The sequence below is a fragment of the Palleronia abyssalis genome (genome assembly GCF_900302445.1).
In the GTDB taxonomy this organism is placed as follows: Bacteria; Pseudomonadota; Alphaproteobacteria; order Rhodobacterales; family Rhodobacteraceae; genus Palleronia; species Palleronia abyssalis.
Window position 1 is genome coordinate 560,052 of sequence record NZ_ONZF01000001.1, and the last position, 110,442, is coordinate 670,493.

The following is a 110,442-nucleotide window of genomic DNA, read 5'->3' on the forward strand; positions in this document are numbered from 1 at the left end:
GGTCGCCCATACCGGCGGCGAAGGCCGCCCGGTGCTGTTCTACGGCCACTACGACGTCCAGCCCGTCGATCCGATCGAGTTGTGGCACCGCGGCCCCTTCGACCCTGCGATCGAGGATCAGGACGGCGCGCGCGTGATCCGCGGGCGCGGCGCCGCCGACGACAAGGGCCAGCTGATGACCTTCGTCGAGGCCTGCCGCGCGTGGAAGGCCGTCCACGGGAGCCTGCCCGGCAACGTCACGTTCCTGTTCGAGGGAGAGGAGGAATCAGGCTCCCCCTCCCTCGTCCCGTTCCTGGAGGCCAACAGGGAAGAGCTGTCGAAGGATGTCGCGCTGATCTGCGACACGGGGCTCTTCGCCCGGGACAAGCCCGGCATCGTGACCCAACTACGCGGACTTCTGGGCGAGGAAGTCGTCGTCAAGGCGGCGTCGAAGGACTTGCACTCGGGCTCCTTCGGGGGCGTGGCGACCAACCCGATCAAGGCGCTTACGAAGATCCTGGCACAGTTGCATGACGACACCGGCCGCGTCACGATCCCCGGCTTTTATGACGGCGTGCCCGACCTCCCCGAGGATCTGCGCACCCAATGGGAGGGGCTGGGTTTCGATGCCAGCGCCTTCCTGTCGGGCGTGGGCCTGACCACCCCCGCAGGCGAGACCGACCGCACCGCGCTGGAGCAGATCTGGTCGCGCCCCACGGCCGAGATCAACGGCATCCGCGGCGGCTATGCCGGACAGGGCTTCAAGACGGTCCTGCCGGCCGAAGCCGCGGCCAAGATCTCGTTCCGCCTGGTCGGCCAGCAGGACCCCCACGCGATCCGCGAGAGCTTCCGCAAGATGGTGCACGCCATGCTGCCCGCCGATTGCAAGGTCGAGTTCCACGACCATGGCGCCTCGCCCGCGTCGGTCATGAACACCTCCGACCCCGCGTTCGAGGCGGCGCGCACGGCCCTGTCGCAGGAATGGCCGAACGAGGCCGCCTATATCGGCGCGGGCGGCTCGATCCCCATCGCGGGATATTTCCAGGAGATCCTCGGCATGGATTCGATGCTGATCGGCTTTGGCCGCGACGACGACCAGATCCATTCGCCCAACGAGAAATACGACGTCGCCAGCTTCCACCGCGGCGCGCGCTCGTGGGCGCGGATCCTGGATGCGATCTCGAACGGTCAAAGCTCCAGCCACACCCAGACGTAATAGATCGCGCAGAACAGCATGGGCGCGGCGGTCAGACTGACCGCCGTGGTCCAGCCGATCCTACGATCCTCGGAGGCGCGCAGCTCCCGCACTTCGGCTCGGCCCATGCGGCGGATCCGGTCTTCCCCGTCCCGACCCACTTCGATGACGTCCTCGACGCGATACGCCGACCTCTTGCGCCCGATCCATCGCAGCACCGGCACATGGATCAACGGAGCCGTCCACAGGGCGATCGCCGGCGACCTATCAAGGCCCGTCTCGGCCCCGACAAGCACCACCATCCCGGCCATGCCCGTGACAACGCACGCGCGCCAGATCGACCAGCCGTCCAGCCTGTCCATGACATGGGCCGTCTGCGTCGCTACCGTCAGCAGCGTGCCGAAAACCAGCCCCGCCAGGGGAACCACCGCCGCCATACCCAGCCAATCCCACATCCGGCCATTCGACGGGCCCCAAGCGCGCCGGTCAAGCCCCCGTTGCCCGTTGACGAAGCGCGCGCGACGGGCCACACCCGCGGCATGAAGATCATCATCGACACCGATCCCGGCCAGGACGACGCCGTCGCGATCCTGCTGGCCCTCGCCTCGCCCGAGATCGAGGTTCTGGGGATCACTGCCGTGGCCGGCAACGTTCCGCTGGACCTGACGACGAAGAACGCCCGCATTATCTGCGAGCTTGCGCGACGGACCGACATCCCCGTCTTCGCCGGCGCGCGGCAGCCCCTGAAGCGCCCCCTGGTCACGGCCGAACACGTCCACGGGCGCACCGGCCTCGACGGGCCCACCCTGCCCGATCCGACCATGCCGTTGCAGGACCAGGACGCGGTGGAGTTCATCATCGAGACGCTGCGCCGCGAAGAGGCGGGCACGGTCACGCTGGTCCCCATCGGGCCGCTGACCAACATCGCGCTGGCGCTGCTGAAGGCGCCCGACATCGCCGAGCGGATCGAACGGATCGTGCTGATGGGCGGCGCCTATTTCGAGGTCGGCAACATCACCCCCGCGGCCGAGTTCAACATCTATGTCGATCCCGAGGCGGCCGAGACGGTGTTCCGGTCGGGCGTTCCGCTGGTCGTGATGCCGCTGGACGTCACGCACAAGGCGCTGGTGACGAAGGCGCGCAACGATGCGTTCCGCCAGATGGACACCCCCGTCGGCACCGCGGTCGCACAGATGACCGACTTTTTCGAGCGGTTCGACAAGCAGAAATACGGCTCGGACGGGGCGCCGCTGCACGATCCCTGCACGGTTGCATGGCTTTTGAAGCCCGACCTGTTCACGGGCCGCGAGATCAATGTCGAGATCGAATGCCTCAGCGATTTGACCCGCGGCATGACCGTGGCCGATTGGTGGGGGATCACGGATCGCCCGAAGAACTCGCTGTTCATCGGCGATCTGGACGCCGACGGGTTCTTCGATCTGCTGACCGACCGTCTGGCGCGGCTTTAGGGCATGTCGGCAACCCTTCGCATCGCCCGCTCGGGGGAAGAGTCCCAAGCCATCCGCCTGGTCGCTGCCTGCCATGTCGAGACGGGGCGCGCCCCCGATCCCGACGACCGGGACATCGCCATCTCTGCGCTGCTGGCGGGCGAGGCGCCGGGCGCCTTCTACCTGATCGGCCCCCCGTCCAGCCCGGTGGGGTATCTGTCGATCAGCTTCGGGCATTCCATATCCGAAGGGGGGACGGTCGCCTATCTCGACGAGCTCTATATCCGCCCATCCGTCCGTCGTCGCGGCATGGCGACCGAGGCGCTACTGGCCCTTTTGAAAATGCTGTCCCAGCACGGCGTGCGCGCAGTCCACGCGACCCCGCCCCCGGGGGAGACCTCGCTGCTGTCCCGGCTGCGTTTCACCGACCAGGAGATCCGGCTTCTGACCCGGATCCTGTAACGGCAGGCGGAACGCTGCGGCGTCCCGCGGGTTGGCGGGATGATGATCACCGGACCCCATATCCCCCGCCCCGCCATGGCCCTCGCGCTTTTCTTTGCCGCAACCGCCGCGTCGGCGCAGACCGATCTGGGCGACCGTGCTCTGGAACTTGTCAACGACTCCCGCGCGCAGGCCGGTCTGGACGCGTTGACCGAAAGCGACGTTCTGAACGAAGCCGCGCAGGCCCACGCGACTGCCATGTTGCAACAGGACTTCTACAGCCACGTAGCCCCTGACGGGCAAACGCCACGCGACCGGTTTCTTGCAGCGGGCGGCGGTCAATGGGCGCAAAGCGGCGAAAACCTTGCCACCTGCTCCGGCTGCGAAACGCCCGCGGACATCGCCCGGGTCGAGGCGTTCCACGACGGCTGGATGCATAGCCCCGGCCATCGCGAGAATATCCTGTCGCAAGGGTTCGAACGTTTCGGCTATGCCACCGTGGGAGAGGACGGACGGATCTACGCCGTCCAGACCTTCGCGGGACCCGGTGCCACGGACGGCGATCGCCTGTCCCCGGCCGCAGCCCGAGAGGCTGCACTGTCGGAGGTCAACGCGCGACGGGCGGAGTCAGGTCTGGACCCGCTCGAGCCCAGCAGTTCCCTCGACACGCTGGCGGAACGGGTGCTGGACGCGCGTCTCTCCGAAGAAGAGATGCCCGAAAACATCTTCGGGCTGTTGCCCGAGGGGTCCGACGGCTGGACCAGCCTGAGCCTGCAAAGCGCAACCCGGGGCGGCGCGGGAACCGAAATGACCGGGGCGGACGTGGCAGGCTTCGTCGACACCTGGTCGGGATCCGGGGGCGCGGCTCTGGGCGGGGGGACCGCGACCGCCCTGGGCTTTGCCGCAACCGCGACAGATGAAGGCCGCAAGACCGCCGTGGCGGTCTTCGGCGGGCGCGACTGACGGTGCCCTACAACACGACCGCCATCACCAGGATCATCAGAAGCGTGTAGATCGCCACGCCCCCGCCGATCAGCACGGTGGGGAAGTTTCGAGACATCATCGCGCGGCCCATCTGGCTGGCTTGCCGCATGAGGTCCGGCCAAGTGTAGCTGACAAAGTCGCCTTGCGTGAAGACGGCCTTGATCCGCCCTTCCGCATCGACCACCGGCAGGCGCCGGAACCGCTCGTTCGACATGATCCGAAGCCAATCGACCACGTCGTCGTCCTCACGTGCCAGGCGCGGGTCCTTCGTCATGATATCGTCGAGCTTGGTGTCCTTGGCCGTGCGGTCCATGTTGACGATCTTGCGCATCACGTCGCGCTCGGTCACGACGCCGATGACCTTGTCGTCCGCATCCACGATCATGACAGAGCCATAGTTCTTCTCGCACATCGCGGCGACCGCCTCGGCGACGGTTTGGTCGGCCGTCATCGTCAGGGGCCGGGGCTTCGACTTGAACTCGGCGCGGTCCTTGATCCTCATTCCGGGACGGTCTTCGGCTTGCATGGTCGTCCTCCTGATTGTTTTCAGAGTGATTTGACGTAGCGCATGCGGGGGAACGACAAGGGTTCCGATCTGCGACACACTGCCTACATGTGAAGGGACAAGAGAGGTGCCGATGACCCTGACCCTGCCCTTCGACAACAGCTATGCCCGGCTGCCAGACCGCTTCTACGCGGCCCAGATACCCGTTCCCGTCGCCGGACCGCGCCTGTTGGCGGTGAACGAGGGGCTGGCGGAGGAGCTTGGCCTCGACCCGGCGACACTGGCCTCGGACGAGGGCGTGGCCGCGCTGTCGGGCAACGCGGTGCCCGAAGGCGCAACCCCTATCGCGCAGGCCTATGCGGGCCACCAGTTCGGCGGCTGGGTGCCGCAACTGGGCGATGGGCGCGCCGTACTGCTAGGGGAGGTCGTGGCGAACGGACGCCGGCGCGATATCCAGCTGAAGGGCGCGGGCCGCACGCCGTTCAGCCGCGGCGGCGACGGGCGGGCCTGGCTGGGCCCGGTGCTGCGTGAATACCTGGTCAGTGAGGCGATGCATGCGATGGGCGTTCCCACCACCCGCGCGCTGGCTGCCGTCGCGACGGGAGAGAACGTCATGCGCGAAACGCCCCTGCCCGGCGCCGTCCTGACACGTGTCGCCTCATCCCATATCCGGGTGGGCACGTTCCAGTATTTCTATGCCCGCGACGATGTCGAGGCGTTGCGCACCCTGACCGAGCACGTCATCGCCCGCCACTACCCCGACGCGGATGGCCCGGAGGGCCTGCTGGAGGCGGTGATTGACGCTCAGGCGGCGCTGATCGCGCGCTGGATGGGGCTGGGATTCATCCACGGCGTCATGAACACCGACAACATGAGCATCGCGGGGGAGACCATCGATTATGGCCCCTGCGCGTTCCTGGACGGGTATCATCCGGAGACGGTGTTTTCGTCCATCGATCGATGGGGACGCTATGCCTATGCCCAACAGCCCCAGGTGGCAGTCTGGAACCTGGCGCAATTCGCGACCTGCCTTCTGCCGATGATGGCGGATCGCGAGACCGCGATCGACCGGTTCACCACGGCGGTGAACGATTTCGGCGCGCGGTATCAGCGGGAATGGCTGTCGGTGTTCCGCGCCAAGCTGGGTCTGGCGACGGAGGAAGAGGATGATTCCGGCCTGATCGAGCGCCTTCTGGACATCATGGCGGCAAACCGGGATGATTTCACGCGGGTCTTTCGGGGTCTGGGCGACGACACCGCCTCCGATCACGTCACCGACCGCCCGGCCTTCGACCAGTGGCATCAGATGTGGACCGCGCGGCTGACGCGCGACGGCACGTCCGAAGCGGACCGGCACGATCGGATGACCAGGGCCAACCCCGCCGTCATTCCCCGCAACCACCATGTCGAGGCCGTGATCGCCGCAGCCGTGGCCGGCGACATGGACCTGTTCCACGCGATGCACCGCGCCACGACCGACCCGTTCACCCCGCATGATCTGTTCGGCCAGTCCCCGGCCCCAGGGGAAGAGGTTCAGGCGACCTTCTGCGGGACCTGACCCGGACTCGGGATCAGATTATCGGTTCGATAATCTGGCCTCCGGCGGGGGTATTTGGACAAGGATGAAGCGAGAGCCGCGGATGACTTGGGGCGGGGGATGTCCCCCGCCCCGCACGCACCGTCCGCTTGGGGGACACGTTGGCGCGTGATGGCTCAGCCTGCCTGGCCGGCAGGCAGCATCACCCGGTCGATCACGTGGACGACGCCGTTGGACTGGTCGACATCGGCGGTGGTCACCGTGGCCTCGCGGCCGTTCTCGTCACGCAGCATGATCATGCCGTTCTGCTCGTAGGCGGTCAGGGTGCAGCCGCCCACGGTCGGCACGGGGTGCATGCCGCCATCGTCGGCGATCATGCCCATGATGTCGGTCGAGAACGCCTCGGCCGCGACGACGTGGCAGGTCAGGATCTGGGCCAGCTGATCGCGGTTCTCGTCCATCATCAGCGCGTTCAACGCCTCGTCCGTGATCATCCCGAAGGCGTCGTTCGTGGGGGCGAAGACGGTGTAAGGACCATCACCCGCCAGCGTGTCGACAAGGCCGGCCTGCTGGACGGCGGCGACCAGCGTGGTCAGGTTCGGGGCGTTCGAGGCGTTCTGAGCGATGCTCATGTCGGCCATCATCTCGGCGCCGCCGACCATGGGGTTGTCCTGCGCGAAAGCAGGCGCGGTCAGGCCGAGGATCGCGACGGCGGTGAGGGTCTTGGTAAACATTTCAGTCTCCCTGTCTGGCTTCATTGCCTGATCGCAGTCACGAACGGCAGGCCGACAGGGTTTCCCAAGGCGCGGTCACGCCCTCGTGAGGGTCAGAATTTGCCGAAGCGCCGGGCGACGCGGATGGCCTTTTTCGACCGCTGGGCGTTCTTTTTCGCGGCCTGCTGTTGCAGCCGCTCTTCCGGGGTCGCGGGCTTTCCCGAGGATTTGGATCCGAAGGCCTTGTCGATACCGGCATTCACCCCGCGCGAGATCAGGCGGCGCATGACCATGCGGCCGACCATGCTGATAAGTCTGGATGCGTTCATTCCGGGTCCTCGGGATCGCTTGTGGTGTCGAACATATCGGGATGGTCCGCGGCCTTTTCATCCCCTTCGGACGCCGCGCCCGGCTCGGGGCGGGACTCAAGCAGGCCGGCCGCACGCAGATCCTTCAGCCCCGGCAGGTCGCGCGCGCTTTCCAGGCCGAACTGGTCCAGGAATTCCTGCGTCACCACGAAGGTGACGGGACGGCCGGGTGTCTCCCGGCGGCGGCCGAAGCGGATCCATTCGAGCTCGAGCAGCTGGTCGAGCGTGCCTCGGCTGACAGCGACGCCGCGGATCTCCTCGATCTCGGCGCGGGTGCAGGGCTGGTGATAGGCGACGATGGCCAGCGTCTCGATCGCGGCGCGGGACAGCTTGCGAGTCTCGGTGGTCTCGCGGCTCATCAGAAAGCCCAGGTCAGGCGCGGTGCGCATGGCCCACGCCTCGCCCACGCGAACGACATGGACGCCCCGCCCCTCGTAACGGCGGCGCAGCGCATCCAGCGCGGCCTTCGCATCGCAGCCGTGGGGCAGGCGCGCGTTCAGATCGGCCACGGTCACCGGCTGGACGCTGGCGAACAGGATCGCCTCGACCATCCGCTCCTGCTCGGCCGGCGGGGGGGCGTCGAACAGCGGCGGAGTCTCAGCCATCGCGGCGGCGGATCTGGATGGGGGCGAAGGTCTCGCCCTGGCGGATTTCGATCCGGCCGGCCTTGGCCAGTTCCAGCGAGGCGGCGAAATGGCTGGCCGTGGCGGACCGGCGGCGGACGGGGTCGCCCCCCCACCCGTCGGGCATGTAGCTGGCCAGATCGGTCCATTCCCCGGCGAACCCAATCAGCCCGCGCATGCGGTCCAGTGCTTCCTCCATGGTCATCACGCTGTCGCGGTCCATGACGAAGGGGCGGAACTCGTCCTTGGTGCGCAGCCGCGCATAGGCCTGCATCAGGTCCATCAGAGAGGCGGTATAGCGCACGTGGCGCACCCGCTCGACCGTTTCGGGCAGGCCGCGGACGAAGAAGTCGCGGCCCTTCTGATCGCGCGCCATCAGTTGCGCGGCCGCCTCGCGCATCGCTTCCAGTCGTTGCAGCTGGAAGGCCAGGTGGGCGGCCAGTTCCTCGCCCGATGGTCCCTCTTCCTCGGGGTCCGGGGGCAGCAGCAGGCGCGACTTCAGGAAGGCCAGCCAAGCCGCCATCACGAGGTAATCGGCCGCAAGCTCGATCCTCAGCGACTTGGCCTGTTCGACGAAGGCGAGGTATTGCCGCGCCAAGTCCAGCACGCTGATCTGCATCAGATCGACCTTCTGAGTGCGCGACAGGGTCAGCAGCAGGTCCAGCGGCCCCTCGAACCCGTCCACGTCGACGATCAGCGCCTCGGCTGCGACGCGGTCGGCCACGTGATCCGACAGGGTGCTGACCTCAGCCATGCAACCCGCCGTCGAGTTCCGACAGCTCGAACGCCAACGCTTCGACATCGGCCAGTTCGGGCAGGCGCCGCCGGGCCAGCGCGGCTTCGGCGCGGCGGTCGGCGGCCGGGGTCAGATCGCCCACGGCGGCCACGCATTGCTCCATCTCGGGCCGATCGCCATTGCAATGCAGGACCACGTCACAGCCCGCCGCAATGGCCTTTTCCGATCGCTGGGCGATGCTGCCGCCCAGGGCCTCCATCGAGATGTCGTCGGACATCAGCAGGCCGTCGAACCCGATCTCTTCCCGGATCAGCCAGATCAGGCCGGGATCCTGGGTCGCGGGTGCCTCGCCCAGTTCGGTGAATACGATATGCGCCGTCATCCCCATCGGCAGGTCGGCCAGCGCGCGGAACGGGGCGAAATCGGTTTCAAGCTCGGGCTTGCCGGCGGTCACGACGGGAAGGTCGCGGTGGCTGTCGACCTGCGCGCGCCCGTGGCCCGGCATGTGCTTCATCACCGGAAGAACGCCCCCGGCCATCAGCCCGTCGGCCGTGGCCCGAGCGGCGGCGATCACCTGCTCAGGCGTGGTGCCATAGCAGCGATTGCGCAGGAAGCGATGCGTATCCGGGCGGGCGACATCCGCGGTCGGCGCGCAATTGACGTCGATGCCCACGGCGTGAAGCTCGGCCGCTTGCAGCCGCGCGCGCAGCCACATGGCGCGAACCGGGTCGGCCGCGCGCTGCATGTGATCCAAGGGCGGGGCCCATTGCCGCCACGCGGGCGGGCCCAGACGCTGCACCCGGCCGCCTTCCTGGTCGACCAGGATCGGCGCGTGCCAGCCCACCGCGTCGCGCAGCGCCGTGGTCAGGGTCAGAAGCTGCTCAGGCGTCTCGACATTGCGGCCGAACAGGATGAAGCCCAGCGGGTCGGCCTCGGCGAAGAAGGTCGCCTCGTCGCGCGTCAGGCGGGGCCCCGCGCAGCCGAGGATCGCGGCCCGTCTCACCGCAGCTCGACGGGGATGCAATCGGCCTGTGCGGCCGTCAACGCCGAACAGAAGCGCCGCGCATCGGCCAGATCGTCGAACCCTTCCGCGCGAAGACGGAAGAAGGTCTTGCCACCCGACACCGCCTCCTGCACGACCATCCGCTTGTCCGAAAAGAAGCTCGTGAAGCGACCGCTGATCTTCTGCCACTCGTCACGGGCCACATCGGGGCTGGCGTAGGCGCCAAGCTGCACCAGCCGCGTGCCTTTCGGAAGCGCCGCGATATCGACCGCCTGGTTCGATGGTCCCGGCGCGGCCGTCCGGGCCGAAAGCTGCGTGACCGATCCCAGACGCGGGCGCGGCAGGGGCCGGGTGGCGTCCACACCGGTGTCGAGGGCGCGCTCCACCGGGTCCGACGATAAGGCTTCGGCAATCGCAAGCTCGACCGGGTCGGCGTCCTCGGGGCGATCCTCGATCACCTCGACCTCTTCCAGCCCGCCCTCGGCATCGTCGAGGCCCAATGGGCCGCTGCCGGTGGGGCCCGCAAGCTCGGTCAGGGGCGCGACATCGTCGAATTGCGACAGCATGTCGGACATCGCACGATCCTCGGGCGAAAGTTCGGGGCCTTCAGCCACCGCCCCGGCAGTATCGGCTGAGGCCAGCTCGCCCCAGGGCGCGTCTTCCTCGGCCAGCCCTTCTTCGGCGGGGGCAAGGCGCACCTCGTCCACCGGGCCGGCGGTGCTGCCCACGGCCGCGATCTCGTTGACTTGCAGGCCTTGGTGGCGCGTGGTCATCCCGCCCGGATCCTCGGGCTGGGTGCGGAACGCACCCTCCATCGCCTCGATCACGGGGACGCCGCTGACATCGCGCACCATCAGCTTGTACCCCCAGACGCCCATTCCGACGACCAGGGCCAGGGACACCAGCGCCCCCGTGGCATTGACCAATCTTTGCGCACCGCGTCCGCGTCCCACGACAAGCTCGGGCTCGTCGGTTTCGAAATAGCCGTAATCCGTCATGCCTGCCTCGTGCCGCGGTCTCGTTGGGCGGACCGCGTCTTCTGCTCTGCCTCGATCGCCCGGCGCGTATGTCTTCAACGCATCTCTTCCACCGGGGTCACGCCCAAGATACCCAAGCCCGCCGAAATCACAACGGATACAGCCAGCGGCAGAGAAATCTTGCCAGCTGTCGCCTGTGGGTCACTGTCGTGCAGGAAGCGGATCGAATGATCGTCGTCCCCCTTGTTCCACAGCGAATTAAAAACCTGCGCCAGCTCGCCCAGATAGAAGGCGATTCTATGCGGCTCGTGGCCCTTGGCGGCAATCTCGACAAGGCGCGGCCACTCGGCCAGCTTTTTGGCGACCTCGACCTCGGCCGGGTCGGTCAGGCGCGGCGCACCCGGGGCGACGCCCATCCCGTCGGCCTTGCGCAGGACCGAGCGGATCCGCGCGTGGGTATACTGGACGTACCATACGGGGTTGTCGCGCGATTCCTCCACCGCCTTGGCGAAATCGAAATCCAGCGGCGCGTCGTTCTTGCGCGTCAGCATCAGGAACCGCACGACATCGGGCCCCACCCGGTCGACCACGTCGCGCAGAGTGACGAACGTGCCGGCGCGCTTGGACATCTTGAAGGGCTGGCCGTTCTCGTAAAGCTTCACCAGTTGGCACAGCTTGACGTCCAGCGGCACCCGCCCGTCCGAAAGGGCGCCCACGGCCGCCTTCATCCGCTTGACATAGCCGCCATGATCGGCGCCGAACACATCGATCAGCTGGTCATAGCCGCGGTCGATCTTGTCCCAGTGATAGGCGATGTCGGGCGCGAAATAGGTCCATGCGCCGTCCGACTTCATCACCGGCCGATCCACGTCGTCGCCATAGTCGGTCGACTTGAAAAGGGTCTGCTCGCGCGGCTCCCAATCCTCGGGCAGTTTGCCCTTCGGCGGCTCAAGCGTGCCCTTGTAGAGCAGCCCCTTCCCGTCCAGCACCTCCAGCGCGGATTCGATCCGCCCCGTGCCATAGAGCGACTTTTCCGAAAAGAACTGGTCCATCTCGACGCCCAGCGCCGCCAGGTCGTCGCGGATCAGGGTCATCATCGCCTCGGTCGCGAAGGCGCGCACATCGTCCAGCCACACCTCCTCGGGCCGGTCCACGAAGGCGTCGCCATGCACCGCCTTCAGCCCCTCGCCCACGTCGCGCAGATAGTCGCCGGGATAGGTGCCTTCGGGGAATTCGACCTCGCGCCCATGCGCTTCCAGATACCGCAGATAGACCGACCGGGCCAACACATCGACCTGCGCGCCACCGTCGTTGATGTAGTACTCGCGGGTCACGTCATAGCCCGCGAAGGACAGCAGGTTCGCCAGCGCGTCGCCGAACACCGCGCCCCGCGTGTGCCCCACATGCAAGGGTCCTGTGGGGTTGGCCGAGACATACTCGACATTCACCCGCTCGCCCTCTCCCATCTTCGACAGGCCGAAGGCGGGATCCTGCGCGGTGGTGACGATCCCCGACCAAAGGTCCCGCGACAGCGTCAGGTTCAGGAAGCCCGGCCCCGCGACGGTCGCGCTTTCGACGCTATCCAGTCTACCCAGATGCCCCGCCAGGGTTTCGGCGATGTCGCGCGGCTTCAGGCCCGCGGGCTTGGCCAGCACCATCGCCGCGTTGGTCGCCATATCCCCGTGGGCGGCATCGCGCGGCGGCTCGACCGCGACGTTATCGAAGCTCAGGCCCTGCGGCAGATCGCCCGCCGCGACCATCCGGTCAAGGGCCTCTGTCACATGGGCACGCATGTCGGCGAACAGGTTCATCGCGAATTCCTCGGGGCGTGGAGAACGACCGGCGGTCTAGCCGCGCCGCCCGTCCCCGTCAACGCGAGCACGCCCGCCCCTTCATCCTTGTCGAAATACCCCCGCCGGAGGCCGGTTTTCGCAAGAAAACCGATCGGCGCATCAGATATCGAACACGACCACGTCCTTGCCCTTGGCGCACAGGCCCACCTCGCCCGCGATCAGACGCAACGCATCGTCGCCGAAGACGCTGCGGCGCCAACCGGTCAGGGCGGGCACGTCCCGCTCGCCCGCGGCGATCTGGTCCAGCTCGGCCGATGTCGCGACAAGCTTCTGCGCGACGCCGGCCGTTTCCGACTTCGCCTTCAGAAGCACCCGCAGAAGATCGGCCAGCGCCGGGTTGACCTGCGCCTGGTCGCGGCCCTTGCCGACATCGGGCCACGTCGCCGGGTCTGCCTCGATCCCGCGCTTGACCGCCGCCAGAATCCCGTCGGCGATATCCCCCTTGCGCGCCTCGCGCAGCAACAGGCGCGACCGGGCCAGATCCTTTTCCGATTGCGGCTTGGTCGAGGCCAGCTCGACCAGCGCATCATCCTTGAACACCCGCGTGCGCGGCACGTCACGCTCTTGCGCATAAGCCTCGCGGAAGGCCGCCAGTTCGCGCACGATGGCCAGGAACTTGGGCGAATTGGTCCGCGTCTTCACCCGCTTCCACGCATCTGCGGGGCGGACGATATAGGTCTCGGGGTCGGTCAGGACGCCCAGCTCTTCCTCGACCCACGGGGTGCGGCCGGTCTTCTTCAGCTCGGCGGCAAGGTATTCGTACACCTCGCGCAGGTGGGTCACATCGGCCAGCGCATAGGTCTTCTGCGCATCCGTCAGCGGCCGGCGCGACCAGTCGGTAAAGCGCGACGACTTGTCGATCTGCGCCTTGGCGATCTTGCGCACCAATGTCTCATACCCGACCTGCTCGCCGAACCCGCAGACCATCGCGGCGACCTGCGTGTCGAACATCGGCACCGGCATGACGCCGCCATCATGGACGAAGATCTCCAGATCCTGCCGGGCGGCATGGAAGACCTTGGTCACGCTCTCGTCCCGGAACAGATCGTAAAGCGGCTCCAGCGACAGGCCCTCGGCCAGCGGGTCGACCAGCACGGCGTCTTCCTCGGCCTCGCCCGGAACCGCCAGCTGGATCAGGCAGAGCTTCGAGTAATAGGTCCGCTCGCGCAGGAACTCGGTATCGACGGTCACGTAGGGATGCGCCCGGGCCCGGGTGCAGAAATCCGTCAGAAGCTCGGTCGTGGTGATGGTGATCATGCGGTCGGGGGGTCCCTGAAAAATGATGCGCCCTGATATGGCGTCAAACGTACGATGGGAAGCCCCGGCGCCCTATTGCAGCTTCGACGAGATCACGCCGGTGGCGAACCCGCCCATGCGCAGTTCGCCGAACAGGCGCTGGTACTCGATCTTGGGGCAGCGATTCATCACCACCTCGACGCCCCGGGCGCGCGCCTTCTCGGCGGCCTCGGGGCTTTCTACGCCGATCTGCATCCACACGACTTTCAGGGCGGGCATGACCTCCAACGCCTCTTCCACGATCGGGGGAACGTGTTCGGACCGGCGGAACAGGTCCAGCAGCTCGACATCTTCGGGCAGGTCGGTCAGCGATCCCACGACCTGCCGGCCGAACAGGCTTTGCCCCGCGATGCCGGGATTGACGCAATGCACCCGGAACCCCTTCAACGAAAGATACCGCGCGACGTAGTGGCTGGGCCGTACCGGATTGGCCGAGACTCCGACGCAGGCGACGGTCTTCACGGTGGACAGGATGCGGCGAAAATCGGCGTCGGTCATGGGCGCACCTTGATCCGCGCGGGGCGGGGCGTCCAGATGAAAAAAGCGCCCGGTGGGGGCACCGGACGCCAGTGTGGAACGAGGGACAGTGATGACACGCCGGGTGTTCCGCTCCCGGCGCCTGCTGAATAGATGAGGCCCCGTTGCCCAAGGGGAAAGAGGTCTCTCAGGAACGTGAAATCGGCGTCAAGCAGGTTTTTCCCGCGTCGCCGCATACAGGCCGACGGCCGCCGCGTTCGACACGTTCAACGACCCGAACGCGCCCGCAGCCCCGATGCGGACCAATCGGTCGCAGGTGTCACGCGTGCGTTCGCGCAGGCCCGGGCCTTCGGCCCCCAGCACAAGGCAGACCGGCCGCCCCTGCCCTTCGGCGACGGCCGTCTCGATATCGGCCTCGGCCTCGCCGTCGAGGCCAAGCCGCAGATACCCCATGTCCCCCAGCCGGATCAGCGCATCGGCAAGGTTGCCCACCCGCAGGTAGGGCTGCCGCTCCATCGCGCCCGAGGCCGTCTTGGCCAGCGCCCCGGTCTCGGGCGCGGAATGGCGCGACGGCGCGATCACCGCCCGCGCCCCGAATACCTCGGCCGAACGCAGGATGGCCCCCACGTTATGTGGATCGGTCACCCGGTCCAGCGCCACGATCGGCCCCGTGCCAGACACCGCGATCTCCTCCAGCGGGCCCCAGTCCAGCGGCTTTACTTCCAGCGCGGCCCCCTGATGGACCGATCCCGGGTCCAGCGGTGCCGGGAACTTGCGCGGATCGGCCTCTTCCAGCGGGACGCCTTCTGGGACCTCGCCCAGTCGGTCCAGCGCGTTCTTCGTCACCACCAGACGCAGTTTCTCGCGCCGGGGATTGGCCAGCGCATCCCGCACGGCATGCAGCCCGAACAGCCAAACGGTCGCACGCGCCTCGTCGCGGCGCGCCTGTTCCTTCTCGACCACCCATTTCGGTTTTTTTGTCATGTGCCGGACGTGACCCTGCCCGCGTGAAACTTCAAGCGATTTTCCTGTTGACCCCCTTACCGGCCGAAGATAGGTCAGCCGCCACAAACAGTGGGCGACAGGCCGCAAGGTGTGGCAGGGGACTGTAACTCCCTCGCGGAGACGCACGCCTGGTTCGATTCCAGGGTCGCCCACCATCCCGCACTCAAGGGATGAAAAATCCGCTAACACCTTGAAAGGAAAGGTGGTTTCAGCGGTTCGATAACCTTCATTCCGGCTATACCTTAAAGGCTCCGCAAAGGCCAATTTGAGCACTGTTCTCTTGAGAGAGAAGCTACCGTTTTTGTAAATATTCCAAGGACTTGCCAGAAATGTCAGGGCCGGTTCGATAAAATCAGACAGGCGTCCCTGATCCGGCACTGCCGAGTCGGCTTGTTCAGCCAGTTTGATCTTCTTGCGCTCTAGCTCACCGATGCGCTTTTCGTACGCCGTGATGACGGACGGGCTGGACGCATCCATGATCCGGTCCAGCAGGGCCTCGATCTGCTTTTCAGTGTCCTTAAGCTGCGACTCCAGCGTGCTGCGAGCGGAAATGGCGTCAGCGCGGCGCATCTCCCAGATATCGGTGAAGATGGCCTTGGCGAGCTTCAAGAGCTGGCCAGCCAGTTGCAGCTCGCGAAGTAGGCGCTCTGCCCCATCTTCGATATCGGCACGCCGGATGGACTTGCGCTTTGAGGCGCAATCAGGGGTATCACACAGGTAATAGGGGTAGAGCTTGTTGCGCCCCTTGGACCAGCAGGACGTCATGGGCTCACCGCAATCGTCACACAGGACGAAGCCGCGCAGCGGGAAGTCCTCGTTGATGTCTTTGCGCGCAGGGGCATTGAGAGTGCCCTTCAAGCGCGCTTGTACGCGCTCATGCGTGGCAAAGCTGATAAGTGGCTGGTGATGGCCTTTGCGAAGGCCGACGCCCCAGTTAGGCGCTTCGACGCATCCAGCGTAAACAGCCCGCTCTAGCATGTCCTTCACACGGCTTGGATGGACGTATCCGCTTGACCCGCTCTTCGGGAAGTCGGGCTTTCCTTCCAGAAAGCGCTTCACTTCGACCTGTGAGCGGAAACGCCCATCAGCGAAGCCTTCAAGGGCTTCCGTTATGATCGATGCAACGGGCTCATCAGGCACGAGAAGCTTGCCATGGCCGGAGACGCGCTCGTAACGGTATCCGACAGGTGGATGGAAAACGTAATATCCGTTCTCCACACGGGCGGTCATCTTCTGGATGACCTGACGGCGGTTCTGTTCGCGCTCAAGCTGGCCTTGGGCCGCGAAGACCGTCTCAACAAACTTTCCTTCGGGTGTATCTTCAAATTTAAAATTCAGGCACTCAATGGACGCGCCGCGCGCTGCCAATTCATCGCGAAGCTTCCAATAAAATTGTGTATCGCGCGCAAACCGCTTCAGATCGTCAAAAATTACGACATAGGGCTTGCCTTCTTGCGCTTCGAGATAGGCAAGCATAGCGCGCATGCCGGGTCGCTTCATGTAGTCGCCGCCGCCGCTGTAATCATCCGGGAAGACCATCTCGACAGCAAGCCCACGCTCTTCGGCATACTGACGGCAGCGATGCTCCTGGCTCTCAAGCCCGTGGCCGTGCGTCTTCTGCTTCTTATCAGAGACACGGCAATAGATGAGCGCGTTGCTCACCACATCGCTTTGTTTTACTTCATCTTTCATGACTCCTCCTTGCCTTCGCGGGTGGCTACTCAGCCGCGCACGCATTAAAAACTGTTGTCAGGGTAACTCCGTTTGAGCCTACCACACCGCCGCGCTCACCGGGAGCGATTTCCTCTTCATCACCAGGTTTTCCACAGGCAGAGCCTGACCATTCATAGGCAAAAGTGGCGTCGTAGAAGGCGTTACCGAAGATAAACAGTAATTTGATGATCTCGTCTTTTCGCTGATCACTGATATCTGGATCATCAAATAGTCCGCGATATTTCTCATATGCGATCTTGCCGTTTGGCTCACCGGCTTCACCGAGGACCAAATAAAGCGCCTTGCTCAAATTTGGCGCATTCTGAAAACCGTTCTTACTCATCACACACACCTGCCCATCTGCGCTGGCTTCCTGCGCATTGGAGCGCACAAGGGCGCTAGTTAAACTTTGCCCCTGTGCTAGGTTTTCATCCAAATCGGTGAGGTGCTGGCCCTGAGCGTTATCCTGCTCTGATGCCGGATCCAAAGAGCTGCGCTCTTGGAATTTCTTATCTCCTTTTATGCTAGCATAATTTATGCGCTTCTCGCAAACTTGCGAGGCGACTTGCGCTTTAGCACTCCTTCTCTGTCTTGGCATTTTTGTCTCCATCATCTTAGGCTGATGATGGGAACTTGGCTATTTCCGGCTCTTATTTTTGATGATGAGCCCGAAGGCTATTGGCTCTCAATCGGAAGCGAGTGGGAAGTGAGGGCCTCACATCATATCGTGATTGGGGAGGTAATACTCTGGCCCTTGACCAACAACATACCAGTGAGGCCTCAAGCCACGATGTTCCACGTAGCGATCAGCAATTTGACTTTTGCTTCCTGACGAGCCAAGTGGCCTCGCTCTCAAAGTTGTAATAAATCTGTTCGCCTGTCGGCGTCGGCGCTCGGTTGGTCCATAAATCAAGCATTCTTGGGCAAAAAAATAGGCGGCCCGGTTAATGAAGCTAAATGATGTCAATGGCGCAAGGGATCGGCGCGCAAAATACATTGTCTGAACGGATTCGTCGTGATCCGGAAAGGCGAGAAACCTACTAGCAAACGGACAGCCGTCGCAAATTTCGCGGTCGCTGGGGCTATCGTAGTGCAAGTCACCAGGGCACTGCCACAGACAACGCTTCAAGGCTTCAACACGGTGCCCCCCCGTTTCAAAACAATCACTCAAGAGATCGCGATAGAATTCGAAGACTGGGAAGTCATCGATCAAACGATAGGTGAGCCGCCTGTAGAGGTTTTTCACCGAGCCTTGCGAGATCTTTAGAAACCGAGCGGCATCCTCGGTCCTCTTGCCCACGAAGTACGCCCGCACAAGAGCCCGGAACGTGGGTTCGGGCAGCTTCGAGCCTATGCAGTAGCGGTTCTTCACTCCGATATGGCCTCATAAATTTCAGCATAAATACTTGATATTTTGCGATATACTACGGGTTTGCCGACCCTGTTTCGCTATCCCGAATCTGAAAATTCCGGGAAGCCTCCCACATTCTAAGCAGCGCGGACAAGCACATCCATCCCCCGCGCCTTCAGAAAAGAGGACCCATGTAGCGACCATGACCAATAACAGCACCCAAGGACCACAAACCATGCCCATGTAGATCAGAAAGCCCAACCATGCTCACAGCCATCAGCACAAAGGATGAAAAGATCACCGTTCTGGCCGATCACCATATCGCCAACCGCAAACTCTATCGCGAACGCATCTGGAAACCCGCCCGCGCCATGCACGAGGAAATCGGCTCCTTCGCCGCCTGGCGGCGGGTCCTGGTCGAGATCGAGGACTATGACGGTCGGCTCTTCTTCCCCGACCAGCGCCCCTTTCGACACGAGGAAATCTGCGAGATGTTCCCCGATGTCGGGAACCGCTGGATGGGGCTCTTCCTTGAAGCCGCGCCCTGCGGCACCGCCCCCAAGCGCTATGCCAGCCCGATTACATACAATCGTGTGCGAGTGATTGAGCTCTATAGCCGCCTTCACGGTGCCGCCGAGAACTTCGCCGCCTGAACCAAACCTGCCAAGAGACCATAGCCCCGAAACGGATTGCCCGTTTCGGGGCCTTTTTTGGGAAAACCTTACAGCGACCATCTCAGCACGGCCCAGAGACCATAGAACACGGCTGGCCAGAGCAAGGGCAATGGCCAACCGAGCCAAACCGGCAACGCAAAGAGCGCCGTCCAAACGAGGCCGCGCGCCACTAACTCGGGCCAAGTCGGGCCAACGGCAGACTGTCGAGCCGGTTCATGGTCCCCGCGCGCCAGAGCTTCAGAGACATCAGTGTGATCGATGGCCCGGAAGTTCGAGACTTGCCGCGCCTGCCAGAGCGCGGCTGCGCTCCACAGGCCGGTTACCAGCAAGGGGAGCGGCCCGGCGAAACCAATCATCAAGGCAAGCCATTGGTGGAACACCGGCAGGAATATCCCCGCCGCTTGGGCCAGGATGACAAGCGCTGCGTAGCCGAAGATGATATTGGCAAGCGTAAGGAGGATGAATTTTGCCATGTATCACCCCACGCTCAGGTAATCGCCAAGGAGCGCGCCGAGCGCCAGACCAGGCTTTGTGAAGTCCATAGCCGCTGTCACAGGCAGCCCTGCGCGAGACGGATGAATGTCATAGAGAGGGCGACCAGCGCGGTCCCGGAAGCGCTTCTCCAGAAAATAGACTGGCCGATAGCCGATCATGGGCCGGGCCGCCGCGAGAGCTACGACCTGCACGGACGGGTGCAAGCTCATCAGCTCATCAGAGGTGATCAGACGGCGGGACTGACTGGAATCACCGCTTGAGCGAAACTGCGGATCGCCCAGCAGCCGCCCGCGCTCTTGCGCGCTATCCAGGCTCAGCTGATGCGCGCTCGTTTGGCCGCAAAGCGCCGAGATGTAATCGGCTGTGAAGCGGTCATTGGTGCCGAAGCACTGGATTGAGGCGCTATTGGCCAGAAAGGACTCCCAGCGGTTGCGGTAGAGTTCTTTGAGCTGCGTAAAATCCTGAACCACCATGACAAGCTGCATGCCAAAACCCGCCATGAGGCCGACCGCTTGCTCGATAATCGCCATCCGCTCCAGCGTGGCCATCTCTTCGAGCAAGAACATTACCGGCGCAGAAGGCCGCTCAGGCAGCGCCGTGACGGTGGCAAGAAGCGCGCCGATCAGCACGCGCAGGAAGCGGCGCGCGGTCGCAATCCGGCGCGCGGGCAGGATGATGTAGATCGTGGTGTTTTCGCCAATGCTTTGCGGGTCGAAATCTGAAGCCCCCAGAGCACCCGCCAGCTTGGCGCTTTCCAGGAAATGGGTGTTGCGCTGCGCGGTCGAGATGACCCCGGAGAGCTCCCGCTCTTCCTTGTTGTCGATCCGCCCGCCAGCGGCTCGGACCAGATCGAATGGCGAGTCCAGCATCTGATCGACAATGGCGCGGAAGTCATCGCGGCTGGCGTTCAACGCGCGCCGCACATCCTTCAAGCTGGCCGTGCCTTGCTCACCAGCATGCAGGAGCAGTCCTGCGATCATGCTGGCCGCTTCACCGGACCAGTGGCTCTCTGCCCCGCCATCTGGGATAACCACGCTATCAGCGGCCAGCATCGCCTCATCAAAGGCATCATCACCGAAGGGTTCGATGCGGGCACAAGGGTTGAACGACGAGCGGAGTATGCCAAGCTCACTTGCTGCCACGTCAAACGGATCAATCAGAATGACGTTCTGACCCAGCACGTCGCGGCGGTAGCGCGCGGTGATGAAGGCCAGCTCGCCATCTTTGATATCCAGAACAATGGCGCTGCCCGGGTGCTCAAGTAGACGCGGGATTGCGCCCGAGACCCCCTTGCCGCCGCGCGTCGGGGCGACGATCAACTCATGCCTGTCCCCGCCATAGGTAACCGGAAGCGCGGATTGCCGGGCATCCTGGGCAGGGAGATAACCAAGCGTATGGCGACCGGCGGGGCCGTAGCCCCGCGCTGCCAAGTGGGCAGCGTCCGCCCACTTGGCCGAGCCGTGGCTGTCTGGATCAAAGCTCCAGAGCCGCCGCCGCGCCTGCTCCTGCTTGGTCTCGCGCGGCATCATGGAAGAGCGCCTTCGTCCGCCTCTTCATCGCCACAGGCCGTCTGACGCAGCACAGTCTGGCTTGTGTAGGCGTCTCGCACCACGTTGAAGAAGCGGGGAAGTTCCTGACGAAGCGCGCCGTCATGGCCGAGATAGCTATCTGCAAGGTCTTGCAGGAAGCGCTCTTCATTGCCGCCCAGAAAATACACGAAGGTCACAACATCGCCCTTGGCGGCGATGACCGAGGCCTGCCGTTCAAGGTTCCGGTTGGCTTGGCCATCCGTGATGATGATGACAGCGCGCTGATGGTTGCTTAAGGCATCCTGATTCATCCAGTCATAGAGATGTTCAAGCGAGCCATAGAGATCGGTTGCCCCGCCCGCACGCAGGCCGTGCATCGGGAAGTTTGACGCGCGGCAATGCTCAAAGCCAAAACCTTCACGTGGCTCGAAACTGGCTTCACCTTCGGAAAAGGCCCCGATCAGACAACCGGCGCGGTCCGGCAGCGCATCGATGAAACCGCCCGCAGCCACGCGCATCTCGTCCATGTGGTTCATCATCGAGCCCGAGCGGTCCATCAGAACGGCGAAGGTCATCGGGATGCCCTCTGCCTGACCGGGAGTGAGGATATCGACAGGAACCTGCGTTTCCTGATTGATCACCTCTTCGGCAAAGCAGAGCCGTTCACCGCCGGTCCGATAAAACGCCAGCGTGCCTTGGGGGGGATCGATTACCTCACCGGCCTCGTTTCGGATCAGCGCAGAGATGATCAGCCCGTTTTCGTCTTCGGCGATGTGGGTGATTTCTACCGATCCGCCGGAAAAGGCCATCACAATGTCATGTACGGCATTGATGTCGTAGCCGCTGACAATCTCCGCCCCGTACTCATCGCGCATATCGATAGAGGCCACCATTTCTAGCAAGCGGGGGCTTGGCACGCGCGCCGGGTCCGTGCGAATGCCGAGCAGCACTTCTCCTTCAAAGTCACGCCAACGCTGAACGTTCAGGTCTGCGGTTTCGCCTGCCCCCACGCGAGGCACGATCTGTATCCGCGCCGTGCCGTCGCTGCCTTGTTCCTGGACCCTGATATTCGCCGATGGATCGCCCGCATTTGGATTAGCGACCCGAAGGGGGCTTTCAGCCAGAGCCGAACTAGCGAGCGTTGCCGCCAGAGCGCTTGTGGAGAGAAAAGTTCGCCAAGGCATAGCTTACTCCCTCCCCAGAATATTGCCGAGATTGCTGCGCGTGCGCGCCCGGTCCATCAGGTCAAGATCAAGCTCACCAGCGTTGGCGCGCGCCAGCGCACCGGCGGCTTCCAGATGATCGAGAACCATCTCTTCCTGATCGGCATGGAGGTTCAAAAGCCGCGTGAAGCTTGCTTCCAAAGCCAAGTTTCCGAGTTGCACCTCCGCCGGAACGTCTTGGGGAAGCGTGATCAGCCCATCGCCCTCATCGCAGGGGTAGCCCGCATGAATGAAGGGGCCGATACCGATCAGGCGTAGATCATCCGGTCTTGTGATCCGTACGGTCGTGCGCACCTGATCCCACGCAAGGTCCAAGTCAGAGCAGGTCGGAATAATGGCCAGCGCTTCCAGCACAGACGCGCCTTGCTGGTAGAGCTGTTCAGGCGTGCCGGACCAGGTGATCTCGGTCGGATTGGCCGAGGTAATAATGTGGATATTGCTATCCCGCGTGGCTCGCCTACGACGCAGCTCGGTCAGTTCGCCCAAAGTTAGCCGGATTGCTTCGGCCTGCGCTTCCGGGTCCGTGACGACGCCGCCGTTCTCAACGACGATGAAGAAAGTAGGGGACTCGTCGTCGCTGCCTGCGTGGACGGCGGGCGTGGATTGCAGAGCGAGCGCTCCGGCGAGGATGGTTGATTTCATGAATTGCGAGAGCATGGGTTAGCCTTTCTGAGCAAGGGCACGGGTGGCGCGCACGGTCAGCAGCGCCAGCACGGTGTTGACGAGAGCGATCAGCAGGGCGACGAAGACGCCCAGCCCCTGGTTCTGGGCGAGGAAATCCATCATCGGCGCTTGATCGTGCGAGACGCCGAACGGATTGGGCGCGGATTGCTGGGCGATCAGCGTGTAGAGATTGACCACTTCCAGCGCGATGACAGCGGCGTAGACGACACCCGCCATCCCCGCCTTGACGCGGTTCATGGGGCTTGCGAGCCAGGCTCTCGGGTCCTCGTGGATGTTTTCATCCAGGACCGCCGACCAGATCATGATCGGCACGGCAACCGAGAAAACCGCGAGCAAAAAGGCCAGCAGGTGCGAGACGGTCATGTCCTCATCAATGGCGCAGAACAGACCGCCAGCGCCGGGCAGATCGCAGAGGTACTGGTTCGAGGCCAGTCCCATGGTTTCTGTGTAAGTCGAGGCCAGCAGGACCAGCATGGCCAGTTCAAGAAGAAACGCGAGGACGAACCCGGCAAACGCCTTGGGGCCAGGGCCGCCGCCCCCGGGCATATAGGCATCCGGGGGTAGATTTGGTCGTGGAGCTTTCATAGGTGACTTCCTCATCAGATTACGTTGCATCCGGCAGTCATCGCCGCCGTGTTTCGCATCTAAGCTGAGGAAATCTTTGCTACCGGAAGCTTAGGGTCATCTCAGCCGGAAGCCGGTCGGAAATCACAACTGTCCATGTGACTACGAATATGTCTAAGCCGATGAATCGGCTCTATCAGCCCAAGCCACTTAAAGAATATGCGGCTATCTGAAGTGGTCCCACTTTTTCGGACAGGTTTGCAGCGTTTCTAAGGTGTATCGGGTTTAGGTTTCATGCTGCCTTTTGCTCTTCCAAGCCGGTCCAGTATGCGTCGTCAGGCGTTTGCCGATCAAGCGCGGAATGGGGCCGCTCTGCGTTGTAGAATGCCATCCAGTTCTTGATGACATGCCGGGCTTGGAAGCCGTCATTGATCTCTTCGAGATAGATCGCTTCCTGCTTCAGGGATCGCCACAATCGCTCGATGAAGATGTTGTCCAGATAGCGTCCGCGTCCATCCATTGAGATGCGCACGCCAGCCTCGGTCAGCGTTTTGATCCAGGCCGATCCCGTGAACTGTGATCCTTGGTCCGTATTCATGATCTCCGGTGTACCGTGTTTGGCAATGGCTTCATTCAAAGCGTCTATGCAAAAGTCTGCGTGCATCGTGTTGCTCAGTCTCCAACTCAGCATCTTGCGCGTAGCCCAATCCATGATCGCGACCAGATACAGGAAGCCGTTCTTGACCGGCACGAACGTGATATCAGCGCACCAGACCTGATTGGGGCGGTCGATCTGCATGCCTCGAAGCAGATACGGATAGACCGGGTGCTGCGGGTGCGGTTGGCTGGTTCGGGGGCGTTTGTAGATTGCCTCCAAGCCCATCTTCGCCATCAATCGCCTGACGCGATGACGCCCGACTACTGTGCCCTCTCTTCGTAGATAGGCAGCGATCTGACGACTGCCGAAGAACGGATATTTGGTGAAGACCCGGTCAATCTCTTTCATCATGGCCAGCGTATCCGCGTCGATCCCGACGGGCGTATAATAAAACGCCGACCGCGATAGCCGCACCAGTTTGCACTGCTGGCTGATGCTCAGCTCAGGGTGATCCCGCTTGATCATGGAGCGTTTCTCTGCCGGGCTCACCGCTTCAGCCCTTCGGACAAAAAATCATTCTCGACGGCCAGCCTCCCAATCTTGGCATGCAGTTCTTTGACCTCCGCTTCCGTCGGGCCGCTCTGCTTGCCACCAGAAAACACATCAGCCATCCCGTCGATAGCTTGCCGTTTCCATGTGCTGACCTGGTTCGGGTGCAACTGATGCTTTGCTGCGATCTCCTGCACGGTCTTATCGCCACGCAGCGCTTCCAACGCCACCTTGGCTTTAAACTTGTCTGTAAAGTTCCGGCGCTTCGCCATTCTCGTATCCCTTCAAAGGTTTGGGATACACCTTAGCCGACTGTCCGGTTTTCTGGGACCACTTCAATCTTTTGGGTTTTTCTTATTCAGATAAGAGTCTATTAAGCGATTAAAATACCTACTCCAACTTGGCCATAACACCCTAGAAGGCAAAGCATAATAAAACACGTTGAGCTATCGAATTAGCGGCGCACACAACGGACCGAGCGACCTACATGTTTATACCGATGCCCCCCAGCCGTCCAAGTTCCATCTGGAAATAATAGTGTATCCGCATCACCAGTGCTATGTTCAGATGACGATTTGTACATCCTTTGTGGCCAAGTGGTGGTATTGAATCCCCCAATATCTTCCCAACTATCGTATAGGACAAGCAGCTCATTTCGCGCAGGCAAGTACCAATCAGATTTGTCGTGCACAATTAGCTCATCACAGTATCTGGCAGCATCAAATCCATTTAAATCACCACTACTCGTGTTTCCTTCAACCCATGCGCGCATCGCAGCAACATTAATCCGGCCATCTTCATCGCTGTTGATGCCAGTATTGGCGGGACCGGTGCCGCAATCATAGCACCCTGCGTTATCCCAACGCGATGTGGGGCCGTCTTCGGCAGTGGTGAACATCGGCGCCCCGTCGTCAGGGGCGGGACCAGCGAAAATAGAGCCATCCGCACAGACTGTCCCGGGGCTGGGCGTGCTACACACCCCTTCAAATGAGCAGGGGTCTGAGTTTCCATCGCCTTCCGGGCAGACCATTGAATTGAGGCCTATCCAACCCTGCGGTGTGCATCCTTGCCAAATTCCGAAATCTTGATTGAACACAATCACGCCATGGTCACCATTGGGCGCGGTACAATCCTGCGCAAATGCAGGCTTCATCGACAAAAGAATAAGTGCAGTAAAAAATAGAAATTTCATTTTTCCTCATTTTGTTAATTTCTTACTAAAATTCATCCACAGCCCCGGACACTCGCGCGACCGCACAGGCACTAACGACGGACACATCTCACCAGAGTAGGATTGAGCTTGGTGTAGAAGTTCTGGTTACCATCACTAAACCGCTGGAGCCTTGCATCGTTGTTGCTGCGCTCGGACGAGGTCCAGTACCAGTTACTATTGGAGCCTAAACCGTCTATTATACCTTCAGCCTGAACCATCAACCAGATGAGATTTATTTCCGATGAACTGCCATTTGGACCACCAGCTGGCAGGTACCAATCGTCGTGACCGTGAACGCCGGTTAAATTGTCGCAATACTTGGCCGCAGCGAAACCATCGAGATTTCCCGCAGTGGCATTGTCACCACCATAAGCTCGCAGCGCCTCGACATTCGCACGTCCATCCAAGATGCTAGTCGCGCCGGTATCACCGGAGCCACAACGATAGCATGGTGGATTTTCGTCCCATCTTATACTGGTTTCATGGGCAGCGGCGGTCATGAAAACTGGTGCGCTATCTTCGGGACTATCGCCAATATAGAAACTCCCATCGGCACATTCTGTGCCGGGGCTCGGAGTGCTACACGAACCTTCGAATGAACATGGGTCTGAATTTCCATCGCCTTCCGGGCAGACCATTGCATTGAGGCCTATCCAGCCTCGCTGTGTACATCCATTCCAAACTGCATAATCTGCATTGTAGATAATTACGCCGTGGTCAGCATTGGGTGAAGTGCAATCCTGCGCCAATGCAGGCTGTGACGATAGGCACATCAAAAATACATAAATCGTTATTAAAATTCGCATAGGCACTCAAATCACTATTTAATAAACACTGCTATCTTACCGCACACTTCCTTAATTTTCACTAAATAATTAATGTCGTGTAACTTTCTCCACAACCAATTTTCTGCCTCACCTTCTGACAGATTTGGAAGGTTCGATTATGCTCCAATATGGTAATATTGCCGCTTTGCAGCCCATGTACTACAAGGTCAGCGCCCGATGATGAGCGTCTGAGTTAAGAGCGAACGCAAGCTGTGTTTTGTAGTACAAAACAGCTTGGCAAGGGGTCCCGCTGCGCGCCCCCGTTGCATCCCCCCGGCCTTGGCTCTTCCAGGGCATTAAGCCCGTTCCAGCGCCATCAGATCGTATCGCCGATCAACCACTCGCAGGGCTAGGAGAAGTCCCTCTCCACCTGCACCGAACCATGGATCAAAGGGCGTATCGCCGCCCCTTGAAACCCACTCGCGGGAAACTTCGCTCTCCCTGCACCCATCGATCCCTTCAGGAAGACCCTGGGGCTATCGCGCCCCTTGGAACCACTCGCAGGGCTTGGAGACGTGCCTCTCCACCTGCACCGAACCATGCACAAACGGCTGCCCGTTTGATCACCAATCAGGGGAGCGTTCCTGCTGCCCCCGATACCCCCAAGACCACTTCATGGAGACCAACCTTCCGCAGTATGGATGCCGCCAGCGTATCGGCGCTGAACCCGATCATTGAGCCCGCCGCATGTCGCTATTGCGCTGCCCGCGCAACGATCCGGCGCGGCAGGCTCGGACATTCTAGGGAACGCCGGTTGCCCAGCAACTCGACCATGGTTTCGACATAATGGGGTGGCACGTGCATCCGCGCTTTGATGAGAGCTGCATGTAGCGCCGTCACATGCTGGTCGCCTAGGGCTGCCTTCACGCTTGCGTGCAGCATCATGTCCGTTGTCGTCACCACCGGCGTACCGCTATATTGCTCTTCGCAGATGCGCTGCGCCTTCTTCTCGTCGATCAGCGCGACCGCACGGTTCTCGACTGCATAGGCAATGGTTGCCGCTTCACCGTCATCGAGCGTCCGCGCGGCCGAACCTTCTACAAGCGCCCTATAGACCGGCTCTTCCCTGTCGCCGATATCCACGACGCGCAGCAGGCCGCGCTCTGTCAGCATTCGCATGCCGCCCGCATTGCCATATCCACGCCGTTCGCCTTCCATCACTTCATCGACGGCGTTTCTGGTGGCATGTAGGACCCCGCACGACGCCGTGATGATGGTTTCGGCGAAACCGGATGCGTCCAAATTGATCAGAACGCTGGCGTCAGCGACGAGCGGGCGCCCGGCCGAATCAGGAAAGCTTGAACAACTCATCGGCCTCGCTTTCCTCGCTATCAACGTCTTCAACCAAAGCGCGCACATCGAAACGGTCGAGCTTGAGCAGTCTGGCAAGCTGACCTTCGCTGTAAAGGTTTTGCTTCCATGCCTCTCGTGCCAGTAGCGCGATACGTGGCGGTATCGGCCCGCGTTGCGGGGACAGGCGGGCCATCCGGTTCGGTTCCTCACCGATCACCTGACGGGCCTGATCATCGGAAATTCCGCCATTGGCCACAAACCAATCCCACGTTCCTCTCTTCGCCAGACCCAGCTCTTCCAGCCTTCGCGTCATCGCTTCCCGCGACACGCCGAACGCGTGCGCCAGCAGGATGATATGTCGCCGCGTCAGGCGCGATTGTCCCGCCGTCAGCTCAGCAAATCGCTGCCGCACGGCGCGCGCAGGCGTCAGGAAACAGCGTGCGAACGTATTCGCGTAGATTTCTTCGCGCGAAGAATGGCCCGCCTCAAGCATGACCGTTTCCGGCTGACGCCGTGCGGAAACGAAATGCGCCAACTCGTGAAGGGCCGTCTGAATGATCCGTTCTGGAGGGTGGTTCGAATTCAGCAGAATGCAGGCTCCGGCTTGCTCATCATAGGCAAACAGGCCGGAAACCTTCGGCGGAAGTGGCCGCAGAAACACTCGAATGCCGATCTGAAGCTCCAGTATGGAAATGATATCGAAGCACGGGCCAGAGCCCAGCCCGAGCCAGTCACGCAGCTCCTGCGCATCTTGTTCGGCCTGCGCCTTTACATTCCCTGGCAGGATCGGGCGTTCCGGTGGATAGTTTTGCTGGCGTGTCACGCCGAGGGCGTTTTCCAGCTCGACTTCCGCTCGCACAAGATCGTTAAGCAGGGCGACCGCCTCCATCACGTCATCTTCGGCGCTCTGCGTCAGCTTTCGGAAGCGCGGCACCAGATCGAGATGCACGGCTTCGCTGCGCAAAAAAGCGTTGGCCGATGATCCGTAGAGCGCCGCCAGCTTTTGAAGTTCGCCCGTGCGGATGTGGCGCTGGCCTTTCTCGATTGCCACAAGCGTCGTTCGTGCCACGCCGATGGACGCGGCGGCATCGGCCTGCGTAATTCGCGCGCCTTCGCGCGCCAGCCGAAGCCGCTCGCCCACGGCATGATCATCAAGTCTGTCTTTCGTATCATTGTTCATCGACTGCCTCGCACCCAGTTGTGAAGGAACGATCCGTCGCCGAGCGAAGCGACGAACGCGCGCCATTCGCCCGCGTGTTCCGCGATCATTGCCTTGAGATTATGTTCTGTCTGGATCGCCGACATACCAAGTGCCTCGGCGAGGACCAGTGCCTGCCGCCGAAGGACCGGACGACCGTCTTCCTTCGTGAGATCGGCAAGGTGGTCCAGATGCAGAGCGCCTGCGATGGCGTACTCCCTAAACGACCTGTTTGCCTTCCGGAAAGTCGCCGGAACGCTGGCTTCAAGCTCGGGAGCCGACAGGTCCGCTGCGATGTAGGTATCGTCGGCTTCCATCTGACCGGCGGAATGAACGCTCAGGCGGCGCAACATGCAGGCGGCACACGCGCCGCATTGCCGGTACTCTCCATCGACCGAACTCCACTGCGGGCCTTTCCAGCAGGAGCGCGTGCGCTTCCATTCGCCGTGGTCGATCCCGAGACCGAGATAGGCGGCAAGCGTCTGCCCCTTCGTGTGCCAGATGCGAGGGAAGGTGTATTCGACGCTGCGGCCAAGCAATGCACCGAGAAAGCGCTCCATGCGGCGCAGGAATGCCGGATGATTGCGGTAATCCGGATAGGCGTGTGCTACAGGAACCAGAACGGGGCCAAGTGCGCCCTGACCACTCTCAGGAATAATGATCTGTTCCGCCCGACAGATGTATGAAGCGAGCCCGCTGACGAGCGCGAAGCGGAAGCCGCGATTGCGCGCGCTCGGCTCCGGATTCGGGACCGATTTCCCGAGCTTGTATGGAATGCCCGTGAAAGGCTGGCCGCGACGCGGTCGGTCGCAGCGCTTCGTGCCGAGCCGGACCCTGACCAGTGCCTGACGGGCATTGGCACCGACCAGTCCGGCAACGGCGCGGGAATCCATCCCGTCGCTGAAAGCCAGGGTTGCTTTTGCATCCGGCGGCAGATCAAAGGATTGCTGGCGCGGTGACGGCTCCGCGTGAACGCGCGCCACGAACGTAAAATGCCAGCGATCCCCCGTCAGGAAGCCGAGCACGTCATGCAGCGCATCCAGGACCTCGGGCGTGTTCCAGCGATCAGGTTCATGGACCGGCAGCCGGAGACGATAGTCACGCGCCCATTCCCGCACCGAGCGACGCAGGCTCCGGTCGCAATACTCCACCGCCGCCGCAACGACCATCGCGTCGAACACGACGGGTTCCCAGTTCGCGTTGGCGTAGGATTCAAGGTTCCGCGTCGAAAATCGGATGTCGCATCCGAGGACGAGCGTATGGTCAGCGCTCGCGCGTTTTGCGTCCGACTCGACAATCTCGACGGACAGCTTGCGGGAAATGGAGGGGTGTGGCGCGTCGATTATCATAGCTCTGGCCCCGCATCGATGCCCTCATGCCTGACCAGCTTTTCGGAAGGTCCACGTTTACCGGAGCCTTTCAGCAGGCTCTCTGCCAGCGCCGAGAAGTCAGAGCCATGCCGCGCTTCTTCCATCCGCCCCCGCACGTGGCGGGCATTTTGGGCCGGTGCATTACGGTAGTAATGTTCTTCGATGCTGCGGAAATTGGCGCGCGCGCATTCTTCGAGAGCGCCCTCCGCAGCACGCTGACAGGCGGCTTCACCCGTCAGCCCGTCAGCCAGCGCCTCTTTGGCGCAGTCGATCAGGGCGTTTCCGGCAGCCGAGCCCGCAGAAGAATAGCGAAGCGCATCAAGCTGTTGAGGCCGTTCTGCCACGAACAACCCCGCCTGATCGCCTACACCCAACGCCTCTTTTAGCTGTTCGAACGGTGCATCACGAAACTCTCGACGGAGCGCAACCGGAAGCGCTTCGGACACGTCGCTGGCCGAGTACGCGGCCTTGTCGGCGCGCTCGGCGAGGTTCTTCCAGTGCCTGCCCAACGGCAAACTTTTATGCGGTCCATCACTCATCGCTCTACTCCATGTCAGATAATATGTAGTATTCTGCTGACAATGTCAAACTGAGGTCGATGAGCACTTGTAGCGTGGCTAAAACACGGTGGTTTCAGCGGCTTGTTGTCGCGGTGCAAGATCTATGGACCGACGGTGCGCCTTGAGCGGCAGGCGCTGCACCGATTCGCCGGAATCGAAGGATTCCTTGCGATGCACGGTTGCCAGAAGTCCGGCTAGTGCCTCTTGCTGGCAGAGGCCTTGCGTGTGGCGTCGATCAGAATGATGTCCGAAGCCTGCTCACCGCAAGCAATCCGTGCGTTCCTGATTTCGGTGATCTGTGCAAGCTTGTCGCCGAGATCGCCAAAATCCATCACGACGAATATCCCGAAATTCGTCTGCGAGGCATCGCGATAAATTTCGAGCTGGCGCGCGTAGCCGTGGCGCACCGTGCCGCTCGACCGCTTCATCTCGACCAGAACGCGGGCGGCGTAACCTTGCGAGAATTTGAAATCGACAGGACCGCCGCCCATGTTCGCTTCCGGCGATATGTCCACGTTGTTCGCCCTGCAATAGCAATCCGCTATGGCATAATAGATCAGCTGTGCGGCCCGTTCTTTCTTGGGCTTGTCGCCGATCCATAGCTCTTCCCACAGATTGCCGTTCTCAACATGATGACGGAAAACTTCTAGCGTATCATGGACGAGCCGTCTGATTTCTTCCGGCCCTGCTGCAAAATTATAGGCGGCTCCGGTCGAAAGACCGTCCATGCCCTTGGCGAACAGGGCGCGCAGTCTGTAGTAGCCGAGCGCATCGACGCTCTTGTCGTAGTACGCTGTGTGTTCCTTGACCGCATCAAGAAATGTCTGAAAATCCTCGGATGAGCCGAGCGCGGCCCGCCGCAGTGCATATTTCCGGTCCGAGATTGTCGGTCTTGCGATACCTGCCAGCATCGCATTGACCCGTGTGCGGATGCGCTCGTTCTCGCACGCAGCCGCCTCGATATCAGACCAGTCATTGGCGACGGGCAACTCCCGCACGATATCGGACGGCACGAGCAGTAGCGGCTTCGTCCGTCCGGCCCCATCCACGAAGGTCGGAAGGCGATGATCGCCGCTGACATCGGTCTCGGTGACAGGTATGCCCTGCGCCACGCAAAATTCTTCCGTCAGCGCTGCGAGTACGGGAAGGATAACCCGCGTAGTGAAATCACTGATCGTATCCGGCCCGATATCTTCCTCGAAGAATCCCATCAGCGAAATCATCTCGGGATCATCCGCGCCCAGCTCTATGATCTCGCTGGCCGTCCGCATCATCTTCTCGCGAATTTCATCCGGCCTTGAACTTCCGGAGCGACCGCTTCCGCCGTAGCCGAGCCCATTCTCCGGCGGCTCTTGCAGATCAAGCAGACGTCTTGCACCTTTCCATGCGGCGTCGCCCTCGGCACGGGATATCGCGAGCAGCCGTACGAAATCCGAGAAATGGGAGCGGAACATCCGGTGCGCGTTTTCGCGGATTGCTTGTGTTCCCGATTTCTCCAGAAGAACCGGATCGATAAACAGCTGCGTGTCAACATCAACGAACGGATCAATCAGCCCCGCAGCATCGAGGGAGTCAGGATCGATGCCGTGATATTGCGAGAACAGTAGGGGGTCCTTGATCTTCGCCATGGCTAAGTCCCCGTCAAATCGTATTCTTCCATACGGTCATAAAGGTCGATCATGTTGCCCGACTTGATCCGGAACTGACTCCGTTTCTTGGTTGTGGGGTTCGCGCTCGCTTCGTCTTCCAGCTTGATCCCTGGATCGTAATAGACATCACCCTTCGCAAGCGCGCCGACGAGGTGATTAAAGCTCGTTCCTTCGCCGAGCCGCACGATGGAGCCGTACCTGTATTCACGCTGCGGCACCTTTTTGACCTCGCCTGGCACATAAACAGCCTGCGCGTGCTTCTTGCTCCATATCCCCAGCAGAGCCGAAAAGCTCCACGACGCGGCTACGGTGGCCTTGTCATCCACCAGCAGCAGCGCGCCGTCAGCATCGGTGACTTTTCCTGTGTTGTGATCGTATCCGTCCAGAACGAGCGTCATACCCGTACCCTTATGCCGCTCATTGACACGGTGAACACCGCCGAAGTTCAGGCGATCAGCGCGTCCGCGCTTGTCCGCATAACCAAAGCGCCGAATAAACGACTCCACGCCTTCATCCCTGTAAACGCCGCCGGTCGGCTCCGGCGTCATCAGGGTGATGACCTTGGACGGCGGTACGCGGGCAAAGTTGCCGACCTGGTTTGCCTTGACTTCCCATCCCTCGAAATCCGGCTCCGCTCGTCCGTTGCGCGCAACGCCAAGCTCCGCTTCAAGCGTATAGCCGATGCAGTTCGAGGCTTTGCACGGAACAAGACTACCATCCGCGCGCAAGGCCTTTGATTCAATCCAGTCTTCGCGGTGAATACGCAGGAGCTGTTCCAGCAAGATATCGCGTGTACTCTTTGTTCGGACGGCTAGGGGGATACGCCGGAACACACCGACAACTTCCAGATCACCAAGGGCACGCAGGGCGCGAGCGAGCTTGCTGTCAGGCCCCGCGCACCAAGCTATGATCCGGCGGTCAAAAGTGATGCCGAAGAACAGAAGCCGCCCTGGCTGGCGGGTTGTCAGCAGCTCCGAGGGCGCGTTCCGCGCACCTTTAAGGAAACCGGAGAACCGCACTTCCGGATATTGCGGGTATAAGATCAATTTTGCATGCGGAGCGGGCGCGCTTGTACCGTCCGGTTGAAGCCATTCGAGCGGTAGCGCCGCCTTCATGATCCGGTTGCCGTCCTTGGTCTCGTCCACGTAAGGATCGGCCGAGGGCAGGATGTTCGTAACCTCCATGCTGCCCGACAGATAGGGCTGGTTTTTCGAATTATCGTTCGGAGCCAGCTCCTTGACCAAAAGGCGGTTCACCCCGAGTTCGGACATCATGCCGCGAAGTTGCTCCAGTGTCAGATCGGGTAACGCTTCCTTCAGTCTCGCCATGCTCTAGCCCGCCCCCCTGATTTCAAGGCTCCGGCAATCTCCCGCAAGCCATGCCGCAACTTCATCCAGTACGGCATCGAGAGATTTGCGGAACTTGCCCTTGAGCGCGCATTCCCAGATCACCAGACGCCGCCAGCCTTGTTCGCGCAGGGCAGCTTCTACTTCGGCATCGCGGGCGCGGTTGCGGTCGATCTTCTGCTGCCAGAATTCCGTGCGCGTCGAGGGCAACTTGAACAGGTGGCAGTCATGGCCGTGCCAGAAGCAGCCATGCACGAAGATCGCCGCACCGTAACGCCGCAGGAACAGGTCGGGCTTTCCTGGAACCGCAGGGGAATGCAGCCGGTAGCGATAGCCGCGCGCGTGGAGCGCTTTACGGATCATTAGCTCCGGCTTTGTGTCCTTGCCCCTGATACCGGACATCATCCGGCTACGCGTCTTGCTGTCTACGATATCAGGCAACGACCTTCTCTTCCTCCGCCGCAGCCTTTGCTTTCGGCGGCTCTGCGGTCCTGTCCGCTCCGGCTGCTCCGGTGATGAAGGGCTGCATGTGGCGAGCAACGGCCTCGACCACAGGCACGACAACGGCGTTGCCGAATTGTTTGTACGCCTGCGTGTCCGACACCGGAATCTTTACCGGCTTTCCGTCGCGGCCATCAAAGCCCATCAGGCGCGCGCATTCGCGCGGGGTCAGGCGGCGCGGGTTCTTGCGCGGCCCCTGACTGACCAGAATTTCAGAACCATCCTTGTAGTAGCGCGCCGAGAGCGTGCGGGCGGTATCATCCGGCCCGACAAGCCCGAAACCGAAGCCGTTACCGGCGGCGCGATGCTTTTCAGCGTAGCCCTGCAAATAGCCCCAAAGATGGTCGGAGAGGGTGTATTTATCGAGAACCTTCGCCTTCGGTCCTGCGGTGTAGCGAAGCTCGGCATCCTCGCTGCCGTCCTCTGGATGCAGGATGCTGCTCATCTTCGGGCCTTGGGCCGTATCGGGCAGCACAATATCATCCATCGAGAAGCCGTTGTTCTCTTGGAAACCGACGATGAATATCCGTTCACGGTGCTGCGGTACGAAAGACTTAGCGTCGATGATGCGGGTCTGGATGTGGTAGCCCAGCTCTTTCGACAGGGCGCGGCGGATCACCTCGAACGTGCGACCCTTGTCGTGGCTGACCAGATTTTTCACGTTTTCCAGCAAGAATGCCTTGGGGCGGTGATACTCGATTATACGGGCGACATCGAAGAAGAGCGTGCCCTGCGCATCGCACCGGAAGCCATGCAGGCGACCGAGCGAGTTTTTCTTCGACACCCCTGCAATTGAAAAGGGCTGGCAGGGGAAACCCGCCAGCAGAACGTCATGTTCGGGGATATCGCCGACCGGAACCGTAGTGATGTCACCGGCCACCTCATGGTCGCATTCGTGGTTCGCGAGGTAGGTCTCGACGCAGAAGCGGTCCCGCTCTGACGTGAACACGCACTTGCCGCCGATGGACTCGAAGCCCTTGCGCATCCCGCCGATCCCCGCGAACAGATCGATGAAGCGGAAGCTGCCCTGCGCGGGCGGTTTGCTCTTGGCAATTGCGCGCAGTGTCTCAAGCGCGGCCTTTCGCGGCGCGCTCTCGCCGGTCTCCCACCGGTAGATGGTACGCTCGCAGTAGCCCAGCTTCTCGACCGCCTGTGCGATGGAGTAGCCCGCTTCCTGCCTCAGTCTGGAAAATTCGTTCATGCTGCCCTCGTTTCTCTGGGAATCATTCTGACATGTTGTCAAAAGAACATCAAGAGAACATTAGCGATATCCTGGGGTTATCCCACACTTTGCCCCCCGATGCTGTGTTCGTTCTGAAGTAGCTGGACATGGTGCACCGCTTCGCGGTCGGGCTGTCGTGAACAGAGCCCGCCGATAGCGGTCTCTGCCCTGCGGCTTCCATCCCTTGCGCGTGCGGGCGCGCGTCAAAGCGCACCCTTCAGCAGTGCGCGGCTCTTATGGAGCCGCCCGGCTTTCTGCTTCGTTTCCGGGGACCTTCCGGCCCCATCCTCCGTCAAGACCAAGTCCTTCGCTATGGCTTCGGACACGGACCGGCGGTCTCCCCATCCTTCCTCGCTGACGCTCGTGCAGGACGGGCGATCCCCCTCCGCCGCCCGTGATCTTGACGGCCTCCCCCCGCTCATTGGCGCGGGCCTAGTCCGGTTGCATGCGCAACCGACTATCCAAAGAAGGAATAAGGACATGAAAACAGATGTTTATCAGAAAGTAACAAACAAGATCATTGCCGATCTGGAGCAAGGCGAGCTGTCATGGCTCAAGCCTTGGAGCAGCGGCAACCTTGAAAGCAAGATCACCAAGCCTCTGCGGCACAACGGGCTGCCCTACAACGGGATCAACGTGCTGATGCTCTGGGGCGCGAGTGTCGAGGCGGGATATCTCTCCCCGTACTGGATGACGTTCCGCCAAGCCAAAGAGATGGGCGCACATGTGCGCAAGGGCGAGCGGGGCAATCTGGTGGTCTACGCTAACACCATCACCAAGAGGGAAGAGCAGGACGACGGCAGCGAGGAAGAGCGCAAAATCCCGTTCATGAAGGGCTATAGCGTTTTCAACGTCGATCAGATCGAAGGCCTGCCCGAACATTACTACGCCAAGCCCGAGCCGATCATTGATCCTGCCTTGCGGATCGATCATGCGGAGGCGTTCTTCGCCGCCACGCTTGCTGACATCCGCCATGGCGGGAACAGCGCTCACTATGCGAACGGCAGCGATCATGTGCAGATGCCAGCATTCGAGACGTTCCGCAGCCCCGAGGCCTACTATGCCACGCTTGCCCACGAGCTGACCCACTGGACGAAGCACAAGAGCCGCCTTGACCGCGACTTTGGGCGCAAGCGCTGGGGCGATGAAGGCTACGCCCGCGAGGAACTGGTGGCCGAGCTGGGCGCGGCGTTCCTTTGCGCCGATCTGGAGCTGACCCCCGAGCCTGGCACTGACCACGCCGCCTATATCCAAAGCTGGCTGAAGGTCTTGAAGGACGACAAGCGCGCTATCTTTGCCGCCGCCGCCCATGCGCAGCGCGCTGCAGATTACTTGCACGGTTTGCAACCGGTGATCGAGGGGGAACAGACAGAAGGAGCCGCCGCCTAGGGCGGCTCCAACCCCGAAAATTTTCGGCTGACCTCACGGCCAGCCGAGCTGGTTCGAAAGTCTTCAGGCTTGCCGTCGACCTCTCCAAACCAGTACCCTCTACGAGGGATTGAGAGCAGACCATGGCAATAACAACAGAAGAATGTGAAGAACTAGAAGAAAAGAAGATATGCGCCGGGTGTATCGGCGAAGCTTATCTTTCCAATTGCGTCGAGCACGAAGGTGAAGAAGACGAGTGTTCGTATTGCAGCGAAGAGCTTGAATGTATCACGCTAGAGGAATTGGCAGATCGGGTCGAAGCCGCTTTTGAGACACATTATTCACGCACATCAGACGAACCTAACTCATATCAATACGCGATGCTCCGCGATAAGGAAATTGATTACGAATGGGATCGCGAAGGCCAGCAGACCGTTTATGCCATCGCGGATGCCGCCAATGTATCAGAAGAGATCGCCGAAGACATTCAGGCCATCCTGGAATTCCGTCATTATGATTTTGAGAATGCAAAGATGGGGATCGAGGATGAGTTTTCGTCCGATGCCCATTATGAAGAAATCATGCCCGGCGACCATGAATGGCAAGAGCAGTGGACGGAGTTTGTTCGCCTCATAAAGACCGAAGCTCGCTTTTTCAGCCGCACCGCCGCATCGCATTTGGGCGACCTCTTTGACCGGATCGATGAAATGCGCACCCTTGACGGGCGCTCGCTCGTCATGGACGTCGGACCCGATACCGAGCTGACCCATCTGTTCCGTGGGCGCGTGTTCCAGTCAGAACCGCCACTGCAAAAGGCGATGGAACGCCCCGATAAAGAGCTCGCAGCGCCACCGGCATGGGCGGCTGGCGCAGGCCGGATGAATGCACGCGGTATCTCGGCATTCTACGGGGCAACCGCCCCTGAAATCGTTCTGGCAGAAGTCCGTCCGCCTGTCGGAAGCTGGGTTGCCATGGCTCGCTTCGAAATCACGCGACCGCTGAGACTACTCGATCTAACGGCTCTGGCCGATGTTCATGAACGCGGTAGCATTTTCGATCCTGATTATGCCCATCGCTTGGGAAGAATGACGTTCTTAAGAACTCTTTCCAGACGCATGGCGCGTCCCGTGATGCCCGATGATCAGGAGATGGAGTATTTGCCGACGCAGGCCATTGCCGACTACCTGTCAACAGAAGGGCAAGTACCTCTTGATGGAATCCTGTTCCCCTCCGTTCAGGTCGGGGGCAACGGGGTGAACGCGGTTCTGTTCCATAAGTCATCGCGATGCGAAGAGTTAGACATACCCGAAGGCACCGAGATCAGTGCCCGTACATACACCAATTATGAGGATGGCCCGGAGCCTGACTTCCATGTTAGCGAAGAGGTCCCGCCCGCCGAAGGCGAGCCCGAAACGGAGGAGCGGGGGCCGGGGATTTTTGGACCTGTGTTGGGGGATTGGGACGAATGGTTCGATGCCGATCTTCGGGATGCGGCTTTGAGGATCGATGTTGAATCCTTGCGTGTGCATGAAGTGAACGCGGTCCAGATCGATACGAATAGTCATTCAGTGCGACGGCATCGCTTCGAAAAGCGCGATTACGGCTTTTGAGAATCGCGGCCAGCCTGACGGCTGACCGCTGGGCGGTTAGAGACCTGGCGCGCGCGCTGCCAGCTCATCTTCGATGTTGCGCATCGAAGCCAGCGCGTTGCGGCGCTCTTGGCTGCTGCGCGGGGCACTCGCAAAGGCGTTGAAAGCCTCGGCCAGAAGGCCATGCAATTCTGCAGTGCTGCGGGATGCCGCTTCAAAGCGTGAGACGAGTTTCATCGTTTCCTCCTTTTGCTTCAAGGAGGCCCCGAACCACTCAGGGCCTTTCGGCCCCGGCTCACACCATCATCGGCCCATGGAAGGCCTGATGGTTCGGGAGGTGAACTTGATCCTGCATACAGGTGGATGCGTAGATGAAGCTTCGATATCGATTTTAGGCGGTGAATACCGGCAGCGCTGGCGGGATAGGCGGCCTACAGGGTGAGGTCTGATATCAGCATTTGCGAAGGGCGCTTCCGTGCATCACCACGAGCGGCGCGGCTCCTGTTCCAGATGCTCTATCTCGAATGTAGGTGGCGAGCGGCGACAAGTGTTTCTCGCGGCTGGCCGTCAGGCTGGCGGGTTTTCTTCCCCCGTGCCGTTCGATCCCCTTCGTCTTTCCGTGCCCACTTGCAACTGATTGCCCGATTCCCTGGCCGAAGCGGCTCAGCCTTCAATGCTCTGCCCGCGCCAAAAATCCGTGTTGAACATGAAGCCTGATCCTTCGCTCCGGCCTGTCGGGAGGGCGTTAGCAAGTAGGCCCGAAAGACAAGGAGAAGACGATCATGGCACGCGAAAACACCAACCAGAACCACCCCCAAAACGCGCCGGACTATCTGGCCTGGCACGTCACCCAGAGAGGCGAGAAGGCCTATTGGAACAAGGTCGGAGCCGCATGGAAACACAAGGACGGGCGGGGCTACACGCTTCAGCTTGAGACCTGCCCGATCAATGGCCGCATTGTCCTGCGCCTGCCGCTGGAAGATGCTCCCGAAACCTCAAACGATGCGGGGCGCTCATGAGCGCCCCAGTCAAATCGCAGGAGTTCTTTGTTGATCCTGCCCGTCTTGCGTCTGGCAGATGGTGCCACACGCGAGACCGCCAGATCGGAGAAGGCGATATCAGCGCCTCGTACAGCGCCGACAAGATCGCCGAGGGCCGCGTCCGCTCACCCTTCAAATGGCAAAATGCCCTTTGGGTATCGGTCGGCGGCGCGTCCATCGGCAACCAGCGCGCGGTGCAAGCCTACCGCATCATAGAGCGCAAGTTCTTCAACGGCAGGGCGATCACCTACCACGAAAACGCCCGTATGAGCGCTGCTGCCCTTGGACGGCCAGAAGGCTTCTATCACGGCATGACCGTGAAATGGGGTAAGCTCGATTGCGTACTTGTAGGTCCCGCAGCCATCTTTCTTCCGTCAGAAGAAAAGGCAGCGCCCGAGCAGGCCGATATGTTTGACCTACTGTAGAATTCAGGAGCCTTCGTCCGAAGGCTCCACTTTCGCGAGTTTATCGGAGAGCGCCTGCAACTCGGCAATGAAACGGTCGAGCTGGTCTTTTGAGAGCGTTGTGCCGTAATAGCCATCGCAGAGCTCGCATATCCGCACGCCCTTGTGGGTCAACGCGATATCGATGACCGACGCGCCTTTTTCACCGAGACATTCAATAATCGTCCCGAATTCTTCTTCCAATATCTTGTGATGCCACTCGTAGTGCCCCGACATATTGTTCGTCATGCATCTTCCTTCCTGCTCTTAGCGACCATCCTAGCATCGAGGCAGCGGTCCGGCGTAGCCCTGTCGCCGCCCCATCCACATCATTCTTGGGAACATCGCCCCCGCTACCATCGCCTCTGGCACATGGCAGCCCCCAGCATCCCAGGCTTTTGACCTTTCGTTCCGGCTTCGTCCTTCCAGCAGATTTGCCGCTAACCCTGGCATGGCCGACTTGCCGATCAATGGGCTGCCCGCACCAGGCTTTGCCCCGTGTTGCCCATGAGCGCCTGCGTTTTTGTCCCTGCCGTTTCGGGAGCGTCCATCAGGACGAAACCCAAGAAACGAAAGGAAAAAGCAATGGGACTAGATATGTATGCGATGATTTCAGATGAGAGCTTCGAGCGCGAGGTCGATTTCAAGCCCGGTCAGGATGTGGGAGAGCTGCACTACTGGCGCAAGCATCCCAACCTCCACGGTTGGATGAAAACGCTCTACTTCGAGAAGGGCGGCGAGCAGCAGGACTTCAACTGCACGCCAGTCACCTTGACCGAAACTGATCTGGCAAGGCTGGAAGCCGACATCGAGGCGGGGAATTTACCGCCTACCGAAGGCTTCTTCTTCGGCGCGTCAGATGGATCGGAGGTCGAAGACGATCTGGCCTTCATCGCCAAAGCGCGTAAAGCTATCGTCGATGGTGATACCGTCTTCTACTACGCTTGGTGGTAAGCCAGCGTTAGCGCCGCCCAAGCTGGGCGGCGCTATTCAGGCATGTGATCCTCATCATCGTACCAATCATCGCGTTTCGCGCGCGGTTTGAACTCCAGCGCGAGCACGTCCGGCTTTTGTTTGTGCCGGGCGTGCGTCAGGCGGATGGCGAGGCGCACGGTGTCGTCCGCCGCCAGATGAAAATGTTGGCGCAGCTCATCGAGCTGACGCGCGTGCGCTTCGTCCAGATGAAGCATGAGTATGTGTCGCATGAATTTTCCTTTCAGATGCTAGAGGTTAAAATCAGGGCCAGACCCACGTGAGCGGTCTTGCCCACGGCTCCTGTCTTTCTTCGGGGTCTCAGGCTGTCTCGCGATATCGGCTTTCACCTTGGCCGTTGTCGTATGCCCGCGCTGCATCGAGAGATAAGCGCTCAGCTCAAGGTGCAGATCGGCGATATCCTTGCTTCGCTGATCGCGCATTTGCTTGACGGCGCGCTGGAGTTGCTGGCGCTCATCAAGCTGGCGGGACACCAGTCCATCGCGCTCAGCCTGATCCCGGCAATAGCATTGCCATGCATCCAGCTCGTTCTGCGTTCTGATCCGAGAGTATTTGCCCGTGATCCGGCTCCACAGGCCGCCCATGCCTTTCGGAAGGCGCGCTGCCCGCGCCGCCGTTTCCTGTTCCCAGCGGGCACGCTGCACCTCGTCCAGCGCTTTGCGCTCATCGCGGTGGCGCTCAACGATCTGGGTCCGCTTGAACTCAATGGAGGGATGTTTCCGGTGGTACGCCTTATTGATTTCAAGGGCGTATTTCTGAAGCTGCGCACTCATCCGCTTGGCTATCTCTTCGCGGCGCTCCTGCACACTTGGCAATTTGTCCACGCCCGGCAGCCGGTCTTTAACGTCCTTCGCCTTGACGCCCGACCAGCGGGCCAGCGCGTAGACTTCGCCCTGATAATCGAGCGCGACCACGCCGCGCCGATCACCGCGAGCGAGGAAGAAGCCCTTGTCTTCCAGAGCGGCTTTCAGGGTGTCGGCGTTGTCGGAAGACTGCCAGGCCTGTTTGAACATCGCCTTGACGAGCTGAGGGTCGGCCATCGCCCGCTTGGCTTGCTGCCATTCGGCGCGGCTGAAATTCAGCGGGTTGCGCAAGGCCTGATCGACAATGCCCTTGGGCATGTCCCAGCCATGCTGGAAATAGAGCTCTTTCGAGACCTCCATAAGGCGGCGCTTAAAGAATGGCAGGTTCTTTGCCGTCATGGTTTCGGAATCGATCCGCGACCAGACCGCATGCGCGTGCCGCCTGCCTTCCTTCTCATGGAAGACGATGGCGCGGGGATGCCCGTCCAGGCCAAGCTGCTGCTCGACCATTTCAATGGCCGTTTCGAAGTGCTCGACATCGACACGCTCGTCCTCCGGCGGATTCAGACTGAGCGAGAAAAGATGTTGCTGGCAGCGCGTGCCTTTGGCCACGGCCTGCGCTTCGAGCAAGGCGTCCAAGAGCTGCACATCGGAAACAAATCCGCGCAGCTCGTGCAGCTCGGCATGCTCATTATCCCGCTCGTTCATAAGATGGCGGGCGAGCTTGGCCGCGTTCCCGCGCTGTGAACCTTTCAGGATCATGGCTCACCCCCGTCGCTTATGCTGCCGAGCGCCCGCAGCAGTTCCTGCCGCATGGCCTTCACATCTTCACAGGCCTGACGAAGGTCAGCTTCTGTCTCGGGCGAGACGGGCAGCGAGCCACTGTTGGAAGCGCGCGCGAGCTGGTTCAGGTTGGAAGACAAGCGCGATGAGCCGAGCGCGCCCAGGACACGCCCGAGGGCTTCATGATCCTTGACCGGATAACGCCCACGCTTCTTGCGCGGCGCAGCATCATCCCCGAGCACTTGCTCGCGGATATACCGCCCCAGCGGCATGCTGCCTCGCAACATGTCCAGCTTGGCGCGCTCATCGAAGGTGAGGCGCAGCGAGAACGGCGGCGGATACTTGGGCCGCTGATCCTTGGCTAACTTATTGAAACGTCTATCTAAGGTGCTCATCGCCGCACCTCAGATCGCTTAGATCATAAGGTGCGAGATGGTGTTCCCATTCTTGGAGGACTTCGAACAGGCGGTTCGATTCCGCTCCTGTTGGGTCCACCATTGTTTGTCCCTCCCCGAAGGATCCTGACCGCGACGGTCCCGCAGACGCATACGCGTATGTTGGCCCCGGACTGGTGAACGTGCAGGCACAGACCTGTAAAATGACGCATATCGGTTCCGTATGCGCGCGGGCCGTTGTTAAATCCCGGCTTTTGCGGTCAAGCTGCTTCGCCGCGCCTTAGGGGTGTGCTAGGCGATCGCCAGACGTCACCGCAGGGACATGACATGGCCAAACCGTTCGACATCGTAGTGGTGGGGCAAGGCGGCCGCGTGGGGGTCGAGGCCGCGTTGTTCGCCGCCAGCCTGCGCAACGCCGTGCCGAACTTTCCCGGCCGCCTCATCGTGCTCGAGCCGCAGCCCGGTGGCGCATGGCACGGCGATCCGACGATGGCGCCCGAGCTGCGCGGCCTTCTGACCGACGAGCTGAACGCCGAGATCCGCCCGTTCGAGGCCCGTCATTTCGGCAGCCGCTATCCCTACGGCAACAAGATCGAGGGACTTCTGGTGCTGGACGCGGATGCGCCCTTCGTCTTCTTCGACAGCGACACGCTGGCGCATGGCCCGCTCGATCAGGTGAACTTCGATTTCGACCGTCCCGCCGCGTCGATGCGGCGCGAGGGGACTTGGCCCGAGCTAGAGCTGTATGGCCCGGGATATGCCGAGATCTGGACATCGCTCTACGACAAGTTCGGGCTGGACTTCGACAGCTCGCTGGATCCGTCCCAGCCCGACGAGTACTGGGAGCGGTACCTTTATTTTAACGCGGGCTGGTTCTTTCACCGCTCGGGCCCCGAATTCGGGCAACGGTTCCTCGACTACGCGCTGGCGATCCGCGACGATCCGCCCGAGGCCGCGGCGCTGCAATCCTTCGACCCCTGGCTCGACCAGGTGGCCCTGCCGCTGGTCATTCATTCATTCGGCGGGGGTCGGCCCGGGCCGGAGCTTTCGGGCCTCGATGGCGACATCACCACGCATTACCGCATGATGCCACTTCTCTATGCGCGCGAATGCGATCAGGCCGTCGCCGCGGCCGAAACCGCGATGGCCTCGAACAAGGTCAAGAAGGTCCTGAAGGAGCATGAGCCCTTCCAACGCTTCATCCTGCAAAACAAGGGCGCCAAGGCGCGCGGCATGTTCGACCGCGCAGACCTGCCCCGCCGCGAACAGGCGATCCGCAACCGGCTGAAGAACGCCAACCTGTGGATGCGTTGAGCAGGCTTTGACCCCGGCCGCCCCCGCGCGTAAGACGGCGCGCATGACTGACGACACCCTTCTGGAGGCCGCGCACCGCGTGCTGGAGACCGAGGCCCGGGGACTGGCCGCGCTGGCCGCCGCGATCCCCGCGGGCTTTGCCGCCGCCGTCCGGGCGATCCACGCCGCGCAAGGCCGGGTGATCGTGGCGGGCGTGGGCAAGTCGGGCCATGTGGGGCGCAAGATCGCGGCCACGCTGGCCTCGACCGGGACGCCCGCGCATTTCGTCCACCCGACCGAGGCCAGCCACGGCGACCTTGGCATGATCGGCGCGGGCGACCTGTGCCTTCTGCTGTCGAACTCGGGCGAGACGGCCGAGCTTGGCGACCTCATCGCCTATTGCCGCCGTTTCGGGCTGCCGATCGTCGCCGTCTCGGGGCGCGAGGGGTCGACCCTGATGCAAGCCGCAACGCACGGGCTGTGCCTGCCGCAGGTGCCCGAGGCCTGTCCGATGGGGCTGGCGCCGACCACATCCACCACGCTGATGCTGGCCCTGGGCGACGCGATGGCCGTGGCCCTGATGGAACTTCGGGGCTTCACCGCGGAAGGCTTCGGCGTCTTCCACCCGGGCGGCAAGCTGGGCGCGCAACTGGCCCGCGTGGCACAGTTGATGCATACCGGGGCCGAACTGCCGCGGGTTGCGAAGGACACACCCATGTCAGAGACCCTGATCGAGATGACGTCGAAGGGCCTCGGAATCGCCGCCGTTATCGACCCCGAGGGTCGTCTGGCCGGTGTCGTCACCGATGGCGACCTGCGCCGCAACATGGCCGACCTTCTGACCCGCACCGCGGGCGATGTCGCCAACCCCGCGCCCGTGACGCTAGGCCCCGACCGGCTTGCGGCAGAGGCGATGGCGCTGTTGCAAGCCAAGAAAATCTCGGTCCTCGTGGTCACCGACGACGACGCCCGCCCGGTGGGCATCCTGCATATCCACGACCTTCTGCGCGCCGGAGTCGCCTGATGAAAACCGCCATCCTGATCCCCGCCCGCTATGCCTCGACCCGCTATCCGGGCAAGCCACTGGCCGAGCTGACGCTGCCCGACGGGACGCGGAAATCCCTCATTCGCTTGACGTGGGAGGCCGCGCGCAAGGTCGCGGGCGCCCCGGAGGTCCACGTCTGCACCGACGACGACCGGATCGCCGACGCGGCGCGGGCGTTCGGCGCATCGGTCATCATGACGCCCGAAACCTGCCGCAACGGGACCGAACGCTGCGCGGCGGCGGTCGAGGTTGCGGGGCTGGACGCGGACGTCATCGTCAACCTGCAAGGCGACGCGCCCCTGACGCCGCCGTGGTTCGTCGAGGCGCTGATCGACGCGATGGCGGACGGCCCCGCGGTCGCCACCCCGGTGTTGCAATGCGATGCCACGACCTATGGCCACTTCGTCGAGGACCGGAAGGCCGGGCGCGTCGGCGGCACCACCGCCGTGTTCCGCCCCGACCGCACCGCGCTCTATTTCTCGAAAGAGGTGATCCCGTGGCTGGACCCGGCCAAGGTCGATCCCGCCAACATCCCCGTCTTCCACCATGTCGGAGTCTACGCCTACACCCGCGCCGCCTTGCAGGCCTATGGCACCCTGCCCGAAGGTACGCTGGAGCGTCTGGAAGGATTGGAACAGCTGCGCTTCATCGAGAACGGCTGGCCCGTCACCTGTGTCGAGGTCGAGGGCCGCGGCCGGGTGTTCTGGGAACTGAACAACCCCGGGGACGTGTCGCGCATCGAATCCGTCCTGCATGAGATCGAGGTCTGAGCATGTCCGTCACCATCCGCGATATCGAGATCGGGGACACCAACCCCATCGCCCTGATCACCGGCCCCTGTCAGCTGGAGTCGCTGGATCATGCGCGCATGATGGCGACCCGCATCGCCGAGGCCTGCGCGCCCACCGGTACACGCTTCATCTTCAAGGCCAGCTACGACAAGGCCAACCGATCCAGCCTGAAGACCGCGCGCGGGCTGGGGATGGAAGAAGGCCTGTCCATCCTGTCGAAGATCCGCGACGAGTTCGGCTGCCCCACCCTGACGGACGTGCACCTGCCCGACCACTGCGCCCCGGCGTCCGAGGCGTGCGACGTCATCCAGATCCCTGCGTTCCTGTGCCGTCAGACCGACCTTCTTCTGGCCGCCGGAGAGACGGGTGTCGCGATCAACGTCAAGAAGGGCCAGTTCCTGGCGCCCTGGGACATGGAGAACGTGGCGGCCAAGATCGCAAGCACCGGCAACGAGCGCATCATGCTCTGCGACCGGGGCACGTCCTTCGGGTACAACACGCTGGTGTCGGACTTTCGCGGACTGCCGATCATGGCGCGCACCGGGTATCCGGTCGTCTTCGACGCGACCCATTCGGTCCAGCAGCCCGGCGGGCAAGGCACGACAAGCGGCGGCCAGCGCGAGTTCGCGCCGGTGCTGGCCCGCGCGGCCTGCGCGGTGGGGGTGTCGGCCCTGTTTATCGAGACGCACGAAGATCCCGACAACGCACCGTCGGACGGGCCGAACATGATCCCCGTGGACCAGATGGCGGACCTGATCGGGACTCTGCGCAAGATCGACGACTTGATGAAGGGCCGCTGATCCGGCCCACCGCGCGGCGCGTTCATCTCGCCTTCACGGTGCACTGTCAGAACCCGCCCCGCGCGCAGATGGAAAGACAGCGATCCCGGGAGGGGTCGGTCGGTTTGGCACCCGACCGATTCTGACCGACAGGGATCACCGGTGAGACCGAACGGCCGGGGGTGACGCCCCGTCCCGACATCGCGACCAACCCGGCGGCGCCGCCACCTTCCCATCACACCCGAACGGACCAGAGCCCGGCACCGATGACGGTGTGCCCGGGCCCTTCGTGCGGCAGGATTCTCGGAACGAAAATCTTCCCCATTACCCACAGAAAAAGCAGGAGGCGCACCAAACTTGCGGTGCACCAGCTTCACGGACGGAGCTGCCCTCTGCGCGTTCTTTACATGCAATGTGAAACGTACGTTTTGCCTTGTCGGTCATGGATACCGAAAGAATCTTGCCATGGACATGACGACCAAACTCACCGCCGCGGCCGAGCGGCTCTTCGATCGGCACGGCTACATGGCCACCGGCATGGACCGGCTGACCGCTGCCGCGGGGATGTCGAGCCGGACGCTCTACAAGCATGCCGGGAGCAAAGCGCAGCTCATGGCGCGCGTGCTGACGGAGCGGGACCGGCGCTTCATGGCCCGGCTCGAGGTGCAGAGCGTCGACGCGCTGTTCGAAGCGCTTGAAGACTGGGTGTTGGTCGAGGGCACGCGGGGCTGCCTGTTCCTGCGATCCCTCGCGGAAACCGGGGGCGACACGCCCGAGATCGCCGAGGCCGTCGCGATGCACAAGGCGGCGTTTCGTCAACGGATCGAGGAGGTCGTCGCAGCAGACCTCGGACACCAAGACCCGGTCCTGGCCGAGCGGGTCCTGGTTCTCCTCGAGGGGCGACCCACGCGGCGGTCTACAGGGGCGCAGACGCCGTGTCCGCAGCACGGGGGGCGGCGGCCATCTTGATCGAGAGGGCACGAACTTGAGCCCCGCCCTTCGCATCGGCGCGACAGGCTTCGACCTGATCGCAGTCTGCTACACGGATTCGCCCGCTTCGCCTTCGGACTGTTCCTGCCGCAGATCGACGGCGATCTGGGGCTCGGCCCATCGCTCAGCGGGATCATCTCCGGCAGCTCGTTCGCTGCCTACTGCGTCGCGATCGTCGCTTCGGCGGTCCTGACCGAGCGGATCGGCGCGCGGGCGTTGCCGTGGGGGCGGCCAGCGTCGCCGGCGCCGGCATGCCCGGGATCGCCCTCGCACCATCGCCGCTGATCCTCGCCATCGCCGTGGTGGTGGCGGGTTCGAGCACAGGCCTCGCCTCCCCGCCCATGGCCGCCGCCGTGGCAGCCGCGGTCCGCAAAAGTCGGCAGGATCTCACGAATACGGTGATCAATGCCGGGAGGCAGCCCAGAAGATTGGCTGATTTGCCCTAGCTGGAAGCGACTACGTTATGGCGTAGCCGGGGCCTTCGCGAGGCAAGCAGGCCAAGCATTTCCGAAAGCCCTGCTTTTTCTCGTGGATAATAGGGAAAAGCTATTCCCCGGACAGCTTGCGCAGTCGCGCGATCAGCGACGACGTATCCCAGCGCCCGCCACCCATGGACTGCACGTCCTTGTAGAACTGATCGACCAGCGCGGTGACGGGCAGCGGCGCGCCGATCTCGTCCCCGGTGGCCAGGCAGATGCCCAGATCCTTGCGCATCCAATCGGTGGCGAAGCCGTGGTCGAACTGGCCGTCCAGCATCGTCTCGTACCGGTTCTCCATCTGCCACGACCCTGCGGCGCCCTGGCTGATGACCTCGACCACCGCGCGGCCGTCCAGCCCCGCCTTCTCGGCGAAATGCAGCGCTTCGGACAGGCCCTGAACCAGCCCCGCGATGGCGATCTGGTTGCACATCTTGGTGGTCTGGCCCGCGCCGGTCTCACCGATGCGACGGCAGATCTTGGCGTAGCACTCCATCACCGGCAGGGCGCGGTCGAACGCCTCCTGCGGCCCGCCGCACATGATCGACAGCGCCCCCTTCTCGGCCCCTGCCTGACCGCCCGAGATCGGCGCGTCCACGAAAGCCGCACCCTTCTCGCCTGCCGCTTCGGCAAGCTCGCGCGTGACCATGGCAGACACGGTCGTGTGATCGACGAAGATGGCGCCCTCGGACAGGCCTTGAAACGCGCCGTCCGGGCCGGTGCAGATCCCGCGCAGGTCGTCGTCGTTGCCGACGCAGGTGAATACGAATTCGGCCCCTTCGGCGGCGGCGGCGGCAGGCGTGTCGGCGCGCTTTCCCTGGTGCTTGGCGACCCAGTCGTCGGCCTTGGCGGAGGTGCGGTTGTAGACGGTCACGTCGTGGCCCGCGGCCTTCAGATGCCCGGCCATGGGAAAGCCCATCACGCCCAATCCCAAAAATGCTACCGCCGCCATGCCTTCACCTCGCCTGTCCGTTTGTCTAAGCACGGGTTTAACCTTGTCCCGTGGCCGGTCAACCGGCGTCCCGTTCCCTGAGGTGCCGATGCTGTTCTTGTTCCGCTGGCTGGTGCGTGTGTTTACCGGTCTTGCCGTGCTGGCGGCGGTCGTTCTTCTGGTGGGCTACTGGTTCCTGTCGCGCAGCGCGCCCGACTACGACGATACATTGACAGTTGACGGCGTCACGGGCCCGGTCGAGATCGTGCGCAATACCGCCAACGTCCCCCACATCTTCGGCGAGACGGACGAGGACGTGTTCTTCGGCCTGGGCTTTGCCCACGCGCAGGACCGGCTGTGGCAGATGACGCTGCTGCGCCGCACCGCACAGGGCCGACTGTCCGAGATCTTCGGCAGCCGCACCGCCCGCACGGACGAGCTTCTGCGGCGCCTTGACCTTTACAACCTCGCCGCCGACTCGGTCGAGGTGCAGGATGCCGATACGACAGCCGCCTTGCGCGCCTATGCCGACGGTGTGAACGCATGGGTGTCCGAGGTGAACGCAGGCGCGCTTGGTCGCGGCGCGCCGGAATTCTGGCTGTTCTCGCCCGAGATCGCGCCATGGACCCCCGCCGACAGCCTGGCGATCATCAAGCTGCTGGGCCTGCAACTCTCGGCCCACGTGACCGAGGAGGTGCTGCGCGCGCGGGTCTCGCTTGCGCTGGACGACGACGCGCGTCTTGAGGACATCATGCCCGAGGCGCCCGGAAACGGGATCGCGGCGCTGCCTTCCTATGCGTCGCTGGTCCCTGGGGCGGAGGCGGTGCGCCACGCGTCGCTGGACACCGGGCCGGAGCCGGCCCTGTCACCGCTGGCCCCGCGCGGCTTCGGCGGCGCATCGAACGCATGGGCCGCGGCGCCGGACCGGGCGGCCACCGGTGGCACGCTTCTGGCCAACGATCCGCATCTGGGCTTCACCGCCCCCGCCATCTGGTACCTCGCCCGGGTCGAGCTGGAATCGGGCGGCGTCATCGGCGGCACCGTGCCCGGGATGCCCATCGTGCTGGTGGGCCGGTCGGACCGGATCGGCTGGGGGCTGACATCGTCTTATGCCGACGACCAGGACGTCCATATCGAGCGTCTGAACCCCGAGAATTCCTCGGAAGTGCTGACCCCGGACGGGTTCAAGCCGATGCGCACGCGCACCTCGATCGTCCGGATCAAGGATGCCGCCGACCTGACCTTGACCCTGCGCTGGACCGAAAACGGCCCCGTCCTGCCCGGGCGGCACTGGGATCTGGGTACGATCACCCCGCCGGGGCACGTGGCGTCGATCGCGTGGACGGCACTGAGCCCGGTCGACACCTCGATGAGCGCGGCGCTGGCGCTGATGAAGTCAGGCTCGGTCGACGAGGCGATCGAGGTCTCCGAAGGGTTCATGGCGCCGTCGCAGAACCTGACGGTCGTGGATGGCGAAACCATCGCGATGAAGGTGATCGGCGCCCTGCCCCGCCGCCGCGACGATCACCAGTCGAAGGGCCGTCTGCCGACCCCCGGCTGGATCGAGGCGAACCGCTGGGACGGGATGCTGCCCTATGCCACGAACCCCGAATTCGTGGCACCCGAGGGGGGGATCCTTGGCAATACCAACAACAAGGTCATCGACCGCCCCTTCCCGATGCACATGTCCTATCACTGGGGCGACACCCAGCGCGTCCAGCGCTGGCGCCGCCTGATGCAGGGCCGGGAGGTGCATACCCGCGAAAGCTTCATGGAGGCGCAGCTCGACACCGTCAGCTATACCGCGCGTTCCCTTCTGCCGCTGGTCGGGGCCGAGCTGTGGTTCTCGGGCGAGGCCGCGCCCGAGGGCACGCCCGAACGCCTGCGCCAGCGCGCGCTGGAGCTTCTGGCCAGCTGGAACGGCGAGATGAACGAACATCTGCCCGAACCGCTGATCTATGCCGCGTGGATGCGCGCGTTGCAGGACCGGCTGATCAACGACGACCTCGGCCCGCTGGCCGACGAGTTCACCCATGTCGAGCCCCTGTTCATCGAACGCGTGTTCCGCGATGTGGGCGGGGCTGCGGCGTGGTGCGACGTGCAGCAATCCGCGCGTGAGGAAACCTGCCCCGAGATGGCGCGCCTGGCGCTGGACGACGCGCTGGTCTGGATCACCGAACGTTACGGCCAGGGCCTGGAATCGCTGCGCTGGGGCAATGCGCACGAAGCGGTGCACGAGCATCCGGTGCTGGGCACCACGCCCGGGCTGGGCTGGCTGGTCAACATTCGGCAATCCACCAGCGGCGGCGACAACACGCTTCTGCGCGGCCGGACCAAGGGCACGATGCCCGACCCGTTCCTGAACGTGCATGGCGCGGGCTATCGCGGGATATACGATTTCGCGGATCCTGAATCCTCGGTTTTCATCATCTCGACCGGGCAATCGGGCCATCCGCTCTCGCGCCATTACGACGACCTCAGCGAGCTGTGGCGGCGCGGCGAATACATTCCGATGACGCTGGACCCCGACCTCGCCCGTGCGGGGGCGACGGGTGTGACGGTCCTTCTTCCCGAGGAAACGGAAGAAGACCGGGCGGCCGAGATCGAGTGACCGTCAGATCGCGCCGGGCATCAGGTGGAGCGCGGCGTGCTGGAGCAACATGATCGTCTTGGCATCGCGGATCCGGCCATCGTCGATCATCTCCAGCGCCTCGGTCAGGGGCAGCTCCAGCACCTCGATATCCTCGCCTTCGTCCTCGACACCGCCGCCTTGGTCGATGCGGTCGTCGGGGCTGTACCGGCCCACGAAGAAATGCAGACGCTCGGTCACCGAACCGGGGCTCATGAAGGCGTCCCACAGGGGCGTCAGCGTCGCAATGCGGTATCCCGTTTCTTCCTCCAGCTCGGCGCGCATGCGCTCGGCCGGGTCGGCCTCGTCAAGCAGACCCGCCGGCGCCTCGATCAGCAAATCGTCATGGCCGTTCTCGAACGCGGGCCAGCGGAACTGGCGGATCAGGATGACCGTGCGCCGGGCGGGATCGTATAGCAGACAGACGCAGCCATTGCCGCGGTCATAGCTCTCGCGCGTCTGCTCCTGCCATGTTCCGTCCGACATCCGGTAGTCGAACCGCGCCTTGCGCAGCGTGTACCAGTTGTCCGACAGGACGGTCAGTTCGTGCAGGCGCACGCGGTCCGAAATGCTCATGTCTGCCCGTTCCCCTTCCCGCTACATCGCGAGCCTTGCGTTATAAAAACGTCCGGATGGCCCGATTTTTTTGACGCCTGATCGGAACCGTCCACAGTTTATTAATATTGTCCAACTAGCCTGAACGGGTTCGGCGGCCATCCTGGTCGCGCCGTCGGGCATCCTCCCTGACGACTGGCCGCGCCTTCCCGGCGCGGCATTTTTTACCCGTCACCCCCACGGATATTCCCTGTTGACGGACCCGGGATAACTTCATAGCGTCCGTCTCAATCAATAAGGCCGGCCAGTCCGCCAGGGAGAAATATACGTCGGAAAGGTCCCGTTCGCGGGGCCTTTTCGCGTTCAGGGCGGACCGGAAATCGGACCTGACAGCGGCAAGGCGACCTGTTAAACGCCACGCCGAGACCACGTTCATCACTGGAAGCGACATGACCGACTACTTCAAAACGCTCTCGCTCGCCGCCCTCCTCGCCTTTGCCGGCCCCGCCCTTGCGCAGGAGGCCGATACGCCAACCGAGGACGCCCCCGCCCAGGCCACCGACGGGCTGAACATGGGCGAACCCGCCGGATCGCGGCAGGACGCCGAAGGCCCCGGATCGACCTATATCGAAGCCGAGTTCGGCGATTGGCAGCAACGCTGCGTGCGTGCGCCCGACGGCAACGACCCCTGCCAGCTGTACCAGCTTCTTCGCGACGGCGATGGCAATGCCGTGGCCGAGATGAGCATCTTCCCCCTGCCCCCCGGACGCGAGGCGGCAGCGGGTTCGACCATCATCACCCCCCTGGAGACGCTGCTGACGCGGTCGATCACGCTGTCGGTGGATGGCAGCCAGCCCAAGCGCTATCCGTTCGAATTCTGCACCCAACAAGGTTGCATCAGCCGCGTGGGCTTCACCGCGGCCGAGGTGGAGCAGTTCAAGCGCGGTGCCGCGGGGCGCATGGTGATCGTACCGGCCGCAGCCCCCGATCAGACGATCTCGCTGACGATCAGCCTGTCGGGCTTCACCGCCGGGTTCGAGGCTGTGACCGAGGCGAATGCGAACGCCGGCCAAGCTGCCCCCGAGTGATCGCAGTACGGTCGTAACTGAAACCGCCGCCCCACCCCGGGGCGGCGGTTTTCGTTTGCGACCCTCACTTACGCGTTGGTCAACGCCAGAACCGCGTTCAGCCCCCCGAAGGCGAAGGCGTTCGACATGGCAACCTCGATCTGTGCCTCGCGCGCTTCGTTCGGCACGACGTCGAGGGCACATTCGGGGTCCGGCTCTTCGTAGCCGATGGTGGGGGCGATGATCCCATCGCGCAGCGCCATGATGCAGGCCAGAAGCTCGACCGCGCCGGTGCCGCCGATCAGGTGACCGTGCATCGACTTGGTGGAGGACATCATCAGATCGTTCGCGTGGTGGCCGAAGACGTCCGCCACCGCCGCGCATTCGGTCTTGTCGTTGGCCGCCGTGCCGGTGCCGTGGGCGTTGATGTACCCCACCCGCTCGGTCGCGATGCCGCCGTCCTTCAAAGCACCTGCTATGGCGCGCGCCGCCCCCTTCTTCGAGGGCATGACGATGTCGGCCGCGTCCGAAGACATGGCGAATCCGGCAACCTCGGCCAGGATCTCGGCGCCGCGGGCTTTCGCGCGCTCGTATTCCTCGAACACGAACATGCCTGCGCCTTCGCCCTGGACCATGCCGTTCCGCGTGGCCGAGAACGGGCGGCAGGCGTCGCGGGACATGACGCGCAAGCCCTCCCACGCCTTCACGCCGCCGAAGCACAGCATCGACTCGGACCCGCCGGTGACCATCACATCGGCCAGGCCCGACCGGATCATTGAAAATGCCTGCCCCATCGCATGGTTCGAGGACGCGCAGGCCGTCGCGACCGTGAAGCTGGGGCCCTGAAGGTTGTACTGCATCGACACGTGGCTTGCCGCAGCGTTGTTCATCAGCTTGGGCACGACGAAAGGATGGACGCGGTTCTTCCCCTCTTCATAGACGGCGCGGTAATTTTCGTCCTGCGTGGACAGACCGCCGCCGGACGTGCCCATCACGACCCCGGCCCGCTGCGCCAGTTCCCCCTGGAACGAGATGCCGGACTGTGCGATCGCCTCTTCCGCTGCGATCAGGGCGAATTGCGTGAACCGGTCATACAGGGCGATCTGCTGGCGGTTGAAGCGGTCGGTCTCGGCGTAGTCCTTGATCTGCGCGCCGATCTGCACCGTCAGGCGATCCACGTCGCGGATGTCCAGCGGACCGATGCCGCAACGCCCCTCGCGCATCGCCTTCAGCGTCTCGGGCACGGACTGCCCCAGCGCGTTGATCGTGCCCGCGCCGGTGATGACGACGCGCCTCACGTTTTCTGGGCGGCCACGAGGCCCTCGACCGCGCCGACGATCGCCGCAACCGACGAGATGTCGAACTCGCTCGCCTGCGGCTCGTTCGCGTTGAATGGCACCTGGATGTCGAACTCTTCCTCGATGGCGAAAATGGATTCCACCAGGCCCAGTGAATCGATGCCCAGATCGTCCAGCGTCTGCGTCATCTCGATATCCGAGGGTTCCAGCATCGCCTGTTCGGCCATGATCCGGATCACCTTGTCCCTGACGTCGTCAGCCATTTGCCGCCCCCTTGTCGTTCGTCGCGGGATTTAGTCATCCGCACCGGATTTTGGAACCGGTTTCTGTCGGGACGCAAGATCGCGCAGGACTCGCGGCAAGCGACGCAAGGCCTTGTACATGTCTACATGTTGATCCATGCGCACGGCCGGATAACCCATCATCACACGCCCCGCAGGAACGTTGGACAGAACCTTCGTTCCGCCGCCGAAAATCACGTCCGAGCCAATGCTCAGATTGTCGGCGATCCCGGTCGCCCCGCCGCAAACCACGCGGTCGCCCAGAACGGTCGATCCGGCGATCCCGGTCAGTGCCGCGGCCAGACAATCGTCGCCCATCACCACGTTGTGGGCGATATGGCATAAGTTGTCGATCTTGCAGCCGTTGCCGATGCGCGTGGCACGGATGGTGCCGCGGTCCACGGCCGAGTTGGCACCGATCTCGACATCGTTGCCGATGATGACCGTGCCCAACGAGTGGATGCGGGTCCACGATTGACGCACGATCTCGCCTTGGTCGCCCAGGCTGGATCGGGCCTTCTCGACCCCCGAGGTTTCGGGGGTGACGAAGGACAGGCCGTCAGCGCCGATCACGGCCGAGGGTTGCAGGATCACGCGGTCGCCGATGACCACGCGGGCCCCCACGCGCACCCCGTTGTAGAGAAGTGCGTCATCGCCGATCCGCGCCTCTTCCGCGACCGAAGCATGGCTGGCGATCCGGGCGTTGTCGCCGATCCGGGCGTCCCGGCCGATGACCACGAAGGGGCCGATGGCGGGGTTTGCGCCAATCGTCGCGGTGGGATCGACGACGGCCGTCGGATGGATGCCCGACGCGATTTCCGGCCCCGGATCAAGACGTTGCGTCAGGTGCGCCATGGCCAGGCGCGGGCGCTGGACGAACAACGCGGCCTGAAGCCCCAGGGCGCGCCAATCGGCCCCCTCCCACAGGATGGCGGCCCGAGCGCGGCCCTCGGGCAGACGTTCTGCATAAGCGGGCTGCATCGCGAGGGCCAGGTCTTCTGGGCCGGCGTCGGCAGGCTCGGCCGCGCTGGTGATCGTCAGGCTACCGTCGCCCTCCAACCGGGCCGAGAGGGCCGTCGCGATGTCATCGAGCCTTTGGGACATGTCGCCTCCGCCATTCTTGCGGAGGCGACCCTATCGTCAGCCGTCGGAAAGGGCCAGCCGCGTGTTCTCGGTCTCGAGCGGAACGCCTTCCGCCTGCAACGCGGACAGGATACGCGCGTCGCGGCCGTAGATGTCGTCGCGGTATTCCATCCCCCCGCCCGGCTTGGAGATCGCGGTGCGATAAACCAGGTGCACAGGAAGCGGCTGGTCGAGGTTCACGCGGGTGTTGTTGCCCGAGTTGAGGTGGCGATTGAACAGCCCCTCGGGATCGTCGGTTTGCATCGACAGAAGCGCATAGCCGAACTCGTAAGGATCATCGAGGCGGATACAGCCGTGGCTGAATGCGCGGACGTTCTGCTGAAACAGGCTCTGGGCCGGGGTGTCGTGCAGGTAGATATTGTACTTGTTCGGGAACATGAACTTGACCCGGCCGAGTGCATTCTGCGGTCCCGGCTTCTGGCGCATGGAATAGGGGAAACTGCGCGCGGAGAATTGCGAGAACCCCCTGCCCCGATTCACGATCTGGCCACGCGAATTGATGATGTCTAGTTGTCCATGCGCGTACGGATTGCGCCGCAGGTTGGGCAGGTACTCCCCCACGATGATCGATCGCGGGACGTACCAGTACGGGTTGATGACCATATGGTCCATCTCGTCCGAGAATTCGGGCGTCTCGCGGTCCGACACGTTCTTGCCGATCACCGACTTGGTCTCGAAGAAGACTTCTCCGTCGACGATGATCTGGGCGTGGAAATCGGTCAGGTTGACCCAGATGTGCCGATCACCGCGGTCGACATTCATCCACCGCTCGCGCTCCATCGCGACCAGGACCGATCCCAACCGTTCGGACGGGCTGGTGTTCAGTTCTTCCCGCGTCTTGCCGCCGACGATACCGTCGACTTGCAAGCCGTGATCGAGCTGGAATGCCTCAACCGCCCTGCGCATGGTGGCATCGAAGACCTGGGTGGCCGAGCGCCCGAGATAGCCCATGGCGATCAGCCGGTCACGCAGACGGATCACGTCCGCGCCACTGTCGCCCTGCTCGACCCGGCTGGCCTGTACGGGTTCGCCCCAGGTGCCGTTCTGTATGGCATCCACGAGGCGCAAACGCTCCCGCACGAGGCGCGTGTATTCGTGACTGTGCGGGGTCAAGCTATCCATGAATCCGTGCGGACGGGCGCGGGACAGTTCGCGCAGAAGCTCCAGACGCTTGTCCTCGGGGGACGCGCGCTTGATCGCGGGGACGACGCGATTGGGCTCCAGAACACCTGTCGAGATGTCGGAGGCGAAGCGCAGGAACAGCCTCGACAACTCGACATCGAGCTTGCCGCGATCCCGCACGGTCTTGGCGTCGGCCATCATCCGCCGAATACGGTCCGTGTCGTAGCGTCCTTCGGGCAGCGCGTGTAAAGACGCCTTACCGATCACGGCCAGCAAAGCTTCGCGGCGGGCCGTGTCGCCTGCATCGTTTCCAACCCACAGGGGTTCGAAATTTGACTCGCGATAGAATGCGGACAGCGCCTCATCCTCGGCGGCGGCGACTGCGATAGCCTGATTGAACGGCGTGACCTGAGCCGTCGCCTGTGTCGTGACAGCCAGTGCGCCAAGTGTGGCCGGCACTGCCAGTCGCCTGAGAATCGCGGCGATCATGATAATTCCCTCTTTATGTCCCCAAGACCAAGCCTATTGGACCAATTTGGTTTCACGCGACCCCGATTCTGTGAGCGTTTTCGCAATCATGACTCTGCTTGTTGCCAAAACACAACGAAATCAGGTATTTATAGATCACAGAGCCGTGATGCCATTGTTAAGCAAAAATTCGCCAATTTCGGGGAACTTTTCGGAAGGGACTGCCAAGGGGCCTTCCTAGGAGATGGATGGCATGGCATACGGAAAGAGCCTTGGGGAGCAGGGCAAACATCGCGGCGAACGCGAGACAGTAGCAGGTAAACCAAGAAAAACGGGACGTTATCTCATGTTGAACGGAATGACCCGAAGGGCGCTTCTCGGCGCCTTCGCAGCCACAACCGTGGTCGCCGCACCCACCTATTCCAATGCTTTTGGGCTTCTTCGTGGCGCAGGCGATATTCGCCGAATCAAAATGTATAACGGCCGGACCGGCGAATCGATGGATACGATCTACTGGATCGAAGGGCAGTATCTGAAAGACGCGCTGAACGAAGTGAATCACTTCATGCGCGACTGGCGGAACAATCAGGTCACCAACATCGATACGCGCACCGTCGACATCATGGCAGCCTCGCACAACCTTCTGGATACGACCGAGCCTTTCATGCTGATCTCGGGCTATCGCAGCCCCGAGACGAACGCGATGCTGCGGGCGCGCTCGTCCGGCGTCGCGAAGAACTCTCGTCACCTGAAGGGCGAAGCTGCCGATCTGCGCCTCAAGTCGCGTTCGGTGAACCAGATGTTTCGCGCGGCCTCGGCCTGTGCGGCTGGCGGTGTCGGACGTTACACGTCCTCGAACTTCGTTCATATGGATTGCGGACCCGTCCGGGCCTGGGGAAGCTGATCCCAGCAATTCCTTGAAGATGTGCATCGAAAAGGCCCGCTGTCCCGGCGGGCCTTTTCGTGTTCAGGGTGACGATCGTGCCAATATCCGTCGATAATCAAAGGTCGTGGAAGGCGCGGGCCTGTCGCTGGGTCCAGTTCACGGTGACGTGCAGCCCGTCATCGGCCTGCTCTTCCTCTTCGACCACGCCCTGCTCGTAAAGCCAGGCGCGCCGCTTGCCTGCGGCGAAGGGCAGGACCAGCGCCTTGCGGCTGCGTTTGTCGTCCAAAGCCTCCTCGACCGCGACCAGAAGGGCATCGACTCCCTCGCCCGTCAGGGCGGACATGGTCTGAACCTCGTCGCGACGGGCGGCCAGATTCGTCAACGCGAGGCGATCCTCCTCGGGCAGGCGGTCGGTCTTGTTCCAAACCTCGATCAGGGGAATTTCCTCGCGCACGCCCAGATCGTCCAGGATGCGCGTGACATCCTGGGCCTGTTCCTCGGCGCCGGGATGGCTGACGTCGCGGACGTGCAGGATCAGGTCGGCGGCCAGAACTTCTTCCAACGTCGCGCGGAAAGCGGCAACGAGCTGCGTCGGCAGATCCGAGATGAAGCCCACCGTGTCCGACAGGATCACCCGCTTGCCATGCGGCAGATCGATGGACCGCATCGTTGGATCGAGCGTGGCGAACAGCATATCCTCGGCCATGACTTCGGCCCCCGTCAGACGGTTGAACAGCGTGGACTTGCCCGCGTTCGTATAGCCGACCAGCGCGACGATCGGGAACGGCACCTTGGCCCGGGCGGCGCGGTGCAGTTCGCGGGTCTTGACCACCTTGTCGAGTTGTCGCTTCAGGCGGGTAAGTTGTTCGTCGATGGCGCGGCGGTCAGCCTCGATCTGCGTCTCGCCGGGACCGCCGACGAATCCAAGTCCACCCCGCTGGCGTTCCAGGTGGGTCCAGGCGCGCACAAGGCGCGTGCGCTGATAGCTGAGCGCGGCCATCTCGACCTGGAGCACACCTTCACGGGTGCGGGCGCGATCCGAGAAAATCTCGAGGATCAGGCCAGTCCGATCCAGGATCTTCACCCCCCAAGCCTTTTCCAGATTGCGCTGCTGAACCGGGCTGACGGGGCCGTCGATCAGCACGAGGCCGATCTCCTCGGCCTCGAAGACGGCCTTGAGCTCATCCATCTTGCCGGTGCCGAACAGATGACCGGGGTGGGCGCGCGGAAGGCGCACGATCTGCCCGCCCGCGACCTCCAGTCCGGGCAGGGCATGGCCCAGCGAGATGGCTTCTTCGAGCGCGGGCGCGGCATCGCGGCGGTCGCGGTCGGTCTGAATGTCGGGGTGCAGCACCCAAGCGCGTGTTGTCATGGGGTGGGAACGCACCGATGGTGCGGCATGGTTCCGACCGTCACTCTGACCCGTCGCCCTCATACAGCTGAATGGGCTGCGACGGCATGATGGTCGAGATCGCGCCCTTGAACACCAACTGCGATTGCCCGTCGCGACGCAGCAGGACGCAGAAATTGTCGAACCACGTGATGACGCCCTGCAATTTGACGCCGTTGATCAGGAAGATCGTAACCGGCACCTTGGTCTTGCGCACGTGATTGAGAAACGTTTCTTGTAAATTCTGTTTTTCGCCAGCCATCTATTCGCTGTCCCTGGTCCCGTCGTTTCTTATTGCCCGCCAGCCCGTGCCCGCGAGGGTCGGGCGTGAGTATGGGGGGCAGGACCCGGAACTTCCAGAGAAAATTCCCCGTACGTCACCCGCGCCAGAAATCGCTGTTGAACAACGCGATGATCGCAAGCGCTTCCAGCCGGCCGATCACCATGACCGCGCCCAGGATCAGGCGTGCGCCGGTCCCCAGCTCGGAATAGAGAATCGGGTCCTCTCCCCCGACCGCCGCGAGAGGTCCGGTGTTTGACAGCGCCGCGACGGCAAGGATCGTTGCGGCGGAGAAATCGAGCCCAGCAAGGGACAACGCCGCCATCGTCGCCGCGATGGTCAAGGCAAAGAGCATGAAGAAAATCCAGGCCACGAACGCCCCCTCGCGGCGCAAGCGGCGGCCCCGCATGCCCGATCCCCCGACCGAACTGGGATAGACCAGGCGCCCCATCTCGCGCGCGCCATGCTTGTAGAGGGCATAGATCCGCAACAGTTTCACACCCCCTGCCGTCGTCGCCACACCGCCCCCGATCAGCGACAGACCGACCAGCAAAAGACCCGGCGTCTGCAGGCCGGACCAGAAGCGCGAACTTTCGAAGGCCGCACTTTCCAGACCCATCGTGGTCAGGAACGACATCGTCGTGAACACCGAGCCCCAGAGCGCGGCCCCCGCCGCAGGCAGGTCGTTCTGCCCCTCGGTCTCGATCGAGCCGGCGAAATGGCGCACGAACAGGAAGGCCGGGACCAGCACAAGAAGGGTGATCGCCAGCCGCATCTCGGGGTCGCGCAGAAGGACGCCGCGTTCGCGGGTGATGAAGTCATTGCGGAAGGTCAGGCGCGAGACTGCGAAGAACAGGAAGCAGAAGATCAGAAGTTCGGACAGGACCGGCAGTCCGGTCCACGGGCCCGGTGTGATGCCGGAGGTCGACATGGTCGACATCGCCATGATCGCGCCCTCGGTGGCGCCAAGGCCCGTCACCACAAGCCCGATCCAGAGAACCAGCGTCAGCGTGGCATAGATCGGCGCGACCCGCCCCGCATAACGGCGCAGGCGCTCGCCCGGGCGGCCCGCGCGGCGTTCGCGCAAGGCGGTCCGCCCGGCGGCGGTGACGTCGGTGGCGATCACCTCGAACCCGCCTAGGTTCAGTGGCGCCAGGATCGCCAGCGCCGAGACCCAGAACAGCAGCCCGCCCATCCATCCCACCATGGCGCGCCAAAGGTGCAGCGTCGGCGGAAGCTGGTCCGCCCCGGGATAAAGTGTTGCACCGGTGGTGGTCAGGCACGAGATCATCTCGAACCACGAATTCAGGATTCGCGCATCCACCAGCGCCTCGCGGAAGGGGACGGCCAGCATCAGCGGCAGGATCAGAAGCGCACCCACAAGGCCCGTCAACTGACCCCGGATCGTGCCGTCGCGCCCTCGCACCCCCATCGCGACCGCGAGCAGGACGAAGATGATCAGGAAGAACAGCCCCGAATAGAAGAAGCTGCGCGCGGTGTGCAGATAGCGCAGCTGGTACGCATGGATCGCCGGCACGAACATCGCCGCCGCGCCGATCCCTTGCAGGATCAGCAGGAACGGCAGCCGTTGCAGCGTGCGGCGCATCAGAAGAAGTCGATCGCGACCTGGAACAACCGCTCGACTGCGGGGACGTCCGCAGCCAGCGCGAAGATGACGATGATGTCGCCCTCCTCGATCCGGGTCGTGCCGGTGGGACGCACGACCTTGTTCCCCTTCTGGACCGCGCCGACCAGCGCGCCTTCGGGAAAATCGATGTCGCGCACGATGGAGCCAGCGATGGGCGAGGTCGACAGGACCTGCGCCTCGATCACCTCGGCCTCGGCATCGCCGATGGAATAGACGCCGCGGACCCGGCCGTGCCGAATATGGCGTAGGATCGAGCTGACGGTGGTGGCCCGCGGATTGATGAAGGCGTCAATCCCCAAGGGGCGCATCAGGCCCTGAAGCGTGGGATCGTTGACCAGGCAGATCGCGTTCTCGCACCCCGCCTCCTTGGCGCGGACTGCTGCCAGAAGGTTCGTCTTGTCATCGTCCGTGACGCACAGGATCGAGTTTGCCTTCGAGATCGACGCCTCGTGCAGAAGCTCGCGGCTGAGGCCGTCGCCGTTCAGCACGATGGTCCGTTCCAGGGCGTCGGCGGCGTGTTCGGCGACGCGTCGGTCCCGTTCGATCATCTTGACCCGGACGCGCCATTCCGAGCTTTCCAGCTTTCGCGCCACCGACAGACCGACATTGCCGCCGCCCAGGATGACGACACGCTCCTGCCGCTTGGGGGCCTTGCCGAAGATATCCAACGCGCGGTTCGAATCCTCGCGGTGCGCGATGACATAGATGTCGTCCCCCGCGAACAGCTGGTCGCCCGGCTCGGGTGCGAAAAGCTGGCCCGACCGGCGCACGCCGACCACGATTGCGCGCAGGGTCGAGAACAAGTCCGTCAGCTGCTTCAACGGGGTGTTCAGCACCGGGCAATCGTCGTCCAGCGAGATACCCATCAGCTGAACCTGGCCTTCCAGGAACATCTGATTGTCGAAGGCCGAGGGGGCCGACAGGCGGCGCATGGCGGCCTCGGCCACCTCGCGCTCGGGGCTGATGACCACGTCGATGGGCAGGTGGTCGCGGCGGTAGAGGTCGGAATAGATCGCGTCGAGATAGCTTTGCGCGCGCAGCCGGGCGATCTTGCGCGGCACGGCGAAGACCGAATGGGCCACTTGGCAGGTGACCATGTTCACCTCGTCCGAATGGGTTGCGGCGACGATCATGTCCGCATCGCGCGCACCCGCCCGTTCGAGCACGTCGGGATAGCTGGCGTGACCGGCGATGCCCTGCACATCGAGGCTGTCGGTGGCCTGGCGCACGAGGTCGGGGTTATTGTCGACGATGGTGACGTCGTTCTGTTCCCCGGCAAGATGGCGGGCGATCTGCCAGCCGACCTGGCCTGCACCACAGATAATGATTTGCATGGGGTTCCTTCTCCGCCGCGCGGCCTTCGGGGTTGTGCCACGCGGCGGTGCCGCGTTCAAGCGGCCCGTCTTGGGGGGCGGCCTACCGCAAGAAGCGGCGCAGGGCGGGGTGGAACAGGTCGGGGCGTTCGCGCATGGGCCAGTGGCCTGTGGGCAGTTGCAGAAAGCGGCAATCGGCGATGCGTTCGCGCGCGGCTTTCACGTGGCGGGCGGGCACAAGCCGGTCATGGCGCCCGGCAATCAGGAAGGTGGGCGCCGTGATGCGGTTCAGATCCGGCCTAAGGTCGGATTTCAGGCTGGTGGCGTCCATCTCGTGACCCAGGAAGGCGTCGAAGCTGCGTCGCTGCGATTGTTGACGGGCGGTGATCCGCAGCTCGGCCACGGCCTTGCAGCTGACCCGCGACGGATCGCCGTAGCTGAGCGACAGGCCGAAGCGCGCCGCGCGGGGGCTCGCGGCGGCGACGCGGTAGGCCAGCGGGAGGATACCCGCCCGAACGGCCGCCCAGGCCAAGCGGTGATGGGGCGCCTGGGCCATCACGCCGTAGGGGCAGACCGGCACGATGCGCCGCACGCGGTCGGGCGCGTGGATCGCGACCCAAAGTGTCATGCCCCCACCCATGGACACGCCACCAAGGTCCACCCGGTCGAGCCCCAGCGCATCCAGAAACCGCGGCACCCACTGCGACAGGCCCGGCAGATCCTGCGCTCCGTCGATCGCTTCGCTGTCGCCATATCCCGGCAGGTCGGGCACGATCACGCGGTGGCGATCGCGCAAGGCGGCGACGGTCAGACGCCATGTCAGTTCCGCGTGGTCGAACCCCGCACCATGGAGCAGGACGAGGGGCGGGCCGTCGCGGGGGCCTTCATCGACGAAAGCCACCCGACGACCGTCGAGGTCGATCCGCCGATCGGTATAGGGCATCCTAGCCCGCGGGCTGTTCGTCCAGATGCGCGATCCGCGCGCCTTGCTTGGACGATGTGACGACCCCCAGAGACTTCAGCTTGCGGTGCAGGGCCGACCGCTCCATCCCGACGAAACTGGCCGTGCGGCTGATATTGCCGCCGAACCGGTTGATCTGGGTCAGCAGGTATTCCCGTTCGAACAGTTCGCGCGCCTCGCGCAGGGGCAGCGTGGCCAGCGATCCCGACAGGACCACCCTGCCCTGATCGTCCGCCGGCGCCGCATCGGGGCCCGGCAGTTCGGCGGCCGCAATCTCTCCCTTGCCGCCGGACAGGATCAGCACGCGCTCCATCATGTTCTTCAGCTGGCGGATATTGCCGGGCCAGATCGTGGTCTGCAGCAGCGTCGTGGCCTCTTCCGACAGGGTGCGCAGCGGCAGGCCCTGCTGGCGGTTGAACATCTGCAGGAAGAAGCTGGCCAGTTCGGGGATATCCTCGCGCCGGTCATCCAGCGAGGGCACATCGATGGGCACGACGGCCAGACGGTGGAACAGTTCCTGCCGGAAGATGCCGTCCGCGGCCAGTTGCGTCAGGTCACGGTTGGTCGAGGAGATCACGCGGATGTCGACGCGCACCTTCTCGGTCCCGCCGACTCGGGTGAAGGTCTGGTCCACCAGCACGCGCAGGATCTTCGACTGGGTGCCCAGCGGCATGTCGGCCACCTCGTCGAAGAACAGGACGCCGTTATCGGCCTGTTCCAGCAAGCCGGGCTCGATCCCGCGTTCGGGGGATTCGCGGCCGAACAGGACCTCTTCCATGCGCTCGGGTTCGATCGCGGCGGCGCCGACGGTGACGAAAGGATGCTCGGCCCGGCCGGAATTGGCATGGATATAGCGCGCCGCAAGTTCCTTGCCCGATCCCGCGGGGCCGGTCAGCATCACCCGGCCGTTCGACTTGGTGACCTTTTCCAGCGAAGATTTCAGCGTGCGGAACGCAGGCGAATTTCCGATCAGCTCGGGCGGCTCGACGTCGCGGCGGCGCAGTTCGACATTTTCGCGGCGCAGGCGAGAGGTTTCCATCGCGCGGCCGATCACGACCATCAGCTGGTCGATGTTGAAGGGCTTTTCGATATAGTCGTAGGCGCCCTGCTTGATGGCAGCGACCGCGATCTCGATATTGCCATGCCCCGAGATAATGATGACCGGCATCCCGGGATAGTCGCGCTTGGCGATCTTGAGGATGTCGATCCCGTCCATGTCGGAATCCTTCAGCCAGATATCCAGGATCATCAGGCTGGGGGGCTCTTTCTCGACCTCGGCCATGCATTCGCCCGAGTTCGCAGCCTTCCGGCAGGTATAGCCTTCGTCTTCCAGGATATCCGCAACCAGTTCACGGATATCGCGCTCGTCGTCCACGATCAGGATGTCGCCCATAATGCTTCCGCCTCCTTGTTATGCTGGGTGGGCTCGCCGCGCGTCTCTGCCGCGGGAAGCCTGATTTCCGCGCGGGCGCCGGTATGGGCGTCCGCGGCGAACGGGTCGGCATCCGTCAGGATCAGGGTGCCGCCGTGTTCCTCGATGATCTTCTTGACGATGGGCAAGCCAAGGCCCGTCCCTTCGTCGCGGGTGGTCACGTAAGGTTCGAACAGCCGCGCGCGATCCTCGGGCAGACCGATGCCGTTATCCTCGATGGTGATGAGGATGCCGGTCGGATCGGGCCGCATGGTCACACGCACCTCGGGTGTGTACCCCTCGGGGGCACCCTTGCGGATCAGGCTTTCCGTGGCCTCGCCCGCATTCTTGATCAGGTTGGTCAGCGCCTGGCCGATCATGGTCTCGTCGATCTCGGCCGTGACGGGGTGGTCGGGCAGGTCCGCAGTGATCGTCACCCCCTCCTGCCCCGCCTGTTGCAGCAGCACGGCGGATTCGACGATCTTCGTCAGATCCTGGGTCTGGCGCTCGGGCTCGGGCATACGGGCGAACTGGCTGAATTCGTTGACGATGCGGCGCAGACCTTCCGCCTGGCGCACGATCACCTCGGTCATCTGTTCCAGCTTCTCGGGGTCGCTGACCTCGGGGCCGAACTTTCGCTTGATGCGCCCCGCCGACAGTTGGATCGGCGTCAGGGGGTTCTTGATCTCGTGCGCGATGCGGCGGGCGACGTCGCCCCAGGCGGCCATGCGCTGGGCCGCGACAAGATCGCTGACATCGTCGAAGGCGACGACGAAGCCTTCAAGTGTTCCGTCCTCGGCCCGGCGGGTCGCCATGCGGACCAGCAGCGATTCCAGGACCCCGCCGCGAGAGACGCGCAGTTCGGCCTGCACGGTCTCGCCCCGCGCTTCGACCAGCCGGTCGAACAGGGGGCCGAACTCGGGCACGGCGACCGAGATATGCGCGTCCTGCCCCTGCCCTTCCGCAAGGCTCAGCAGACGTTCGGCCGAGCGATTGACGAAGCTGACCCGCCCGTCGGGATCGAGGCCCACGACACCCGCCGTGACCGAGGACAGGACAGAATCGAACAGCCGCCGCCGCCGGTCGATCTGGGCGTTGGTGTCCAGCAGCGTCTCGCGCTGGGCCTTCAACTGCCGGGTCATCTGGTTGAACATGCGCCCCAGCATCGAGATCTCGTCGTCGCTGTCTTCCTCTCGGACCTGGACGTCCAGATCGCCCGCGCCCACGCGTTGGGCGCCCTCGGCCAGACGGCCCACGGGTCGCGCAAGACGTTCTGCGAACCACAGCCCCAGCCAGATCGCGGCAAGGATCAGGATCACGGCAAAGCCGAGGTAAAGCAGGCCGAACTCGAACAGTAGCCGCCCGCGATCGGCCTCGAGCTGGGTATAGAGGCGCACGCTGTCCTGGGTGTCGTCCAGAAGAGCCAGAAGCTCACCATCGACATCTCGGCTGACATAAAGGAACCGGTCGGCCATCCCGTCGAGGGCGACGAGGGCGCGGAACTCGTTGATGTTCCAGTCTTCGATCACCACGGTTTCGCCACCCGCAGCACGGTCGATGGCCTGGGCGGCGGGCTGTTCGTAATCAAAGAGATACGATCCCTCGCCCCGGGCCCGGATCTCTCCGGCTGAATCGATGACGTAGGCTTCGCGCAACCCGCGCTGGATTTGCGACTGCCCTTGCCCCAGAAGCTGCCGGATCTCGCCATCTGAAAGCTGAAACCCGCCGTTCTGCGCGGCGGCGAGATAGCGCGCCAGTGCCTCGGCATCGGTGGACAGGCTCTGACGCTGTTCCTCCTCGTAGGCCTCGGCCGCGGCGAGCGAGGCACCGACCACTTCGCGCACTCGATCCGAGAACCACCCTTCGAGGCCGAAATTCACGGTTAGCGTGGCGAAGATCGCGACGGTGACGGTGGGCACCATGGCGATCAGCGCGAAGACGCCGGTCAGGCGCAGGTGCAACCGCGAGCCCGCCGATTGCGCCCTCCGCGCGGCGATCATGCGGGCCAGTTCCATCAGCACCAGCGTCGCCAGCGCGATGACGTAGATGAGGTCGGCAAGCAGGATCAGCCGCAGCGACAGCGCGCCGCTGTCCGTCTCCAGCGGGCCGAGCACAAGATAGGTGGCGAATGCCAGGACGGGACCAAGCGCGACCAGACCGATGGTCGTCACGCTTTTGACCCGGCGCAACCGGCGCAGACGCGCCAGCCGATCCCAGCTGAGCATCCTGGACGGATGCGCCATGGGCGACCCCCGAAAACAATGGCGCGTTTGCCGCGCCGCTACCGCTCTGCGTGGCATTATTGCGGGGTCTTCATGCCCCTGCGCCACGCTTATGTTGCAGCTTTACATCAATTTGCGGCGGCGTGTCACGTGAATATCGAGGTCCGTGATCTTCTTTCTGAGGGTATTGCGGTTGATGCCCAGAAGATCCGCACATTTCGCCTGATTCCCGGCGGTGGCATCCAGCGCGATCTCGATCAGGGGGGCTTCGACCTCGCGCAGGATGCGCTGATAGAGGCCGGGGGGCGGCAGAACATTGCCGTGCAGGTCGAAATAGCGGCGCAGGTGGCGGGCCACGGCCCCTTGTAGCCGGTCGCTGTCGCCGCCCTTCAATGGCTCCATCGCGGGCTGGTTGCCCAGCACGGCCTCGGCCTCGTCACGGGTGATCTGCCCTTCGCTGCCGGTCAGCATCAGGCGACGCACGGTGTTGCCAAGCTGGCGGACATTGCCGGGCCAGGAATAGCGGCGGAACAGCGTCATCGCGTCGTCCGAGAAGACGCGGCGGGCCAGCCCCTCGCGCTCGGCCCTTGCCAGGAAGTGTTCGGCCAGCAGGGGGATATCCTCGACCCGTTCGCGGAGCGACGGCACAGCAAGGGTGACGCCGGACAGGCGATAGAAAAGGTCTTGGCGGAACTCGCCTTCGTCCATCTTGCGTGCCAGATCCGCCTGGCTGGTGGCCATCACGCGCGGGGCGTCGTCGCCCAACGTATCCAGCATCCGCGTGATGCGGACCTGCGTGTCGGCATCCAGATCACCCACCTCGTCGAACAGAACCGTGCCGCCGCGGGCCTTTCCCAGGATCGCCGACGGCCCGTCGATCGTGGTGAAGTCGCTGGCCGAGGCGACAACGAAGGGCATCGTGCGCCGGTCCGAGAAATCGTGCACCGCGCGGGCCGTCAGCGACTTGCCGGTGCCCGACTCGCCCGTGACGAGGATCGGCAGATCGGTGTTCATGACCCGTGCGACCAGCCGGTACAGTTCCTGCATCGCGGGCGTGCGGCCCACCAGAGGCAAATCGCCCCCTGCGGCAGGCGATGTCGCGGGTTTAGCCTGGCCCGAATCGCGGGGCTTGCGCGGTGCGTCCAGGGCGCGCGCGGCGCGTTTCATCAGATCAGGCAGATCGAAGGGCTTGGGAAGATAGTCGAACGCTTCCTTCTCGGCCGCCTGGATCGCCGTCATGATCGTGTTCTGGGCCGAGATCACGATGACCGGCAGGCCGGGCCGCTTGGTGCCGATTTCGGGCAGCGCTTCCAGCCCGTTGCCGTCGGGCATGACGACGTCCGAGATGACCAGATCACCCTTCCCTTCGTCGACCCAGCGCATCAGCGTCACCATCGAGGATGTGGCGTGCACCTTGCACCCGGCGCGGGTCAGCGCCTGGGTCAGAACGGTGCGGATCGTGCGGTCGTCGTCGGCGACGAGAACGGTGCCGTCCATGGGTTACTCCGGGTCTGGGGGGGCAATGGGAAGGGAAATGCGGAACGCGGTACGTCCGGGGCGGCTTTCGACGGCGACGAGGCCGTCATGCTCGCTGACGATCTTGGAGACGAGGGCAAGGCCCAGGCCTGTGCCGTTCTCCTTTCCCGATACGAAAGGATCGAAGACCACATCCACCAGATCGGGCGGCAGGCCGGGGCCGTCATCGACCACCTCGACCTGAAGCGGGACGGCGGCGCCGGTGCCGTCGCTGCGCCGCACGCGCAGGCCATGGTCATAGAACGTGCGCACCGTGATCGTGCCGCCCTGTGGTCCGGCCGCTTCGGCCGCGTTCTTCATCAGGTTCAGGAAGACCTGCTGGATCTGGTCGGCATCGACGAACGCAGCAGGAAGGGAGGGGTCGTAATCCTCGCGCAGGCGCATATGCGCGGCAAACCCCAGCGCGGCGCTCTTGCGGGTGCGATCCAGAAGATCGTGCAGGTTCGCAGCCCGGCGTGCCGGGGGGCGCAGGTTTCCGAACTGCTCGACCTGATCCAAAAGCGCCACGATGCGCCGCGTCTCGGCCACGATCAGGTCCGTCAGTTCCAGATCGCCGTCGGTCAGGCTCATGGACAGAAGTTGCGCCGCGCCGGTGATGCCGGCCAGGGGGTTCTTGATCTCGTGCGCCAGCATTTCGGCCATGCCGATGGCCGACCGCGCCGAGGACCGCGCCGCACCGGCCTTCTGCAGCCGCCCCGCGATCTGGCGCGGTGTGATCAGAAGAAGGACGAGGTCGTCCTCGCCCATGACAGGGGCGATCTGGATATCGCACAGCTCGGGCGGGCGCGCGCCCACCGAGACGTCGACCGTGTTGATGAACAGCGGTGCACGGGCGCGGCGCACCCGATCGAATACCTCGTCGAGCGCGGCGTCGATATGCAGGCGGTCGAAGACCGGGCAGCCAGCCAGCGCCTTCGAAGACGCGGTGAAGAACGTCTCGGCCGCGGGGTTGGCGAAGGAAATTCGATCCTCGGTCGTCACCAGCAGCGCGGGCATCGGCAGCGCGGCCCAGAGGTCGTCCGACAGGCTCATGCCGCCGCCTTGCCCTGAAGTGCGTCGGGCAGAAGGCGGGCGACCGCCTCGGGGCCATCGGCCGTCAACACGGCGCGGCGCAGGGGGGTATCGGGCGCGGCCGCATCAAGATACCAGCCCAGATGCTTACGCACGACCTTCGTGCCGAGGGCGCGCCCGTAGAAGGCGCAGGACGCCTCGACATGGGCGGCGATCAGGTCGACCAGCTCGGACAAAGCCGGGATGACGGGACGGGGGCGCCCGTGCAGCTCGGCCGCGATCTGCGCCAGAAGCCAGGGACGTCCCTGGATGCCGCGCCCAATCATCACACCGTCGGCGTGCGACTGCGCAAGTGCTGCGCGCGCATCGGCGGCAGAGCGGACGTCGCCGTTGGCGATGACCGGGATCCTGACCGCCTGTTTCACCGCCCGGATCGCGGACCAGTCGGCCCGACCCTTGTAGAACTGGCAGCGGGTGCGGCCGTGCACGGTGATCATGCGCACGCCGGCGGATTCGGCGCGGCGCGCGATATCCGGGGCATTGATCAGGTTGTCATCCCAACCCAGCCGCATCTTCAGCGTCACGGGCACGTCGACGGCGTTCACGACGGCCTCAACCAGGGAAATCGCGTGGTCCGGCTCGCGCATCAGAGCGGAACCGGATAGTCCGTTCACGACCTTCTTCGCCGGACAGCCCATGTTAATGTCGATGATCCGCGCCCCGGCGCCCGCGACGCGGCGCGCAGCCTCGGCCATCCAGTCCGCGTCGCGCCCGGCGATCTGGACGGCACTGCGCGTGCGATCCAACCCGAGCTCGGCCCGTTCGCGCACGCCGGGCTTGCCTTGCACCATCTCCTGGCTGGCCACCATCTCGGACACGACGAGGCCCGCGCCGAAACCTACAACCAGATCGCGAAACGGCAGGTCGGTGATTCCCGCCATCGGTGCCAGAAAGACCGGAGGATCGAGGTCGAGAGAGGTGAAAGGTCCGGCCACTGACTGTACTGCGCCTAATCGTTGTGCGTTTGCCCATTCGCTTATCGACGCAGGGTCCGGATGGCAATTTGCCGAGCACGGGAAAAGCGGTCAAAAACAGGAAACGCCCAAAAGTCGGGCATCGAAGGGCCTGTGCTTTTGAAAAACGCTGCTAGCTCCGTCGCATCATGAAGGATTTGCGATGAATGACCAACCAACCGCCGCCGCCGTGATCGTGGCTGCCGGGCGCGGGACGCGGGCCGGGGGCGGTCTGCCGAAGCAGTGGCGCAGCCTGGGGGCAACGACCGTCGCAGCGCATGCGATCGCGGCGTTCCGCCATCACCCGCGCATCGGGCGTGTGGTCCTGGTGCTCCACCCCGACGACATGGGGTTGGCCGCAGGCTGGCTGGCGCATCCGGACATGATGGTGGTCGAAGGGGGTGCGACCCGGGCCGCGTCGGTCCGGTCCGGCCTTCAGGCGCTCGAGGCGGACGCCCCCTTCAGCGTTCTGATCCATGACGTGGCCCGCCCACTGGTGCCGCGGGCCGTGATCGACCGGGTCATCGAAGCGCTGAGCACCGCCGAGGGGGCCGCCCCCGCGGTTCCCGTCGTCGACGCTTTGTGGGTCGGCACCGAAGGCCGCGTCAGCGATACCCGCGAGCGCGCCGGGTTGTGGCGTGCCCAGACCCCGCAGGGCTTTCGCTTTGCCGCGATCCGCGATGCGCACGCGCTGGCCGACCCTGACGCGCCCGACGACGTGGCGGTCGCCCGCGCCGCGGGGGTGGACGTTTCCATCGTCGAGGGCGATGAGAGGAACCTGAAGATCACTGGCCCCGCCGATTTCGCGCGGGCCGAGGCGATATTGAGGGCCGAGATGGACATACGCATGGGCAACGGGTTCGACGTCCACGCCTTTACCGAAGGCGACGGCGTCACCCTGTGCGGGATCGAGGTCGCGCATGATCGCGCCCTTCTGGGCCATTCGGATGCCGATGTGGGGATGCATGCGGTGACCGATGCGATCTATGGCGCGCTGGCCGAAGGGGATATTGGCCGCCATTTCCCGCCGTCGGACCCCGAATGGAAGGGCGCCGCGTCGGACATCTTCCTGCGCCATGCCGGCAAGCTGACGCAGGCGCGCGGCTACCGGGTGGGCAATATCGACCTGACGCTGATCTGCGAGGCCCCGAAGATCGGCCCCCATGCCGACGCGATGGCCGCCAACCTGGCTGACATTCTGGGCATCGCGCCCGACCGGGTGTCGGTCAAGGCCACCACGTCCGAAGGGCTGGGCTTTCCCGGCCGCAAGGAAGGAATCGCCGCCATGGCCACCGTCACGCTGATATCCGAATGAGCCGCATCGTCGCCACGTTCTTCTATTCCGGCCTGCTGAAGCCGGCGCCCGGAACCTGGGGGTCGCTGGCCGCCCTGCCCGCCTTCTTCGCGCTGCACGTACTGGGCGGGCCGATCCTGTGCCTGGTAGCGATCCCGCTGGTCTATGCGCTGGGCCATTGGGCGACCGCGCGAGAGACTGCGCGGGTCGGCATCGAGGATCCGGGCTGGATCGTCATCGACGAGGTCGCGGGCCAGTGGGTCGCCCTGCTGCCGCTGTCCATCGGGGCAGCGCAGGTGGGTGTCGGGATCGGCGCGCTGTGGCCGGGCTGGATCGCGGCGTTCGTGCTGTTCCGGCTGTTCGACATCTGGAAACCCGGCCCCGTCGGCTGGGCGGACCGGCGCGGCGACGTGACCGGCGTGATGCTGGACGACATCTTCGCCGGGATCATGGCGGCCGTCGGCGTCGTCCTTCTGGCCGTGATCGCGCACGGGGTGATCCTGCTGTGACGCAGGCGGCCGATCTGCTGGCGCTGGCGCGCGAGCTGGGCGTGATGATCGCCACGGCCGAAAGCTGCACCGCCGGCATGATCTCGGCCGCGATCACCGATCCGCCCGGCGCGTCGGCGATCTTCGACCGGGGGTTCGTCACGTATACCAACCGCGCCAAGATCGACCTGCTGGGCGTGCGCGCCGAAACGCTGGAAGCCTTCGGCGCAGTCTCCGAGGAGGTCGCGCGCGAGATGGCATCGGGGGCGTACGACCGTTCCGATGCCGATTTCGCGGTCTCGGTGACGGGGATCGCCGGCCCGGGACATGAGGGGCCAAAGCCCGAGGGCCGCGTCTGTTTCGGCTTGGCCGGGCCCGGTGGCGTTCGGACCGAGACGGTAGACTTCGGCGCGCTCGGCCGCGCGCATGTCCGTCAGGCCACGGTGGATCACGCGCTGGGCCTGCTGATCTCGGCGATCACCCAGTAGGCCCGGGATTACCCGTAGAGTTCGGCGGCGCGCCGTTCGAACGCGCGCACGATGCGCTGCATCGCGTCGTTGAAGAACATTTGTGCAGCCGAGCCAAGAATACGGCTCTTGAACTCGAAATCGACGTCGAAGCGGACATCGCACCCGCCATCCTCGCGATCCGAGAACTGCCATGTCGAATTCATGTGCCGGAACGGCCCGTCCAGGTATTCCGTGTCGATCCGCTTCTCGTCCGGGTACAGTGTAACCCGGCTGCGGAACCGCTCGCGGAAGACCTTGAACGAGATGACCAGATCGGCCTCGAGCACCTCACCCGACTCGGTCTCGCGGCGTGACGTGATGCGCGCGGCCGAGATCCACGGTATGAATTTCGGGTACTCCTTCACATCCGCGACCAGATCGAACATCTGATCGGCGGTGTAGGGCAGCTTGCGGGTTTCGTGGTGCTTCGGCATATCTTTCCGGGGTCGGCGAATACGAACGTGATTTCGACCGATAACACGGCAAAATCAAGGGCGACGGAATGGCGCGATCAAACTATGACATCCACGAGCTGATCTCGGCCAAGGCGATCGCCGCCCGGATCGAGGCTTTGGCCCGCGAGATCGAGGCTTATTTCGCCGGAACCGAACAGCTGGTCGTCGTGGGACTTCTACGCGGCTCGTTCGTCTTCATCGCCGATCTGGTGCGCGAACTGGACCTGCCGGTCGAGGTCGATTTCCTCGAAGCCTCCTCCTACGGGAACGCCATGGAAAGCTCGCGCGAGGTGCGGATTCTAAAGGACCTGCGCGGCGAGATTGCGGGGCGCGACGTGCTGGTGGTCGAGGATATCGTGGATACTGGCCACACGTTGAACCATGTGCTCGGCCTGCTGCGGCAACGTGCGCCCGCGCGGCTGGAAACCATCGCATTGCTGGACAAACCCTCGCGGCGCGAGGTGGACGTCCGCGCGACCTGGACGGGGTTCGAGATTCCAGACGAATTCGTCGTAGGTTACGGCATTGATTACGCCCAAAGAGACCGCAATCTGCCCTTTATCGGCAAGGTTTCGATGAAATAACGCGGGCGTGATTTTGACGCGGACGACAGAGGTGCTTCCCTTGGGGCATCTCGATCACACAAAGGACCACCGGATGAAACTTTCTGCCCTTTCCGTCGCCGCGATACTTGCAGGAACCGTGCTTGTGCAGGCCCAGGACGCCGATGAGGTTCCGGCCGTGGTCGAAGCCCGACACGGAATCATGTATAATTTCAGCTATTCCCTTTCGACCCTCGGCGACATGGCCAAGGGCGAGGTGGAGTATGACGCCGAGCTGGCGCAGGCCGCGGCGGACCGGCTGGTGACGATGTCGGACATCAACCAGACCGGCCTGTGGCCCGAGGGGACCTCGTCCGAGGAGATTGAGGCTTCGCGCGCCCTGCCCGCGATCTGGGAAAACATGGATGACTTCCTGTCGGGCTTTGGCGACCTGCACGAAGCGTCGATGGCCATGGCAGAGGTCGCCGGCGACGGGCAATCCGCGCTGGGCGCACAGATGCAGGGTATCGGCCGGTCCTGCGGTGGCTGCCACGAGGACTACCGGATGTCCAACAACTGATGCGACGGGCGTTTCTGGCCGTGGGCGCATTGGCGGTCGTGGCCGGGGGTGCCGCGTGGTGGCTGACATCGCCCGATCCGGTGTCGGCCGCCGCGCTTCAGGGGATCACCGGGGATGCCGAGCGCGGTGCCGCGCTGTTCACGCAGGCCGGGTGTGCATCATGCCATCTTGCCCCGGAGGCCGAGGAAGACGGACCGCCAATGCTGGCGGGTGGCATGGCGTTCGAGACGCAGTTCGGCACCTTCTATGCGCCCAACATCTCTCCCGGTCAGGAAGGCGTGGGCGGATGGAGCGAGGCCGATCTGGTCAACGCGATGGCAGCCGGTATCTCTCCGTCCGGGGCGCATTACTATCCCGCCCTGCCCTATACCTCTTATCAAAACGCCGATCCGCAGGACCTGGCCGACATCGCGGCGCATCTGATGACGCTGCCGGTGGCGGACACACCGTCGCGCCCGCATGACTTGTCCTTCCCGTTCAATATCCGCCGCAGCCTGGGCTTCTGGAAACTGCTCTATGCGGATCGAGGCTGGGTGATGGAAGCACCGGACACCCCCGAGTTGGAACGCGGGCGGTATTTGGTCGAGGCGCTGTTCCATTGCGGCCAGTGCCATACGACCCGGACGGCCCTGGGCGGGATGGAGTTCGACGCGTGGTTGCAAGGGGCCCAGAACCCGAACGGCGATGGGCGGATCCCCGGCATCGCGCCCGGTCAACTGGACTGGTCGGACGCCGACATCGCCGCCTATCTGCGCACTGGTCTGACGCCTGACTATGACAGCGTCGGCGGGCATATGGCCGCTGTGGTGCGCAACCTGGCCACCTTGCCCGACGAGGATATCGCGGCCATCGTCGCCTATCTGGGCGCCATTCCCGCCGCCCCCGAATGAACGCCTGGCGCTGGCTTCTAAGGGCGAAACGCTGGGCGCAGAACCCGCCGTCATGGGGACAGGTCAAGCTGGTCGTGGGCGTGATCGCGCTGTGCATCGTACTGTTCCTGGTCGAACGCTATGTCGGCTGGCCCGACTGGTTGACGCCGGATCGCGGCGGATCGCGCATCTACTGAGGAGTGTCGGAAAGAAAATTCTTCCTGCTCAAATTTATCCTTGCATGGATCCGGGGATGGCCCCATATCGCGCCTCAGACGCCAACGCACGCGCCTCTGGTCGCCGGACCCGATCCGCTTCATGTAGCGACGGTAACGTCTCCCGTGACACTTCGGGGCCTGAAAGCCCCCGGTCTTATTGGAGATGACCATGAGCCTTCATTCCACCGACTTCGTCGGACGCGAGTCTGCACCTTCGCTTGAGAGCTATGTCGCCACGCGCGACTTCGATCGCCCGACGCTGGTGATCGACACCGCGCAGGTCGTTGCGAACTTCCGCGCGCTGCAGGCGGGCCTTGGGGCTGCGTCCATCCACTACGCCGTGAAGGCCAATCCGCATCCGGCGATCATCCAGACGCTGATCGCGGAAGGATCGGGGTTCGACGCCGCCTCGCGTGGCGAGATCGAGCTGTGCCTGTCCCAAGGCGCCCGCCCCGAGAAGATCTCGTTCGGCAACACGATCAAGAAAGCGCGCGACATCGCCTTCGCGCATCGCGCGGGGATCACGCGCTTCGCCGCCGATTCCGAGGAAGAGCTTGAGAAGATCGCCGCGAACGCGCCCGGTGCACGGGTGTACATTCGTGTGATCGTCGAACCCTCGGGTGCCGACTGGCCGCTGACCCGCAAGTTCGGCTGCGCGCCCGAGCGTGTGGTGGGCCTTCTGGACTTCGCGCAAGACCTTGGACTGACGCCTGAGGGTCTGTCGTTCCACGTCGGCTCTCAGACCCGGTTCGCCTCGATGTGGGCCGGCACGCTGCGTCAAGTTGCCGATGTGTGGCAGGCCGCCCGTACGGCTGGTCATGACCTGACGCTTCTGAACATCGGCGGAGGCTTTCCCGCCTTCCACGGCGAAGAGGTGGATGGCCCGACGGAATACGCTGGCCAGGTGATGGACCAGGTGCGCGCGCTGTTCGGGGATGTGCCCCATGTCATGGCCGAGCCAGGACGTGGCATGGTGGCCGATGCTGGCATGATCGCGGCCGAGGTGGTGCTGGTCAGCCGGAAATCCGAAACTGACCTGCACCGTTGGGTGTACCTGGATATCGGCCGTTTCTCGGGCTTGGCCGAGACGGAAGGCGAAGCGATCCGCTATCAGTTCCAGACCTGGCGCGACACCGAGGAGACGGGCCCCTGCATCCTTGCCGGCCCCTCCTGTGACAGCGTCGACGTCCTGTACGAGAAGCGCCCGGTGCAACTTCCCCTAGGCCTGCGGTCCGGCGACCGGGTGCTGATCCGCAACTGCGGCGCTTACACGTCGACCTATTCCAGCGTCGGCTTCAACGGCTTCCCGCCGCTGGACGTCGTGGCGATCTGATCGGCCGGGGTGGGCGTTCTGCCCACCCGACCTCCGCCTGCTATCTGCTAACGCGCCAGATCGTGTTGCCGACATCGTCGGCCACCAAAAGCGCGCCGTCCGTGGCAATCTCGACCCCGACGGGGCGTCCCAACGCATCGCCGTCGACCCGAAAGCCGGACAGGATCGTCTTCGGCGCGCCTGTCGGCGCGCCGTTCACAAACGGGATGAATGTAACCTCGTAACCGCTTGCCGGCACACGATTCCAGGACCCGTGGAGCCCGACATAAGCGCCGCTTCCATGTCCCAAAGCGGCGCCTTTCGCAAAGGTCAGTCCCAAGGGCGCCACATGCGCGCCAAGCGCATATTCGGGACGGATCACCGGGGTTTCCGGACGCCCGACCTGATCCACGCGCGGGTCAGGCCGATCCTGCCAGTAGATGTAGGGCCATCCATACCATCCACCGGCCTGCACGCTGGTCAGATAATCGGGGACCAGATTGTCCCCCAGCTCGTCGCGTTCGTTGACAACGGCCCAGATCCGGCCCGTCTCAGGCTCGACATCCATACCGACGGGGTTGCGCAGACCTGTGGCGAAAAGCACCGCCTGACCGTCCGGCGTGATGCGCCAGATCGCGGCGCGTCCCTGTTCGGCGTCCATCCCGTTCTCGGCATGGTCGCTGTTCGATCCGACCGAGACGTACAGATCGCCACTTCGGGCCAGCAGCCCTTTCGTCCAATGCCTGTTGGGCGTACCCGACGGCAGGTCGATCACGTGTTCGGGCGCTCCGACCTCGGTCTGTCCCGGGCGGAACGCGACCCGAACAAGGGCATCGGTGTTCGCCACGTAGAGATACCCGTCCATCACCGCCATGCCGAAGGGCGAGGTCAGGCCGTCCATCAAAATCATCCGCCCCTCGGCCACCCCGTCGCGATCGGCATCGCGCAACAGGCTGATGCGGTCGGCAGAAGGGACCTCCGCCCCCGCGCGTCCCATGATCAAACGCTCGGCCAGGCCGCGAAGCCCCCCGACCCCGGACGGCTGCTTGTTGGATTCCGCGACCAGAACGTCGCCATTCGGCAGGACATGCATCCACCTGGGGTGGTCGAGCCCCGTCGCGAAGGCATTGACGTACAGACCGGACGCCGCGCGCGGCATCTGGCCATCGGGCCACCCCGTCGCGGTCGCGATGTTCACGGTCGGAAGGAATGACTGGCTTGGGTCGGGTAAGGTCGGGTCAGGCCCGACAGTGGTGTCGAGAGGCGCCGGAGGCGTGGCGGCGCAGGCCGAGAGCAGGATACCGAGGAACAGTGCCTTCATGCGCCAACCCTGCCCGGTCCTTCAAACGAAAGAAAGGGGCCGCAGTAGCGACCCCTTTCCGAAAGACATGGTGACGTATGTCAGCGCTTCGAGAACTGGAAGCTGCGGCGGGCTTTCGCCTTGCCGTACTTCTTACGCTCGACCACGCGGCTGTCGCGGGTCAGGAACCCGGCAGCCTTCAGCGCGCCGCGCAGGGACGGATCGTAAAGCTGCAGCGCCTTCGACACGCCGTGCTTCACCGCGCCGGCCTGTCCCGAAAGACCACCGCCCTTGACGGTGCACATCACGTCGAACTGGCCTTCGACATTGGCGATCTGGAACGGCTGCTTCAGGATCATCTGCAGCACGGGACGCGCGAAATACACGTTCACGTCCTTGCCGTTCACGACGACCTTTCCCGAACCCGGCTTGATCCAGACGCGGGCGGTCGCGTCCTTGCGCTTGCCGGTCGCGTAGGCGCGGCCCAGCTCGTCGCGGACGGGTTCACGCGGGGTTTCCAGATCGGTCTCGGCGGTGGTGCCGGAAACGGCCTGGTTCAGCTCTTCCAGGGAATTGACTTGCTCAGCCATCAGTAGGCCTCCCGCGTGTTCTTCTTGTTCATCGCCTTGACGTCCAGCGACTCCGGCGATTGCGCATCGTGCGGATGCTCGGCGCCCGCGTAGACGCGCAGATTGGTCATCTGCTGGCGCGACAGCGGGCCGCCCGGCAGCATGCGCTTGACGGCCTGCATCACCACGCGTTCGGGATGGGCGCCTTCCAGGATTTCTTCGGTCGTGCGCGACTTGATCCCGCCGGGATGACCGGTGTGCCAGTAATGCGGCTTCTGGCGCTTCTTGCCGGTCAGCTGCACCTTCTCGGCGTTGATGACGATCACGTTGTCGCCCATGTCCATATGGGGCGTGAACGTCGGCTTGTGCTTGCCGCGAAGGCGGGCGGCGACGATCGAGGCAAGACGGCCCAGGACGACGCCTTCGGCATCGACCACGATCCACTTCTTCTCGATATCCGCCGGAGTAGCGGTAAAGGTTTTCATTGGTCTTCCTGTTCGTTCGCGGGCGGATGGAGCCCGGTGACATCAGATGACCGGGTTCTAACGATCCGCGCGGCACAGTCAATGCGGAGGTTTTCCGTTTTTCCCTTCATAAACAAATGTTTGAAAATAAGGTATTTGGTTACCCCATAACGCCCAACTTCTTTGGCGCGCAGGGAAACCGGATAATCGCTTTTTTTGGATAAATCCCTTGCGTGCAGAGAGCCCGCCGATTAGGTCACGCTTCACGACGGGGACGATCCCAACTTCAGGCGACGTTATACGATACGACCTGGGGGGGCGCTAAGGACCCACCACATCAATCTACTGGCTGAAAGGGGGACCTCCATGGACGGAGCCAACCTCTTCCAACTGGGGATCGGTCTGGAGACAGGCGCCCAAGCGGAAGACACCACCGCCCGCGATATCTTCGATGATACGCGAGACGATCACTTCATACGTGACGACGAAGGCCGCGTTTTCGCGGGCCGTCACCTTATCATCGAGGTCGTGAACGGTCACGGTCTGGACGATGAGTCGCGAATTCAGCAAGCGTTCCGCGATTGTGTGGAAACCTGCGGTGCCACGTTGCTGCATATTCACACGCACAAGTTCAGCCCACAGGGCGTGTCCGGAGTGGCGGTGTTGGCCGAAAGCCATATCAGCGTCCATACTTGGCCCGAGATCGGGTATGGCGCGTTCGACGTGTTCATGTGTGGCGACGCCCGCCCTTGGCTGGCCGTGGACGTGTTGAAGAAGGCCTTCTCGACGCCTGATGTCCGCGTCAAAGAGCTTCTGCGCGGCGACGGCGTCGTGACCGAGACCGTCGCGGCCTGATCCGCCCCGGGGTCGTGGCACTGATCCTGACCCTTGGGTTCGATGCCCATAGTTTCGCCCGGCTGGAACCGCTGCGTCAGCGGTATTTTCCGGCCGGGCGAAATTTCATTCCGGTCCATGTCTCGTTGTTTCAACAGCTTCCTGCACAGGCGATGGACCGTATTCTGGCCGGACTGCGCCAAGTCGCCGAGACGACCGCGCCCCTTCCGTTCCGCGCATCGGGTATCATGGATTTCAGCGGCGGGGCCGCGATCGATATTGCCTGCAAAGAGGCGTTGGACTTGCATGGCCAGCTTCGTCGGGCGTGGTCCGACATCCTGACCGAAAGCGACGATCGCAAACGCAAACTCCACGCGACTGTACAGAACAAGGTGGACCGGGATTCGGCATTGGCGACGCAAGCGCGCCTGCGCGCCGAATTCACTTCGTGGGACGGGGTGTTCGACCGGCTTCTGCTCTGGCATTACCGTGGCGGCCCGTGGGAGCGGGCCGGAACCTTCCCCCTGACCGGAGACACCAAATGACCGACATGACCGGCTGGAGCATCGAGACCCTGCATGACGGCTATTCGCAGGCCCACCGGATGGACCGGGTCCTGTATGACAGCCAGACCGACCACCAGCGCATCGTCGTTTTCGAAAGCGCGCAGTTCGGCCGGGTCATGACACTCGACGGTGTTGTACAGGTCACGGAACGGGACAACTTCATCTATCACGAGATGCTGACCCACGTGCCCCTTCTAGCCCACGGGGCGGCCAAGCGGGTTCTGATCATTGGCGGCGGCGATGGGGGGATGGCGCGCGAGGCGCTGAAGCATCCCGTCGATCTGGTCACCATGGTCGAGATCGACGCAGGCGTGGTTGAGTTCTCGAAGGAGTATCTGCCCACGATCTCGGACGGTGCGTTCAACGATCCCCGCCTGGACCTGCAGATCGCGGACGGGGCGGAATTCGTCAAATCGACGTCCGGCGGGTATGATGTGATCATCGTGGACTCGACCGATCCCGTCGGTCCTGGCGAAGTCCTGTTTACCGACCATTTCTACGGGCATGCGAAACGGGCCCTGGCGCAAAACGGCATCCTGGTGACACAGAACGGCGTTCCCTTCATGCAAGCCGACGAGCTGGCCGGCACCCTGCGCGCGTTTTCTAGCCTGTTCGCGGACGCGTATGCCTATGTCGCCCCGGTGCCCACGTATCAGGGTGGGTTCATGGCGTTCGGCTGGGGAACCGACAGCCAGGCGCGCGGCGTCGATCTGGAAACCCTGATGCGCCGGGCCGCGGCCGCCGGGATCGAGGGCGACTATTACACCCCCGAGGTCCATAAGGCCGCCTTCGCCCTGCCCGCCTATATACGTAAGCTGGTGCCCTGACGCCGTATTGGCGATCCTGGGCAACTTGTCACCCCTGTCGAGTTCCGTCAGATTGACGACATGGAAGACGTGAGCGAAAAACAGTCCGGATGGCGTGGCTCGCGGGAGCGATGGCTGCAGGCGGCACGAACGGCCCTGATCCGACACGGGGAAAGCGCGGTAAAAATTCAGCTCCTTGCGACCGGTCTGGGCCTGTCGCGGACCAGTTTCTATTGGTTTTTCAAGGACCGCGCCGCTCTGCTCGAGGCGCTGCTCGACGACTGGGACCAACGCAACTCGGAGGCCGTGATAAAAGCGAGCCGGGCGGACGCCAAATCCTTGACCGAAGCAGCACTAAATTTGACACGTGTGTTCATTTCGGGTGAGCACTTCGACACCAGATTGGATTTCGCCGTTCGCGGGTGGGGCATTCGTGACGAATCAGTCAGCGATCGGGTCGCACAGGCGGATATCGTTCGAACCAACGCCATTGCGGACATGCTCCGGCGTCACGGCCAATCTGGACCCGAGGCGGAGAACAGGGCTCGTCTGATCTATTTCTCGGAGGTCGGCCGCGTCGCCACAGAGCTGCAAGAAAGCCGCGCCGTTCGGTTGGCGCGCGTCCCGTGGCAGGTCGAGGTCCTGACCGGCAGCATCCCCAGCGAAGACGAGATGGCAGCGTTTTACCGGGAATTCGAATAGAGGGGACGATGGACACCCAGATCGTCACGTATGACCAACGCATCGCCTTGACTTGGAACGGGGCAATCGCCGCATTGCGGGCCGGGCACCTTCGCCCGCGCGCGCAGATCGGGGACATGTTTCTGGGACCCGCAGAGGCGACCTTGCTGACCCGGGGCGCATGGATCGACGGAGTGGGATTCGGGGTAAAGTCGGTCACGGTCATGCCGGGAAATTCGGCCCTGGGCGTGCCCACGGTCCAGGGGGCGATGTTCGTCTTCGCAGCGGCCGACGGACACCTGGAGGCGATCGTGGACAGCCGGCTTGTGACGGAGTTCAAGACCGCGGCCGATTCCGCGCTTGGGGCCCAACTTCTTGCGCGGCGCGATGCGACCAGGTTGTTGATCGCCGGGGCGGGCACCGTGGCGCGTAGTTTGATCGATGCCTATTCCGCAGCCTTCCCCAATTTGCGCAGCATAGAGGTTTGGGCGCGGCGCCCGGACCAAGCCAATGCCCTCGCCGCGGAATGCGCCGAAGTTCAAATCCCCGTAACCGCGGTTGATGATCTGGCCGCGGCCGCAGGACAGGCCGACATCATCTCGACCGCGACAATGGCCCGAGAGCCTATCCTGAAAGGGGACTGGATCGCGCCCGGAACCCATGTCGACCTGATCGGCGCCTTCAAATCGGATATGCGCGAAGCTGACGACACCCTGATTGCAATGGGCCGGCTGTTCGTCGACTCGCGAGAGACGACCGTTCACCATATCGGTGAGTTGAGCATCCCGTTGAGCCACGGAACCATAACCGAAGCGGACGTTCTAGCCGATTTCTACGACCTGATCGCCGACGGTGCCGTAGGGCGAACGTCTGACGATCAGATCACGGTGTTCAAGAATGGCGGTGGTGCGCATCTCGACCTGATGATGGCCGACTACATCACCGCCTCGGTCGCGCCCTAGCCCCAAATCGCGGCTTCGGCTGCGGAAATGGCGGCCTCGGCATTCTCGGCCGATCTGGCACCGCCCTGAGCCATGTCCGGGCGCCCTCCGCCGCCCTTCCCGCCCAGTTCCGCAACTGCGGCCTTGACCAAATCCACGGCCGATACCCGATCGACTAGATCGCCGGTGACGCCCGCCGCAACTGCCGCCTTGTCTCCAGAGTCGGCGATCAACAGGACCGCACCCGAGCCCAACCTGCCCTTTTGGGCGTCGATCAGCGCGGGCAGGTCCTTCCCCGTCACGCCACTGACGACCTGTGCGAGGAACGGAACGCCGTTCACGTCCCGTGCTTCGGCCCCGCCCGACGTACCGCCGCCCATCGCCAGATCGCGCCGCAATTGCGCGACTTCGGTTTCCAAGCGACGACGGTCGTCGGAAAGCTGGCGCACCCGCTCGGCCAAATCAGAGGGGTTTGTTTTCAGTACCGCGGCGGCTTGGGAAAGCTGACGTCCCTGCTCGGCCAGATGACGCAATGCGGCGTCGCCCGTCAGCGCCTCGACCCGGCGCACGCCCGAGGAAGAGGCCGCGTCAGAGGTCAGGACGCAGAGGCCGATCTCTCCCAATCGGGCCACGTGGGTCCCGCCGCACAGCTCGATCGACCAGGTGTTCTGATCTGGGCCCTTCCCCGTCTGCGCCCGCCCCATCGAGACCACGCGCACTTCGTCGCCGTATTTCTCGCCGAAGAGGGCCTGCGCGCCCAGTTCCCGCGCCGTGTTGGGGTCCATGATGCGGGTCTCGACCGGGCAGTTCTGGCGGATGAACGCGTTGATGCGGTCCTGGGCGGCCGACATCTCGTCCGCCGTCAGGGCCTTCTGGTGCGAGAAGTCGAAGCGCAGACGTTCCGCGTCGTTGAGAGAGCCACGCTGCGCGACATGATCGCCCAGCACCTCGCGCAGGGCCTCGTTCAGAAGGTGCGTGGCCGAGTGATTGGCGCGGATCTTTTGACGCCGGTCGTGGTCGACGGCCAGCTTGGCGGGTGCGCCCTCTTTCAGGGTGCCATGTGCGACCTTGCCATAATGAATGAAGACGCCCGCGACCTTTTTCGTGTCGGTGACTTGCAACACGGCGTCCTGCGTCTCGATCGTGCCGGTATCACCAACCTGCCCGCCCGCCTCGGCATAGAAGGGGGTCTGGTTCACGACGACTTGAACATCGGTCCCCGCCTCGCCCGAGCCAGTGCGGTCGGTGCCCGCGACTACGGCGAGGATCTCGCCCTCGGCCTCGAGGTCGGTATAGCCTAGGAACTCGGTCTGGCCGTGCTTGTCGGCTACGTCGAACCAGATCGCGGCATCGGCCTGCTCGCCCGAGCCGACCCAGCTGGCGCGCGCCTGCGCCTTTTGCTGGGCCATGGCACTGTCGAAACCTTCGGTGTTCACGCCCCGGCCCTTTTCGCGCAGCGCGTCCTGCGTGAGGTCCAGCGGGAAGCCGAACGTGTCATACAGCTTGAACGCCGTCTCGCCAGGAAGGTCGGTGCCTTCGGGCAGGCGGCCAAGCTCTTCGTCGAGCAGCTTCAGGCCCCGTTCCAGCGTCTGGCGAAACCGTGTCTCCTCGTTCAGCAGCGTATCCTCGATAGTGCGCTGGGTCTGGCCGAGCTCCGGGTACGCCTGACCCATCTGGGCGACGAGTTCGGGCACGAGGCGGTGCATGACCGGGTCCTTCGCGCCCAGAAGATGGGCGTGGCGCATGGCGCGGCGCATGATCCGGCGCAGGACATAGCCGCGTCCCTCATTGCCGGGCAGCACGCCGTCGGCGATCAGGAACGAGGTCGAGCGCAGGTGATCCGCGATCACCCGGTGATGAACGTTGCCGTCGCCATAGGGATCGGTGCCGGTGGCCGTTCCGGACGCCTCGATCAGGGCCTTGAAGAGGTCGGTGTCGTAATTGTCGTGCTTGCCCTGCAGCAGCGCGCCGATGCGTTCCAAGCCCATGCCGGTGTCAATGGACTGCGCGTCCAGATCGCGGCGGGTGCCGTCCGAAAACTGCTCGTACTGCATGAAGACGAGGTTCCAGATCTCGATGAACCGGTCGCCGTCCTCGTCCGGACTGCCCGGAGGGCCGCCCCAGATCTCGGGGCCGTGGTCATAGAAGATCTCGGTGCAGGGGCCGCAGGGGCCGGTGGGACCGGCAGACCAGAAGTTGTCGTCGGTGGCGATGCGGATGATCCGCTCGTCCGAAAGGCCCGCGACCTTTTTCCAGATCGCGACGGCTTCCTCGTCGGTGTGATACACGGTGACCAGAAGGCGGTCGGGATCGATGCCGAATTCCTTCGTCAGAAGCCCCCAGGCCAGCGCGATCGCCTCGTCCTTGAAGTAATCCCCGAACGAGAAGTTGCCCAGCATCTCGAAAAAGGTGTGGTGCCGCGCGGTATAGCCCACATTGTCGAGGTCGTTGTGCTTGCCGCCGGCGCGCACGCATTTCTGCGAGGTGGTGGCGCGGGTGTAATCGCGCGTCTCGACCCCGGTGAAAAGGTTCTTGAACTGCACCATCCCCGCGGCCGTGAACATCAGCGTGGGATCGTTGCGCGGGATCAGCGGCGAGGAGGGCACGATCTCGTGACCGTTCTGCGCGAAATAGTTCAGAAAGGTGGATCGGATCTCGTTCAGGCTGGGCATGCGGGGTTCCTGCGTGTCTTGACGGCGTCCAGCGGCATGTATCCGCCCGAAGCATCAGGGACAAGGAACGAGATGCCCGACCGCGACAGAGGGGCCGCGCGGCCCCTCCGCCAAATCGGAAATCAGTCGTCGGTCAGCGCCTCGGGATCGTTCTCGGTCATGCCGTCGAACTCCAGCCCGTGGCTGGCGCGGATCTTGTCCTCGATCGACAGGGCGATCGACGGGTTTTCCTTCAGGAAGGTCTTGGCGTTCTCGCGTCCCTGCCCGATCCGTTCGTCGCCATAGCTGAACCAGGCGCCGGACTTGTCGACGACCCCGGCCTTAACGCCAAGGTCCAGAAGCTCGCCCGTCTTCGAGATGCCTTCGCCATACATGATGTCGAACTCGACCTGCTTGAACGGCGGGCTGACCTTGTTCTTGACGACCTTCACGCGCGTCTGGTTGCCTACGACCTCGTCACGGTCCTTGATCGCACCGATGCGGCGAATGTCGAGCCGGACGGAGGAGTAGAATTTCAGCGCGTTGCCGCCCGTGGTCGTCTCGGGGGAGCCGAACATGACGCCGATCTTCATGCGGATCTGGTTGATGAAGATCACCGTGCAGCCCGAGCGGTGGATCGAGCCGGTCAGCTTGCGCATCGCCTGGCTCATCAGGCGGGCGTGAACGCCGACCGAGCTGTCGCCCATGTCGCCCTCAAGCTCGGATTTCGGGGTCAGCGCCGCGACCGAGTCGACGACGACCATGCTGACGGCACCGGAACGGACCAGTGTATCCGTTATCTCCAGCGCCTGTTCGCCCGTATCAGGCTGAGAGATCAGAAGCTCGTCGAGGTTCACGCCCAGCTTGCGGGCATATTGCGGGTCCAGCGCGTGTTCGGCGTCTACGAAGGCACAGACGCCGCCCTTCTTCTGCTCTTCCGCGACGCAGTGCAGCGTCAGCGTGGTCTTGCCCGAGCTTTCGGGGCCATATATCTCGACGATACGGCCCTTGGGGATACCGCCGATCCCCAGCGCGATGTCGAGACCGAGCGAGCCGGTCGATGTCGATTCGATGTCGGGAATCGGGGTATCCCCGCCCAACTTCATGATCGAGCCCTTGCCGAACTGCCGCTCGATCTGTGCAAGCGCCGAGTCGAGCGCCTTCTGCTTGTCCGCGTTCCGCTTGTCAGCCATATCGAGAATGTTCGCCGTCGCCATGAATTTCGTTCCTTTTTGCACGTCCACCGAAGGGCGGCAATGCCTGCTTCGTTCGCCTCTTGTTCTGGTTAATGTGAGACCATACCAAGAACATTGCAAGCCCCGTGGGGTCCTGGGGCGTGACTTTTCGTGTCGTCGGCAGCCCTTCGCCGTCTGGCCCGGGTGTCGATCCGACGTTCTGGATACTCTGGCACGCCAAGCTTAATTTTAGCTTTACGCGCGTCCCACCGCGAACGTCGCGTCGGAAGGGACGCGCGTCCCACCGCGAACGTCGCGTCGGAAGGGGCGGAAATGGGTGTGGACGGACCATGCGTGGATTAGGTTTCGTCCAAGGAGGTGCGCCATGATCCGACCCGAGGACCGTCTGAACACGCACGAGGTGACGAACCAGCCGGACCGCCCCGCCGCGCGGGACCCGTGGGCTGCGGATCCCACCCTGTGCGGCCACGTTGCATCCCAAGGCGGGGACGCGAAGCACCTTGCGCGGTTCGGCGCGGCCCTGTCGGACGCCTGGGCCCTGGGCGAGGATGCGCGCCGCACACCGCCTGAGCTGCGGCTTTTCGACCGGCACGGGCGCCGGCTGGACGAGGTGCGGTTCCATCCCGCCTATCACAGCCTTCTGGAATTGGGGCTCGGCGAGGGGTATGCCGCGATTCCCTGGTCCGGGGCGTCGGGCGGACACACGACCCACGCCGCGATGGTCTATCTGCTTAGCGGGGTCGAGCCGGGCGTCTGCTGCCCGATGACGATGACTTATGCGGGCGTTCCCGCGCTGGCCGCGGCGGGCTTCGATGACTGGGCCGGCAAGCTGGCCACCCCCGCCTACGACCCTGCGATCGCCGCGCCGTCGACCAAGCGCGCCCTGACCCTGGGCATGGCGATGACGGAAAAGCAGGGCGGGTCGGACGTGCGCGCCAACAGCACGCGGGCCGAACCCGCGGACGACGAGTGGCGCCTGACCGGGCACAAGTGGTTCTGCTCGGCCCCCATGTCGGACGGGTTCCTGACACTGGCACAGACAGAGGCGGGTCTTTCCTGTTTCCTGGTCCCGCGCTGGTGCGAGGACGGGTCGCGCAACGCCATCCGCCTGCAACGCCTGAAGGCCAAGCTGGGCAACACGGCCAATGCCTCGGCCGAGATCGAGTATCACGGCGCCCGGGCGCATCTGGTGGGCGAGGATGGCGACGGGATCCGCGCGATCATCCGGATGGTGCATCACACCCGGCTGGATACCGCGATGGCGCCCGCGGGGCTGATGCGCGCGGCCCTGTCCGAGGCGGCGTTCTGGGCCCGCGGGCGCAGCGCCTTCCAAAAACGCCTGATCGACCAGCCGCTGATGCAAACAGTGCTTGCCGATCTGGCCTTGGACTGGGAGGGGGCGACCGCGCTGGGATTGCGCGTGGCGCGCGCCTTCGACGAGGGCGATCCGCTGTCCCGGGTTGGCGTGGCGCTGGCCAAGTTCCTGTCGAACAAGCGCGCGCCGGTGGTCATCGCCGAGGCGATGGAGGTGCTGGGTGGCATGGGCTATGTCGACGACACGCCGATGCCAATGCTCTACCGCGAAGCGCCCCTGAACGGCATCTGGGAGGGGTCGGGCAACGTCATCTGCCTGGATATTCTGCGGACCCTACGGCGGGACGACGCCGCGCGCGACGCCCTCGATGCCGAACTGAAGGCCGCCGCGGGCGCGGATCGGGGCTTCGACGCTGCGCTTGCGGCCTTCCGCGACCGCTGGCCGAAGGACCCTCAGGAGATCGAGGCGCGGCTTTACTGCGAACGGCTGGCGGCCCTTCTGACCGCGGCGGTGCTGATCCGCGCGGCGCCCGGCGCGGTGGCCGACGGGTATGTCGCGACCCGGTTGGGCGCGGACCGGGGGCTGGTGGCCGGCGCGGTCTCGGGGCTGGACCACCGGGCGATCCTCGACCGGATCGGGGATTGAGCTTGCGCCACGCCGGGGCGATCCCACATTCAAGGCAACAGGTTTTGGCCCGGAGGTGGATGATGAAGCTGAAGAAGATGGCGATGCAGATGGCGATGGCGTTCGTCGCGGCAAAGGGCGTTCAGGCCTTCGACCGGGCCGGTGGCTTGCAGGGCGTACGCAGCAAGCTGTCACAGCGGGGCGCACAAGGCGGCGGGATCGACGGCCTTCTGGGCCAGTTCGGACTGGGCGGTCAAACCGGCGGAGCACCCGGCGGCAAGGGCGGCGCGAACTCGATCGCCGGGCTGCTTGGCGGGCTTGCGGGCGCGTCTAGCGGTGCGGCCGGCGCGCAGCGGATGCGCGGTTTGCTGGACACCACGCGCGAGACGCCCGAGGACACGCCGGAGGAAGAACAGGTTTCTGGCCTGATGGTCCGCGCGATGATCCAGGCCGCCCGCGCGGATGGCGAGATCGACGCGGACGAACGCGGCGCGATCCTTGAGATTGTCGGCGACGCAGACCCCGAGGACATGGCCTTCCTCGAACGCCAGCTGGAAGAACCCGTGGATGCGGAAACCTTGGCCCGCGACACGCCCGAGGGGCACGGAATCGAAGTCTATACCGCCGCGGTCCTGGCGATCGAGCCCGACAACCGCGCCGAGGCCGAGTTCCTGGACACGCTGGCCCGCGGCCTCGGTCTGGGACAGCAGACGGTGAACGACATCCACGTCACGCAAGGCAAGCCGCCGCTTTATACCCTGTGATCCGCACGGCGCGCCAGGCAGACGGGGCGGCGATCCGGACCTGCCTGCGCGCCGCCTTCGCACCCTACGTCCCCCTGATCGGTCGCCCCCCCGGCCCCGATGGCGGCGAATCCGGCAGACGCCATCGCCCGGGGGCACGCATATGTCAGCACTGACCCGAAGGACCGCGTGCTTGGCGTCGCGATCTTCTACCCGCTTGATGGGGCCATGTATCTGGAGACCGTTGCGGTTCATCCTCACGCGTCGGGGCGCGGTCTGGGCCGGACCCTGATCGCCCATTGCGAAGCCCGGGCCCAAGCGGACGGCCTGACCGGGGTCACTCTCTATACGAATGCCGCGATGACATCGAACCTCGCCCTTTATCCACGCCTTGGATATCGTGAAGTCGGGCGGCGGACCGAGAGCGGGTTCGACCGCGTGTTCTTCGAGAAACGGATGCCCCTCTCGTGACCGACTACCTTGTCTACGACGTCTTCACCGACCGCCCCTTCGGCGGCAATCCCCTGGCCGTGATCCCCGATGCCTCGACCCTTCCCGAGGATCGGCTTCAGCCCATCGCGCGGGAGTTCGGGTTCTCTGAAACCGTGTTCGTCCTGCCCGGCAATCCGCCACGGCTACGGATCTTCACCCCCACGCAGGAGATTCCGTTCGCCGGCCACCCCCTGATCGGCACCGCGACCGCCCTGCGGGATTTAGGGCACCCCGCCGAGATGACCCTGATGACGGGCGTCGGACCGATCCCCGCGACCGTGGCGCAGGACGCGCGGTTCACGCGGAAGACCACGCTCGAGATCCTGCACCAGCCCGACACGGATCTGGTGGCCGCGTGCCTGTCGCTGCCGCGGGACCGGATCGCCGGGGCGACCATTGCCTCGGCGGGGTTGCCATTCGTGCTGGCGGAAATCACGGACCGTGACGCCTTGGCAACCGCGAGGCCCGAGACCGGGGCGTTCCGACAGGGGCAGGACCGATACCCCCTGCCCTTCGATTTCGCAGTCTATGCGTATGTCCGGGACGGCGAGACGATCCATGCGCGCATGTTCGCCCCCTTGGACGACATCCCCGAGGACCCCGCGACCGGCAGCGCCGCCGCGGCACTTGCGCTGTTTCTCGCCGGTGACGGGCCACTGTCACTGATGATCCACCAGGGCGAGGACATGGGCCGTCCGTCCCGCATCGGGGCCGACGTCGCGGATGGCGCAGTCACGATCGCGGGCCGGGCGGTCAAGGTTATGGAGGGGCGCCTGACCCTCGGATGGGGGCTGGCCGTGCCGGCGGCGCTGGGATAAGCGCCGCTCATGACGAGCCCCAGCGAATTCCAGACCCAGAGCGGCGATAACCTTCGCGCCACCGGCTTCATGGTCGGTGCGATGGCCCTGTTCGCCAGCGAGGATTTCTTCGTCAAGCGCGTCACGGCCGACATGCCGGTGCTTCAGGCGCTGATCGTGCTGGCGATCGGCGGAGCCGTCGTCTTCGCGGTCCTGTGCGTACGGCGCAATATCCCATTTGTTTCGGCCGAGCTGCGCCATCCGCTGGTCGTGGGTCGCAACCTGTCGGAGGCCATCGCGACGGTCGCCTTCGTGACCGCGCTGTCGCTGGTACCGCTTTCGTTGGCCTCGGCGATCCTGCAATTGACACCGCTTCTGGTGACGGCGGGCGCGGCGATCTGGCTGGGCGAGACGGTCGGCTGGCGGCGCTGGACGGCGGTCGTCGTGGGATTGGTCGGCGTCTTCATCATCCTGCGACCGGGGTTCGAAGGGTTCCGCCCTTCGGCCCTGCTGGTTCTCATCGCGGCTGTCGGGTTGGCGACGCGGGACGTGATGTCGCGCCGGATCCCTAAGCGGATCCATTCGCTGCAGCTGTCGCTTTGGGCGTATGCGGCGGTGACGATCGCGGCCGGGATCTGCATGATCTTCGTGCCTACCGTCGAAAGCGCGCCCTTCCCGGTCTGGCGGGACTTGGGCGCCGCAATCGCGCTGGGGGCGGCAGCCTATATTTGCCTGACGACGGCGACGCGGATGGGGGATGTCTCGGCCGTGATTCCGTTCCGCTACACCCGCCTGTTGTTCGCTCTGATCCTGGGGATCGTATTCTTGGGCGAACGCCCCGATGCGGCGACACTGGTGGGGGCGGCCATCGTCGTGGGATCGGGCCTTTACGCCCTGATGCGCGAGCGCAAGCGCCGCAGCGAACGATAGCCTTCCCGCGATCCTTGCGATAACCGTGCGGCAACGCAAGGACGCAAGGAGATCCAACATGAGTGCGATCATCGACATCATCGGCCGCGAGATCCTCGACAGCCGGGGCAATCCCACCGTTGAAGTGGACGTCACCCTCGAGGATGGCACGACCGGCCGCGCGGCGGTGCCTTCTGGCGCTTCCACGGGGGCGCACGAAGCCGTCGAACGGCGCGACGGGGACAAGTCGCGGTACCTCGGCAAGGGCGTAACCGAAGCGGTGGCGTCGGTGAACGGCGAGATCGCCGAAGGCCTGCTGGGCATGGATGCGACCGAGCAGGAAGCGATCGACGCCCTGATGATCGAGATGGACGGGACCGACAACAAGGGTCGGCTGGGCGCAAATGCGATCCTGGGCGTCAGCCTTGCGGCCGCCAAGGCTGCGGCCGCCTTCACAATGCAGCCGCTGTTTCGCTATGTCGGCGGCACCTCGGCGCGCACCCTGCCCGTTCCGATGATGAACATCATCAACGGCGGCGAGCATGCGGACAATCCGATCGACATTCAGGAATTCATGATCATGCCGGTTTCGGCCCCGAATATCCGCGAGGCCGTGCGGATGGGCGCCGAGGTTTTCCATACCCTGAAAAAGGAGCTGTCGGCGGCCGGTCTGTCCACCGGGATCGGGGACGAGGGAGGCTTCGCGCCCGACATCAAGTCCACCCGGGATGCACTTGATTTCATTATGAGGTCCGTCGAAAAGGCCGGGTACACGCCGGGCGAGGACATCATGCTGGCCCTGGATTGCGCCGCGACCGAGTATTACCAAGGCGACAGCTACGAGATGAAGGGCGAAGGCGCGTCGCTGTCGTCCGCGCAGAACGTCGACTACCTTGAGAAGCTCTGCGACGAGTACCCGATCCTGTCGATCGAGGACGGCTGTTCCGAGGATGACTGGGACGGCTGGAAGATGCTCACCGACCGTCTTGGCGACCGGGTTCAGCTTGTGGGCGACGACCTGTTCGTCACCAACCCCAAGCGTCTGGCCGATGGAATCGCGAAGGGCTGCGCAAACTCGATGCTGGTTAAGGTCAACCAGATCGGCACCCTGTCCGAGACGCTGAAGGCCGTCGATATGGCCCATCGCGCCCGCTATACCAACGTGATGTCCCACCGCTCGGGCGAGACCGAGGACGCGACCATCGCCGACCTCGCCGTCGCGACGAATTGCGGGCAGATCAAGACCGGCTCGCTGTCGCGGTCGGACAGGCTTGCGAAGTACAACCAGCTGATCCGGATCGAGGAGTTGCTGGGCGAGACCGCGCGCTATGCGGGCACGTCGATCCTGCGCACGAAGTGACCGACCGGCGGGCGGTTCAGGCCGCCCGCCGTACCCGGTGACCTGAGGGCATTCCGATTGAAGAAACGGCGGGGCGCTGTTATCCCGGTTGCATGTCCAAGTTCACGCCCCTCGTCGCCTGCGGCAACTGCCCTATCCGCCACAACGCCGTGTGCGCCCAGTGCGATTCCGACGAGCTTGCGACGCTTGAACGGCTGAAAAGCTACAAGGTCTATCCGGCCGGCGCGCGGCTGTCGGATGCGGGAATGCCGCTGACGCATTTCAGCTCGATCGTCGAAGGCTGCGCGACGATGTCGAAGACGCTCGAGGATGGGCGACGGCAGACTGTCGGTCTTCTTCTTCCGTCGGACTTCATCGGACGCCCGGGCCGTACCACATCGGCCTATGACGTCGAGTCGCTGACGGAAGTGAAGCTTTGCCGGTTCGAGCGCGTTGAGTTCGAGCGTCTTGTTCAGACCACCCCCCATATCGCCAACCGCCTGCTGACGATGACGCTGGACGAGCTGGACGCCGCGCGGGACTGGTCCGTCGTCCTGGGCCGGCTTACCGCGCGCGAGAAGGTGGCGGCCTTCCTCGTTAGCCTCGCGCGCCGCCTCGCCAGCGTCCAAGGCAAGCGCAATGCCGGATCGGGCGTGATGATCCACCTGCCCCTGTCTCGCGAGGCGATGGCCGACCATCTGGGCCTGACGCTGGAGACGACGAGCCGCCAGGTCTCGGCCTTGCGCCGCGATGGCGTGATCGAGACCTCGTCTAACCGTGACATTCGCATTCCCGACTTCGAGAGGCTGGCCATCGAGGCCGGAGAAGATGACGATGGCGGTCTGATCGTCTGACCTAGCGGGCGAGCAGCAACGTCAGACCTGTCTGTTCCAGCATCGCGCGCGTGACGCCGCCCAGCAGCATCTCGCGCAGGCCGCGGTGTCCGAAAGCGCCCATCACGCACAGATCCATCCCGTTTTCCCGGCCATAGGCGCACAAGACATCGGCGATCCGGCGGTTCGCCCTCGGCAGCGCGACGACGGAGGCGGCCACGCCGTGGCGATCCAGCATCACGGCCACCCCGCGCCCGGCGCTGTCGGCCGCGGGATCGACGCAGACGATCTGCACCTCTTTCGCATCCCCCAGGATCGGCAAGGCGGCACGGATCGCCGCCAGCGCGACCTCGCTTCCGTCCCAAGCCAACATGATCCTCTCGAAACCCGGGTCGATTCCTTCGGGCACCGTCAGGATGGGCACCCGGGCGATATGCAGCACCGTTTCAATCAGGCCGTCGATGTCGATCTCGGCGCTTGCGGCTTGGGGCAGGACGACAAGATCCGCGAACCGCGCGTCGGACGCGAAAAGCCGGCTGATATCGACCGCAGAGTTCGGGATGTCGATGGACCACGGGAAGGACTGCGCGCCGAGCCGGCTGCGCACGCGCGCCTCTAGCCCTTCGAGGTCGTCGATCGGGACATCCACCAGGATCGGACCGCCAATTGCCATAGCCGAGCCTGAAAGTGCACTGACGTCCAGCCGCCGTTCCGCGACACACATCACGTCGAGATGCGCCGACCACCGACCGGCGCAGGAAATCGCGCCTTCCAGCGCATCGTGCCCCGAGGGTGTGGCGATGGTCGAGATCGTCTTGGGGGTCATGGTCGGTCCTCCGTCATGGGGCATTGGCCCGAAAAGGGCATTCGCCCCGAATATGGCGCCATGAAGACACGAGATCCGCGTGTGATCCTTGATCCATGTCAAGGCGAGGGCTCACGCCGCCGTGCGAGAGGTCCATCCGTGCCGACAAGGGGCAGGACCGTTTCGCAGGAGATAAGATGGAGTATGCAAAGCTCTTCGTGCTGGCGCTGATCGCGCTGTTGGCGGCGATTGCCGCGGATTGGGGGCGAGATCTTGCCTACAGCACGCACGCCGTCATCATCATGCTCGTCGCGGGGGGGCTGTTCCTGTGGGAACTGCGCCACGTGGACGAGCCGCGCCAGATCGCCCACGCGGGCGAGTATATGGACGGCCCTATCCGCGCAGGCGTCATCGCAACTGCCTTTTGGGGTATCGCAGGCTTCCTGGTGGGCACCTTCATCGCCTTCCAGCTGGCCTTCCCGGTGTTGAACTTCGACTGGTCCGAAGGATTCGCCAATTTCGGCCGCCTGCGCCCGCTGCATACCAGCGCGGTCATCTTCGCCTTCGGCGGCAACGCCCTGATCGCGACGTCGTTCTACGTGGTTCAGCGCACCAGTGCCGCACGCCTCTGGGGCGGAAACGCAGCGTGGTTCGTGTTCTGGGGCTACCAATTGTTCATCGTGCTGGCCGCGACAGGCTATCTGTTGGGCGCCACGCAGTCGAAAGAATACGCCGAGCCCGAGTGGTACGTCGACATCTGGCTGACCATCGTGTGGCTGGTCTATCTTGCCGTCTACCTTGGCACGATCATCAAGCGGCGCGAGCGACACATCTACGTCGCCAACTGGTTCTTCCTGGCCTTCATCGTGACCGTCGCGATGCTGCATGTGGTCAACAACCTGTCGATCCCGGTCAGCATCTGGGGCAGCAAGTCCGTGCAGGTCTTCGCGGGCGTGCAGGATGCCATGACCCAGTGGTGGTACGGCCACAACGCGGTGGGCTTCTTCTTGACGGCCGGGTTCCTGGGGATGATGTACTACTTCGTCCCCAAGCAGGCCGGCCGCCCGATCTACAGCTACAAGCTGTCGATCATCCACTTCTGGGCGCTGATCTTCCTCTATATCTGGGCCGGTCCGCACCACCTGCACTATACCGCCCTGCCCGACTGGGCCGCGACGCTGGGGATGGTGTTCTCGGTCATGCTGTGGATGCCCAGCTGGGGCGGCATGATCAACGGCCTGATGACGCTGGAAGGCGCGTGGGACAAGATCCGCACCGACCCGATCATCCGGATGTTCGTGGCCTCCCTCGCCTTCTACGGCATGTCGACCTTCGAAGGCCCGATGATGTCGATCCGCGCGGTGAACTCGCTGTCACACTACACCGACTGGACCATCGGCCACGTCCACTCCGGCGCGCTCGGCTGGAACGGGCTGATCACCTTCGGCTGCCTCTATTACCTGACGCCGAAGCTGTGGGGTCGCCAGCAGATGTACTCGATGGGGGCGATCAACGCGCATTTCTGGCTCGCGACGATCGGAATCGTCTTCTACGCGGCCTCGATGTGGGTGACCGGCATCATGGAAGGCCTGATGTGGCGCGAGGTCGATGCCAACGGCTTCCTCGTCAACTCCTTCGCCGACACCGTTGCCGCCAAGTTCCCGATGTACGTGGTGCGCGGCCTGGGCGGTGTCCTCTACCTCGCCGGTGGGCTGATCATGGTCTGGAACATGTGGATGACCATCCGCAGCCCGCAGTCCCGTCCCGCCACCGCCCAAGTTCCCGCGGAGTGACCTCATGAGCAACGATAACGAGAAAATCCCCGGGCCCGAGAACGACCCGAAGGTGACGCAACCCGGCGATACGGGCGTACCGAACGAGCTTCCGCACCATTCGAAGTTCATCGACAAGCACGCGATCCTGGAACGCAACGCCACGCTGCTTCTGGTCACGTCCTTCCTGGTCGTCACAATCGGCGGCATCGTCGAGATCGCGCCGCTGTTCTGGCTGGAGAACACGATCGAGGAGGTCGAGGGGGTGCGTCCCTACTCGCCCCTCGAACTGGCCGGGCGCGACATCTACATCCGCGAGGGCTGCTATGTCTGCCACAGCCAGATGATCCGCCCCATGCGGGACGAGGTCGAGCGCTACGGGCATTACAGCCTCGCCGCCGAGTCGATGTACGACCACCCGTTCCAGTGGGGGTCCAAACGCACCGGGCCGGACCTGGCCCGCGTCGGGGGGCGATACTCGGACGAGTGGCACGTGGATCACTTCGCCGACCCGCAATCGGTGGTCCCCGAAAGCGTCATGCCCAAGTACGACTACCTTGCCCGAACCCGGATCGACGGCGAGCATGTCGACGAGTTGCTCGAGACCCACGCGCTTGTCGGCGTGCCTTACACCGAGGAGATGATCGAAACCGCCCAAGCCGATTTCCGGGTGCAGGTCGATCCGTTCGGGGACATCGACGGGCTTCTGGAACGCTATCCCGGCGCGCAGGTCCGCAACTTCGACGGCCGCGAAGAGCTGACCGAGATGGACGCGCTGATCGCCTATCTCCAGATGCTCGGCACGCTGGTCGATTTTTCGACCTTCACCGCTGACGCAAGCCGCTAAGGAAGGCGCCGATCATGCACGACACATACACCATCCTGCGCGAAATCGCAGACAGCTGGGTGCTTCTGGCGATGACCGTCTTCTTCATCGGCTGCTGCCTGTGGGCATTCCGCCCCGGCAGCCGGGCATTGCACGACGACGCCGCGATGGCGCCGTTCCGCGAGCCGCCCCATCTCGCGGGGTGCTCCAACGCCTGCCTCGATTGCAGCTGCGCCCGGACCCTGGAGGACCTGAAATGAGCAAGCGCCGCATCGACGATGTGACCGGAACCGAAACGACCGGCCACGAATGGGACGGCATCGAAGAGCTGAACAACCCCCTGCCCCGTTGGTGGCTGTGGACCTTCTATGGAACGGTTGCCTTCTCGGTCGTCTACATGATCCTCTATCCCGCGATCCCGCTGATCAACGGCGCGACCGGCGGCGTTCTGGGGTGGTCGCAACGTGGCGACGTCGCGGCCGAGATCGCGGCCGTCGACGCCGCTCAGGCCGACATGCGCGCCTCGCTGACCGAGGTCGACCTGGCCGCCGTCAGCCTGAACCCCGAGCTTCTGTCCTTCGCGACGAACGCGGGCGCTGCGGTCTTCCGGACCAACTGTTCGCAATGCCACGGCTCGGGCGCGGCGGGGGCGTTGGGTTATCCCAACCTGCTGGACGATGCATGGCTGTGGGGCGGCACGCTGGAGGACATCGCCTATACGGTGCGCCACGGCATCCGCAACGAAGTCGACCCGGACGCGCGGTACAGCCAGATGCCGGCCTTTGGCGAGATGCTGACCGAGGAGGAGATCGCCACCCTCGTCGCCCACGTCCAGTCCCTGCCCGAGGGGCAGGATCCGCTGGCAGGTCCGGGCGGAGAGCTGTTCGACATGAACTGTTCGTCCTGCCACGGCCTGGACGCGCAAGGCGACAGGTTCCTGGGGGCGCCCAACCTGACGGACGCGATCTGGCTTTACGGCAATTCGGACGACCAGCTGACCGAGGTGATAACGGAAGGACCGTTCGGCGTAATGCCGCCATGGGGCGGCCGCCTGACCGAAGCCGAGGTGCGCGCCGTGGCCACGTATGTTCACGGCCTGGGCGGTGGTGAGACCCAAGTGGGAGAGAACGACAACATCGAATAGGCGGCCCAAGCGCATCTGTTCGCGCGTTTGGCGCGGGTCGCCTCGGGGCGGCGGTCGGGAGGGGCCGCCGCCCCAACTGCGTCAGGCTGCCACATGTTGATCCATGTCAAGGAAGCAGCCCCCGACGCGCCTTAGGGAGAGACTGCGAACAGGAAAGACCCCCCCTCATGTCCGAGCATTCGACATCCCTCTATGCCGCGCGCGTGCCGATTTTCCCGCGCCGCGTCTCCGGCTTTTACCGCAACCTGAAATGGTGGATCATGGGCCTGACGCTCGCGGTCTACTACATCACGCCGTGGCTTCGGTGGGATCGGGGCCCGAACCTGCCCGACCAGGCGGTTCTGGTCGATCTGGCGAACCGGCGATTCTATTTCTTCTGGATCGAGATCTGGCCCCACGAATTCTATTTCGTCGCGGGGTTGCTGGTCATGGCAGGTTTGGGACTGTTCCTGTTCACGGCCGCGCTGGGGCGGGTCTGGTGCGGCTATGCCTGCCCGCAGACGGTGTGGACCGACCTTTTCCTGATGGTCGAGCGCTGGGTGCAGGGGGACCGCAACGCACGAATGCGCCTGCGCAACGCGCCGATGTCCCCGCGAAAGGCAACGCTTTTGGGCACGACGTGGACGATCTGGCTGCTGATCGCCTTGGCGACAGGTGGGGCATGGGTTTTCTACTTTACCGACGCCCCAACGCTGGCGCGCGATCTGGTCGCGTTCCAGGCCCCCGGCGTGGCCTACATGACAATCGCCATCCTGACCGCCACGACCTTCATCTTCGGCGGCTTCATGCGCGAGCAGATATGCATCTACATGTGCCCCTGGCCGCGCATCCAGGGCGCCATGATGGATGAAGGCACGCTGACCGTCGCCTATCGGGACTGGCGGGGAGAGCCGCGCGGAAAGGGTTTGCGTCGCCGGGAGGCCGCGTCCGACCTGCGCGTGACCGGGCCGCAAATCGGCGGGCGCAGTCCGCTGATCCCGATGCCGGGGGTGCGGGACACGAAGATCGTCGGCGCAGCGCCCGCGCCGGCGTCGATCGCAGGTCCCGGCGACTGCATCGACTGCAATGCCTGCGTCAACGTCTGCCCTATGGGGATCGACATCCGCGACGGGCAGCAGATGGCCTGCATCACCTGCGCGCTGTGCATCGACGCCTGCGACCAGGTGATGGCCAAGATCGGCCAACCGCGAGGCCTCATCGACTACGTCGCCCTTTCGGATGCCCCGCGCGAGGCGGCGGGTGGCGCGCCCATCCCGGCCTGGCGCCACGCCATGCGCCCGCGCAACTTCCTCTATACCGGGCTTTGGTCCTTGGTGGGCATCCTGCTGGTCGTTGCCCTGTTCGTCCGCCCCGATATCGAGATGACGGTCTCCCCGATCCGCAACCCCACATACGTGGCGCTCTCGGACGGCAGCGTGCGAAACGTCTATGACGTGCGGCTGCTCAACAAGCATGGCGAGGCGCGGCAGTTCCTGCTGTCGCCGTCCCTCGGTCCGGACCTGACGCTTCAGATCGAGGGGCAGCCGGGCAACACGCTTACTGTCCCGGCCGACACGCAGCAACTGACGCGGGTCTATCTGACCGCGCCCCCGGGTTCCGAAGCCGCCGCAGAGGATCGGACCGAGCTTCGGCTGTGGGTGGTCGATCTGGAAGGGGGCGAACGAGCCCATGTCGACACGGTCTTCAACGGAAAGGGAACGCAATGACCGCACTGACCGGAAAGCACGTGGCCGCGATGTTCGTGACCGGCTTCGGCATAATCATCGGCGTGAACCTGACCCTTGCCACACAGGCCGTACGCACCTTTCCCGGGCTCGAGGTCGCGAACTCCTACGTCGCCAGCCAGTCCTTCGACGCGCGCCGCGCTGCACAACAGGCACTGGGATGGACCGCCGATGTGGCCTATGGGGAAGGCCGCCTGTCGCTGGACCTGACCGGCCCCGATGGCGGCCCCGCTGACGTGGCCACCCTGGCATTGCATATCGAGCGGCCGACCGAGGCGCGGGACGACCGCCCGCTGACCCTGGACGCTGAGGGCGGGGCGGCTCTCGATCTGGATCCCGGGGTCTGGCGTCTGGATATCGTGGCAACGGCCGCCGACGGCACCGCGTTCGAGCAGCGCGTGCTGTTCGAGGTGCCGCGATGAGCATGGCCTGCCCCGCCTGCGCCGGGATGCCGCCCCCGCAGGCGGCCCCGGGCGATCGGGCGCCGACCCATGTTTTGCACCTGCCCGACATTCATTGCGCGGGCTGCATCGCGGGGGTCGAGACGGCGCTGATGGCACGTTCTGGCGTGCAGGAGGCGCGGGTCAACCTGACGCTGAAGCGGGTGTTCGTCAGCGCGCCGGGCCTTGCCGCGACCGATCTGGTCGAAACGCTTGCGCAGGCAGGCCACCGGGCCCAACGGCTGGACGCCGCGCGCATGGGCGGAGAGGAGCGCGCCGCACGTGATCTTCTGATGCGCATCGGCGTCGCTGGCTTTGCTATGATGAACGTGATGCTTCTGTCCGTCGCGGTCTGGTCCGGCGCGGCCGGCGCGACGGAGAAACTGTTCCACCTGATTTCCGCCGCCATCGCCCTGCCCGCAGTCGCCTATTCCGCCCGCCCCTTCTTCGCCTCGGCCCTCGGGGCGTTGCGCGGCGGGCGGCTGAACATGGACGTTCCGATCTCGCTTGCGATCATGCTTGCCACGGCTGTGTCCCTTGCGACCGCTTTGGGGTTCGGGGACCAGTCGGGTTGGTTCGACGCGGCGCTTGCGCTGACGTTTTTCCTATTGGTGGGGCGCTACCTCGACCGGGCGGGGCGCGCTTCGGCCCGGTCCGCGGCGGCCGAGCTTGCCGCGTTGGAAGCACCGCAGGCCCTGCTGATCGAAGGCGGGACCGAGCGTATCGTGGACGCTGACAACCTTGCCGCGGGCGATCTGATCCGGGTGCGACCGGGCGACCGCATTCCGGCGGACGGCACGATCCTGTCGGGGCGCACGGATCTGGATCGATCCGCCCTGACCGGCGAGAGCGCGCCCGAAAGCGCGGGCGTGGGGGATTCCGTCGCGGCGGGAGAGACCTGCCTGACCGGCGCGCTGGAGGTACGCGTTGATCGTGCCGGACGCGAGACCGGGCTGGCCCGCATGGCCGAGCTCGTCGCCACCGCCGAGACGCAGCGCACCCGCTACACCGGGTTGGCTGACAGGGCAGCGCGCATTTATGCCCCTGCCGTGCATCTTCTGGGCGCGGGGGCTTTCGTGGCGTGGCTGTGGGCCACGGGGGACGGGTGGCGGTCGCTGGATGTCGCGATCTCGGTCCTTGTGATCACGTGCCCTTGCGCGCTGGGTCTGGCGATCCCGGCCGTGTCGACCATTGCGACGGGACGGCTGTTCCGCGCGGGCCTTCTGGTGACGTCGCGGACCGCGCTCGAACGCCTGTCCGAAGTGGATTTGGTGGTGTTTGACAAGACAGGAACGCTGACGTCCGGCACGCCTGTTCTGGAAGGAATGCCCAATCCCGTCGATCTGGCCGTGGCCGCCGGGTTGGCCCAATCCTCGAACCACCCGGTCTCGCGCGCTATCGTCGCGGCAGCCAAAGAGCGCGGGATTGAACCACGTGTGCCGGACCACCCAGCCGAAAAGGCAGGACAAGGCGTCGAAGGCCTTCTTGGCGGACGACCCGTACGGCTGGGTCGAAAAGAGTGGATTGGCGCGAAGGGCGATGCCGCCGTCTGGCTCCGGCTTGGGGATGCGCCGCCAGTCCCCTTCACCACCCGTGAAACGCTGCGCGACGAAGCGGCAGACACCATCGCGACACTGCGCAGCGACGGGTACGAGGTCGCGCTTCTGTCGGGCGATACGGCATCGGCTGTAGCCCGGATCGCCGCAACCCTGGATATCGACCGCGCGGAGGCCGGGATGACGCCCGAGCAGAAGGTTGCCTGGGTCGAGGATGCGGCACGACAGGGGCGGAAGGTTCTGATGGTAGGCGACGGACTGAACGACACCGGGTGCCTTGCCGTCGCCCATGCCGGGATCGCCCCCGGATCCGGGCTGGATGCTGCGCGCAGTGCATCGGATGTGGTGCTGCTGTCGGGCGGTTTGCCCGGGGTCGTCAAGGCCTTGCGGACGGCACGCCAATCCGCAGCGCGCATGCGGCAGAACATCGGGCTGGCCGCAGCTTACAACGCTGTCTCGATCCCCGTGGCGCTGTTGGGGCTGGCCTCGCCCGTCCTTGCGGCACTTGCCATGTCGACCTCATCCCTGACAGTATCGGCCAACGCGATGAGGCGGATGCGATGAACGTTCTGGCCATTCTGATCCCGGTTTCCGTCACGCTAGGGCTGGCCGGGCTGGGCGCGTTCCTCTGGACCCTGAAGAGCGGACAGTACGACGACCCGGCGGGGGATCAGGCACGCGCGCTCAGCGATCGGTTCGACGACAACCCGCCCTCCTGAAACCCCGCTGGACAGGAGATGCCGTCGCCATCACTGTCGGCCCATGCGCCTGTTTCTTGCCCTGATCCTTCTGGCGGCCTGTGCCCGTGGTCCCGAAACCGTCCCGCCCCCTGCCCCGGACGTGCTGCGCGTGGCAAGCTACAACGTCCATTACATCGACCTGAACGCCGCATCGGGCGACTGGTCGCGCGCCGATTGGGAGGTGCGCAAAGGCCCCATGGCCGACGCAGTCGGTGCGCTGAACGCGCATGTGATCGCGTTCCAGGAAATGGAGAGCTTTCGCCGCGGCTCTGACGGCGGCATCAATCTGGCCCGCGACTGGTTGTTGGCGCAACACCCGGATTTCCGGGTCGCCGCGGTGGGCAACTGGCGCGACTTCCCCTCGACCCAGCCGATCTTCTATCGCCCCGACCGTCTGCGGCTTCAGGATGAGGGCTGGTATTTCTTCTCTCCCACGCCGGACGTGATCTATTCGCGCAGCTTCGACGGCTCGTATCCGGCGTTCGCGTCCTGGGCCCGGTTCGAGGATCGCAACACAGGGAACAGCGTGCATGTCACGAATGTGCATCTGGATGCGTTCAGCCGGGTGAACCGCGATGGCGGCACACGGTTGATCGTCGACCGGGTGGCCCCCCTGATCGAGGCGGGGGATACAGTGATCCTGGCAGGCGACATCAATGCCGTGCGGGGAATGGCGCCGATCAGAATGCTGCAAGACGCGGGACTGACCTTCGCGCCGGTGACAGGAACAACCTATCACTTCGACCGCGGGCTGCACCTGTTCGGCGCCATCGACCACGTCGCCGTCGCCAATGCCGCCATCGCGGCCGAGCCGGTGGTCTTGCGACGGCAGTTCCAAGGCGAATGGCCCAGCGACCATTATCCTGTGATCGTCGACTTGAGTTACTGACAGGACCTACGGACTGGCCCTACTGACGGGGGAAGACGAAGCAGCGGTCCCGGCGGATCGCCAGCCACATGGGCGTGCCGGGCTTGGGCAAAAAGACCGAAGGCACCGTGGCCGACATGACCCCGCCGGCATCCAGACGGAACTCGACAAGGCTTTCCTTGCCGATGAACCGCGATCGGGTGACAACCGCGCGCGCAGGCGTGCCGTCCTGCGGCGTCGGGTTCGGACCGCGGCCTGCCCGATCGAAATCGATGCGCACGTGCTGTGGGCGGATGACGATGTCGACCTCTGTCCCGTCGGGGACGCCGGGGGCCAGGAACTGGCCGAACGGCGTATCCGTCAGGGCTCCATTAACCTCACCCTCAATCACGTTGATATCGCTGAAAAATGCCGCCGCGGCCCGGTCCGCGGGATTGTTGTAGATATTGTAGGGCGCGCCCATCTGGACGATGTCCCCGCGGCGCATCAGCGCGATCTCGTCAGCCATGCGCATGGCCTCCTCGGGCTCGTGTGTAACCAGAAGGACAGCCGTGCCTTCCTCTTTCAAAACGCTCAGGGTCTCGTCCCGGATGCCGTCGCGCAAACGGTTGTCGAGCCCCGAGAACGGCTCGTCCATCAGCATGACCTGAGGGCGCGGCGCGACCGCACGGGCCAACGCCACGCGCTGCTGCTCCCCGCCCGACAGCTCATGCGGCCAAGCGTCGATATACCGGCCCATTCGGACACGATCCAGAAGCTCGCGGACGCGGTCGCGCTTGGCGGCCTTCGTCCCCTTCAACCCGAACGCGATGTTGTCGGCCACCGACAGGTGCGGGAACAGCGCGAAGTCCTGGAAGATCAGGCCGACGCCGCGCTTTTCCGGGGGCACGAAGGTCGTCGGGCCCAGGACTTCGGTCCCGTCGATGCGAATCTTGCCCGATTGCGGCGACTCGACACCGGCGATGGCGCGCAGGGTGGTCGACTTGCCGCAGCCGGACGGCCCGAGAAGACACAGGACGTCGCCGGCCCCCACGGATAAGGACACGTTGCGCACGACCTGCTGGCCGTCGAAGGCGCAGGTCAAATGCTCGATCTCCAGCCGCGGGGCGGAAGGCGTCATGGGAAATCCCGACAGGAACGGTCGGGGCCGCAGCTAGCAGCCCCGCCCCCCCGGTTCAAGCGCATCACATCGATAGGTTCACGGCCCCGCCGTCCAGGAGCACATTCTGCCCCACGATGAAGCCCGCATGCTGCGAGCAAAGGAACGCGCAGGCCGCCCCGAATTCCGCCGCGGTGCCATAGCGGCGCGCGGGGATGGTCGCCTCGCGGCCGGCGCGGGCCTCGGACAGGTCGATCCCCTTTTCCTTCGACACGCCCGTATCCAGCGCGGTCGCCCGGTCGGTATCGTGAATGCCCGGCAGAAGGTTGTTGATCGTCACGCCCGCGGACGCCACTTGCCGCGCCGTCCCGGCGACGTAGCCGGTCAGGCCGGCGCGGGCCGAGTTCGACAGTCCCAGAACGGGGATCGGCGACTTGACCGATTGCGAGGTGATATTGACCACCCGGCCCCAGCCCCGTTCCATCATCGTCGGCACACAGGCTTTCATGAGGGCGATCGGGGTCAGCATGTTCGCATCGAGCGCCTTGATGAAGTCGTCGCGGTTCCAGTCCGTCCACATGCCCGGCGGCGGACCGCCCGCGTTGGTCACAAGGATGTCGGGATGGTCCGCCAGGTCGAGGACCCGCGACCGTGCGTCCTCGGTCGTGATGTCGCCCGCAACTTCTGTCACGGAAACGCCGAACTCGCTGCGGATGGCCTCGGCGGCCTCCTGCAGGGCGTCGGCGCCGCGGGCGTTCATCACCAGGTCCACCCCCTCGGCCGCCAGCGCGCGGGCACAGCCCAGTCCCAGCCCCTTTGACGATGCTGTCACCAGCGCCCGCTTTCCCTTGATGCCCAGATCCATTCTGCCCTCCTCGATCCGTTTCGGCGAACCCTAGCGGGGGTTTCACGTACCGTCGAGGTCATGAGGACCGTTATCGAATTCGCAACAGTTCATGCTGCATAGCTGCGTTGGCCAGCCCGCCCCCGATATGAGGTTCCAAATAGCGAGGAACATTGCCAAATTTTACGAAACGTTCTAGGAATATTGAATGACGGTCCGATGCCCGCCGCGCCTTGGGGAAGGTCGCGGGGAACCTGCGTCGCCGTCGCGAGAACGAGGGCTGCCATGTCGATCGAACACCGCTCTGATCCGGGGCCGGCGCAAAGCCTGCCTGTCTATCCCGCGTGCGCTTTCACGGCCGTGGACGGCGCGAACCTTGGCGATCCCCTGACGATTGCCGAAGATCTGATTGCGGGCGACGTGTATCAGCTTTCTCCCTTCTCCGAGCGATGCCGCCTGTCGGTCTGCGCCCAGCCGGGCGCACCGTCGCTGCGCATCGCCCGCCAGACCGAAGCGGGCAATGTCGGAGCCGAAGTGCATTTGGATTGCTGCGTGACCTTCATGTCCCCTGACGGCACCGTGGTCGAGGCGCTGATCCTTGTCGAACTAGGGGGCGACGGCGAGACCATTGCCCATATCCATATCTTCCCGCTGGCCGAGATGCAGCAGCGCACCGACTATGCCATCGTGTCGATCGACCGGCGCGCCGCCCGGACCCGCTTTGCCGAGACCGCATGCGTCTCTTTCACGCGCGGCACGCGGATCACCATGGCCAACGGCGCGCAGATTCCGGTCGAGGGGCTAAACGTGGGCGACCGCGTTCTGACACGCGATCACGGGGTGCAGCAGATCCGCTGGATCGGGCGCCAGACTGTGCGCGCCCTGGGCACTTTCGCCCCGATCCGCATCGCCGAGGGAACGCTGAACAATGCGTCTGACCTTGTGGTCAGCCCGAACCACCGTTTGTTCGTCTATCAGCGACAGGATCGGCTGGGCGCAGGGCGGCGCGAGGTGCTGGTCAAAGCGAAATACCTGCTGAACGGAACCACGGTGACGCGGACCTCCGGCGGCTTCGTGGACTATTTCCAGATGCTGTTCGACCGGCACGAAATCATCTATGCTGAAGGGATCGCAGCCGAGACCCTTCTGGTCGATGATACCACTAGGGCAGCCTTGCCAGAGGATATCTCGCGGAACCTGACTCGCGACGCACCGCGTCGTGTCATGGAGCTTCGCGAAGCCCAGGTCGATGCCCGCGTCGCCGCCGACCTGTTCCGGCAGGCCAGCGTGGGCTGAGGGACCCGGCCGCTTTACTGCGCGATTGCGCCCGGCCCATGCCGCGCCTATATCGCCGCTCATGCTCGACCGTTCCCACAACGCCGCCCCGCTGCCGCCCGAGATCGCGCGCCGTCGCACTTTTGCGATCATCTCTCACCCGGATGCGGGCAAGACCACGCTGACCGAAAAGTTCCTGCTGTTCGGTGGCGCCATCCAGATGGCCGGGCAGGTGCGCGCCAAGGGTGAGGCACGACGGACCCGATCGGATTTCATGCAGATGGAGAAGGATCGCGGCATCTCGGTCTCGGCTTCGGCCATGTCGTTCGATTTTGGCGACTATCGGTTCAACTTGGTGGACACGCCGGGCCACAGCGACTTTTCCGAGGACACCTATCGCACCCTGACGGCCGTTGACGCGGCGGTCATGGTGATCGACGGCGCCAAGGGCGTCGAAAGCCAGACGCAGAAGCTGTTCGAGGTCTGCCGCCTGCGCGACCTGCCGATCCTGACCTTCTGCAACAAGATGGACCGCGAAAGCCGCGACGTGTTCGAGATCATCGACGAAATCCAGGAGAACCTGGCGATCGACGTGACGCCCGCTTCGTGGCCCATCGGGGTCGGGCGTGATTTCCTCGGCTGCTACGATATGCTGAACGACCGGCTGGAGTTATTGGACCGCGCCGACCGCAATCGCGTGGCCGAGTCGATCCGGCTGAACGGCCTGGACGATCCGAAGATGGAAGAACACATCCCGGCGCACATGCTGGAAAAGCTGCGCGAAGAGGTCGAGATGGCGCGCGAGCTGATGCCTGCCTTCGACGCGCAATCCCTTCTCGACGGCACGCTGACCCCGATCTGGTTCGGCAGCGCGATAAATTCCTTTGGCGTGAAAGAGCTGATGGAAGGGATCGGTCGATTCGGGCCCCAACCGCAGCCGCAGAAGGCCTCGCCCCGTCAGATCGCGCCAGATGAGAACAAGGTCTCGGGCTTCGTTTTCAAGGTGCAAGCCAACATGGACCCCAAGCACCGCGACCGGGTGGCCTTCGTGCGTCTCGCCTCGGGGCATTTCAAGCGCGGCATGAAGCTGACCCATGTGCGCACCAAGAAGCCTATGGCGGTGTCGAACCCGGTTCTGTTCCTCGCCTCGGACCGCGAACTGGCCGAGGAAGCCTGGGCCGGCGACATCATGGGCATCCCGAACCACGGCCAGCTCCGCATCGGCGATACGCTGACCGAGGGTGAAGCGCTGCGCGTGCAAGGCATCCCGTCCTTCGCGCCCGAGCTTCTGCAGAATTGCCGCGCGGGCGACCCGATGAAGGCAAAGCACCTGGACAAGGCGCTGATGCAATTCGCCGAGGAAGGCGCGGCCAAGGTCTTCAAGCCAATGCTGGGCGCAGGCTTTATCGTCGGCGTCGTCGGCGCGCTTCAGTTCGAGGTTCTGGCCAGTCGGATCGAGATGGAATACGGCCTGCCCGTCCGGTTCGAACCATCCCAATTCTCCTCCGCGCGCTGGGTGCATGGGCCCAAAGACAAGGTCGAGGCGTTCGCCCAGGCCAACAAGGGCCACATGGCGCGCGACAACGATGACGACCTGGTCTACCTGACGCGGCTGCAATGGGACATCGACCGGGTGGAGCGGGACCATCCCGACCTGACCCTGTCGGCCACCAAGGAAATGATGACGTGATCCCGCGCGCCACGGTCGCCGCGGCGCTGGATCTGCCCGCGGATACGGATGCCCTGCCCGAGGGGGACCTACCGGTCGACCGCCTTGCCCGGCGCATGCTGGATGCCATGGCGAGGCCGGACACGGATGAGACAAACCTCTGGACGCTGGACCTGTTCCACCACCTCTGTCGCAGCGCGCCCGATCTGGCGCTCGATACGGTCTTGGCCATGCTCGACGCCGCCCCGGACAGCGCCGCCGAGATCGGCGCCGGGCCGCTGACCGATCTGATGACCGCCTCAGGCGCCGAGGTAATCGACAGGATCGAGGGCGACGACCGCCCTGCCCTAACCGACGCCCTGCGCGAGGTCGACGCCACCACGTTCGAGCACCCGTTCCTGCGCGCCCGGATCGAAGCGGCGCAGGGGTGATCACCCTAGCGAATTCGGTCGACACCGCGGCGAAAGCGTTGAATTGACCTTTGCCTCCTCCCACGTTAGAGAAACCTCGGTCCGCGATGCGCGCGTGCCGATCGATGGGGCGTGCAAATTACGTCCCGTGACTGTGGTGATCCACCACCTCTATTCCGGACGTACATGACGAAATTCAGCGATTTGAAGCTGGGCCCCAAGGTCCAGAAAGCCATCGAAGAAGCGGGCTATGAAACGCCCACCCCGATCCAGGCACAGGCCATCCCGGCG

The 110,442-nt window shown here is 64.0% G+C and carries 112 protein-coding genes, 1 tRNA gene and 1 pseudogene (2 of these 114 running past the window's edge); 53 read left to right on the top strand and 61 right to left on the bottom strand.

Annotated features, from left to right (window positions below; genetic code table 11):
- A protein-coding gene (locus PAA8504_RS02805; RefSeq protein ID WP_108892614.1) for a M20/M25/M40 family metallo-hydrolase crosses the window boundary here: on the top strand, nt 1-1,195 show its 3' portion. Its footprint begins 206 nt before the window's first position; the window shows 1,195 of its 1,401 coding nt (coding positions 207-1,401); the start codon falls outside the window, past its left edge; its stop codon occupies nt 1,193-1,195.
- Here the strand turns inward: PAA8504_RS02805 and PAA8504_RS02810 are convergent.
- The gene (locus tag PAA8504_RS02810; protein ID WP_108892615.1) at nt 1,168-1,629 is read right to left on the bottom strand and encodes a hypothetical protein; all 462 of its coding nucleotides are present in this window, start codon (nt 1,627-1,629) and stop codon (nt 1,168-1,170) included. The two genes, PAA8504_RS02805 and PAA8504_RS02810, sit on opposite strands and share 28 nt — an antisense overlap.
- A gap of 84 nt (nt 1,630-1,713) precedes the next feature.
- Between PAA8504_RS02810 and PAA8504_RS02815 the strand changes: the two genes are divergently transcribed.
- The 3 genes from PAA8504_RS02815 to PAA8504_RS02825 are packed head-to-tail and all read left to right on the top strand — an operon-like array spanning nt 1,714 to nt 4,026.
- Entirely contained in the window at nt 1,714-2,643 is a 930-nt protein-coding gene (locus PAA8504_RS02815; protein ID WP_108892817.1) for a nucleoside hydrolase, read from the top strand.
- A 3-nt stretch (nt 2,644-2,646) separates the two neighbouring features.
- Nucleotides 2,647-3,084 (top strand): GNAT family N-acetyltransferase, encoded by a 438-nt coding sequence (locus PAA8504_RS02820; RefSeq protein ID WP_108892616.1) that lies wholly within the window; start codon nt 2,647-2,649, stop codon nt 3,082-3,084.
- A 39-nt stretch (nt 3,085-3,123) separates the two neighbouring features.
- A complete protein-coding gene (locus tag PAA8504_RS02825) occupies nt 3,124-4,026 on the top strand; it encodes a CAP domain-containing protein (RefSeq protein ID WP_108892617.1) in 903 nt (300 codons plus the stop codon).
- A 7-nt stretch (nt 4,027-4,033) separates the two neighbouring features.
- On the opposite strand, the gene PAA8504_RS02830 is transcribed toward PAA8504_RS02825, so the two are convergent.
- A complete protein-coding gene (locus tag PAA8504_RS02830; protein WP_108892618.1) occupies nt 4,034-4,573 on the bottom strand; it encodes a CBS domain-containing protein in 540 nt (179 codons plus the stop codon).
- A gap of 112 nt (nt 4,574-4,685) precedes the next feature.
- Between PAA8504_RS02830 and PAA8504_RS02835 the strand changes: the two genes are divergently transcribed.
- Nucleotides 4,686-6,110: a protein adenylyltransferase SelO gene (locus tag PAA8504_RS02835; protein WP_108892619.1), complete on the top strand. Its 1,425-nt coding sequence runs from the start codon at nt 4,686-4,688 to the stop codon at nt 6,108-6,110.
- Between the two features lie 155 nt (nt 6,111-6,265).
- Here the strand turns inward: PAA8504_RS02835 and PAA8504_RS02840 are convergent, their stop codons facing one another.
- From PAA8504_RS02840 to PAA8504_RS02885, 10 genes are all read right to left on the bottom strand, one after another.
- A complete protein-coding gene (locus PAA8504_RS02840; protein WP_108892620.1) occupies nt 6,266-6,823 on the bottom strand; it encodes a fasciclin domain-containing protein in 558 nt (185 codons plus the stop codon).
- 92 nt (nt 6,824-6,915) lie between these two features.
- Complete coding sequence (locus PAA8504_RS02845) at nt 6,916-7,131, bottom strand: hypothetical protein (protein WP_245897497.1); 216 nt, start codon at nt 7,129-7,131, stop codon at nt 6,916-6,918.
- The gene (gene scpB / locus PAA8504_RS02850) at nt 7,128-7,775 is read right to left on the bottom strand and encodes an SMC-Scp complex subunit ScpB (protein WP_108892621.1); all 648 of its coding nucleotides are present in this window, start codon (nt 7,773-7,775) and stop codon (nt 7,128-7,130) included. The genes PAA8504_RS02845 and scpB overlap by 4 nt, the downstream gene beginning before the upstream one ends.
- Nucleotides 7,768-8,547: a segregation and condensation protein A gene (locus tag PAA8504_RS02855; RefSeq protein WP_108892622.1), complete on the bottom strand. Its 780-nt coding sequence runs from the start codon at nt 8,545-8,547 to the stop codon at nt 7,768-7,770. Before PAA8504_RS02855 ends, scpB begins: the two co-directional genes overlap by 8 nt.
- Entirely contained in the window at nt 8,540-9,532 is a 993-nt protein-coding gene (locus tag PAA8504_RS02860; RefSeq protein WP_108892623.1) for a glycoside hydrolase family 3 N-terminal domain-containing protein, read from the bottom strand. Before PAA8504_RS02860 ends, PAA8504_RS02855 begins: the two co-directional genes overlap by 8 nt.
- Nucleotides 9,529-10,530, bottom strand: coding sequence for an SPOR domain-containing protein (locus PAA8504_RS02865; RefSeq protein WP_108892624.1), 1,002 nt, complete (start codon nt 10,528-10,530; stop codon nt 9,529-9,531). Before PAA8504_RS02865 ends, PAA8504_RS02860 begins: the two co-directional genes overlap by 4 nt.
- Nucleotides 10,531-10,604: 74 nt before the next feature.
- Nucleotides 10,605-12,320 carry an arginine--tRNA ligase gene (argS, locus tag PAA8504_RS02870; RefSeq protein ID WP_108892625.1) on the bottom strand — a complete coding sequence of 572 codons (1,716 nt, stop codon included), beginning with the start codon at nt 12,318-12,320 and terminating at the stop codon, nt 10,605-10,607.
- A gap of 141 nt (nt 12,321-12,461) precedes the next feature.
- On the bottom strand, nt 12,462-13,619 hold the full coding sequence (rnd, locus tag PAA8504_RS02875) for a ribonuclease D (RefSeq protein WP_108892626.1): 1,158 nt from the start codon (nt 13,617-13,619) through the stop codon (nt 12,462-12,464).
- Between the two features lie 72 nt (nt 13,620-13,691).
- Nucleotides 13,692-14,156: a CoA-binding protein gene (locus PAA8504_RS02880; RefSeq protein WP_108892627.1), complete on the bottom strand. Its 465-nt coding sequence runs from the start codon at nt 14,154-14,156 to the stop codon at nt 13,692-13,694.
- Nucleotides 14,157-14,342: 186 nt separating this feature from the next.
- Nucleotides 14,343-15,119 carry a TrmH family RNA methyltransferase gene (locus tag PAA8504_RS02885; RefSeq protein ID WP_108892819.1) on the bottom strand — a complete coding sequence of 259 codons (777 nt, stop codon included), beginning with the start codon at nt 15,117-15,119 and terminating at the stop codon, nt 14,343-14,345.
- Nucleotides 15,120-15,211: 92 nt separating this feature from the next.
- On the opposite strand from PAA8504_RS02885, the gene PAA8504_RS21955 reads away from it, so the two are divergent.
- Nucleotides 15,212-15,295, top strand: a tRNA-Tyr gene (locus PAA8504_RS21955).
- Nucleotides 15,296-15,806: 511 nt separating this feature from the next.
- On the opposite strand, the pseudogene PAA8504_RS22420 reads toward PAA8504_RS21955, so the two are convergent.
- From PAA8504_RS22420 to PAA8504_RS21760, 3 genes and pseudogenes are all read right to left on the bottom strand, one after another.
- A pseudogene (locus tag PAA8504_RS22420) lies at nt 15,807-16,877 on the bottom strand (recombinase family protein); the annotation flags it as partial.
- Nucleotides 16,858-17,451 carry a hypothetical protein gene (locus tag PAA8504_RS02895; protein ID WP_146190439.1) on the bottom strand — a complete coding sequence of 198 codons (594 nt, stop codon included), beginning with the start codon at nt 17,449-17,451 and terminating at the stop codon, nt 16,858-16,860. The pseudogene PAA8504_RS22420 and the gene PAA8504_RS02895, both read right to left, overlap by 20 nt.
- A 117-nt stretch (nt 17,452-17,568) precedes the next feature.
- Nucleotides 17,569-18,225, bottom strand: a complete 657-nt coding sequence (locus PAA8504_RS21760) for an RNA polymerase sigma factor sigma-70 region 4 domain-containing protein (RefSeq protein ID WP_146190440.1) — start codon at nt 18,223-18,225, stop codon at nt 17,569-17,571.
- 242 nt (nt 18,226-18,467) lie between these two features.
- On the opposite strand from PAA8504_RS21760, the gene PAA8504_RS02900 reads away from it, so the two are divergent.
- Nucleotides 18,468-18,857, top strand: a complete 390-nt coding sequence (locus PAA8504_RS02900; RefSeq protein ID WP_108892629.1) for a hypothetical protein — start codon at nt 18,468-18,470, stop codon at nt 18,855-18,857.
- Nucleotides 18,858-18,925: 68 nt separating this feature from the next.
- Here PAA8504_RS02900 and PAA8504_RS02905 read toward each other — a convergent pair whose 3' ends face one another.
- The 16 genes from PAA8504_RS02905 to dcm form a co-directional block, all read right to left on the bottom strand.
- On the bottom strand, nt 18,926-19,351 hold the full coding sequence (locus tag PAA8504_RS02905; RefSeq protein WP_108892630.1) for a hypothetical protein: 426 nt from the start codon (nt 19,349-19,351) through the stop codon (nt 18,926-18,928).
- 3 nt (nt 19,352-19,354) lie between these two features.
- Nucleotides 19,355-20,902, bottom strand: coding sequence for a type IV secretory system conjugative DNA transfer family protein (locus PAA8504_RS02910; RefSeq protein WP_108892631.1), 1,548 nt, complete (start codon nt 20,900-20,902; stop codon nt 19,355-19,357).
- A complete protein-coding gene (locus PAA8504_RS02915; protein ID WP_108892632.1) occupies nt 20,899-22,086 on the bottom strand; it encodes a vWA domain-containing protein in 1,188 nt (395 codons plus the stop codon). The genes PAA8504_RS02910 and PAA8504_RS02915 overlap by 4 nt, the downstream gene beginning before the upstream one ends.
- 3 nt (nt 22,087-22,089) lie before the next feature.
- Nucleotides 22,090-22,782, bottom strand: coding sequence for a hypothetical protein (locus PAA8504_RS02920; RefSeq protein ID WP_108892633.1), 693 nt, complete (start codon nt 22,780-22,782; stop codon nt 22,090-22,092).
- A 3-nt stretch (nt 22,783-22,785) separates the two neighbouring features.
- Complete coding sequence (locus PAA8504_RS02925) at nt 22,786-23,355, bottom strand: hypothetical protein (RefSeq protein WP_108892634.1); 570 nt, start codon at nt 23,353-23,355, stop codon at nt 22,786-22,788.
- A gap of 310 nt (nt 23,356-23,665) precedes the next feature.
- Nucleotides 23,666-24,792, bottom strand: a protein-coding gene (locus PAA8504_RS02930; RefSeq protein WP_370739666.1) for an IS3 family transposase whose coding sequence is annotated in 2 segments (ribosomal slippage) — nt 23,666-24,522 and nt 24,522-24,792 — 1,128 coding nt in all. Because the reading frame shifts where the segments join, the coding sequence is not laid out codon by codon here.
- Nucleotides 24,793-24,974: 182 nt separating this feature from the next.
- Nucleotides 24,975-25,712 (bottom strand): Lcl C-terminal domain-containing protein, encoded by a 738-nt coding sequence (locus PAA8504_RS02935; RefSeq protein ID WP_108892636.1) that lies wholly within the window; start codon nt 25,710-25,712, stop codon nt 24,975-24,977.
- A gap of 71 nt (nt 25,713-25,783) precedes the next feature.
- Nucleotides 25,784-26,233: an Lcl C-terminal domain-containing protein gene (locus tag PAA8504_RS21960; RefSeq protein WP_181375670.1), complete on the bottom strand. Its 450-nt coding sequence runs from the start codon at nt 26,231-26,233 to the stop codon at nt 25,784-25,786.
- Nucleotides 26,234-27,253: 1,020 nt separating this feature from the next.
- The gene (locus PAA8504_RS02945; protein ID WP_108892638.1) at nt 27,254-27,871 is read right to left on the bottom strand and encodes a PIN domain-containing protein; all 618 of its coding nucleotides are present in this window, start codon (nt 27,869-27,871) and stop codon (nt 27,254-27,256) included.
- Nucleotides 27,849-29,033, bottom strand: coding sequence for an XRE family transcriptional regulator (locus PAA8504_RS02950; protein ID WP_108892639.1), 1,185 nt, complete (start codon nt 29,031-29,033; stop codon nt 27,849-27,851). The genes PAA8504_RS02945 and PAA8504_RS02950 overlap by 23 nt, the downstream gene beginning before the upstream one ends.
- Nucleotides 29,030-30,400 carry a 7-cyano-7-deazaguanine synthase gene (locus PAA8504_RS02955; RefSeq protein WP_108892640.1) on the bottom strand — a complete coding sequence of 457 codons (1,371 nt, stop codon included), beginning with the start codon at nt 30,398-30,400 and terminating at the stop codon, nt 29,030-29,032. The genes PAA8504_RS02950 and PAA8504_RS02955 overlap by 4 nt, the downstream gene beginning before the upstream one ends.
- Nucleotides 30,397-30,960: a hypothetical protein gene (locus PAA8504_RS02960; RefSeq protein WP_146190441.1), complete on the bottom strand. Its 564-nt coding sequence runs from the start codon at nt 30,958-30,960 to the stop codon at nt 30,397-30,399. Before PAA8504_RS02960 ends, PAA8504_RS02955 begins: the two co-directional genes overlap by 4 nt.
- Before the next feature lie 215 nt (nt 30,961-31,175).
- The gene (locus tag PAA8504_RS02965) at nt 31,176-32,609 is read right to left on the bottom strand and encodes a DUF8370 family protein (protein ID WP_108892642.1); all 1,434 of its coding nucleotides are present in this window, start codon (nt 32,607-32,609) and stop codon (nt 31,176-31,178) included.
- 2 nt (nt 32,610-32,611) lie between these two features.
- Nucleotides 32,612-33,958 (bottom strand): MvaI/BcnI family restriction endonuclease, encoded by a 1,347-nt coding sequence (locus PAA8504_RS02970; protein ID WP_219928890.1) that lies wholly within the window; start codon nt 33,956-33,958, stop codon nt 32,612-32,614.
- 3 nt (nt 33,959-33,961) lie between these two features.
- Nucleotides 33,962-34,417: a very short patch repair endonuclease gene (locus tag PAA8504_RS02975; RefSeq protein WP_108892643.1), complete on the bottom strand. Its 456-nt coding sequence runs from the start codon at nt 34,415-34,417 to the stop codon at nt 33,962-33,964.
- Nucleotides 34,410-35,678, bottom strand: a complete 1,269-nt coding sequence (gene dcm / locus PAA8504_RS02980) for a DNA (cytosine-5-)-methyltransferase (RefSeq protein WP_108892644.1) — start codon at nt 35,676-35,678, stop codon at nt 34,410-34,412. Before dcm ends, PAA8504_RS02975 begins: the two co-directional genes overlap by 8 nt.
- 501 nt (nt 35,679-36,179) lie before the next feature.
- On the opposite strand from dcm, the gene PAA8504_RS02985 reads away from it, so the two are divergent.
- Together PAA8504_RS02985 and PAA8504_RS02990 are read left to right on the top strand one after the other, a co-directional pair.
- Nucleotides 36,180-37,088, top strand: coding sequence for an ArdC family protein (locus PAA8504_RS02985; RefSeq protein WP_108892645.1), 909 nt, complete (start codon nt 36,180-36,182; stop codon nt 37,086-37,088).
- A 122-nt stretch (nt 37,089-37,210) separates the two neighbouring features.
- Nucleotides 37,211-38,677, top strand: a complete 1,467-nt coding sequence (locus PAA8504_RS02990; RefSeq protein WP_219928891.1) for an RES family NAD+ phosphorylase — start codon at nt 37,211-37,213, stop codon at nt 38,675-38,677.
- A 36-nt stretch (nt 38,678-38,713) separates the two neighbouring features.
- Here PAA8504_RS02990 and PAA8504_RS02995 read toward each other — a convergent pair whose 3' ends face one another.
- On the bottom strand, nt 38,714-38,893 hold the full coding sequence (locus tag PAA8504_RS02995; RefSeq protein WP_043846432.1) for a hypothetical protein: 180 nt from the start codon (nt 38,891-38,893) through the stop codon (nt 38,714-38,716).
- 545 nt (nt 38,894-39,438) lie between these two features.
- Here PAA8504_RS02995 and PAA8504_RS03000 point away from each other — a divergent pair.
- Together PAA8504_RS03000 and PAA8504_RS03005 are read left to right on the top strand one after the other, a co-directional pair.
- A complete protein-coding gene (locus tag PAA8504_RS03000) occupies nt 39,439-39,675 on the top strand; it encodes a hypothetical protein (RefSeq protein WP_108892646.1) in 237 nt (78 codons plus the stop codon).
- Nucleotides 39,672-40,121 carry a hypothetical protein gene (locus tag PAA8504_RS03005; RefSeq protein ID WP_108892647.1) on the top strand — a complete coding sequence of 150 codons (450 nt, stop codon included), beginning with the start codon at nt 39,672-39,674 and terminating at the stop codon, nt 40,119-40,121. The genes PAA8504_RS03000 and PAA8504_RS03005 overlap by 4 nt, the downstream gene beginning before the upstream one ends.
- A gap of 3 nt (nt 40,122-40,124) precedes the next feature.
- Here PAA8504_RS03005 and PAA8504_RS03010 read toward each other — a convergent pair whose 3' ends face one another.
- A complete protein-coding gene (locus PAA8504_RS03010; RefSeq protein WP_108892648.1) occupies nt 40,125-40,388 on the bottom strand; it encodes a hypothetical protein in 264 nt (87 codons plus the stop codon).
- A gap of 336 nt (nt 40,389-40,724) precedes the next feature.
- On the opposite strand from PAA8504_RS03010, the gene PAA8504_RS03015 reads away from it, so the two are divergent.
- A complete protein-coding gene (locus tag PAA8504_RS03015) occupies nt 40,725-41,093 on the top strand; it encodes a phosphoglycerate kinase (protein WP_108892649.1) in 369 nt (122 codons plus the stop codon).
- A gap of 32 nt (nt 41,094-41,125) precedes the next feature.
- Here the strand turns inward: PAA8504_RS03015 and PAA8504_RS03020 are convergent, their stop codons facing one another.
- Genes PAA8504_RS03020 through PAA8504_RS03030 form a run of 3 tightly spaced genes read right to left on the bottom strand, consistent with a single transcriptional unit; the run spans nt 41,126 to nt 43,113 of the window.
- Entirely contained in the window at nt 41,126-41,329 is a 204-nt protein-coding gene (locus tag PAA8504_RS03020) for a hypothetical protein (RefSeq protein ID WP_043846442.1), read from the bottom strand.
- A gap of 33 nt (nt 41,330-41,362) precedes the next feature.
- Entirely contained in the window at nt 41,363-42,697 is a 1,335-nt protein-coding gene (locus tag PAA8504_RS03025; protein WP_108892650.1) for a relaxase/mobilization nuclease domain-containing protein, read from the bottom strand.
- Complete coding sequence (locus tag PAA8504_RS03030) at nt 42,694-43,113, bottom strand: hypothetical protein (protein WP_108892651.1); 420 nt, start codon at nt 43,111-43,113, stop codon at nt 42,694-42,696. Before PAA8504_RS03030 ends, PAA8504_RS03025 begins: the two co-directional genes overlap by 4 nt.
- A 327-nt stretch (nt 43,114-43,440) precedes the next feature.
- Between PAA8504_RS03030 and PAA8504_RS03035 the strand changes: the two genes are divergently transcribed.
- The 5 genes from PAA8504_RS03035 to PAA8504_RS03055 all read left to right on the top strand — a co-directional run bounded on the left by PAA8504_RS03035 (nt 43,441) and on the right by PAA8504_RS03055 (nt 47,990).
- On the top strand, nt 43,441-44,427 hold the full coding sequence (locus PAA8504_RS03035) for a GT-B fold glycosyltransferase domain-containing protein (RefSeq protein WP_108892652.1): 987 nt from the start codon (nt 43,441-43,443) through the stop codon (nt 44,425-44,427).
- A gap of 43 nt (nt 44,428-44,470) precedes the next feature.
- Nucleotides 44,471-45,430: a KpsF/GutQ family sugar-phosphate isomerase gene (locus PAA8504_RS03040; RefSeq protein ID WP_108892653.1), complete on the top strand. Its 960-nt coding sequence runs from the start codon at nt 44,471-44,473 to the stop codon at nt 45,428-45,430.
- The gene (locus PAA8504_RS03045) at nt 45,430-46,221 is read left to right on the top strand and encodes a 3-deoxy-manno-octulosonate cytidylyltransferase (protein ID WP_108892654.1); all 792 of its coding nucleotides are present in this window, start codon (nt 45,430-45,432) and stop codon (nt 46,219-46,221) included. Before PAA8504_RS03040 ends, PAA8504_RS03045 begins: the two co-directional genes overlap by 1 nt.
- 2 nt (nt 46,222-46,223) lie before the next feature.
- Nucleotides 46,224-47,042, top strand: a complete 819-nt coding sequence (gene kdsA / locus PAA8504_RS03050) for a 3-deoxy-8-phosphooctulonate synthase (RefSeq protein WP_108892655.1) — start codon at nt 46,224-46,226, stop codon at nt 47,040-47,042.
- A 444-nt stretch (nt 47,043-47,486) separates the two neighbouring features.
- On the top strand, nt 47,487-47,990 hold the full coding sequence (locus PAA8504_RS03055; protein WP_245897498.1) for a TetR/AcrR family transcriptional regulator: 504 nt from the start codon (nt 47,487-47,489) through the stop codon (nt 47,988-47,990).
- 567 nt (nt 47,991-48,557) lie between these two features.
- Here PAA8504_RS03055 and PAA8504_RS03065 read toward each other — a convergent pair.
- Entirely contained in the window at nt 48,558-49,439 is an 882-nt protein-coding gene (locus PAA8504_RS03065) for an NAD(P)-dependent oxidoreductase (protein WP_108892656.1), read from the bottom strand.
- Between the two features lie 88 nt (nt 49,440-49,527).
- On the opposite strand from PAA8504_RS03065, the gene PAA8504_RS03070 reads away from it, so the two are divergent.
- Entirely contained in the window at nt 49,528-52,029 is a 2,502-nt protein-coding gene (locus tag PAA8504_RS03070; protein WP_108892657.1) for a penicillin acylase family protein, read from the top strand.
- A 3-nt stretch (nt 52,030-52,032) separates the two neighbouring features.
- On the opposite strand, the gene PAA8504_RS03075 is transcribed toward PAA8504_RS03070, so the two are convergent.
- Entirely contained in the window at nt 52,033-52,623 is a 591-nt protein-coding gene (locus tag PAA8504_RS03075) for an NUDIX domain-containing protein (protein ID WP_108892658.1), read from the bottom strand.
- Nucleotides 52,624-53,051: 428 nt separating this feature from the next.
- Here PAA8504_RS03075 and PAA8504_RS03080 point away from each other — a divergent pair, with 428 nt between their 5' ends.
- Nucleotides 53,052-53,690, top strand: a complete 639-nt coding sequence (locus PAA8504_RS03080; RefSeq protein WP_108892659.1) for an invasion associated locus B family protein — start codon at nt 53,052-53,054, stop codon at nt 53,688-53,690.
- 68 nt (nt 53,691-53,758) lie between these two features.
- Here PAA8504_RS03080 and PAA8504_RS03085 read toward each other — a convergent pair whose 3' ends face one another.
- The 4 genes from PAA8504_RS03085 to PAA8504_RS03100 are packed head-to-tail and all read right to left on the bottom strand — an operon-like array spanning nt 53,759 to nt 58,002.
- The gene (locus PAA8504_RS03085) at nt 53,759-54,967 is read right to left on the bottom strand and encodes a beta-ketoacyl-[acyl-carrier-protein] synthase family protein (RefSeq protein WP_108892660.1); all 1,209 of its coding nucleotides are present in this window, start codon (nt 54,965-54,967) and stop codon (nt 53,759-53,761) included.
- Nucleotides 54,964-55,230 carry an acyl carrier protein gene (locus tag PAA8504_RS03090; RefSeq protein WP_108892661.1) on the bottom strand — a complete coding sequence of 89 codons (267 nt, stop codon included), beginning with the start codon at nt 55,228-55,230 and terminating at the stop codon, nt 54,964-54,966. The genes PAA8504_RS03085 and PAA8504_RS03090 overlap by 4 nt, the downstream gene beginning before the upstream one ends.
- Before the next feature lie 30 nt (nt 55,231-55,260).
- Complete coding sequence (lpxD, locus tag PAA8504_RS03095) at nt 55,261-56,352, bottom strand: UDP-3-O-(3-hydroxymyristoyl)glucosamine N-acyltransferase (RefSeq protein WP_108892662.1); 1,092 nt, start codon at nt 56,350-56,352, stop codon at nt 55,261-55,263.
- Between the two features lie 36 nt (nt 56,353-56,388).
- Nucleotides 56,389-58,002, bottom strand: a complete 1,614-nt coding sequence (locus PAA8504_RS03100; RefSeq protein WP_108892663.1) for a L,D-transpeptidase family protein — start codon at nt 58,000-58,002, stop codon at nt 56,389-56,391.
- A 337-nt stretch (nt 58,003-58,339) separates the two neighbouring features.
- Between PAA8504_RS03100 and mepK the strand changes: the two genes are divergently transcribed.
- Nucleotides 58,340-58,885 carry a peptidoglycan L,D-endopeptidase MepK gene (mepK, locus tag PAA8504_RS03105; RefSeq protein ID WP_370739672.1) on the top strand — a complete coding sequence of 182 codons (546 nt, stop codon included), beginning with the start codon at nt 58,340-58,342 and terminating at the stop codon, nt 58,883-58,885.
- Nucleotides 58,886-58,982: 97 nt separating this feature from the next.
- On the opposite strand, the gene hflX is transcribed toward mepK, so the two are convergent.
- From hflX to dusB, 10 genes are all read right to left on the bottom strand, one after another.
- Entirely contained in the window at nt 58,983-60,239 is a 1,257-nt protein-coding gene (gene hflX / locus PAA8504_RS03110; protein ID WP_108892665.1) for a GTPase HflX, read from the bottom strand.
- 40 nt (nt 60,240-60,279) lie between these two features.
- Complete coding sequence (gene hfq / locus PAA8504_RS03115; RefSeq protein WP_108892666.1) at nt 60,280-60,519, bottom strand: RNA chaperone Hfq; 240 nt, start codon at nt 60,517-60,519, stop codon at nt 60,280-60,282.
- A 115-nt stretch (nt 60,520-60,634) separates the two neighbouring features.
- The gene (locus PAA8504_RS03120) at nt 60,635-62,143 is read right to left on the bottom strand and encodes a TrkH family potassium uptake protein (RefSeq protein WP_108892667.1); all 1,509 of its coding nucleotides are present in this window, start codon (nt 62,141-62,143) and stop codon (nt 60,635-60,637) included.
- Nucleotides 62,143-63,519, bottom strand: a complete 1,377-nt coding sequence (gene trkA, locus PAA8504_RS03125; RefSeq protein WP_108892668.1) for a Trk system potassium transporter TrkA — start codon at nt 63,517-63,519, stop codon at nt 62,143-62,145. Before trkA ends, PAA8504_RS03120 begins: the two co-directional genes overlap by 1 nt.
- An 82-nt stretch (nt 63,520-63,601) precedes the next feature.
- Nucleotides 63,602-64,441, bottom strand: a complete 840-nt coding sequence (locus PAA8504_RS03130) for an alpha/beta fold hydrolase (protein ID WP_108892669.1) — start codon at nt 64,439-64,441, stop codon at nt 63,602-63,604.
- Between the two features lies 1 nt (nt 64,442).
- Nucleotides 64,443-65,852 carry a nitrogen assimilation response regulator NtrX gene (gene ntrX / locus PAA8504_RS03135; protein ID WP_108892670.1) on the bottom strand — a complete coding sequence of 470 codons (1,410 nt, stop codon included), beginning with the start codon at nt 65,850-65,852 and terminating at the stop codon, nt 64,443-64,445.
- Nucleotides 65,837-68,113, bottom strand: coding sequence for a sensor histidine kinase NtrY-like (locus PAA8504_RS03140; RefSeq protein ID WP_108892671.1), 2,277 nt, complete (start codon nt 68,111-68,113; stop codon nt 65,837-65,839). Before PAA8504_RS03140 ends, ntrX begins: the two co-directional genes overlap by 16 nt.
- A gap of 102 nt (nt 68,114-68,215) precedes the next feature.
- Complete coding sequence (locus PAA8504_RS03145) at nt 68,216-69,589, bottom strand: response regulator (protein WP_108892672.1); 1,374 nt, start codon at nt 69,587-69,589, stop codon at nt 68,216-68,218.
- A gap of 3 nt (nt 69,590-69,592) precedes the next feature.
- Nucleotides 69,593-70,660 carry a two-component system sensor histidine kinase NtrB gene (locus tag PAA8504_RS03150; RefSeq protein ID WP_108892673.1) on the bottom strand — a complete coding sequence of 356 codons (1,068 nt, stop codon included), beginning with the start codon at nt 70,658-70,660 and terminating at the stop codon, nt 69,593-69,595.
- The gene (gene dusB / locus PAA8504_RS03155; protein ID WP_108892822.1) at nt 70,657-71,580 is read right to left on the bottom strand and encodes a tRNA dihydrouridine synthase DusB; all 924 of its coding nucleotides are present in this window, start codon (nt 71,578-71,580) and stop codon (nt 70,657-70,659) included. The genes PAA8504_RS03150 and dusB overlap by 4 nt, the downstream gene beginning before the upstream one ends.
- A gap of 235 nt (nt 71,581-71,815) precedes the next feature.
- On the opposite strand from dusB, the gene PAA8504_RS03160 reads away from it, so the two are divergent.
- From PAA8504_RS03160 to PAA8504_RS03170, 3 genes are read left to right on the top strand one after another with little or no spacing between them, the layout of a single operon-like run.
- Nucleotides 71,816-72,967 carry a bifunctional 2-C-methyl-D-erythritol 4-phosphate cytidylyltransferase/2-C-methyl-D-erythritol 2,4-cyclodiphosphate synthase gene (locus PAA8504_RS03160; RefSeq protein ID WP_108892674.1) on the top strand — a complete coding sequence of 384 codons (1,152 nt, stop codon included), beginning with the start codon at nt 71,816-71,818 and terminating at the stop codon, nt 72,965-72,967.
- Nucleotides 72,964-73,455 (top strand): phosphatidylglycerophosphatase A family protein, encoded by a 492-nt coding sequence (locus PAA8504_RS03165; protein WP_108892675.1) that lies wholly within the window; start codon nt 72,964-72,966, stop codon nt 73,453-73,455. Before PAA8504_RS03160 ends, PAA8504_RS03165 begins: the two co-directional genes overlap by 4 nt.
- Nucleotides 73,452-73,922, top strand: a complete 471-nt coding sequence (locus tag PAA8504_RS03170) for a CinA family protein (protein WP_108892676.1) — start codon at nt 73,452-73,454, stop codon at nt 73,920-73,922. The genes PAA8504_RS03165 and PAA8504_RS03170 overlap by 4 nt, the downstream gene beginning before the upstream one ends.
- 8 nt (nt 73,923-73,930) lie before the next feature.
- Here PAA8504_RS03170 and PAA8504_RS03175 read toward each other — a convergent pair whose 3' ends face one another.
- A complete protein-coding gene (locus tag PAA8504_RS03175; RefSeq protein ID WP_108892677.1) occupies nt 73,931-74,377 on the bottom strand; it encodes a type II toxin-antitoxin system RatA family toxin in 447 nt (148 codons plus the stop codon).
- Between the two features lie 68 nt (nt 74,378-74,445).
- Between PAA8504_RS03175 and hpt the strand changes: the two genes are divergently transcribed.
- From hpt to PAA8504_RS03200, 5 genes are all read left to right on the top strand, one after another.
- A complete protein-coding gene (hpt, locus tag PAA8504_RS03180; RefSeq protein ID WP_108892678.1) occupies nt 74,446-74,982 on the top strand; it encodes a hypoxanthine phosphoribosyltransferase in 537 nt (178 codons plus the stop codon).
- A gap of 73 nt (nt 74,983-75,055) precedes the next feature.
- On the top strand, nt 75,056-75,520 hold the full coding sequence (locus tag PAA8504_RS03185) for a c-type cytochrome (RefSeq protein WP_108892679.1): 465 nt from the start codon (nt 75,056-75,058) through the stop codon (nt 75,518-75,520).
- Complete coding sequence (locus PAA8504_RS03190) at nt 75,520-76,410, top strand: cytochrome c (protein ID WP_108892680.1); 891 nt, start codon at nt 75,520-75,522, stop codon at nt 76,408-76,410. The genes PAA8504_RS03185 and PAA8504_RS03190 overlap by 1 nt, the downstream gene beginning before the upstream one ends.
- Nucleotides 76,407-76,586 carry a hypothetical protein gene (locus PAA8504_RS03195; protein WP_108892681.1) on the top strand — a complete coding sequence of 60 codons (180 nt, stop codon included), beginning with the start codon at nt 76,407-76,409 and terminating at the stop codon, nt 76,584-76,586. Before PAA8504_RS03190 ends, PAA8504_RS03195 begins: the two co-directional genes overlap by 4 nt.
- Nucleotides 76,587-76,770: 184 nt before the next feature.
- Nucleotides 76,771-77,940 (top strand): type III PLP-dependent enzyme, encoded by a 1,170-nt coding sequence (locus PAA8504_RS03200; RefSeq protein WP_108892682.1) that lies wholly within the window; start codon nt 76,771-76,773, stop codon nt 77,938-77,940.
- 40 nt (nt 77,941-77,980) lie between these two features.
- On the opposite strand, the gene PAA8504_RS03205 is transcribed toward PAA8504_RS03200, so the two are convergent.
- From PAA8504_RS03205 to rplM, 3 genes are all read right to left on the bottom strand, one after another.
- Nucleotides 77,981-79,240, bottom strand: coding sequence for a PQQ-dependent sugar dehydrogenase (locus PAA8504_RS03205; RefSeq protein WP_108892683.1), 1,260 nt, complete (start codon nt 79,238-79,240; stop codon nt 77,981-77,983).
- An 80-nt stretch (nt 79,241-79,320) separates the two neighbouring features.
- Nucleotides 79,321-79,809, bottom strand: coding sequence for a 30S ribosomal protein S9 (gene rpsI / locus PAA8504_RS03210; RefSeq protein ID WP_108892684.1), 489 nt, complete (start codon nt 79,807-79,809; stop codon nt 79,321-79,323).
- Nucleotides 79,809-80,273 (bottom strand): 50S ribosomal protein L13, encoded by a 465-nt coding sequence (gene rplM / locus PAA8504_RS03215; RefSeq protein WP_108892685.1) that lies wholly within the window; start codon nt 80,271-80,273, stop codon nt 79,809-79,811. Before rplM ends, rpsI begins: the two co-directional genes overlap by 1 nt.
- A gap of 345 nt (nt 80,274-80,618) precedes the next feature.
- Between rplM and speD the strand changes: the two genes are divergently transcribed.
- The 5 genes from speD to PAA8504_RS03240 are packed head-to-tail and all read left to right on the top strand — an operon-like array spanning nt 80,619 to nt 84,101.
- Nucleotides 80,619-81,107: an adenosylmethionine decarboxylase gene (speD, locus tag PAA8504_RS03220; RefSeq protein ID WP_108892686.1), complete on the top strand. Its 489-nt coding sequence runs from the start codon at nt 80,619-80,621 to the stop codon at nt 81,105-81,107.
- A gap of 14 nt (nt 81,108-81,121) precedes the next feature.
- On the top strand, nt 81,122-81,631 hold the full coding sequence (locus PAA8504_RS03225) for a 2'-5' RNA ligase family protein (protein WP_181375672.1): 510 nt from the start codon (nt 81,122-81,124) through the stop codon (nt 81,629-81,631).
- Nucleotides 81,628-82,479: a polyamine aminopropyltransferase gene (gene speE, locus PAA8504_RS03230; protein ID WP_108892688.1), complete on the top strand. Its 852-nt coding sequence runs from the start codon at nt 81,628-81,630 to the stop codon at nt 82,477-82,479. Before PAA8504_RS03225 ends, speE begins: the two co-directional genes overlap by 4 nt.
- Nucleotides 82,480-82,539: 60 nt before the next feature.
- Nucleotides 82,540-83,160: a TetR/AcrR family transcriptional regulator gene (locus PAA8504_RS03235; protein WP_245897500.1), complete on the top strand. Its 621-nt coding sequence runs from the start codon at nt 82,540-82,542 to the stop codon at nt 83,158-83,160.
- Between the two features lie 8 nt (nt 83,161-83,168).
- The gene (locus tag PAA8504_RS03240) at nt 83,169-84,101 is read left to right on the top strand and encodes an ornithine cyclodeaminase family protein (RefSeq protein WP_108892690.1); all 933 of its coding nucleotides are present in this window, start codon (nt 83,169-83,171) and stop codon (nt 84,099-84,101) included.
- On the opposite strand, the gene alaS is transcribed toward PAA8504_RS03240, so the two are convergent.
- Both alaS and recA read right to left on the bottom strand, forming a co-directional pair.
- Complete coding sequence (gene alaS / locus PAA8504_RS03245; RefSeq protein ID WP_108892691.1) at nt 84,098-86,752, bottom strand: alanine--tRNA ligase; 2,655 nt, start codon at nt 86,750-86,752, stop codon at nt 84,098-84,100. The two genes, PAA8504_RS03240 and alaS, sit on opposite strands and share 4 nt — an antisense overlap.
- Before the next feature lie 122 nt (nt 86,753-86,874).
- The gene (recA, locus tag PAA8504_RS03250; protein WP_146190442.1) at nt 86,875-87,948 is read right to left on the bottom strand and encodes a recombinase RecA; all 1,074 of its coding nucleotides are present in this window, start codon (nt 87,946-87,948) and stop codon (nt 86,875-86,877) included.
- Nucleotides 87,949-88,291: 343 nt separating this feature from the next.
- Here recA and PAA8504_RS03255 point away from each other — a divergent pair, with 343 nt between their 5' ends.
- The 7 genes from PAA8504_RS03255 (at nt 88,292) to fnrL (ending at nt 95,000) form a co-directional block, all read left to right on the top strand.
- The gene (locus tag PAA8504_RS03255; RefSeq protein ID WP_108892692.1) at nt 88,292-89,887 is read left to right on the top strand and encodes an acyl-CoA dehydrogenase family protein; all 1,596 of its coding nucleotides are present in this window, start codon (nt 88,292-88,294) and stop codon (nt 89,885-89,887) included.
- Between the two features lie 62 nt (nt 89,888-89,949).
- Nucleotides 89,950-90,630: a DUF533 domain-containing protein gene (locus PAA8504_RS03260; protein WP_181375673.1), complete on the top strand. Its 681-nt coding sequence runs from the start codon at nt 89,950-89,952 to the stop codon at nt 90,628-90,630.
- 99 nt (nt 90,631-90,729) lie between these two features.
- Nucleotides 90,730-91,080 (top strand): GNAT family N-acetyltransferase, encoded by a 351-nt coding sequence (locus tag PAA8504_RS03265; RefSeq protein ID WP_219928892.1) that lies wholly within the window; start codon nt 90,730-90,732, stop codon nt 91,078-91,080.
- Nucleotides 91,077-91,919 (top strand): PhzF family protein, encoded by an 843-nt coding sequence (locus PAA8504_RS03270; protein WP_108892694.1) that lies wholly within the window; start codon nt 91,077-91,079, stop codon nt 91,917-91,919. Before PAA8504_RS03265 ends, PAA8504_RS03270 begins: the two co-directional genes overlap by 4 nt.
- Before the next feature lie 9 nt (nt 91,920-91,928).
- On the top strand, nt 91,929-92,828 hold the full coding sequence (locus PAA8504_RS03275) for a DMT family transporter (RefSeq protein ID WP_245897501.1): 900 nt from the start codon (nt 91,929-91,931) through the stop codon (nt 92,826-92,828).
- 58 nt (nt 92,829-92,886) lie between these two features.
- Nucleotides 92,887-94,167 (top strand): phosphopyruvate hydratase, encoded by a 1,281-nt coding sequence (gene eno / locus PAA8504_RS03280; RefSeq protein ID WP_108892695.1) that lies wholly within the window; start codon nt 92,887-92,889, stop codon nt 94,165-94,167.
- Between the two features lie 92 nt (nt 94,168-94,259).
- Entirely contained in the window at nt 94,260-95,000 is a 741-nt protein-coding gene (fnrL, locus tag PAA8504_RS03285; RefSeq protein WP_108892696.1) for a transcriptional regulator FnrL, read from the top strand.
- 1 nt (nt 95,001) lies between these two features.
- Here the strand turns inward: fnrL and PAA8504_RS03290 are convergent, their stop codons facing one another.
- Complete coding sequence (locus tag PAA8504_RS03290; protein ID WP_181375674.1) at nt 95,002-95,805, bottom strand: universal stress protein; 804 nt, start codon at nt 95,803-95,805, stop codon at nt 95,002-95,004.
- Nucleotides 95,806-95,981: 176 nt separating this feature from the next.
- Here PAA8504_RS03290 and ccoN point away from each other — a divergent pair, with 176 nt between their 5' ends.
- From ccoN to PAA8504_RS03335, 9 genes are all read left to right on the top strand, one after another.
- Complete coding sequence (gene ccoN / locus PAA8504_RS03295; RefSeq protein WP_108892698.1) at nt 95,982-97,577, top strand: cytochrome-c oxidase, cbb3-type subunit I; 1,596 nt, start codon at nt 95,982-95,984, stop codon at nt 97,575-97,577.
- 4 nt (nt 97,578-97,581) lie between these two features.
- Nucleotides 97,582-98,403 (top strand): cytochrome-c oxidase, cbb3-type subunit II, encoded by an 822-nt coding sequence (ccoO, locus tag PAA8504_RS03300; protein ID WP_108892699.1) that lies wholly within the window; start codon nt 97,582-97,584, stop codon nt 98,401-98,403.
- Nucleotides 98,404-98,417: 14 nt separating this feature from the next.
- Nucleotides 98,418-98,642 carry a cbb3-type cytochrome c oxidase subunit 3 gene (locus PAA8504_RS03305; RefSeq protein ID WP_108892700.1) on the top strand — a complete coding sequence of 75 codons (225 nt, stop codon included), beginning with the start codon at nt 98,418-98,420 and terminating at the stop codon, nt 98,640-98,642.
- Nucleotides 98,639-99,526: a cytochrome-c oxidase, cbb3-type subunit III gene (ccoP, locus tag PAA8504_RS03310; RefSeq protein WP_108892701.1), complete on the top strand. Its 888-nt coding sequence runs from the start codon at nt 98,639-98,641 to the stop codon at nt 99,524-99,526. Before PAA8504_RS03305 ends, ccoP begins: the two co-directional genes overlap by 4 nt.
- 167 nt (nt 99,527-99,693) lie before the next feature.
- Nucleotides 99,694-101,232 (top strand): RdxA/RdxB/FixG family protein, encoded by a 1,539-nt coding sequence (locus tag PAA8504_RS03315; RefSeq protein ID WP_108892702.1) that lies wholly within the window; start codon nt 99,694-99,696, stop codon nt 101,230-101,232.
- A complete protein-coding gene (locus PAA8504_RS03320; protein WP_108892703.1) occupies nt 101,229-101,672 on the top strand; it encodes a FixH family protein in 444 nt (147 codons plus the stop codon). Before PAA8504_RS03315 ends, PAA8504_RS03320 begins: the two co-directional genes overlap by 4 nt.
- On the top strand, nt 101,669-103,810 hold the full coding sequence (locus PAA8504_RS03325; RefSeq protein WP_108892704.1) for a heavy metal translocating P-type ATPase: 2,142 nt from the start codon (nt 101,669-101,671) through the stop codon (nt 103,808-103,810). The genes PAA8504_RS03320 and PAA8504_RS03325 overlap by 4 nt, the downstream gene beginning before the upstream one ends.
- Nucleotides 103,807-103,965: a cbb3-type cytochrome oxidase assembly protein CcoS gene (gene ccoS / locus PAA8504_RS03330; RefSeq protein WP_108892705.1), complete on the top strand. Its 159-nt coding sequence runs from the start codon at nt 103,807-103,809 to the stop codon at nt 103,963-103,965. Before PAA8504_RS03325 ends, ccoS begins: the two co-directional genes overlap by 4 nt.
- 43 nt (nt 103,966-104,008) lie before the next feature.
- Nucleotides 104,009-104,875, top strand: a complete 867-nt coding sequence (locus PAA8504_RS03335) for an exonuclease/endonuclease/phosphatase family protein (RefSeq protein WP_108892706.1) — start codon at nt 104,009-104,011, stop codon at nt 104,873-104,875.
- Nucleotides 104,876-104,894: 19 nt separating this feature from the next.
- Here PAA8504_RS03335 and PAA8504_RS03340 read toward each other — a convergent pair whose 3' ends face one another.
- On the bottom strand, nt 104,895-105,974 hold the full coding sequence (locus PAA8504_RS03340) for an ABC transporter ATP-binding protein (protein ID WP_108892707.1): 1,080 nt from the start codon (nt 105,972-105,974) through the stop codon (nt 104,895-104,897).
- Between the two features lie 64 nt (nt 105,975-106,038).
- Nucleotides 106,039-106,818 (bottom strand): SDR family oxidoreductase, encoded by a 780-nt coding sequence (locus PAA8504_RS03345; RefSeq protein ID WP_108892708.1) that lies wholly within the window; start codon nt 106,816-106,818, stop codon nt 106,039-106,041.
- Nucleotides 106,819-107,082: 264 nt separating this feature from the next.
- On the opposite strand from PAA8504_RS03345, the gene PAA8504_RS03350 reads away from it, so the two are divergent.
- The 4 genes from PAA8504_RS03350 to PAA8504_RS03365 form a co-directional block, all read left to right on the top strand.
- Nucleotides 107,083-108,093: a Hint domain-containing protein gene (locus PAA8504_RS03350; protein WP_108892709.1), complete on the top strand. Its 1,011-nt coding sequence runs from the start codon at nt 107,083-107,085 to the stop codon at nt 108,091-108,093.
- A gap of 61 nt (nt 108,094-108,154) precedes the next feature.
- Nucleotides 108,155-109,762, top strand: coding sequence for a peptide chain release factor 3 (locus PAA8504_RS03355; RefSeq protein WP_108892710.1), 1,608 nt, complete (start codon nt 108,155-108,157; stop codon nt 109,760-109,762).
- Nucleotides 109,759-110,172, top strand: coding sequence for a DUF6869 domain-containing protein (locus PAA8504_RS03360; protein ID WP_108892711.1), 414 nt, complete (start codon nt 109,759-109,761; stop codon nt 110,170-110,172). The genes PAA8504_RS03355 and PAA8504_RS03360 overlap by 4 nt, the downstream gene beginning before the upstream one ends.
- 165 nt (nt 110,173-110,337) lie before the next feature.
- Nucleotides 110,338-110,442, top strand: the start of a protein-coding gene (locus PAA8504_RS03365) for a DEAD/DEAH box helicase (RefSeq protein ID WP_108892712.1). It continues 1,356 nt past the right edge of the window; only the first 105 of its 1,461 coding nucleotides appear in the window; its start codon is at nt 110,338-110,340; its stop codon lies off the right edge, out of view.

What these genes read in the sequence shown, in the direction of transcription:
- PAA8504_RS03075 (WP_108892658.1), bottom strand. Translation starts at nt 52,623, where the DNA reads ATGAGCATTTCGGACCGCGTGCGCCTGCACGAACTGACCGTCCTGTCG.
- recA (WP_146190442.1), bottom strand. Translation starts at nt 87,948, where the DNA reads ATGGCGACGGCGAACATTCTCGATATGGCTGACAAGCGGAACGCGGAC.
- kdsA (WP_108892655.1), top strand. Translation starts at nt 46,224, where the DNA reads ATGTCCGTCACCATCCGCGATATCGAGATCGGGGACACCAACCCCATC.
- PAA8504_RS02920 (WP_108892633.1), bottom strand. Translation starts at nt 22,782, where the DNA reads ATGCTCTCGCAATTCATGAAATCAACCATCCTCGCCGGAGCGCTCGCT.
- PAA8504_RS03165 (WP_108892675.1), top strand. Translation starts at nt 72,964, where the DNA reads ATGAGCCGCATCGTCGCCACGTTCTTCTATTCCGGCCTGCTGAAGCCG.
- PAA8504_RS02985 (WP_108892645.1), top strand. Translation starts at nt 36,180, where the DNA reads ATGAAAACAGATGTTTATCAGAAAGTAACAAACAAGATCATTGCCGAT.
- PAA8504_RS03260 (WP_181375673.1), top strand. Translation starts at nt 89,950, where the DNA reads ATGAAGCTGAAGAAGATGGCGATGCAGATGGCGATGGCGTTCGTCGCG.
- scpB (WP_108892621.1), bottom strand. Translation starts at nt 7,775, where the DNA reads ATGGCTGAGACTCCGCCGCTGTTCGACGCCCCCCCGCCGGCCGAGCAG.
- PAA8504_RS03130 (WP_108892669.1), bottom strand. Translation starts at nt 64,441, where the DNA reads ATGCCCTATACCGATCGGCGGATCGACCTCGACGGTCGTCGGGTGGCT.
- PAA8504_RS03190 (WP_108892680.1), top strand. Translation starts at nt 75,520, where the DNA reads ATGCGACGGGCGTTTCTGGCCGTGGGCGCATTGGCGGTCGTGGCCGGG.
- PAA8504_RS03290 (WP_181375674.1), bottom strand. Translation starts at nt 95,805, where the DNA reads ATGACCCCCAAGACGATCTCGACCATCGCCACACCCTCGGGGCACGAT.
- eno (WP_108892695.1), top strand. Translation starts at nt 92,887, where the DNA reads ATGAGTGCGATCATCGACATCATCGGCCGCGAGATCCTCGACAGCCGG.
- PAA8504_RS02915 (WP_108892632.1), bottom strand. Translation starts at nt 22,086, where the DNA reads ATGCCTTGGCGAACTTTTCTCTCCACAAGCGCTCTGGCGGCAACGCTC.
- PAA8504_RS03080 (WP_108892659.1), top strand. Translation starts at nt 53,052, where the DNA reads ATGACCGACTACTTCAAAACGCTCTCGCTCGCCGCCCTCCTCGCCTTT.
- PAA8504_RS03315 (WP_108892702.1), top strand. Translation starts at nt 99,694, where the DNA reads ATGTCCGAGCATTCGACATCCCTCTATGCCGCGCGCGTGCCGATTTTC.
- PAA8504_RS03045 (WP_108892654.1), top strand. Translation starts at nt 45,430, where the DNA reads ATGAAAACCGCCATCCTGATCCCCGCCCGCTATGCCTCGACCCGCTAT.
- mepK (WP_370739672.1), top strand. Translation starts at nt 58,340, where the DNA reads ATGACCCGAAGGGCGCTTCTCGGCGCCTTCGCAGCCACAACCGTGGTC.
- PAA8504_RS02895 (WP_146190439.1), bottom strand. Translation starts at nt 17,451, where the DNA reads ATGCCAAGACAGAGAAGGAGTGCTAAAGCGCAAGTCGCCTCGCAAGTT.
- hfq (WP_108892666.1), bottom strand. Translation starts at nt 60,519, where the DNA reads ATGGCTGGCGAAAAACAGAATTTACAAGAAACGTTTCTCAATCACGTG.
- PAA8504_RS03070 (WP_108892657.1), top strand. Translation starts at nt 49,528, where the DNA reads ATGCTGTTCTTGTTCCGCTGGCTGGTGCGTGTGTTTACCGGTCTTGCC.
- fnrL (WP_108892696.1), top strand. Translation starts at nt 94,260, where the DNA reads ATGTCCAAGTTCACGCCCCTCGTCGCCTGCGGCAACTGCCCTATCCGC.
- ccoS (WP_108892705.1), top strand. Translation starts at nt 103,807, where the DNA reads ATGAACGTTCTGGCCATTCTGATCCCGGTTTCCGTCACGCTAGGGCTG.
- PAA8504_RS02955 (WP_108892640.1), bottom strand. Translation starts at nt 30,400, where the DNA reads ATGATAATCGACGCGCCACACCCCTCCATTTCCCGCAAGCTGTCCGTC.
- PAA8504_RS02905 (WP_108892630.1), bottom strand. Translation starts at nt 19,351, where the DNA reads ATGGCAAAATTCATCCTCCTTACGCTTGCCAATATCATCTTCGGCTAC.
- PAA8504_RS03340 (WP_108892707.1), bottom strand. Translation starts at nt 105,974, where the DNA reads ATGACGCCTTCCGCCCCGCGGCTGGAGATCGAGCATTTGACCTGCGCC.
- PAA8504_RS03265 (WP_219928892.1), top strand. Translation starts at nt 90,730, where the DNA reads ATGGCGGCGAATCCGGCAGACGCCATCGCCCGGGGGCACGCATATGTC.
- trkA (WP_108892668.1), bottom strand. Translation starts at nt 63,519, where the DNA reads ATGCAAATCATTATCTGTGGTGCAGGCCAGGTCGGCTGGCAGATCGCC.
- PAA8504_RS03275 (WP_245897501.1), top strand. Translation starts at nt 91,929, where the DNA reads ATGACGAGCCCCAGCGAATTCCAGACCCAGAGCGGCGATAACCTTCGC.
- PAA8504_RS03160 (WP_108892674.1), top strand. Translation starts at nt 71,816, where the DNA reads ATGAATGACCAACCAACCGCCGCCGCCGTGATCGTGGCTGCCGGGCGC.
- PAA8504_RS02845 (WP_245897497.1), bottom strand. Translation starts at nt 7,131, where the DNA reads ATGAACGCATCCAGACTTATCAGCATGGTCGGCCGCATGGTCATGCGC.
- PAA8504_RS03065 (WP_108892656.1), bottom strand. Translation starts at nt 49,439, where the DNA reads ATGGCGGCGGTAGCATTTTTGGGATTGGGCGTGATGGGCTTTCCCATG.
- PAA8504_RS02960 (WP_146190441.1), bottom strand. Translation starts at nt 30,960, where the DNA reads ATGAGTGATGGACCGCATAAAAGTTTGCCGTTGGGCAGGCACTGGAAG.
- ccoP (WP_108892701.1), top strand. Translation starts at nt 98,639, where the DNA reads ATGAGCAAGCGCCGCATCGACGATGTGACCGGAACCGAAACGACCGGC.
- dusB (WP_108892822.1), bottom strand. Translation starts at nt 71,580, where the DNA reads ATGGCGGGAATCACCGACCTGCCGTTTCGCGATCTGGTTGTAGGTTTC.
- PAA8504_RS02840 (WP_108892620.1), bottom strand. Translation starts at nt 6,823, where the DNA reads ATGTTTACCAAGACCCTCACCGCCGTCGCGATCCTCGGCCTGACCGCG.
- PAA8504_RS02830 (WP_108892618.1), bottom strand. Translation starts at nt 4,573, where the DNA reads ATGCAAGCCGAAGACCGTCCCGGAATGAGGATCAAGGACCGCGCCGAG.
- PAA8504_RS03005 (WP_108892647.1), top strand. Translation starts at nt 39,672, where the DNA reads ATGAGCGCCCCAGTCAAATCGCAGGAGTTCTTTGTTGATCCTGCCCGT.
- PAA8504_RS03035 (WP_108892652.1), top strand. Translation starts at nt 43,441, where the DNA reads ATGGCCAAACCGTTCGACATCGTAGTGGTGGGGCAAGGCGGCCGCGTG.
- PAA8504_RS02810 (WP_108892615.1), bottom strand. Translation starts at nt 1,629, where the DNA reads ATGTGGGATTGGCTGGGTATGGCGGCGGTGGTTCCCCTGGCGGGGCTG.
- PAA8504_RS03185 (WP_108892679.1), top strand. Translation starts at nt 75,056, where the DNA reads ATGAAACTTTCTGCCCTTTCCGTCGCCGCGATACTTGCAGGAACCGTG.
- PAA8504_RS03090 (WP_108892661.1), bottom strand. Translation starts at nt 55,230, where the DNA reads ATGGCTGACGACGTCAGGGACAAGGTGATCCGGATCATGGCCGAACAG.
- PAA8504_RS02910 (WP_108892631.1), bottom strand. Translation starts at nt 20,902, where the DNA reads ATGATGCCGCGCGAGACCAAGCAGGAGCAGGCGCGGCGGCGGCTCTGG.
- PAA8504_RS02900 (WP_108892629.1), top strand. Translation starts at nt 18,468, where the DNA reads ATGCTCACAGCCATCAGCACAAAGGATGAAAAGATCACCGTTCTGGCC.
- PAA8504_RS03175 (WP_108892677.1), bottom strand. Translation starts at nt 74,377, where the DNA reads ATGCCGAAGCACCACGAAACCCGCAAGCTGCCCTACACCGCCGATCAG.
- PAA8504_RS03015 (WP_108892649.1), top strand. Translation starts at nt 40,725, where the DNA reads ATGGGACTAGATATGTATGCGATGATTTCAGATGAGAGCTTCGAGCGC.
- dcm (WP_108892644.1), bottom strand. Translation starts at nt 35,678, where the DNA reads ATGAACGAATTTTCCAGACTGAGGCAGGAAGCGGGCTACTCCATCGCA.
- PAA8504_RS03195 (WP_108892681.1), top strand. Translation starts at nt 76,407, where the DNA reads ATGAACGCCTGGCGCTGGCTTCTAAGGGCGAAACGCTGGGCGCAGAAC.
- PAA8504_RS03145 (WP_108892672.1), bottom strand. Translation starts at nt 69,589, where the DNA reads ATGGACGGCACCGTTCTCGTCGCCGACGACGACCGCACGATCCGCACC.
- hpt (WP_108892678.1), top strand. Translation starts at nt 74,446, where the DNA reads ATGGCGCGATCAAACTATGACATCCACGAGCTGATCTCGGCCAAGGCG.
- PAA8504_RS03000 (WP_108892646.1), top strand. Translation starts at nt 39,439, where the DNA reads ATGGCACGCGAAAACACCAACCAGAACCACCCCCAAAACGCGCCGGAC.
- PAA8504_RS03025 (WP_108892650.1), bottom strand. Translation starts at nt 42,697, where the DNA reads ATGATCCTGAAAGGTTCACAGCGCGGGAACGCGGCCAAGCTCGCCCGC.
- PAA8504_RS02815 (WP_108892817.1), top strand. Translation starts at nt 1,714, where the DNA reads ATGAAGATCATCATCGACACCGATCCCGGCCAGGACGACGCCGTCGCG.
- PAA8504_RS03345 (WP_108892708.1), bottom strand. Translation starts at nt 106,818, where the DNA reads ATGGATCTGGGCATCAAGGGAAAGCGGGCGCTGGTGACAGCATCGTCA.
- PAA8504_RS03100 (WP_108892663.1), bottom strand. Translation starts at nt 58,002, where the DNA reads ATGATCGCCGCGATTCTCAGGCGACTGGCAGTGCCGGCCACACTTGGC.
- PAA8504_RS02990 (WP_219928891.1), top strand. Translation starts at nt 37,211, where the DNA reads ATGGCAATAACAACAGAAGAATGTGAAGAACTAGAAGAAAAGAAGATA.
- ntrX (WP_108892670.1), bottom strand. Translation starts at nt 65,852, where the DNA reads ATGGGCGACATCCTGATCGTGGACGACGAGCGCGATATCCGTGAACTG.
- PAA8504_RS03020 (WP_043846442.1), bottom strand. Translation starts at nt 41,329, where the DNA reads ATGCTTCATCTGGACGAAGCGCACGCGCGTCAGCTCGATGAGCTGCGC.
- PAA8504_RS03240 (WP_108892690.1), top strand. Translation starts at nt 83,169, where the DNA reads ATGGACACCCAGATCGTCACGTATGACCAACGCATCGCCTTGACTTGG.
- PAA8504_RS02945 (WP_108892638.1), bottom strand. Translation starts at nt 27,871, where the DNA reads ATGAGTTGTTCAAGCTTTCCTGATTCGGCCGGGCGCCCGCTCGTCGCT.
- PAA8504_RS03205 (WP_108892683.1), bottom strand. Translation starts at nt 79,240, where the DNA reads ATGAAGGCACTGTTCCTCGGTATCCTGCTCTCGGCCTGCGCCGCCACG.
- PAA8504_RS03030 (WP_108892651.1), bottom strand. Translation starts at nt 43,113, where the DNA reads ATGAGCACCTTAGATAGACGTTTCAATAAGTTAGCCAAGGATCAGCGG.
- rpsI (WP_108892684.1), bottom strand. Translation starts at nt 79,809, where the DNA reads ATGGCTGAGCAAGTCAATTCCCTGGAAGAGCTGAACCAGGCCGTTTCC.
- argS (WP_108892625.1), bottom strand. Translation starts at nt 12,320, where the DNA reads ATGAACCTGTTCGCCGACATGCGTGCCCATGTGACAGAGGCCCTTGAC.
- lpxD (WP_108892662.1), bottom strand. Translation starts at nt 56,352, where the DNA reads ATGTCCCAAAGGCTCGATGACATCGCGACGGCCCTCTCGGCCCGGTTG.
- PAA8504_RS02885 (WP_108892819.1), bottom strand. Translation starts at nt 15,119, where the DNA reads ATGACAAAAAAACCGAAATGGGTGGTCGAGAAGGAACAGGCGCGCCGC.
- PAA8504_RS02820 (WP_108892616.1), top strand. Translation starts at nt 2,647, where the DNA reads ATGTCGGCAACCCTTCGCATCGCCCGCTCGGGGGAAGAGTCCCAAGCC.
- rplM (WP_108892685.1), bottom strand. Translation starts at nt 80,273, where the DNA reads ATGAAAACCTTTACCGCTACTCCGGCGGATATCGAGAAGAAGTGGATC.
- PAA8504_RS02935 (WP_108892636.1), bottom strand. Translation starts at nt 25,712, where the DNA reads ATGAAATTTCTATTTTTTACTGCACTTATTCTTTTGTCGATGAAGCCT.
- PAA8504_RS03355 (WP_108892710.1), top strand. Translation starts at nt 108,155, where the DNA reads ATGCTCGACCGTTCCCACAACGCCGCCCCGCTGCCGCCCGAGATCGCG.
- PAA8504_RS03120 (WP_108892667.1), bottom strand. Translation starts at nt 62,143, where the DNA reads ATGCGCCGCACGCTGCAACGGCTGCCGTTCCTGCTGATCCTGCAAGGG.
- alaS (WP_108892691.1), bottom strand. Translation starts at nt 86,752, where the DNA reads ATGCCCAGCCTGAACGAGATCCGATCCACCTTTCTGAACTATTTCGCG.
- PAA8504_RS03350 (WP_108892709.1), top strand. Translation starts at nt 107,083, where the DNA reads ATGTCGATCGAACACCGCTCTGATCCGGGGCCGGCGCAAAGCCTGCCT.
- ccoO (WP_108892699.1), top strand. Translation starts at nt 97,582, where the DNA reads ATGAGCAACGATAACGAGAAAATCCCCGGGCCCGAGAACGACCCGAAG.
- PAA8504_RS03040 (WP_108892653.1), top strand. Translation starts at nt 44,471, where the DNA reads ATGACTGACGACACCCTTCTGGAGGCCGCGCACCGCGTGCTGGAGACC.
- ccoN (WP_108892698.1), top strand. Translation starts at nt 95,982, where the DNA reads ATGGAGTATGCAAAGCTCTTCGTGCTGGCGCTGATCGCGCTGTTGGCG.
- PAA8504_RS03255 (WP_108892692.1), top strand. Translation starts at nt 88,292, where the DNA reads ATGATCCGACCCGAGGACCGTCTGAACACGCACGAGGTGACGAACCAG.
- PAA8504_RS03150 (WP_108892673.1), bottom strand. Translation starts at nt 70,660, where the DNA reads ATGAGCCTGTCGGACGACCTCTGGGCCGCGCTGCCGATGCCCGCGCTG.
- hflX (WP_108892665.1), bottom strand. Translation starts at nt 60,239, where the DNA reads ATGACAACACGCGCTTGGGTGCTGCACCCCGACATTCAGACCGACCGC.
- PAA8504_RS02880 (WP_108892627.1), bottom strand. Translation starts at nt 14,156, where the DNA reads ATGACCGACGCCGATTTTCGCCGCATCCTGTCCACCGTGAAGACCGTC.
- rnd (WP_108892626.1), bottom strand. Translation starts at nt 13,619, where the DNA reads ATGATCACCATCACCACGACCGAGCTTCTGACGGATTTCTGCACCCGG.
- PAA8504_RS03325 (WP_108892704.1), top strand. Translation starts at nt 101,669, where the DNA reads ATGAGCATGGCCTGCCCCGCCTGCGCCGGGATGCCGCCCCCGCAGGCG.
- PAA8504_RS02825 (WP_108892617.1), top strand. Translation starts at nt 3,124, where the DNA reads ATGATGATCACCGGACCCCATATCCCCCGCCCCGCCATGGCCCTCGCG.
- PAA8504_RS02995 (WP_043846432.1), bottom strand. Translation starts at nt 38,893, where the DNA reads ATGAAACTCGTCTCACGCTTTGAAGCGGCATCCCGCAGCACTGCAGAA.
- PAA8504_RS02950 (WP_108892639.1), bottom strand. Translation starts at nt 29,033, where the DNA reads ATGAACAATGATACGAAAGACAGACTTGATGATCATGCCGTGGGCGAG.
- PAA8504_RS03010 (WP_108892648.1), bottom strand. Translation starts at nt 40,388, where the DNA reads ATGACGAACAATATGTCGGGGCACTACGAGTGGCATCACAAGATATTG.
- PAA8504_RS02970 (WP_219928890.1), bottom strand. Translation starts at nt 33,958, where the DNA reads ATGGCGAGACTGAAGGAAGCGTTACCCGATCTGACACTGGAGCAACTT.
- PAA8504_RS03320 (WP_108892703.1), top strand. Translation starts at nt 101,229, where the DNA reads ATGACCGCACTGACCGGAAAGCACGTGGCCGCGATGTTCGTGACCGGC.
- PAA8504_RS02865 (WP_108892624.1), bottom strand. Translation starts at nt 10,530, where the DNA reads ATGACGGATTACGGCTATTTCGAAACCGACGAGCCCGAGCTTGTCGTG.
- PAA8504_RS03305 (WP_108892700.1), top strand. Translation starts at nt 98,418, where the DNA reads ATGCACGACACATACACCATCCTGCGCGAAATCGCAGACAGCTGGGTG.
- PAA8504_RS02855 (WP_108892622.1), bottom strand. Translation starts at nt 8,547, where the DNA reads ATGGCTGAGGTCAGCACCCTGTCGGATCACGTGGCCGACCGCGTCGCA.
- PAA8504_RS03200 (WP_108892682.1), top strand. Translation starts at nt 76,771, where the DNA reads ATGACCATGAGCCTTCATTCCACCGACTTCGTCGGACGCGAGTCTGCA.
- speE (WP_108892688.1), top strand. Translation starts at nt 81,628, where the DNA reads ATGACCGACATGACCGGCTGGAGCATCGAGACCCTGCATGACGGCTAT.
- PAA8504_RS03140 (WP_108892671.1), bottom strand. Translation starts at nt 68,113, where the DNA reads ATGGCGCATCCGTCCAGGATGCTCAGCTGGGATCGGCTGGCGCGTCTG.
- PAA8504_RS03055 (WP_245897498.1), top strand. Translation starts at nt 47,487, where the DNA reads ATGGACATGACGACCAAACTCACCGCCGCGGCCGAGCGGCTCTTCGAT.
- PAA8504_RS02835 (WP_108892619.1), top strand. Translation starts at nt 4,686, where the DNA reads ATGACCCTGACCCTGCCCTTCGACAACAGCTATGCCCGGCTGCCAGAC.
- PAA8504_RS03335 (WP_108892706.1), top strand. Translation starts at nt 104,009, where the DNA reads ATGCGCCTGTTTCTTGCCCTGATCCTTCTGGCGGCCTGTGCCCGTGGT.
- PAA8504_RS02925 (WP_108892634.1), bottom strand. Translation starts at nt 23,355, where the DNA reads ATGCCCGGGGGCGGCGGCCCTGGCCCCAAGGCGTTTGCCGGGTTCGTC.
- PAA8504_RS21960 (WP_181375670.1), bottom strand. Translation starts at nt 26,233, where the DNA reads ATGACCGCCGCTGCCCATGAAACCAGTATAAGATGGGACGAAAATCCA.
- PAA8504_RS03235 (WP_245897500.1), top strand. Translation starts at nt 82,540, where the DNA reads ATGGAAGACGTGAGCGAAAAACAGTCCGGATGGCGTGGCTCGCGGGAG.
- speD (WP_108892686.1), top strand. Translation starts at nt 80,619, where the DNA reads ATGGACGGAGCCAACCTCTTCCAACTGGGGATCGGTCTGGAGACAGGC.
- PAA8504_RS02965 (WP_108892642.1), bottom strand. Translation starts at nt 32,609, where the DNA reads ATGGCGAAGATCAAGGACCCCCTACTGTTCTCGCAATATCACGGCATC.